101 protein-coding genes (2 of these 101 only partly in view) are annotated in these 115,343 nt (G+C 33.3%); 34 read left to right on the forward strand and 67 right to left on the reverse strand.

Going from position 1 to position 115,343, the window contains the following annotated elements; genetic code table 11:
• The 8 genes from ACEN92_RS02505 to ACEN92_RS02540 all read left to right on the forward strand — a co-directional run.
• Window positions 1–671: the final stretch of a glycoside hydrolase family 2 TIM barrel-domain containing protein gene (locus ACEN92_RS02505; RefSeq protein WP_495640794.1), read on the forward strand. It extends 1,753 nt beyond the left edge of the window; the window shows 671 of its 2,424 coding nt (coding positions 1,754–2,424); its start codon lies off the left edge, out of view; its stop codon occupies window positions 669–671.
• Between the two features lie 157 nt (window positions 672–828).
• Complete coding sequence (locus ACEN92_RS02510) at window positions 829–2,199, forward strand: glycoside hydrolase family 27 protein (protein WP_495640795.1); 1,371 nt, start codon at window positions 829–831, stop codon at window positions 2,197–2,199.
• Window positions 2,199–4,130 carry a glycoside hydrolase family 43 protein gene (locus ACEN92_RS02515; RefSeq protein ID WP_495640796.1) on the forward strand — a complete coding sequence of 644 codons (1,932 nt, stop codon included), beginning with the start codon at window positions 2,199–2,201 and terminating at the stop codon, window positions 4,128–4,130. The genes ACEN92_RS02510 and ACEN92_RS02515 overlap by 1 nt, the downstream gene beginning before the upstream one ends.
• Window positions 4,131–4,573: 443 nt before the next feature.
• Window positions 4,574–5,032 carry a hypothetical protein gene (locus ACEN92_RS02520; protein ID WP_495640797.1) on the forward strand — a complete coding sequence of 153 codons (459 nt, stop codon included), beginning with the start codon at window positions 4,574–4,576 and terminating at the stop codon, window positions 5,030–5,032.
• 190 nt (window positions 5,033–5,222) lie between these two features.
• Window positions 5,223–6,296 (forward strand): hypothetical protein, encoded by a 1,074-nt coding sequence (locus ACEN92_RS02525; RefSeq protein ID WP_495640798.1) that lies wholly within the window; start codon window positions 5,223–5,225, stop codon window positions 6,294–6,296.
• An 811-nt stretch (window positions 6,297–7,107) separates the two neighbouring features.
• Window positions 7,108–7,812, forward strand: coding sequence for a DUF2225 domain-containing protein (locus ACEN92_RS02530; protein WP_495640799.1), 705 nt, complete (start codon window positions 7,108–7,110; stop codon window positions 7,810–7,812).
• Between the two features lie 417 nt (window positions 7,813–8,229).
• Complete coding sequence (locus ACEN92_RS02535) at window positions 8,230–8,958, forward strand: DUF4262 domain-containing protein (RefSeq protein ID WP_495640800.1); 729 nt, start codon at window positions 8,230–8,232, stop codon at window positions 8,956–8,958.
• Between the two features lie 40 nt (window positions 8,959–8,998).
• Complete coding sequence (locus ACEN92_RS02540; protein WP_495640801.1) at window positions 8,999–9,403, forward strand: GNAT family N-acetyltransferase; 405 nt, start codon at window positions 8,999–9,001, stop codon at window positions 9,401–9,403.
• Window positions 9,404–9,588: 185 nt separating this feature from the next.
• On the opposite strand, the gene ACEN92_RS02545 is transcribed toward ACEN92_RS02540, so the two are convergent.
• From ACEN92_RS02545 to ACEN92_RS02570, 6 genes are all read right to left on the reverse strand, one after another.
• Complete coding sequence (locus tag ACEN92_RS02545; protein WP_495640802.1) at window positions 9,589–10,218, reverse strand: DNA-3-methyladenine glycosylase; 630 nt, start codon at window positions 10,216–10,218, stop codon at window positions 9,589–9,591.
• 12 nt (window positions 10,219–10,230) lie between these two features.
• On the reverse strand, window positions 10,231–13,062 hold the full coding sequence (gene uvrA, locus ACEN92_RS02550) for an excinuclease ABC subunit UvrA (protein ID WP_495640803.1): 2,832 nt from the start codon (window positions 13,060–13,062) through the stop codon (window positions 10,231–10,233).
• Window positions 13,063–13,162: 100 nt separating this feature from the next.
• Window positions 13,163–14,116: a Fic family protein gene (locus tag ACEN92_RS02555; protein ID WP_495640804.1), complete on the reverse strand. Its 954-nt coding sequence runs from the start codon at window positions 14,114–14,116 to the stop codon at window positions 13,163–13,165.
• A 63-nt stretch (window positions 14,117–14,179) separates the two neighbouring features.
• Window positions 14,180–15,964 carry a chloride channel protein gene (locus ACEN92_RS02560; protein WP_495640805.1) on the reverse strand — a complete coding sequence of 595 codons (1,785 nt, stop codon included), beginning with the start codon at window positions 15,962–15,964 and terminating at the stop codon, window positions 14,180–14,182.
• A gap of 82 nt (window positions 15,965–16,046) precedes the next feature.
• The gene (gene ggt / locus ACEN92_RS02565; protein ID WP_495640806.1) at window positions 16,047–17,729 is read right to left on the reverse strand and encodes a gamma-glutamyltransferase; all 1,683 of its coding nucleotides are present in this window, start codon (window positions 17,727–17,729) and stop codon (window positions 16,047–16,049) included.
• Between the two features lie 36 nt (window positions 17,730–17,765).
• Window positions 17,766–18,350 (reverse strand): acyl carrier protein phosphodiesterase, encoded by a 585-nt coding sequence (locus ACEN92_RS02570; protein WP_495640807.1) that lies wholly within the window; start codon window positions 18,348–18,350, stop codon window positions 17,766–17,768.
• A gap of 207 nt (window positions 18,351–18,557) precedes the next feature.
• On the opposite strand from ACEN92_RS02570, the gene glmM reads away from it, so the two are divergent.
• Window positions 18,558–19,946, forward strand: coding sequence for a phosphoglucosamine mutase (gene glmM, locus ACEN92_RS02575; protein WP_495640808.1), 1,389 nt, complete (start codon window positions 18,558–18,560; stop codon window positions 19,944–19,946).
• An 83-nt stretch (window positions 19,947–20,029) separates the two neighbouring features.
• Here the strand turns inward: glmM and ACEN92_RS02580 are convergent, their stop codons facing one another.
• The 7 genes from ACEN92_RS02580 to rsfS all read right to left on the reverse strand — a co-directional run bounded on the left by ACEN92_RS02580 (window position 20,030) and on the right by rsfS (window position 25,652).
• A complete protein-coding gene (locus ACEN92_RS02580; protein ID WP_495640809.1) occupies window positions 20,030–20,809 on the reverse strand; it encodes a superoxide dismutase in 780 nt (259 codons plus the stop codon).
• A gap of 8 nt (window positions 20,810–20,817) precedes the next feature.
• Window positions 20,818–21,087 (reverse strand): acyl-CoA-binding protein, encoded by a 270-nt coding sequence (locus ACEN92_RS02585; protein WP_495640810.1) that lies wholly within the window; start codon window positions 21,085–21,087, stop codon window positions 20,818–20,820.
• Complete coding sequence (locus tag ACEN92_RS02590; RefSeq protein WP_495640811.1) at window positions 21,088–21,741, reverse strand: phosphatidylserine decarboxylase family protein; 654 nt, start codon at window positions 21,739–21,741, stop codon at window positions 21,088–21,090. It abuts the gene before it with no gap.
• Window positions 21,731–22,618 (reverse strand): phosphatidate cytidylyltransferase, encoded by an 888-nt coding sequence (locus ACEN92_RS02595; protein WP_495640812.1) that lies wholly within the window; start codon window positions 22,616–22,618, stop codon window positions 21,731–21,733. The genes ACEN92_RS02590 and ACEN92_RS02595 overlap by 11 nt, the downstream gene beginning before the upstream one ends.
• A 1-nt stretch (window position 22,619) precedes the next feature.
• On the reverse strand, window positions 22,620–23,225 hold the full coding sequence (locus ACEN92_RS02600) for a lactate utilization protein B/C (protein WP_495640813.1): 606 nt from the start codon (window positions 23,223–23,225) through the stop codon (window positions 22,620–22,622).
• 114 nt (window positions 23,226–23,339) lie between these two features.
• Window positions 23,340–25,265 carry an ATP-dependent zinc metalloprotease FtsH gene (gene ftsH / locus ACEN92_RS02605; protein WP_495640814.1) on the reverse strand — a complete coding sequence of 642 codons (1,926 nt, stop codon included), beginning with the start codon at window positions 25,263–25,265 and terminating at the stop codon, window positions 23,340–23,342.
• Window positions 25,266–25,280: 15 nt separating this feature from the next.
• Window positions 25,281–25,652: a ribosome silencing factor gene (gene rsfS / locus ACEN92_RS02610; RefSeq protein WP_007809313.1), complete on the reverse strand. Its 372-nt coding sequence runs from the start codon at window positions 25,650–25,652 to the stop codon at window positions 25,281–25,283.
• Between the two features lie 94 nt (window positions 25,653–25,746).
• On the opposite strand from rsfS, the gene ACEN92_RS02615 reads away from it, so the two are divergent.
• Window positions 25,747–26,475: a biotin--[acetyl-CoA-carboxylase] ligase gene (locus ACEN92_RS02615; RefSeq protein WP_495640815.1), complete on the forward strand. Its 729-nt coding sequence runs from the start codon at window positions 25,747–25,749 to the stop codon at window positions 26,473–26,475.
• A gap of 164 nt (window positions 26,476–26,639) precedes the next feature.
• On the opposite strand, the gene ACEN92_RS02620 is transcribed toward ACEN92_RS02615, so the two are convergent.
• Both ACEN92_RS02620 and pyrE read right to left on the reverse strand, forming a co-directional pair.
• Window positions 26,640–27,032 (reverse strand): SRPBCC family protein, encoded by a 393-nt coding sequence (locus ACEN92_RS02620; protein ID WP_495640816.1) that lies wholly within the window; start codon window positions 27,030–27,032, stop codon window positions 26,640–26,642.
• A 58-nt stretch (window positions 27,033–27,090) separates the two neighbouring features.
• Window positions 27,091–27,735, reverse strand: a complete 645-nt coding sequence (gene pyrE / locus ACEN92_RS02625) for an orotate phosphoribosyltransferase (RefSeq protein ID WP_495640817.1) — start codon at window positions 27,733–27,735, stop codon at window positions 27,091–27,093.
• Window positions 27,736–27,742: 7 nt separating this feature from the next.
• Here pyrE and ACEN92_RS02630 point away from each other — a divergent pair, with 7 nt between their 5' ends.
• Window positions 27,743–28,354 carry an NUDIX hydrolase gene (locus tag ACEN92_RS02630; protein ID WP_495640818.1) on the forward strand — a complete coding sequence of 204 codons (612 nt, stop codon included), beginning with the start codon at window positions 27,743–27,745 and terminating at the stop codon, window positions 28,352–28,354.
• Between the two features lie 99 nt (window positions 28,355–28,453).
• On the opposite strand, the gene ACEN92_RS02635 is transcribed toward ACEN92_RS02630, so the two are convergent.
• The gene (locus tag ACEN92_RS02635) at window positions 28,454–29,158 is read right to left on the reverse strand and encodes a hypothetical protein (protein WP_495640819.1); all 705 of its coding nucleotides are present in this window, start codon (window positions 29,156–29,158) and stop codon (window positions 28,454–28,456) included.
• 173 nt (window positions 29,159–29,331) lie between these two features.
• On the opposite strand from ACEN92_RS02635, the gene ACEN92_RS02640 reads away from it, so the two are divergent.
• Both ACEN92_RS02640 and ACEN92_RS02645 read left to right on the forward strand, forming a co-directional pair.
• Window positions 29,332–30,681, forward strand: coding sequence for a DEAD/DEAH box helicase (locus ACEN92_RS02640; protein ID WP_495640820.1), 1,350 nt, complete (start codon window positions 29,332–29,334; stop codon window positions 30,679–30,681).
• A gap of 269 nt (window positions 30,682–30,950) precedes the next feature.
• Window positions 30,951–31,397 carry a hypothetical protein gene (locus ACEN92_RS02645; RefSeq protein ID WP_495640821.1) on the forward strand — a complete coding sequence of 149 codons (447 nt, stop codon included), beginning with the start codon at window positions 30,951–30,953 and terminating at the stop codon, window positions 31,395–31,397.
• Between the two features lie 118 nt (window positions 31,398–31,515).
• Here the strand turns inward: ACEN92_RS02645 and ACEN92_RS02650 are convergent, their stop codons facing one another.
• From ACEN92_RS02650 to ACEN92_RS02670, 5 genes are all read right to left on the reverse strand, one after another.
• Window positions 31,516–32,094 (reverse strand): PhnA domain-containing protein, encoded by a 579-nt coding sequence (locus ACEN92_RS02650; RefSeq protein WP_495640822.1) that lies wholly within the window; start codon window positions 32,092–32,094, stop codon window positions 31,516–31,518.
• Window positions 32,095–32,251: 157 nt separating this feature from the next.
• Window positions 32,252–32,710, reverse strand: a complete 459-nt coding sequence (coaD, locus tag ACEN92_RS02655; protein WP_495640823.1) for a pantetheine-phosphate adenylyltransferase — start codon at window positions 32,708–32,710, stop codon at window positions 32,252–32,254.
• On the reverse strand, window positions 32,710–33,324 hold the full coding sequence (locus tag ACEN92_RS02660; protein ID WP_495640824.1) for a zinc-ribbon domain-containing protein: 615 nt from the start codon (window positions 33,322–33,324) through the stop codon (window positions 32,710–32,712). Before ACEN92_RS02660 ends, coaD begins: the two co-directional genes overlap by 1 nt.
• A 139-nt stretch (window positions 33,325–33,463) precedes the next feature.
• Window positions 33,464–34,156, reverse strand: a complete 693-nt coding sequence (locus ACEN92_RS02665) for a DUF421 domain-containing protein (protein ID WP_495640825.1) — start codon at window positions 34,154–34,156, stop codon at window positions 33,464–33,466.
• A gap of 117 nt (window positions 34,157–34,273) precedes the next feature.
• The gene (locus tag ACEN92_RS02670) at window positions 34,274–35,245 is read right to left on the reverse strand and encodes a D-alanine--D-alanine ligase (protein WP_495640826.1); all 972 of its coding nucleotides are present in this window, start codon (window positions 35,243–35,245) and stop codon (window positions 34,274–34,276) included.
• Window positions 35,246–35,572: 327 nt separating this feature from the next.
• Between ACEN92_RS02670 and ACEN92_RS02675 the strand changes: the two genes are divergently transcribed.
• The 4 genes from ACEN92_RS02675 (at window position 35,573) to ACEN92_RS02690 (ending at window position 38,715) form a co-directional block, all read left to right on the forward strand.
• Window positions 35,573–36,196 (forward strand): PASTA domain-containing protein, encoded by a 624-nt coding sequence (locus tag ACEN92_RS02675; RefSeq protein WP_495640827.1) that lies wholly within the window; start codon window positions 35,573–35,575, stop codon window positions 36,194–36,196.
• Window positions 36,186–37,229, forward strand: coding sequence for an RluA family pseudouridine synthase (locus ACEN92_RS02680; protein ID WP_495640828.1), 1,044 nt, complete (start codon window positions 36,186–36,188; stop codon window positions 37,227–37,229). Before ACEN92_RS02675 ends, ACEN92_RS02680 begins: the two co-directional genes overlap by 11 nt.
• 330 nt (window positions 37,230–37,559) lie before the next feature.
• Window positions 37,560–38,342, forward strand: a complete 783-nt coding sequence (locus tag ACEN92_RS02685; RefSeq protein ID WP_495640829.1) for a HipA family kinase — start codon at window positions 37,560–37,562, stop codon at window positions 38,340–38,342.
• Window positions 38,332–38,715 carry a DUF3037 domain-containing protein gene (locus tag ACEN92_RS02690; RefSeq protein WP_495640830.1) on the forward strand — a complete coding sequence of 128 codons (384 nt, stop codon included), beginning with the start codon at window positions 38,332–38,334 and terminating at the stop codon, window positions 38,713–38,715. The genes ACEN92_RS02685 and ACEN92_RS02690 overlap by 11 nt, the downstream gene beginning before the upstream one ends.
• Before the next feature lie 195 nt (window positions 38,716–38,910).
• Here the strand turns inward: ACEN92_RS02690 and ACEN92_RS02695 are convergent, their stop codons facing one another.
• Complete coding sequence (locus tag ACEN92_RS02695; protein ID WP_495640831.1) at window positions 38,911–40,017, reverse strand: pectate lyase family protein; 1,107 nt, start codon at window positions 40,015–40,017, stop codon at window positions 38,911–38,913.
• A gap of 309 nt (window positions 40,018–40,326) precedes the next feature.
• Between ACEN92_RS02695 and ACEN92_RS02700 the strand changes: the two genes are divergently transcribed.
• The gene (locus ACEN92_RS02700; protein ID WP_495640832.1) at window positions 40,327–40,902 is read left to right on the forward strand and encodes a Crp/Fnr family transcriptional regulator; all 576 of its coding nucleotides are present in this window, start codon (window positions 40,327–40,329) and stop codon (window positions 40,900–40,902) included.
• A 117-nt stretch (window positions 40,903–41,019) separates the two neighbouring features.
• On the opposite strand, the gene ACEN92_RS02705 is transcribed toward ACEN92_RS02700, so the two are convergent.
• The 8 genes from ACEN92_RS02705 to ACEN92_RS02740 form a co-directional block, all read right to left on the reverse strand.
• On the reverse strand, window positions 41,020–41,526 hold the full coding sequence (locus ACEN92_RS02705; protein WP_495640833.1) for a GNAT family N-acetyltransferase: 507 nt from the start codon (window positions 41,524–41,526) through the stop codon (window positions 41,020–41,022).
• A gap of 468 nt (window positions 41,527–41,994) precedes the next feature.
• Window positions 41,995–43,770: a cytochrome-c peroxidase gene (locus ACEN92_RS02710; protein ID WP_495640834.1), complete on the reverse strand. Its 1,776-nt coding sequence runs from the start codon at window positions 43,768–43,770 to the stop codon at window positions 41,995–41,997.
• Between the two features lie 78 nt (window positions 43,771–43,848).
• Window positions 43,849–45,306, reverse strand: coding sequence for a PhoX family protein (locus ACEN92_RS02715; protein ID WP_495640835.1), 1,458 nt, complete (start codon window positions 45,304–45,306; stop codon window positions 43,849–43,851).
• Window positions 45,307–45,604: 298 nt separating this feature from the next.
• Window positions 45,605–46,171, reverse strand: a complete 567-nt coding sequence (locus tag ACEN92_RS02720) for a DUF4256 domain-containing protein (protein ID WP_495640836.1) — start codon at window positions 46,169–46,171, stop codon at window positions 45,605–45,607.
• 56 nt (window positions 46,172–46,227) lie between these two features.
• The gene (locus ACEN92_RS02725; protein ID WP_495640837.1) at window positions 46,228–46,806 is read right to left on the reverse strand and encodes a YdeI/OmpD-associated family protein; all 579 of its coding nucleotides are present in this window, start codon (window positions 46,804–46,806) and stop codon (window positions 46,228–46,230) included.
• Window positions 46,807–46,817: 11 nt separating this feature from the next.
• Window positions 46,818–47,201: a DoxX family protein gene (locus ACEN92_RS02730; protein WP_495640838.1), complete on the reverse strand. Its 384-nt coding sequence runs from the start codon at window positions 47,199–47,201 to the stop codon at window positions 46,818–46,820.
• 6 nt (window positions 47,202–47,207) lie between these two features.
• On the reverse strand, window positions 47,208–47,675 hold the full coding sequence (locus tag ACEN92_RS02735) for an SRPBCC family protein (protein WP_495640839.1): 468 nt from the start codon (window positions 47,673–47,675) through the stop codon (window positions 47,208–47,210).
• Window positions 47,676–47,687: 12 nt separating this feature from the next.
• Window positions 47,688–48,005: an ArsR/SmtB family transcription factor gene (locus ACEN92_RS02740; protein ID WP_495640840.1), complete on the reverse strand. Its 318-nt coding sequence runs from the start codon at window positions 48,003–48,005 to the stop codon at window positions 47,688–47,690.
• A 179-nt stretch (window positions 48,006–48,184) separates the two neighbouring features.
• Here ACEN92_RS02740 and ACEN92_RS02745 point away from each other — a divergent pair, with 179 nt between their 5' ends.
• Window positions 48,185–49,003, forward strand: coding sequence for a hypothetical protein (locus ACEN92_RS02745; RefSeq protein ID WP_495640841.1), 819 nt, complete (start codon window positions 48,185–48,187; stop codon window positions 49,001–49,003).
• A gap of 131 nt (window positions 49,004–49,134) precedes the next feature.
• Here the strand turns inward: ACEN92_RS02745 and ACEN92_RS02750 are convergent, their stop codons facing one another.
• From ACEN92_RS02750 to thrA, 5 genes are all read right to left on the reverse strand, one after another.
• On the reverse strand, window positions 49,135–49,734 hold the full coding sequence (locus ACEN92_RS02750) for a hypothetical protein (protein ID WP_495640842.1): 600 nt from the start codon (window positions 49,732–49,734) through the stop codon (window positions 49,135–49,137).
• Between the two features lie 108 nt (window positions 49,735–49,842).
• Entirely contained in the window at window positions 49,843–51,192 is a 1,350-nt protein-coding gene (locus ACEN92_RS02755; protein ID WP_495640843.1) for a TlpA family protein disulfide reductase, read from the reverse strand.
• A gap of 658 nt (window positions 51,193–51,850) precedes the next feature.
• Window positions 51,851–53,140: a threonine synthase gene (gene thrC, locus ACEN92_RS02760; RefSeq protein WP_495640844.1), complete on the reverse strand. Its 1,290-nt coding sequence runs from the start codon at window positions 53,138–53,140 to the stop codon at window positions 51,851–51,853.
• Window positions 53,141–53,477: 337 nt separating this feature from the next.
• The gene (locus ACEN92_RS02765) at window positions 53,478–54,401 is read right to left on the reverse strand and encodes a homoserine kinase (protein ID WP_495640845.1); all 924 of its coding nucleotides are present in this window, start codon (window positions 54,399–54,401) and stop codon (window positions 53,478–53,480) included.
• A gap of 74 nt (window positions 54,402–54,475) precedes the next feature.
• On the reverse strand, window positions 54,476–56,923 hold the full coding sequence (gene thrA, locus ACEN92_RS02770) for a bifunctional aspartate kinase/homoserine dehydrogenase I (protein ID WP_495640846.1): 2,448 nt from the start codon (window positions 56,921–56,923) through the stop codon (window positions 54,476–54,478).
• Between the two features lie 576 nt (window positions 56,924–57,499).
• Here thrA and hutH point away from each other — a divergent pair.
• The 4 genes from hutH to ACEN92_RS02790 all read left to right on the forward strand — a co-directional run bounded on the left by hutH (window position 57,500) and on the right by ACEN92_RS02790 (window position 62,628).
• Complete coding sequence (gene hutH, locus ACEN92_RS02775) at window positions 57,500–59,014, forward strand: histidine ammonia-lyase (RefSeq protein ID WP_495640847.1); 1,515 nt, start codon at window positions 57,500–57,502, stop codon at window positions 59,012–59,014.
• A gap of 48 nt (window positions 59,015–59,062) precedes the next feature.
• Entirely contained in the window at window positions 59,063–59,707 is a 645-nt protein-coding gene (locus ACEN92_RS02780) for a DUF47 domain-containing protein (protein ID WP_007810732.1), read from the forward strand.
• 31 nt (window positions 59,708–59,738) lie between these two features.
• On the forward strand, window positions 59,739–61,070 hold the full coding sequence (locus ACEN92_RS02785) for an inorganic phosphate transporter (RefSeq protein WP_495640848.1): 1,332 nt from the start codon (window positions 59,739–59,741) through the stop codon (window positions 61,068–61,070).
• A gap of 172 nt (window positions 61,071–61,242) precedes the next feature.
• Entirely contained in the window at window positions 61,243–62,628 is a 1,386-nt protein-coding gene (locus ACEN92_RS02790; RefSeq protein WP_495640849.1) for an SMI1/KNR4 family protein, read from the forward strand.
• Window positions 62,629–62,656: 28 nt separating this feature from the next.
• Here ACEN92_RS02790 and ACEN92_RS02795 read toward each other — a convergent pair whose 3' ends face one another.
• The 3 genes from ACEN92_RS02795 to ACEN92_RS02805 all read right to left on the reverse strand — a co-directional run bounded on the left by ACEN92_RS02795 (window position 62,657) and on the right by ACEN92_RS02805 (window position 67,330).
• Window positions 62,657–63,175, reverse strand: coding sequence for a DUF421 domain-containing protein (locus tag ACEN92_RS02795; protein WP_495640850.1), 519 nt, complete (start codon window positions 63,173–63,175; stop codon window positions 62,657–62,659).
• 94 nt (window positions 63,176–63,269) lie between these two features.
• On the reverse strand, window positions 63,270–64,640 hold the full coding sequence (gene rimK, locus ACEN92_RS02800; RefSeq protein ID WP_495640851.1) for a 30S ribosomal protein S6--L-glutamate ligase: 1,371 nt from the start codon (window positions 64,638–64,640) through the stop codon (window positions 63,270–63,272).
• 143 nt (window positions 64,641–64,783) lie between these two features.
• Window positions 64,784–67,330 carry an ATP-dependent Clp protease ATP-binding subunit gene (locus tag ACEN92_RS02805; RefSeq protein ID WP_495640852.1) on the reverse strand — a complete coding sequence of 849 codons (2,547 nt, stop codon included), beginning with the start codon at window positions 67,328–67,330 and terminating at the stop codon, window positions 64,784–64,786.
• Between the two features lie 258 nt (window positions 67,331–67,588).
• Here ACEN92_RS02805 and gyrA point away from each other — a divergent pair, with 258 nt between their 5' ends.
• Together gyrA and ACEN92_RS02815 are read left to right on the forward strand one after the other, a co-directional pair.
• Complete coding sequence (gene gyrA, locus ACEN92_RS02810) at window positions 67,589–70,207, forward strand: DNA gyrase subunit A (protein WP_495640853.1); 2,619 nt, start codon at window positions 67,589–67,591, stop codon at window positions 70,205–70,207.
• Between the two features lie 40 nt (window positions 70,208–70,247).
• Window positions 70,248–71,516: a tetratricopeptide repeat protein gene (locus ACEN92_RS02815; RefSeq protein ID WP_495640854.1), complete on the forward strand. Its 1,269-nt coding sequence runs from the start codon at window positions 70,248–70,250 to the stop codon at window positions 71,514–71,516.
• Between the two features lie 178 nt (window positions 71,517–71,694).
• Here the strand turns inward: ACEN92_RS02815 and ACEN92_RS02820 are convergent, their stop codons facing one another.
• The 8 genes from ACEN92_RS02820 to ACEN92_RS02855 form a co-directional block, all read right to left on the reverse strand.
• Window positions 71,695–72,186 (reverse strand): hypothetical protein, encoded by a 492-nt coding sequence (locus ACEN92_RS02820; RefSeq protein ID WP_495640855.1) that lies wholly within the window; start codon window positions 72,184–72,186, stop codon window positions 71,695–71,697.
• 163 nt (window positions 72,187–72,349) lie between these two features.
• Window positions 72,350–74,173 (reverse strand): hypothetical protein, encoded by a 1,824-nt coding sequence (locus ACEN92_RS02825; RefSeq protein ID WP_495640856.1) that lies wholly within the window; start codon window positions 74,171–74,173, stop codon window positions 72,350–72,352.
• Between the two features lie 84 nt (window positions 74,174–74,257).
• Window positions 74,258–75,358 (reverse strand): AI-2E family transporter, encoded by a 1,101-nt coding sequence (locus tag ACEN92_RS02830; protein ID WP_495640857.1) that lies wholly within the window; start codon window positions 75,356–75,358, stop codon window positions 74,258–74,260.
• 106 nt (window positions 75,359–75,464) lie between these two features.
• Window positions 75,465–75,995, reverse strand: coding sequence for a mechanosensitive ion channel domain-containing protein (locus ACEN92_RS02835; protein ID WP_495640858.1), 531 nt, complete (start codon window positions 75,993–75,995; stop codon window positions 75,465–75,467).
• 10 nt (window positions 75,996–76,005) lie between these two features.
• Window positions 76,006–76,590 (reverse strand): Maf-like protein, encoded by a 585-nt coding sequence (locus ACEN92_RS02840; RefSeq protein ID WP_495640859.1) that lies wholly within the window; start codon window positions 76,588–76,590, stop codon window positions 76,006–76,008.
• Window positions 76,583–77,509 (reverse strand): geranylgeranylglycerol-phosphate geranylgeranyltransferase, encoded by a 927-nt coding sequence (locus ACEN92_RS02845; protein WP_495640860.1) that lies wholly within the window; start codon window positions 77,507–77,509, stop codon window positions 76,583–76,585. Before ACEN92_RS02845 ends, ACEN92_RS02840 begins: the two co-directional genes overlap by 8 nt.
• Before the next feature lie 49 nt (window positions 77,510–77,558).
• On the reverse strand, window positions 77,559–78,086 hold the full coding sequence (locus ACEN92_RS02850) for a KdsC family phosphatase (RefSeq protein ID WP_495640861.1): 528 nt from the start codon (window positions 78,084–78,086) through the stop codon (window positions 77,559–77,561).
• Entirely contained in the window at window positions 78,070–78,831 is a 762-nt protein-coding gene (locus ACEN92_RS02855; protein ID WP_495640862.1) for a Rossmann-like and DUF2520 domain-containing protein, read from the reverse strand. The genes ACEN92_RS02850 and ACEN92_RS02855 overlap by 17 nt, the downstream gene beginning before the upstream one ends.
• Window positions 78,832–79,087: 256 nt before the next feature.
• Between ACEN92_RS02855 and ACEN92_RS02860 the strand changes: the two genes are divergently transcribed.
• Window positions 79,088–82,276, forward strand: a complete 3,189-nt coding sequence (locus ACEN92_RS02860; protein WP_495640863.1) for a cytochrome c biogenesis protein — start codon at window positions 79,088–79,090, stop codon at window positions 82,274–82,276.
• 259 nt (window positions 82,277–82,535) lie between these two features.
• Here ACEN92_RS02860 and ACEN92_RS02865 read toward each other — a convergent pair whose 3' ends face one another.
• From ACEN92_RS02865 to glyA, 7 genes are all read right to left on the reverse strand, one after another.
• The gene (locus ACEN92_RS02865) at window positions 82,536–82,910 is read right to left on the reverse strand and encodes a DUF4258 domain-containing protein (RefSeq protein ID WP_495640864.1); all 375 of its coding nucleotides are present in this window, start codon (window positions 82,908–82,910) and stop codon (window positions 82,536–82,538) included.
• Between the two features lie 35 nt (window positions 82,911–82,945).
• On the reverse strand, window positions 82,946–84,145 hold the full coding sequence (locus ACEN92_RS02870; RefSeq protein WP_495640865.1) for an alanine dehydrogenase: 1,200 nt from the start codon (window positions 84,143–84,145) through the stop codon (window positions 82,946–82,948).
• A gap of 81 nt (window positions 84,146–84,226) precedes the next feature.
• Entirely contained in the window at window positions 84,227–84,700 is a 474-nt protein-coding gene (locus tag ACEN92_RS02875) for a GNAT family N-acetyltransferase (protein WP_495640866.1), read from the reverse strand.
• Window positions 84,701–84,814: 114 nt separating this feature from the next.
• The gene (gene tsaE / locus ACEN92_RS02880; protein ID WP_495640867.1) at window positions 84,815–85,222 is read right to left on the reverse strand and encodes a tRNA (adenosine(37)-N6)-threonylcarbamoyltransferase complex ATPase subunit type 1 TsaE; all 408 of its coding nucleotides are present in this window, start codon (window positions 85,220–85,222) and stop codon (window positions 84,815–84,817) included.
• Between the two features lie 71 nt (window positions 85,223–85,293).
• The gene (porX, locus tag ACEN92_RS02885; protein WP_495640868.1) at window positions 85,294–86,847 is read right to left on the reverse strand and encodes a T9SS response regulator signal transducer PorX; all 1,554 of its coding nucleotides are present in this window, start codon (window positions 86,845–86,847) and stop codon (window positions 85,294–85,296) included.
• 192 nt (window positions 86,848–87,039) lie between these two features.
• Window positions 87,040–87,633 (reverse strand): MiaE family protein, encoded by a 594-nt coding sequence (locus ACEN92_RS02890; protein ID WP_007810758.1) that lies wholly within the window; start codon window positions 87,631–87,633, stop codon window positions 87,040–87,042.
• A 136-nt stretch (window positions 87,634–87,769) separates the two neighbouring features.
• On the reverse strand, window positions 87,770–89,044 hold the full coding sequence (gene glyA, locus ACEN92_RS02895; RefSeq protein ID WP_495640869.1) for a serine hydroxymethyltransferase: 1,275 nt from the start codon (window positions 89,042–89,044) through the stop codon (window positions 87,770–87,772).
• A 108-nt stretch (window positions 89,045–89,152) separates the two neighbouring features.
• On the opposite strand from glyA, the gene fahA reads away from it, so the two are divergent.
• Window positions 89,153–90,436: a fumarylacetoacetase gene (fahA, locus tag ACEN92_RS02900; RefSeq protein ID WP_495640870.1), complete on the forward strand. Its 1,284-nt coding sequence runs from the start codon at window positions 89,153–89,155 to the stop codon at window positions 90,434–90,436.
• A gap of 143 nt (window positions 90,437–90,579) precedes the next feature.
• Here the strand turns inward: fahA and ACEN92_RS02905 are convergent, their stop codons facing one another.
• Entirely contained in the window at window positions 90,580–91,620 is a 1,041-nt protein-coding gene (locus ACEN92_RS02905) for an agmatine deiminase family protein (RefSeq protein ID WP_495640871.1), read from the reverse strand.
• A gap of 344 nt (window positions 91,621–91,964) precedes the next feature.
• Between ACEN92_RS02905 and ACEN92_RS02910 the strand changes: the two genes are divergently transcribed.
• Window positions 91,965–93,227 (forward strand): OmpA family protein, encoded by a 1,263-nt coding sequence (locus tag ACEN92_RS02910; protein ID WP_495640872.1) that lies wholly within the window; start codon window positions 91,965–91,967, stop codon window positions 93,225–93,227.
• A gap of 73 nt (window positions 93,228–93,300) precedes the next feature.
• Here ACEN92_RS02910 and ACEN92_RS02915 read toward each other — a convergent pair whose 3' ends face one another.
• The 4 genes from ACEN92_RS02915 to ACEN92_RS02930 form a co-directional block, all read right to left on the reverse strand.
• Complete coding sequence (locus ACEN92_RS02915; protein WP_495640873.1) at window positions 93,301–94,188, reverse strand: carbon-nitrogen hydrolase; 888 nt, start codon at window positions 94,186–94,188, stop codon at window positions 93,301–93,303.
• Between the two features lie 146 nt (window positions 94,189–94,334).
• Window positions 94,335–95,396, reverse strand: a complete 1,062-nt coding sequence (locus tag ACEN92_RS02920) for a DUF4097 family beta strand repeat-containing protein (RefSeq protein WP_495640874.1) — start codon at window positions 95,394–95,396, stop codon at window positions 94,335–94,337.
• Complete coding sequence (locus ACEN92_RS02925; protein WP_495640875.1) at window positions 95,380–95,916, reverse strand: anti-sigma factor; 537 nt, start codon at window positions 95,914–95,916, stop codon at window positions 95,380–95,382. The genes ACEN92_RS02920 and ACEN92_RS02925 overlap by 17 nt, the downstream gene beginning before the upstream one ends.
• Window positions 95,913–96,467, reverse strand: a complete 555-nt coding sequence (locus ACEN92_RS02930; RefSeq protein WP_495640876.1) for an RNA polymerase sigma factor — start codon at window positions 96,465–96,467, stop codon at window positions 95,913–95,915. The genes ACEN92_RS02925 and ACEN92_RS02930 overlap by 4 nt, the downstream gene beginning before the upstream one ends.
• Before the next feature lie 285 nt (window positions 96,468–96,752).
• Here ACEN92_RS02930 and lon point away from each other — a divergent pair, with 285 nt between their 5' ends.
• The 3 genes from lon to ACEN92_RS02945 all read left to right on the forward strand — a co-directional run bounded on the left by lon (window position 96,753) and on the right by ACEN92_RS02945 (window position 100,682).
• Window positions 96,753–99,206 carry an endopeptidase La gene (lon, locus tag ACEN92_RS02935; protein WP_495640877.1) on the forward strand — a complete coding sequence of 818 codons (2,454 nt, stop codon included), beginning with the start codon at window positions 96,753–96,755 and terminating at the stop codon, window positions 99,204–99,206.
• 102 nt (window positions 99,207–99,308) lie between these two features.
• On the forward strand, window positions 99,309–100,181 hold the full coding sequence (locus tag ACEN92_RS02940; RefSeq protein WP_495640878.1) for a helix-turn-helix domain-containing protein: 873 nt from the start codon (window positions 99,309–99,311) through the stop codon (window positions 100,179–100,181).
• Window positions 100,182–100,259: 78 nt separating this feature from the next.
• Complete coding sequence (locus ACEN92_RS02945; protein ID WP_495640879.1) at window positions 100,260–100,682, forward strand: SRPBCC family protein; 423 nt, start codon at window positions 100,260–100,262, stop codon at window positions 100,680–100,682.
• Window positions 100,683–100,756: 74 nt separating this feature from the next.
• On the opposite strand, the gene recQ is transcribed toward ACEN92_RS02945, so the two are convergent.
• From recQ to aroB, 5 genes are all read right to left on the reverse strand, one after another.
• A complete protein-coding gene (gene recQ, locus ACEN92_RS02950; RefSeq protein ID WP_495640880.1) occupies window positions 100,757–102,868 on the reverse strand; it encodes a DNA helicase RecQ in 2,112 nt (703 codons plus the stop codon).
• A 150-nt stretch (window positions 102,869–103,018) separates the two neighbouring features.
• Entirely contained in the window at window positions 103,019–103,429 is a 411-nt protein-coding gene (locus tag ACEN92_RS02955) for a DNA primase (RefSeq protein WP_495640881.1), read from the reverse strand.
• Between the two features lie 7 nt (window positions 103,430–103,436).
• A complete protein-coding gene (locus ACEN92_RS02960; protein WP_007811609.1) occupies window positions 103,437–104,405 on the reverse strand; it encodes a deoxyhypusine synthase family protein in 969 nt (322 codons plus the stop codon).
• Window positions 104,406–104,512: 107 nt separating this feature from the next.
• Window positions 104,513–105,916, reverse strand: coding sequence for a type III PLP-dependent enzyme domain-containing protein (locus tag ACEN92_RS02965; protein ID WP_495640882.1), 1,404 nt, complete (start codon window positions 105,914–105,916; stop codon window positions 104,513–104,515).
• A gap of 301 nt (window positions 105,917–106,217) precedes the next feature.
• Window positions 106,218–107,285 (reverse strand): 3-dehydroquinate synthase, encoded by a 1,068-nt coding sequence (gene aroB / locus ACEN92_RS02970; protein ID WP_495640883.1) that lies wholly within the window; start codon window positions 107,283–107,285, stop codon window positions 106,218–106,220.
• Between the two features lie 301 nt (window positions 107,286–107,586).
• On the opposite strand from aroB, the gene ACEN92_RS02975 reads away from it, so the two are divergent.
• Entirely contained in the window at window positions 107,587–108,756 is a 1,170-nt protein-coding gene (locus ACEN92_RS02975; RefSeq protein WP_495640884.1) for a proline dehydrogenase family protein, read from the forward strand.
• A 54-nt stretch (window positions 108,757–108,810) separates the two neighbouring features.
• On the opposite strand, the gene purU is transcribed toward ACEN92_RS02975, so the two are convergent.
• The 4 genes from purU to ACEN92_RS02995 form a co-directional block, all read right to left on the reverse strand.
• On the reverse strand, window positions 108,811–109,665 hold the full coding sequence (gene purU, locus ACEN92_RS02980; protein ID WP_495640885.1) for a formyltetrahydrofolate deformylase: 855 nt from the start codon (window positions 109,663–109,665) through the stop codon (window positions 108,811–108,813).
• Window positions 109,666–109,765: 100 nt separating this feature from the next.
• Window positions 109,766–110,482, reverse strand: a complete 717-nt coding sequence (locus ACEN92_RS02985; RefSeq protein ID WP_495640886.1) for a DUF4197 domain-containing protein — start codon at window positions 110,480–110,482, stop codon at window positions 109,766–109,768.
• A 228-nt stretch (window positions 110,483–110,710) separates the two neighbouring features.
• Window positions 110,711–111,334 carry a hypothetical protein gene (locus ACEN92_RS02990; RefSeq protein ID WP_495640887.1) on the reverse strand — a complete coding sequence of 208 codons (624 nt, stop codon included), beginning with the start codon at window positions 111,332–111,334 and terminating at the stop codon, window positions 110,711–110,713.
• Window positions 111,335–111,505: 171 nt separating this feature from the next.
• Window positions 111,506–112,609, reverse strand: a complete 1,104-nt coding sequence (locus ACEN92_RS02995; protein WP_495640888.1) for a pectate lyase family protein — start codon at window positions 112,607–112,609, stop codon at window positions 111,506–111,508.
• Window positions 112,610–112,833: 224 nt separating this feature from the next.
• On the opposite strand from ACEN92_RS02995, the gene ACEN92_RS03000 reads away from it, so the two are divergent.
• Together ACEN92_RS03000 and ACEN92_RS03005 are read left to right on the forward strand one after the other, a co-directional pair.
• A complete protein-coding gene (locus ACEN92_RS03000) occupies window positions 112,834–113,403 on the forward strand; it encodes a Crp/Fnr family transcriptional regulator (RefSeq protein WP_495640889.1) in 570 nt (189 codons plus the stop codon).
• A 249-nt stretch (window positions 113,404–113,652) separates the two neighbouring features.
• A protein-coding gene (locus ACEN92_RS03005; protein ID WP_495640890.1) for a methylmalonyl-CoA mutase family protein crosses the window boundary here: on the forward strand, window positions 113,653–115,343 show its start. 1,750 nt of this gene lie beyond the right edge of the window; 1,691 of the gene's 3,441 nt are visible here — the first part of the coding sequence; the start codon lies at window positions 113,653–113,655; its stop codon lies off the right edge, out of view.

Genomic DNA, 115,343 nt, shown 5'->3' on the forward strand with positions numbered 1-115,343 from the left:
TCAAGCCAAGAGGATATTTCCGTCAGTCATTATGGTCAGATAAACCAATGGCATATTTGGGAACATATCCCTTGAAAAATGAAAAAGATGTTTCTAAAGATGCGTGGGCAATCTGGAATTACGAACAAGGAGAAAAAATTCGTGTGGTTTGTTACACCAATGCTGCAAAAGCACGTTTGGAATTAAACGGAAAAGTAGTAGGAGAAACTAAATTATATGACGAAAAAACCGGAATTATTTACTGGGATATTCCTTTTGCTGCAGGTAAATTAGAAGCAATTGGTTTAGATGCCAATGATAAAGAAGTGAGCCGTTATGCAATTACATCAACGCAACAGCCGGTTGAATTAACAATTGCAGATAAAGACATCACGATTGCAAAAGACAAAGGTGTTGCCAAAATTATGGTTCAGGTGAAAGATCAAAATGGCCTGCCGGTAATGCTTTCAGATAATGAAGTTACCTGTACTATTACTGGTCCGGGAACATTGTTAGGGCTTGAAGCAGGAAACAACAGTGACATGACAGATTATACAGATAACGTTCAGAGAGTTTTCCATGGTCACATTGCAGCTTATATTCAGGCAAATGGAAATTCATCAGAACCAATAAAAGTTACGTTTACAAGCCAGTGGTTAAAACCGGTTGAAGTTACTGTAAATGTGAAATAAGCAGTTTTTATAAATAAAAAATTTTGGTTAGTTTTTTAAATTGCCAATTAGCCTGTCTGCCTTATAGTTTTGCTGACAGGTTAATTGTATTTAATAAAGTAAAGTTTATTATATTTGAAGTGTAGTATTTACATTTATTAACGTTATTCAGATTAAAATGAGAATAAAAAATAAAATTGCTCTTGCTTTAGGAATTGTTTTGGTATCAGTTTCTTCTAATGCCCAAACGAAGACTTTTAAAAACGGAGAGTTTAAGCGATGGGCACAAACACCGCCAATGGGCTGGAACAGCTGGGATTGTTATGGTTCTACGGTGGAAGAACACGAAGTAAAAGCCAACGCCGATTATATGGTAAAAAACCTTAAAAAATTCGGTTGGGAATATATTGTTGTTGACATCAGATGGTTTGTAGAAAATGATAAAGCAGGAGGTTATAATCAAAAAGATCCTCGTTATGTAATTGATCAATATGGAAGATATCAGCCCGCTTTAAACCGTTTTCCATCTGCAAAAGACGGACAGGGATTTAAACCTTTAGCAGATTACATCCATAAAAAAGGATTAAAATTCGGAATCCATATCATGCGCGGAATTCCTAAAAAAGCAGTAGAAGACAAAATGCCGATTAAAGGCGCCAACGGAATCACTGCCGACCAAATATATACCACAGCTTTGCAATGCGAATGGCTGAAAGACAATTATACCGTTGTTGCAGACAAACCGGGAGCGCAGGAATATTACGACTCTTTGTTTGAGCTTTATGCAAAATGGGGAATAGATTTTATTAAAATAGATGATTTATCAAGACCGTATCACGAAGGCGAAATCAACCTGATCAGAAATGCAATTGATAAATGCGGACGTAAAATTGTTTTAAGCACATCACCTGGGGAAACTCCAATTTCTGCAGCATCACACGTAACTGAGCATGCCAATATGTGGAGAATGGTTGATGATGTCTGGGATACCTGGCCACACGTTACACACTTGATGGATGTTGCTCAAAAATGGTATCCGTATATCGCTCCGGGAACATGGCCGGACTGCGATATGATTCCGTTAGGAAGAATTTCATTAAGAGGAGAACGTGGCGAAGACAGAATGTCACGTTTAACCAAAGACGAGCAATACACGCTGATAACGTTCTTTAATATCTTCAAATCACCATTGTTTTTTGGAGGGGATTTACCAAGTAACGATGCTTTTACATTATCATTATTAACGAACAAAGAAGTCGTAAAAATGCATAACGAAAGCACTGCCGTAAAACAGCTTTTTCAGAAAGACGGAAAAATAGCCGTGACTTCAAAAAATGCAAAAGACGGTAGTGTTTATCTGGCTTTGTTCAATATTTCGGATGCAAATTCAGAAAAAGTAGTTGTAAATCTTTCAGACCTTAATCTTTCAGGAAAAGTAGAATTGACCAATTTATGGACAGGAGAAAAATCGAATGTTTCGTCAGGCGAAATCTCATCAGTATTGAAACCTCACAGTTCAGTTTTGTATAAAATTAAAAGCAAAAAATAATGAGAAAAATATATCTAGCCCTCGTATTATTTTTGATGCTCCTTAATGGTTTACAGGCCCAGAACAACACAAAGGGAATCCCGCCGGTTATTGCAGACAAAGATTTAACAGCCTATTTATTTGTCTATTTCACAGGAAATGCTGTTGAGGATGAAGCAGTTCGATATGCTGTCAGTGCAGACGGATATCATTATTATCACCTTAACAATAACAAACCGGTTATTGACAGCAAAGTAATCAGTTCTACAGGCGGCGTTCGGGATCCGCATATTTTGCGTGGAGACGACGGAAAAACATTTTACATGGTATTGACCGATATGACTTCATCAAAAGGATGGGACAGTAATCGCGCCATGATTTTACTAAAAAGTACTGACCTGATAAAATGGCAAAGCAGTGTTGTAAATATTCAGACCACATATCCCGGAAACGAAAACCTGAAAAGAGTTTGGGCACCACAAACCATTTACGATGCCAAAGCCGGTAAGTATATGATTTATTTTAGCCTGCAGCATGCCGGAGGTCCTGATAAAATTTACTACGCTTATGCGAATAAAGATTTTACAGCTCTGGAAAGTGCTCCAAAATTACTTTTCGTTCCTAAATCCGAAAAAGCTTGTATTGACGGCGATATTATTGAAAAAGATGGCGTTTATCATCTTTTCTACAAAACTGAAACTGAAAGCCCGGGAATAAAAGTAGCCACAACAACCGATTTAACATCCGGAAAATGGACAGAAAATGATAATTACCTGCAACAGACCAAAGATGGAGTTGAAGGTTCCGGTATTTTTAAACTAAATAATTCAGATGATTATATTTTGATGTATGATGTTTATACAAAAGGGAGATATCAATTTACAAAAACGAAGGATTTAGAAAATTTCACCGTTATCGACAATGATATTTCAATGGATTTTAATCCGCGTCACGGAACGATTCTGCCAATAACACGTTCTGAACTAAAAAGAATTACAACAAAATGGGGAATGCCGGCGAAATTTCCAAAAGTAAATAACAACCCGGTTCTGGAAGGATATTACGCAGATCCCGATATTTTATATTCCAACAAAACAAAAAAATATTACATCTACCCAACCAGCGATGGATTTGATGGCTGGTCAGGTTATTATTTCAAAACCTTTTCTTCTGATAATTTAAAAGACTGGAAAGACGAAGGTGTAATTTTAGATCTTAAAAAAGATGTGAGCTGGGCAAACAGAAATGCCTGGGCGCCTTGTATCGTAGAGAAAAAGATAAAAGGCAAATACAAGTATTTTTATTATTTCACTGCTGCACAAAAAATAGGTGTTGCCGTATCTGATAATCCAACAGGACCATTTAAAGACAGTGGAAAAGCTTTGGTAGCAGCCAGACCGGAAGGCGTAAAAGGAGGGCAGGAAATTGACCCGGACGTTTTTACAGATCCTAAAACCGGTAAAAGCTATTTGTACTGGGGTAATAATTATATGGCCGTAGCCGAATTAAATACGGATATGGTTTCGTTTAAAGGAAGCACAAAATTAATTACCATAGATAAAACTTTCCGTGAGGGAACATACATCATATACAGAAAAGGAACCTATTATTTCATGTGGAGTGAAGACGACACCAGAAGCCCTAATTATAAAGTACGATATGGAACTTCAAAATCGCCTTTGGGACCAATTGAAATTCCGGAAAACAATATTGTAATTCAGGGAATCCCCGATCAGGGAATTTATGCAACAGGACATAACTCTGTATTGCAAATCCCGAACAAAGACGAATGGTACATCACGTATCACAGATTTTCGTATCCAACCGGAATAAAAATGGGTGAGGCCGGAGGTTTTCACCGCGAAGTTTGTATCGATAAATTAGAGTTTAACCCGGACGGAACCATAAAACAAGTGATCCCTACTCATCAGGGAATACCGGCAATCAAATAGTTTGAGTTTGGTTTAGTTGTGAAAAGCTGCTCTATTTGCCCCGGAGCAGCTTTTTTCTGTTTATGAATTTTTAGTTTTTAGCATTAGGAGCTGATTCCTGCTATCCGCTGTTATCTTTTCCCGGCTAAAGAAGCCGGAAAAAGGATGCCGCTTCTATCAGGGCTAGGGCTTTAGGTTTCATAAGAATGTTTGTGCATTACTAATTTTATGTTAGTGTTTTGAAACACATAAATCATGTGTGCTAAAAACTATTAAAACTACAATTTCTTACTACAAAGTATTAGACAAATTAATACTCTAATTAATAATTAACAGGAAATTGTCATATATTTGACCAACAATAAAATCTGACATTTGTCAGACATAGCCACCCAATTTAGGAGTGATAAGTCGGATGTCGTCAGGTATATACAAGTTAGCAGTAATTCCTAACACGAATCGACATGAGAAAAATAATCTTGTTAGTTATAATTCAATTAGCACTCAGTAACTGTACTGAAAAGAAAGAGAAAGTTTATCATCCGAAAAGAGACAAGAAATTTTCAGAAGCATTAAATTACAGTACGAAAATCACTTTCTTAATAAAAAAAGCACACCAACACGAATACTCTCGTGATGATTCTGCATTTGACTCTATTGAAAAATATTCTGTGGCGAATAAAATTCAAATTGAAAAATTTAAAAACCTTTTTAATAATTCTGAAAAGACTGCCTATTGTCCAAATTCTAAATCCAACTTATTGATTAATTTTTACCAAGGAAATAAAATAACTAATCAATACTTTGCAGATACGATTAAGTTAAAAAATAAAGTAATTGTATTTCAAGGTGGTTACCAATCATCAGAAATTATAGAGAAATCAAATTGGGACAATTTTTTAAAAGAAATTAAAATAAAATAATAGAACTACTGCTAACAGCGGTTTGGCACAATAGCTACTTTTGTCTTAAACCACATGTTCGATTTTCCGCAAGGGAATCTTATCTTAGCAAGAAAATAATCGTTCACTCAGCCGCTACTGCGCCAAGCCGCGGAACGTTAGCAGAAATTTTACTCAAAAAAGGAGAATTTAAAAAAGCATTTATACAATTATGGAGTTATCTTCTTATAATTTGACCGAGAATATCAGCATCTCTTACGAAAATATTCTGAAGATACAGTTTATTCCAAATTCTAAAAAACTTGCTTTACTTAAGGTTGATCCATTTTATGAATTATTTATTGAAATAGTGGATTTTTCTAATAAATCAAAAAAAAAAATTATTTTTGATGAACCATTTTTATTTTCTGGAAGTAATTTTCAGGCAAACAAGCATATTAAATATAAAAGTATTCGGAATGAATTTCAAATTGCTGTAAATCAAATATTTGAATTTTATATTTTCGGAAATTTAGAGTTTTTTTATTTAAAAGCAAGATTTAATAATTTTGAAAAAAACGAAGAAATTTGGCATATAAAAATTGATTTCGAAGGGAAAATAGTAAATAGAAGTCAAGATTTCGAAGCAAAGTCATTTGATAAATGTCATTTTTTAAAAAAATATACTATAAATGAAGATTTTCTTTTTCTAGATATAAAAACTTATGATATAATTGACTTATCAGATTTTTTCGATGATCGATTTGAAGAGGATGATTTTTATTGGATTCACAATATTGACAGGAGATATTCAATCTTTACATTACCAAATAAAAATCTTTTAGGATTAGTTTTTTTTGACAAAGATGGAGAAATACCTCGTGGGAAACATACTGTTTTAGAAATGGACAACTTGGAAATACCAAATCTTATTTTTTCATATCGAATTGATGAGTGGGGTACAAATTATGTATTTAATGAAACAGGAACTAAAATAGCATATTTTCGTTCATTAGATTTTGGAAAAATACAAATTATAATAAGAGAATTGTCAGAGCATGAATTTGAAAACGCTATAATATTTAATGTATATTTCCCTAAGGAAAGTTCCGTCCCACAAAATTTAATTTTATTGGATAATAACTCAATTTTATTAATCTTTTATGATAGAATTGAAAGTTATAATATCAAAACCGCAGAGCAAATCTCTCTTTATGGTCGCGATATTGGAACACCATATTCATTTCATGAAAACAATATCTTTTATATCAACTCTGATAGATTAATAATTGAAAAATTAAATTAATAAAAACTTCTGCTAACAGCTACTACAACGGATTTGCGCAATTGGTTTAATGGGAAGTGGTTTTGTATTTGGGATGATTTGGCAAATCGGAATAATGGGCTTAATTTAGTCCCAAACCCGCTGTAGTGCCAAGAAGTTACCAGTAAGTTTGAAAAAAAACGAAGAATTTAATAACTTATGAATAAACTACAACTTTTCAAAAATATAATTTTCTCATTATTGCTAATATATGTTTGGGTTTTATACAATTTCTTTGATTATTATGATTCTTTGCAATATTCTTTCAGTAAACTTACACTTTACTTTAATTTTATAACTGGAACATTCTTTGGACTTGGAATAGGACTTATTCTAATATTCTTACGTCTTACGTTTTTTAGAAAGAAAAATAAGCTGAAGTTGAAGAATAATTTTTTCTATATTTTTTTAGGAATTTTTAACTTGCATCTTTTTATTATTTGGTTCATTTCAATCTTTATGAAGATTATTGATTTAGATATAGGCTTTACGCCTCTAATTTTGATTAACTTTTCAATATCCATATTTATTCTAATCGATATTTATTTATTGAAAAATGTTACTGAAAATGAATTGACTGAAACTGAAAAGACAAAAGTGTGAAATAATAAAACCAGCTGGTAACACTTGCTACAAGAGATTTGGGTATTTGGCTTAATTTAAAAATGGTCTTGTATTTGGATGTTTAGGCAAATCCAAAAATAGGGTTTAATTTAATCCTAAACCTGCTGTAGTACTCAGAACGTTGGCAGATATCTTAAAAAACAGACACCCTTAATAATATCAAATAAATATGAAAAAAATAATTTTAATCGTAATAATCTTTTTAGTGGGACAAAATTTTGCAAATGCGCATACTTGTGAAAATGAAACGGTAAAATGTCCAATAGATGGGAAAAACGTAACATTTTGTGTAACAATGAGCATGACAACTTTTGGCTCTTTTAAAGATTTTCAAAAGCAAGGTGCAATTGGAGAGCATTACGAAGAGCTAATAAACACTTGTCCAAAATGTCATTTTTCAGGTTATATCGATGACTTCAAAGAAAAAATCAATGGAGAAGAAAAGATTAAAATTAAAGAATATCTAACAAAATTTGATAACACGAAAATTGATGATGCAAAACAATGTTTGATTGCAGGCGAAATCAAGGAATTACAAAAAAAATCAAACAAAGAAATTGCCTTTTGCTATGTTACAGGTTCGTATTTATTACGTAGCAATGATAAACAAGTTGAATTTAGAAAAGAACTCCAATCAAAAGCTAAAGATAATTTGATTACTGCTTTAGATAAAAATGAATATGAAGACAAATCAGTAATAGCAAATATTAATTATTTAATTGCTGAAATGGAAAGAAGAATTGGAAATTTTGATGAAGCAATAAAATATTATGATTTAGCAATTAACGATTCAAATAAAAAAGATTGGGTCGAAGAAGTTGCGAAAGAGCAAAAAGAATTAGCAGTAAAGAAAGACGAAAATAATAAAATATAAAAGCCATCTTCCGATCACGCAGATATACACAACGATTGCGTAGAACCTGAAAAACTATAAAAAACAAAAAGTTGGTGGAAGTTTTGGAAATAGAAATTTTGAAAATTAATAAAACTGGTTATAACAGCTACAACGGATACCAGAACATTGACAGGAACATAACCGCAGAATAACAAAATGAACGGGACTTACAATGAAATTCATAATGCAATTAAAAACAGTCAATTTTGTGTAATTCCAAATTGTTCACACCAGGTATTTGAAGATAAACGTGAAATAATAAGCCAAAATATCACTTGACTTTTAAAAGGTGAATAATCCAGCACACAACATCAGTTTGACAATATGATAGTATGATAAACAAACAAGAACATAAACATTTTAACGAAGACAAACTTTCGACAGACATTAAAAATTTTGGATGGACAGCTATTAATACCGTCAACTGACTATTTGCCTTCTTTTGCTTACACAGTTGGACTTTGGAAAAACTATAAACATCCTGAGCTTATTTCGTTTGGACTGACTGCTGAAACTTTGCATTTAGTATTAAACGACGCAGCAGAAATAGTCAGGTCAGGACAACGGCTTGAAGTTAATAAGACATATGATGACTTTTTTGAGAATAGCAAAACGGAATTCATAAAAGTTGACAGCCGAAATATTGACAATTATTTTGGAAATGCCATAAACTTTTATAACACTGAAGATTTCCCTGCATTACAGCTTGTTTGGGCCGACCGGAATGATAAATTACCGTGGGAAAAAGAATATGAGAAAGAATTTAAATGGCGACAGCCTTTACTTGACAGAAATGGAGAGTTTAAATTTAGGGAAGAAAAGAATTTAGGAATCTTCACAACAAAACAATGGCTTGAATTAGATAAGCCTATTCTTCGTGTCGTTCATGAGTTTGACGGTGATTGGCAATTTTTAACAGAAGAGTTTTTAAATATCGAAACAGAAGAGGAAATGGAAAATGCCGAAAAGAATGTAGTGCTAGTTTGTTTAGAAGAAATGGTCAAGATGGACAAAAGCCTGAATGAATTGTTTGATTTGGACTATGGTGAATTTGCGGACAGAAACGATCTGAATTCAGATTGGTGCAGAGATGTTATTAAAGATGAACCAGATGAAAACGATTAATAGTTAAATATGACAAAAAAACTAAAATAAATTATGATTTATGAACTCAGAGATAAAGTATAAATTCGACATCATCCCAACAACGGGGCAAATAATAGAACTTTATGAAAAATCCGGCTTGCCTCGTCCTACGATGGATAAACTAAGAATTCAGAAAATGTATGATAATTCAAATTTGGTTGTTACAGCCTGGGACAATGACATATTAGTTGGAGTTTCCCGCTCAATTACAGATTGGGCTTGGAGTTGTTATCTGGCAGATCTGGCAATTCACCCTGACTATCAAAAATTTGGTATTGGTAAAAAGCTAGTCTGTTTAACTAAGGAAAAACTTGGAGAAGAATCTATGATATTATTGCTTTCAGTACCAACTGCAATGGAATATTATCCAAAAATTGGCTTCACAAAAGAAGATAGGGCGTTTACAATATTGAGAGAAAAATAAAAAAAATAAAAATGAGGACTGAAAAGAACCGAGTAAGATTATGACAAGATTCTGATTTACATCACATACATAAAGTGCAACCCGACCAGATAGAAATACATAACGATTGCGCAGAATTGCATTCTGTGCCCACAAAGTAAAAATGATTTGGCGCAACAGCTCGTTTAGTTTTTCTAATTTTAGGTTTATATTTTGTTAGGTTTACTTACATACTTGTTGCCTTTAATAAAAAATCGCCACGGTAAAAGTGCGTCTTCCTGTGCGTATGCTACACCAACACGCGGTGTTGAAACAATCTCGTCTGCATTATATCGAATACCGTGATCCTCAATCCAGATTTCCTCTCCCGTTAAATCTTTTTGGTTAAAGGAACGATCAATTCCCAATGCTTTAGCTGCAGATCCGGGACCAGATGAAATGGCGGCCTTACTAGCAGGCATATTACGTCTGAGTTCCATAATATCTTTTCCTATTAGTGGTTCAATACCTCGTATCAATACAGCATGAGGTTCACCTCCCACAGAACTGACAACATTAAAGAGATGATGAATTCCATAACATAAATAAACATAGGAAACGCCTCCTTCACTGTACAACGTTTCGGTTCTGTTAGTACGCCTTCCGCCATAAGCGTGTGAAGCTTTATCCTTTACTCCAAAATAGGCTTCAGTTTCTATAATTACACCTGCTGTTACTTCTCCGTTTATTTGAGTAAAAAGTACTTTACCTAATAGATCTTTCGCCAGAAAAAGAACATCTGGGTTTAGATAATAGGAGAATTGTAATTTTCTATGATTTTGGTTGTATTCAGACATGATTTTTGTGGATCAAGACAACTCCTTTTTCAAAAACTTAGCCGTATAGCTTTTTTTACTTTTTGCAACTTCTTCCGGAGTCCCTTTTGCAATAAGTTCTCCTCCGCCTTTTCCGCCCTCAGGACCAATATCGATAATATAATCGGCAAGTTTAATCACATCCATATTATGTTCGATAACCAGGATTGTATTTCCTTTATCAACCAATTTATTAATCACATCCATCAAAACACGAATGTCTTCAAAATGTAAGCCTGTTGTAGGCTCGTCCAGAATATAAAAGGTATTTCCGGTATCCTTTTTAGACAATTCTCCTGCCAGTTTAATGCGTTGTGCTTCACCACCCGAAAGTGTTGTACTTTGCTGGCCAAGCGTAATATATCCTAAACCAACATCCTGAATCGTTTTTACTTTTCTATAAATCTTCGGGATATTTTCAAAAAATGGAACCGCTTCATCAACCGTCATGTTCAACACATCCGAAATTGATTTTCCTTTGTATCGAATTTCCAGTGTTTCTCTGTTAAAACGTTTTCCCTGACAAGTTTCGCATTCTACATAAACGTCCGGTAAAAAGTTCATTTCTATGGTTCTAACACCTGAACCTTCGCAGGTTTCGCAACGTCCGCCTTTTACATTAAAACTAAAACGTCCTGCTTTATAACCACGAATCATACTTTCGGAAGTCATTGTAAATAAGTTTCTGATTTCGGTAAAAACCTCCGTATAAGTAGCCGGATTCGAACGTGGCGTTCTCCCAATCGGACTTTGGTCAATATCAATTACTTTATCAATATGTTCTAAACCTTCTATTTTTTTATAAGGCTGTGGTTTTTTCACGCCATTAAAATAATAAGCGTTCAAAATAGGGTAAAGCGTCTCGTTTATTAAAGTCGATTTTCCACTTCCTGAAACTCCCGTAACGCAAATCAACTGTCCCAAAGGCAATTCAATCGAAACATTTTTAAGATTGTTTCCAGTTGCTCCGGTAAGTTTCAAAAATTTGCCATTTCCTTTACGCCTCTCTTTTGGAATCTCCAGTTTCATTTTACCATTTAGATATTGAGCGGTAATAGTATTCGATTTTAAAGTTTCAGCCGGCGTTCCAATACTGATGATTTCCCCTCCGTATTTTCCCGCTTTTGGACCAATATCGATCACATAATCAGCACGTTCAATCATGTCTTTATCATGTTCAACCACAATAACCGAATTTCCGATATCCCGTAATTGCTCTAAAGAATGAATTAGTTTTTCGTTATCTCTTTGGTGCAAACCAATACTCGGCTCATCCAAAATATAAAGAACTCCAACCAATTGTGAACCAATTTGGGTAGCGAGACGTATACGTTGAGCTTCACCGCCCGAAAGTGATTTTGAACTTCGGCTTAAAGCCAAATAATTCAAACCAACATTCATCAAAAAATTCAGACGATCTTTGATTTCTTTGACTACTTCAGAAGCAATTAAAAGCTGTTTGTCTGATAAATGTTTATTTAAATCCTGAAACCACGCTGTTAAGTCAGAGATATCCATATCACACAATTCGGTGATGTTTTTTCCATTGACTCTAAAAAACTGAGCTTCTTTTTTCAATCGGGAACCTTCACAAACCGGACAATTTACTTCGTCCATAAAGTCTTTTGCCCAACGTTTTATGGTTGTTGAAGCGCTTTCGTCATATTGATTTTTGATGAAATGAGAAATTCCTTCAAAATCAATTTTATAATCACGGGTAACCCCAAGATTTTTTGAGTTTACAACGAACTTATCTTTTCCGCCATGCAAAATCATCGTCATGGCTTCTTCCGGAATTTTTTCAATAGGATCTGTAATTTTAAATCCAAATTTTTCTCCAATAACTTCTAATTGCTTAAAGATCCAGGAAGATTTATATTCGCCAAGCGGAGCAAAACCACCAGCTTTAATGGATAATTTTGGATTTGGAATAATTTTCTTGATGTTAATCTCGTGAACCGTTCCCAATCCGTTACAATGTGGACAAGCCCCTTTTGGAGAATTGAATGAGAATAAATTCGGTTCGGGATTTTGATACGATATTCCGGTTGAAGGACACATTAAATTTCTACTGAAATAACGTACTTCATCAGTATCCTGATCCAAAATCATCAGGACATCTTCGCCGTGATGCATGGCAGTATTAATACTTTCTGCCAATCTTTTTTGATTGTCAGGTGTATCTTCAATGAGCATTCTGTCGACTACAATTTCGATATCATGCGTTTTATAACGATCCAGTTTCATTCCTGAAACCAAATCCTGAACCTCGCCATTTACACGGACTTTCAGAAATCCCTGTTTGGTAATTTGTTGGAATAATTCGGCATAATGTCCTTTTCTGGCACGAATGATTGGCGCGAGAATATTAATTCGTTTTCCCTTAAAATCCTGAATAATCAAATCCTTAATTTGTTCATCAGAATAGGAAACCATTTTCTCGCCTGTGTTGTAACTGTACGCGTCTGCCCCACGAGCGTATAGAAGTCTAAGGAAATCGTATATTTCAGTGATAGTTCCTACTGTCGATCGTGGACTTTTACTGGTTGTTTTTTGTTCAATCGCAATTACAGGCGAAAGTCCGTCAATTTTATCAACATCCGGACGCTCCAAACCTCCAAGAAACTGTCTGGCATAAGCCGAAAAAGTTTCTACATAACGACGTTGTCCTTCGGCATAAATAGTATCGAATGCCAAAGATGATTTTCCTGAACCAGAAAGCCCTGTAATGACTACAAGTTTCTCACGCGGAATAGAAATATCGATATTTTTTAGATTATGAACTCTTGCACCAAGAACTTCAATAGTATTGTCTTTTTCTAACATAAATTTGAGCAAAACGCAAAGTTACCACTTTGATTTGTTCTTTTAATGCTAGAGTATAGAAGTTTATGTTAAAAATTGTAACAAAAAACGCCAACTTTAGTTAGCGTTTTCTTTTTCTGGTAGCCATATATTCTTCGATGGCTTCTTTGGTTGTGTACCAGTTTCGGCCTTCTTTATAAGCATCTATTTTGCCGGTTCGGGCTAATAAACTAACATATTCCTGACCATAAGGAGTTTCGGGTTCACTGACAATGTCTGAAATTTTCTGATAATCGTATTCAGTCCCAGGCATTGCACTTAAATAAATATTTAAAGTTCGTTCCAAAGCCTGACACATCAAAAGCGTTAATTTTTGATAATTGCCATTATTGGCCTGATTTAATGCTTCATAATATTTTTTTCTGTCATTTTTAAGAATGATAGCAGGAGGAAAGCCACAACGCATTAATAACAGATTCATACTCAAACGAACAGTTCGCCCATTTCCATCAAAGAATGGATGGATCCAGACTAGCTTATGATGATAAATAGTAGCCAGTTCAATATCGTTTAAACCTAATGGATTGGTATTGATAAAATCAATTAATTCATCTAAATAATCTGAAACTTTATTGGCATTTGGAGGCATAAAATTTGCTCCGGAAATACGTACGCCACCATTTCGTAACCGACCTGCAAAATCATCCTCAATAGAACGTAAAACCAATCCGTGAATCGAAAGAATATCAATGCTTCGAAGTTTGTAACTATCATCTACAATCGAATATAGATAGTCAATTGCTTTATCGTGGTTGTGAGTTTCAAAATGTTCCCGAAGCGATTTTCCTTTAATAGTAATTCCTTCCTGAATAACCATTTGGGTCTCTCGTAAACTCATCGTATTTCCTTCAATACTGTTTGAATTGTACGTCCATTCTAAGGATAGACTCTCGCGGATTTTATGCAAAGCAATATTTGGCAATGGTCTGCTGTTTTGCAAATCAAGCTTTTTTTGGTACAATCTATCGAAAGTTGATTGAAATTCAGTTCTATATGTTAAGTCTATATTCCACATTACTCAACAAAGATACTCCTTATTATCGGATAAACAAAAAAATAAATCTATCCGATATTAATATTATTCAATTGTCATTGAACGAAGTTTAGTTCTATAGGCTTCAAGGGCTATTGATTTGGAGATGAATCCGTAATATTTTCCATTTTGGACTACAGGAAGAAAAGCAGTTTTAGATTTTTCGAATTTGCTCATCACAATTTCCATACTGTCAAAGGAAGAAATTGTAACTGGTGGTGTTTTCATAACATCTTTAATCAAAGTGTATTTTACCCGGTAAGTATTAAAAATAATCTCTCGGATGTCATTAAAATGAACAATACCAAGAAGTTCTTTCTCATTTGAAACAACAGCAAAAACAACTTGATTTGAATGTGAAATAAGATCTACTAATTTACTTAGATATTCATCAGGATGAACAGTTAAATAATCACATTGAATAATAGTGTCAATATCTAAAGTGGATAAAATATTGGAATCCTTATTACTTGTAAACGCGTGGCCTTTTTTAGCAAGGCCTTTCACATCAAGTGAATATTTCTCAAAACGTTTAGAAATTGCAAAACTTATCGAAGACACAATCATCAGCGGAATCATTAAGCTATAACCACCTGTTATTTCTGCTATTAAGAAAATAGCGGTCAAAGGAGCATGAAACAACCCGCTCAAAATACCTGCCATTCCAACCATGGTGAAATTAGTAATAGGCAGTTTTGATAAACCAATGAGAGTAATAAATTTTGAAAAGAAATAACCCAAATAAGAACCTAAAAACAAAGACGGGGCAAAATTTCCTCCATTCCCGCCACTTCCAATTGTAAGCCCCGAAGCAAAAACTTTAATCATCATCGCACATCCTACAAAAAGAAGTAGAATCCATTGATTGTTCCTGAAATCTCCAAATAAGGTATTATCTAATAGTTTGCCCGGATCAGTTTCAGATAAAGTCTTAATGCTTTCATAACCTTCTCCAAAAAGGGTAGGAAAGACAAAAATGAGTAATGCCAGGAGCGATGAGCCAAATAAAGCCTTTTTGTAAGGATCCATTTTTAATTTTGAAAAATAATGCTCAACTCTTTGAAAGTTTCGTGCATAATAAACAGCCATAAAACCGGTTAATATACCTAAAAGTACATAAAAAGGAATATTATGATAATTAAAAACTTCTTGTTTTTTAAAAGACAATAAAATGGTTTCATCCAATAGAATTGCAGAGACCAAAGCACCTGTAGCAGCAGAAATCATAATAGGAGTGAAGGCAGAAATACTTACATCCACCAATAAAACTTCGATAGCAAAAAGAACTCCGGCAATCGGGGCATTAAAAGCGGCCGAAATTCCTGCTGCTACACCACAGCCAATAAGTAAAGTTCTGTCTTTATAAGGCAATTTATAATTTTGTGCGAAATTTGATCCAAAAGCTGCTCCTGTAATTACAATTGGGCTTTCAAGGCCGGCAGAACCTCCTAAACCTACTGTTAGCGAGCTGGTTACAATTTGAGCATACATTTGTTTTTTAGGAATGATACTCGCTTTTTTAGCTACAGCATATAATATTTGAGAAGTTCCTTTTTCAATGCTTCCGTTTAATATTCTATTTACAACAAAAACAGTAAGTAAAATTCCAATAATTGGGAAAAGACTGGGGATGAAACTCAGTTTTAAAATGCTGTTAATATATGTAGCGAAAGAAAAAACGCTATGGGCAAAAGTTTTTAAAACGATTACTGCCAACGAACAAGATATACCAATTAAAACACTTGACAAAAAAATAAATTGCTTTGGTGTCATTAAGGATTGCGCCAAAGCAATAATACTTTCTAGTTTTCTGAAATATTTTTTTAGCATTCTATCTGTAAAATTAAGGGGATGGTGCAAATTTAGTTCTTACCATTCAAATTCATCTAAATTTAAGTATAAATCTTTAAATTTAAAAACCAACCGCTGTATCATCGCCCCGAAAATCTGCACCTCCTTCAAGATTTCTATTTGGTAATATCAAAATGGCATCAACTTTACCAATTATAGGAGTTGCTTTTTCATTGATCAAATATCCTTTTGCTTTTATTTGATCAATGGTGTTATTCTTAAAAGTATTGGGTTCAAAAGTAACGAGATCCGGCAGCCATTGATGATGAAATCTCGGTGCGTTTACTGCTTCCTGCATGCTGAATTTATATTCGTAGACATTTAAAATAGTTTGCAAAACAGATGTTATAATTGTTGAGCCGCCGGGAGTTCCTACCACCATAAAAAGTTTTCCGTCTTTCTCTACAATTGTTGGTGTCATCGAACTTAACATACGTTTTTGCGGTGCGATACTATTGGCTTCGTTTCCAACTAATCCAAACATATTTGGAGAGCCGGATTTGGCACTAAAATCATCCATTTCATTGTTTAAAAAGAAACCTAACTCATCACAGTAATATTTTGAACCGTAACCATCATTTAAGGTTGTTGTAGCTGCAACGGCATTTCCAAATTTGTCAACAATAGAATAATGTGTGGTTTCGGTACTTTCATTATACGTTACATTTCCTTCTTTTATTTCTGAAGATAAACTGGCTTTTTCAACATTAAAAGTTGACATTCTGTCTTTTAAATAATCATCGGAAAGTAATGCTTTTACAGGAATTTTTACAAAATCAGGGTCACCTAAAAACTGGCTTCTATCAGCGTAAGCTCTTCTTTCGGCTTCAACAATTACTTGAATAGCCTCCGCTGAATTATGTCCCATTTTTGCCAAATCATAAGGAGCAATCATTTTTAATATTTGTGCGAGACAAATTCCGCCACTGCTTGGCGGAGACATAGAAGTAATTTTTAAATGTTTATAAGTAAACTGAAGTGGCTTTCTCCATTTTGCTTCATATTTAGCCAAATCTTCAAGGGTAATAATCCCGCCTTTTTTCTGAAGATAATCAACTAATATTTTTGCTGTTTCACCTTTATAAAACTCATTTCTTCCATACTTTGAAATTCGTTTTAAAGTATGGGCAAGAGCAGGATATTTAATAGTGTCTTTTTCTTTAAAATTAGCTGCTAAAAGTGTCGTTGTACCATTTACTTTTACAATGGCATCGTGATAATCATTCAGGCTTTTTTCTTGTTTTTTGGTTACAACAACTCCTTTCTCGGCTAAAGCAATAACAGGTTTTAAAATTTCAGAGATTGGTAGTGAACCAAATTTTTTGTGTACTGCAAACACACCGGCTATAGTTCCCGGGACACCAATTGCCAAAGCAGTTTCGGTACTTTTTCCCTTAATTACATTTCCTTCTTTGTCTAAAAACATATCTTTTTTTGCTGCCAGAGGCGCTTTTTCACGATAATCCAAAGAACCTGCCTCGCCATTTGCTTTTCGGTACACCATAAATCCTCCTCCGCCAATATTTCCCGCAAACGGAAAAGCGACTGCCAGAGCCAATTCGGTTCCAACCATCGCATCAAAAGCATTTCCTCCTTTTTTCATGATTTCAACGCCAATTTTTGATGCTTCTTCTCTTGCTGAAACTACCATAGCCTTTGAAGTAACCAATCCGGTTGGATTTTGTTGTGCGACACTAAAATTAAAAGCGGAAATAAAACAGCATAAAAATATAATTTTTTTCATATTGAGAAAATATTGGTGTATAGAATCAATTTGATTTTATAAGAAAAGCAACTTTTGTTTGGATTGATGTTGAATGTCTTCAAAGAAAGAGGTGAATTCCTCTTCAAAAGCGGTATAAAATTCTTTTAATTCTTCGCTGGCAAATTGCATTTTGGACATATTTTTCGACCTTCGGTCCATTTGAGTTAAAATCTGATGAATTCCTTCAACTGTCTGATAACTCAAAAGCCAGTTTCTTTCGATCATGTAAGGCATTAGACTTTGCGTTTTTTCAGTAAGTATAGAATAATTATCATGCAATGAGCTGTAAAAACGATTGATAAAATCTTCTAATTTTTCATCTGAATATTTTGTCCAGTTTTTCGCTAAAAAATGATCGTAAACAATATCTACAATCACTCCGGCATAATGATGGTATTTTTCGTGTAATCGCTTGGTGCTTTGTCTAAAAATATCATGCGAATCAGTATATGTATCTATAAAACGGTGTAAAATAATTCCTTTTTGCACATCATCAGGAAAATGCTGAAATTGCTTCCCACGAATACCATCGGCCATAAAATTGCCAATTTTGATTAAATCATTTTCGCCGGAAAGATAGATGTGGGCAAGGAAATTCATTGCTTTTGAGGTATTAACATTCTGAAGGGTTAAGAAACTAAAATTGCTATTGTAAATGTATAAAAAACTTTTTAAATCATTTTTGTTAAAAAAATAGTAGTTGTGTGTCTTTAATATTTAAAGATTATTTTAAAATCTTAGTGTCACAACCTCTCAGTAACTCGGCAACTTTTTTATATTTGTAATAAATAACCATAACTCACAAAAATGACTTTAATAAAATCGATTTCAGGAATAAGAGGAACAATCGGTGGAAAAGTAGGAGATAACCTGACTCCTGTTGATGCTGTAAAGTTTGCATCGGCATACGGAACCTTTCTGAAAAATAACACTTCAAAAGAAAAATTAACAGTTGTAATTGGTCGCGATGCCAGAATTTCCGGGCCAATGATTCATAATTTAGTTGTAAATACGTTGATTGGCTTAGGAATTAATGTAATTGATCTTGGACTTTCAACAACACCAACCGTCGAAATTGCTGTGCCGTTGGAAAAAGCAGATGGCGGAATTATTTTAACTGCTTCGCATAATCCAAAACAGTGGAATGCGTTGAAATTACTGAACGAAAAAGGTGAATTTTTAAATGGAGAAGAAGGAGCGAAAATTTTAGAAATTGCTGAAGCTGAAGCTTTTGATTTCTCTGATGTAGACAATTTAGGAGAGATTACAGTTAATGACGCTTATATGGACATTCATATTGATGAAGTTTTAAACTTGCCATTAGTTGATGTTCAGGCGGTAAAGGATGCAAAATTTAAAGTGGTTGTTGATGGAGTAAACTCATCTGGAGGAATTATTATCCCTAGATTATTAGAATTAATGGGTGTTGAAGTCGTAAAATTATATTGCGAACCTAATGGACATTTTCCTCATAATCCTGAACCATTAAAGGAACATTTGACTGATATTTCGGAATTGGTTGTTAAAGAGAAAGCGCATTTAGGAGTTGTGGTAGATCCGGATGTTGATCGTTTGGCTTTCATTAGTGAAGATGGAGAAATGTTTGGAGAAGAATATACTTTAGTAGCCTGTGCTGATTATGTTTTGAGTAAAACTCCCGGAAATACTGTTTCTAATATGTCATCTTCACGTGCCTTGCGTGACGTAACAGTAGGACATAAAGGAAATTATGAAGCCAGTGCAGTAGGCGAGGTGAATGTTGTAGAGTTAATGAAGAAAAATAACGCCATTATTGGGGGTGAAGGAAATGGTGGAATAATCTACCCTGAATCACATTACGGACGTGACAGTTTGGTTGGAGTAGCATTGTTTTTAACGCATTTAGCGAATAAAAAAATGTCAGTTTCTGCATTGAGAGCTTCATATCCTGAATATTATATGAGTAAAAATAAAATTGAATTAACACCGCAAATTGATGTTGATGCAATTTTAATTGCAATGACTGAAAAATATAAAAACGAAGATATTACAACAATTGACGGCGTGAAAATTGATTTTGCTGCAGAATGGGTTCATTTAAGAAAATCAAACACAGAACCAATTATCCGAATTTATACTGAAGCTCCATCTCAGGAAAAGGCAGATGTTTTAGCACTTCGCATTATTGATGAGATAAAAGTCATTGCAGGAATCTGATAGTTAAAATTTAATCACTTATCATAATAAAAAAGTTTGATGATTCATTTCATCAAACTTTTTTTTATGCTTGCAAAATAAATTTAATATTTTTTAACCTTCGTGAGAGCTGTTTTATAATTTTCGTTTACTTTTTCCCAATTGATCAATTTATAAAAAGCATCTATGTAGCTTCCCTTTCTATTCTGATAATCGAGATAATAAGCATGTTCCCATAAATCTATTCCTAAAATTGGGGTTCCGGGAATCAAAGCATTTCTCATTAAAGGATTATCCTGATTTTCGGTTGTTGTAATTTGTAATTTACCCGCTTTATCCACCACTATCCAAACCCAGCCTGAACCGAATTGTTTAGTAGCTTCGTTTTTAAATTGAGCAGTAAGATTTTTAAAAGATCCAAACTCTTTATTTATAGCACCGGCTAAAGTATCTTTTGGAGTTTGTTCTTTTGGAGTTAATATATCAAAATAAAGAGTATGATTATAATAACCACCAGCATTTTGACGAAGCTTGACATTGCTCATATCCAGTTTTTTTAAGATATCTTCAATGGAAGCATTTTCAAATTCAGTTGTAGCTATTTCTTTATTGAAATTATTGGTATAGGATAAATAATGTTTAGAATAATGAGTTTCTAAAGTCAATGATCGTATTCCGGGCGCCAATGCATCATAACCAAAAGGTAATTTTGTCAGTGCAAATGAACCTTCATCTGCTTTTACATCTGCCGGAACGCCTATCGTAATTTTTTCTTCTTTTGTAGGCAAAGGAACTTCAACAACTTCAGTTAGCTTATTATCATTACAGGAAAATAATAACAATAATGAAGCTGAAATAGTAAAACGTATTATGCTTTTCTTCATAATGTAAATTATTTTGATGTTAGTGAATTAATTATTTCGATGTAATTCTCTTTTGCTTCCTCAATTGATATATGGCTAATCTGCATCCATGCATTAGTTTTGAATGCATTACGCAAGTCAAAATTTTCAGATTGGTTATATTTAGCCGTTCCAAAAGTAGCTTGTTTGTAATATGCATAAAGCCTTAACTGCACATCTTGTGGCAGTGAGGCTTGCGTCATTTTCAAAGCAGTTTCTACAGCCTCTGAAAAACGAATATCTAAATCTTTTTCAGTCATTTAAGCTTTTGTAGCAATGATAGTTTTTCCACCAATTGCTTTTTGATTTAATTCCACATTAATTGGAGTACCTAAAGGTAAAAATAAATCTACTCTTGAACCAAATTTAATAAATCCGGCATCAGTACCCTGAATAACCTGCATTCCTTCCTGAGCATAATTTACAATTCTGCGAGCTAAAGCACCAGCAATTTGTCTGTATAATATTTGTCCAAAAGTATCATTTTCAATCACAACTGTCGTTCTTTCGTTTTCTTCACTTGCTTTTGGATGCCAGGCCACTAAAAACTTTCCAGGATGATATTTGCTGAATTTTATAATACCATCCATTGCGTAACGGGTTACATGAACATTTATTGGCGACATAAATATAGAAACCTGTAAACGTTTATCTTTAAAATACTCACCTTCATAAACTTCTTCAATTACCACGACTTTTCCATCTACCGGAGCAATAATATGATCGCTGTTTCTGATAGCGATTCTTTTAGGGTTTCTGAAAAATTGCAGAATAATAATCAAGATCAATAGAGCAGCTATTTGAACAAGCATTCTAAGCCAATTGATGTCAATAAATTTTTCAGCTATTAAAAGTACGGCAACAGTAAAAGCTGTACCTAGTAAAATTGATGGGGCTCCTTCTTTATGAAACATAATATAAAATTTGGTAAAATAAAAATATAACTGGTGCTACAAATATAACACTATCTAATCGATCTAGTACACCTCCGTGTCCCGGCATTATGGTGCCACTGTCTTTTACACCTGCAATTCTCTTAAATTTAGATTCAATCAAATCTCCTATTGTTCCAAAAATGCTAACAATCAAAGCAATTATAGTCCAAATTAAAATAGATTTTTGGCTGAAATCAGGATTGGGTCTGATGTATAATTTAGAAATTAAAAAGCCTGCAAAAGCGGCAAAAACAACTCCGCCAAGAAAACCTTCAATTGTTTTTTTTGGTGAAATACGTTCAAATAATTTATGTTTTCCTATAGACTTTCCAACTAAATACGCGAACGTATCATTTGTCCAGATCAGAATGAATAGTCCAATAATTATTTTCGGATTATAATCCTTTATTCCGAATGAAATTTTGATGATAAAAATAAACGGCAGCATAATATATCCTAATAAATAGATATATTTTGATAGTTTACTGATAGTTTGCGTATCGTCAAATAAAAACACAATACATTTTATAGCTATTGCCAATGTAATTAGAAGCAAAGCAGAGAATAATTTATCAGTATCAACAGTAAGTTGAATAGTTTCTTTCAGGAGATTGCTTATATAATTTTCGGTCTCTATTCTATAAAAACTAATCAAAGCGACTGTTGAATAAAAAAGGGATACAAATACAATTGAGAAAACTTTATTGAGTTTAACTAAATTGCAAAATTCATAAGTGGCAATAATTAGAAAAATGCCAAAAAGAATAATAAAGCTTTCAGTAGAAAACATGATAGATGTTAGTAACAAAGCGATATAAACAGCACCGGAAATGGCTCTCTTGAGTGTTTCATTCATCTTAAAGATCTTCTAAGAGCAATAGATACATATTTTTGGCAACGCTTCCGTATTGCGTAAAATCTTCTTCTTTGGCTTTTTCGAAATATTTTATTGTAGTAATATTAGTAGGGTAGTCTCTTTCGTATTTTCTTTTAATCGCACTTAATCCATCACTTTTAATACAGCGAATTTGGCTTGTTGTAGCAATCACTACAATATTTGCAGGTAATTCGTTTGGTTTGTTTTGTTTGATTTGCTTGGAGGAAAAAAGTATAGAGCCTTCATCAGCAATTAGGTTTTCACAACTTGCTAATAAAAATTTTGGATTTGCAGGTGAATTATAAAATAATTTGTTTTCATCTAATATGCTAAAAAGAGCCGGTTCATAGCATAAGACTTCACTTTCAAACCAATCATTTTCCTCTAAAATATTTTCAAATTGCTCTTCAACTTCTTGTTTGTTTTCGCAATATAAAAATTTACCTCCATTTTTCTTAAAATTAAAAATGAATTGTTCATCAATAGACAAATGACTTTCTGAAATAGGATTACTGCTATACTCACTTTGACTTTCCTGATCAGAAGAGGCATTGCCGGAACCAAATATTTTTTTGAAAAAACTCATTATATATGAAATGCTTTACATGTTAATTGAAAACGTTCAAAGATAAAAAAATCTTAATTCAAAAGGGTATTTTGAATTAAGATTTTAAAAAATAATAGATATTTTCGTTAAAATTTAAGAAACTACTTCTCCTAAATTTTTATCAAATGTGCGTTTTCCAAAAATATCCTCTAAGTCATCTTTAAAAATAACTTCTTTTTCTATCAGGATATCAGCAAGCTGATTTAACTTGTCTTTGTTTTCTTCTAAAATTTGAATGGCTCTTTGATATTGGCCTTCAATTAATTCTGAAATTTCTTTATCAATAACTTTCGCAGTTTCATCAGAATATGGTTTAGAGAAATTATATTCATTTTGTCCTGTTGAATCATAATAAGTAACATTACCAATTTTATCATTCAAACCATAAATTGTAACCATTGCACGGGCTTGGCGTGTTACTTTTTCTAAATCGCTTAATGCTCCGGTTGAAATTCGGTCAAAAGTTACTTTTTCTGCAGCTCTTCCACCCATAGTAGCACACATTTCGTCCAGCATTTGATCTGTTCTGACGATTTGTCTTTCTTCCGGAAGATACCATGCAGCTCCTAAACTTTGTCCACGAGGCACAATAGTTACTTTAATAAGTGGGGCAGCATGCTCTAACATCCAGCTTACAGTTGCGTGTCCTGCTTCGTGAATAGCGATTGCTCTTTTTTCTTCTGGAGTAATGATTTTGTTTTTCTTTTCAAGACCACCAATGATTCTGTCAACTGCATCGAGGAAATCTTGTCTGTCTACAGCAGTTTTGTTGTTACGGGCAGCAATTAAGGCAGCTTCGTTACAAACATTTGCAATATCAGCACCTGAAAATCCCGGAGTTTGCTTAGCTAAGAAATCTAAATCAAGGCCTTCAACTTTTTTGATAGGAGCTAAGTGTACTTTAAAGATTTCAGCTCTTTCACGAATGTCCGGTAAGTCAACAAAAATTTGTCTGTCAAAACGGCCGGCACGCATTAAAGCTTTATCAAGAACATCCGCTCTGTTGGTTGCAGCCAAAACAATTACGTTTGAGTTTGTACCAAAACCATCCATTTCTGTTAATAATTGATTCAGTGTGTTTTCTCTCTCGTCGTTTCCGCCAGACATATTACTTTTTCCTCTTGCTCTACCAACAGCGTCAATTTCGTCAATAAAAATAATAGCAGGAGATTTTTCTTTTGCCTGTTTAAATAAATCACGAACACGTGATGCACCAACACCTACAAACATCTCAACAAAATCAGAACCTGACAATGAGAAGAAAGGAACTTGAGCTTCGCCTGCAACGGCTTTTGCTAATAATGTTTTACCAGTTCCCGGAGGACCTACAAGTAAAGCCCCTTTTGGTATTTTACCTCCAAGATTTGTATATTTTTCAGGGTTTTTCAGGAATTCAACAATTTCTTGTATTTCTTCTTTTGCCCCTTCTAAACCAGCAACATCTTTAAAAGTAGTTTTTATGTCTGTTTTTTCATCGAACAACTTAGCTTTCGATTTTCCAATGTTGAAAATTTGTCCACCACCACCACCGGCACCGCCTGACATTTTACGCATAATGAAAATCCAAACACCAATAATGATGATAATTGGCAACAAACTAATTAAAATATCACTCCAGTTATTTTTCTGCAAGAAATTAAAATCTTTCAATTTACCTTCGGCAACTGCTTTTTCTAATTTAGTTTGAAAAATTTGATCGTTACCAATTTCCAGTGCATAGTGTGGTCCTTTATTTGTATTTTTAAAAATATCTTTAGAGACATCTTTATTAGCTGCATCTTTAAGAGCCGCTGCCGTAAGGTAAACTTCAGCTTGAGCTTTATTATAAACGATTACTTTTTCAATTTGACCTTTTTCTAATAAATTATTGAATTTAGAAGAAGTTAATTGAGCAGGTTCGTTTAAGCTAGATCCTCCGGTTGCAAAACTAATAAATAAAAAAACTAGAAGTATTGCGGTATATATTAACCAGGGACTTATTTTAAATTTATTCTGATTTGGATTATTATCTTTAGCCATTAGAAGAGAGTTTCTTTAGTATTTATTTTCGATTGTAGTTATTTTGGCGTCGCCCCAAAGGCTCTCAATGTTATAGTATTCGCGAATGTGTTTCTGGAAAACATGTACTACGATGTGCACATAATCCATTAGGACCCATTCTGCATTATCGGTTCCTTCTACGTGCCAGGGTTTATCTTTTAAATCTTTGGATACTGTTTTTTGGATTGAATTTACAATGGCGTTAACCTGAGTGTTAGAACTTCCGTTGCAAATAACAAAATAGTCACAAACAGCCGTGTCTATTTCTCTTAAGTCAAGAATATCTATATCATTTCCTTTTACTTCTTCAATTCCTTTTATTATGTTCGCTAATAGAACGTCATTATTAATAGTCTTTTTCGCCATGAATTATTTTATATGATTTTGTAAAGTTACCAATTTTTGTGATTAATTTTGAACCTTAACAAAATATTAAATTAAGTATAAATAAATTATTTTAATGAAACTAATCAAACTCGATGCCATAGATTCTACAAACGATTTTCTTAAAGCATTATCAAGTCAGGATGAGCTGGATAATTTTACTGTGGTGACGGCTGAGAATCAGATAAAAGGCAAGGGGCAAATGGGTTCTAAATGGCAGTCTGAGCCGGGTAAAAACTTAATTATGAGTATCTTGGTAAAGAATTTTCTCTACGATAACGAAGAGTTTTTTAATCTGAGCATTATAGTGTCATTAGCTGTAATTGAAACATTAAAATCATTTGATATTCCTGGTTTAAGTATAAAATGGCCAAACGACATTATGGCATACAATAAAAAAATTGGTGGCATACTAATCGAAAATATCATCAAAAGTGATGGCAGGATCGTGTCAGTAGTTGGATTGGGCCTGAATGTAAACCAGACTAATTTCGACGAATTACCAAATGCTTCATCGTTAGCGGTAATTTGCAAAGCCGAATTTGATAAAGATTCCCTGCCATTTTTAATTATTGAAAAAATGAAGCAAAGTATAGAATTATGGAAGGCAAATTCTGCTGATTTTTGGAAGGAATACTTCAACTCTTTGTTCCGAAAAGGAATCCCAATGCCTTTTAAAAATCTCGAAAACAGAAACTTCATGGGAATCATTCAGGGTGTTTCTTCCGTTGGGAAAATACAAATTTTGCTTGAAGATGATTCAGTTTCGGAATTCGATATCAAAGAAATTCAGATGCTTTATTAGGAACGGTTCAAAGTAACAAAGGCTTTGAAGCTCTAAACAAACTGAATTTTTTGTGAAACCAAAATAATTATTTAATCCCTTGTTGAATCTGTGGCAAAAAAAAAGTCCGATCGTAAAATCGGACTTTAAATTTTATGCAAGTATAAAAATCAAATAATTGAAAATTATAGCTTGGTCATGTTAGTAGCCAGGGTTTCGATAAACTTACTAATTGGTCCTTTAATCATCATTGCCATCATAGCATTGAATTCTCCTTCAAATAATAATTGAACTTCACTTGATGAATCAGAAATGCTATCAATGTTAGAAACCAAAGTAAAAGGAAGTTTATCACTCGCAGCACCCAGAACAATTTTGTTTGGAGCTGTTTTTTCTTTCATTTTCAGTTTTATTTCCGGCATTCCTTTCAATCCAAAAATAAAAGCATCTTCGCCAATTACTTCAAATTTAGCAATATTATCCGGCATTAGTTTCTCAAAATTTTTAACGTCAGTCAGCAGATCAAATAAATCCTGCGCTGATTTCTGAACAGTAACTTTTGGACTTTCTAAGTTCATTTTTATTTTTTATTTAATTCAAATTATTAATCTAAAATCAGCAATCAAAATTCTAAAATTATTCTTGTCCCCAAGTTGACGGACTCGTATTCCATTCTTGTAAAGTAGACTGCTGATCTTCGCTAATATATTGTTTTTGAACTGCTAAATCCAATAAATTATCATAATTGCTTAGCGTATACAAATCGATATTTGCATTTTTGAAGTTCTCTTCGGCAACATTAAAGCCGTAGGTAAAAATCGCAGCCATTCCTTTAATATTAGCACCTTCGTTGCGTAACGCTTCCACGGCCATCAAACTACTCTTTCCGGTACTGATTAAATCTTCAACAACAACCACGTTCTGGCCTTTTTGCAAAAAGCCCTCTACCTGGTTTTGTCTTCCGTGTTTTTTTGGTTCAGGTCGCACATATACAAAAGGCAGCCCAAGGCTTTCGGCTACTAAAATACCAATTCCTATAGCTCCTGTAGCAACTCCGGCAATAACATCCGGTTTTCCAAATTGTTTTTCTATATTTTTCGCAAACTCATCACGAACGTAGTTTCGGATGACCGGAAATGAAAGAATTAACCTATTATCGCAGTAAATAGGTGATTTCCATCCTGAAGCCCATGTAAAAGGATTTTCTGGATTCAATTTAATTGCATTTATTTGCAAAAGCAATTCGGCTGTTTTTTCGGCTGTATCTTTATTAAAAATCATAGTACAAATGTATAAAGTTTTTGTGAACGACAAACCACTTTTTTTGACAAATGAAATCTCAAGAGAGACCGATTTTCAATTATTTCTCCTGGAGAGTATTGATATTGAGCATCTTATTGTCAAAATGTTTCAAAATAAAATTCAGAAAGCTTATTTGTATCATCCTGATGAAAAGGAGATTATGAAGACTTTAAAAGCTAAAATTCCGGTAAGTAAGGCAGGCGGAGGCTTGGTTTACAACAAAAAAGGAGAAGTTTTATTTATTTTCAGAAATGGAAAGTGGGATCTGCCAAAAGGCGGAATCGAGAAAGGGGAAGAAATAGAAGATACTGCAATGCGTGAAGTGGAAGAGGAGACTGGCGTTGGAAAACTTAGCATTACCGATAAGCTCCAAAAAACGTATCACGTTTTTAAACGTAATGGAAAGTACAAACTCAAAATCACACATTGGTTCGAAATGCAATCTGATTTTGAAGGCACACCACACGGACAAATAGAAGAAGGTATTGAAAAAGTAGCATGGTTAAACCCGCAACAAATCAAAGAAGCCTTAAAAAACTCCTACGAAAACATCAAGTTATTATTCGAAGAGGAGAAAGTCAACATAAAAAGCCAATAGCATTTCAAATTATATTGCAAAAATCAAATTTAGCAGTTAAATGGGTTTATTAATATTGATTTTTGAAATTGTCATTGATATTGAGAAACGTGCCATTAATTATTTTGGTTCAAATTTATAAAGAACACTTTCATGGTTAATCTCCATTTCTGAAAAAGAAACCAAAAATTCTTTATATTCATCATATGAGTTAAATTCTACAGTTACTTTATCTGTTTCCAAAATAAGTAAATGTTTTTCAAATTGTGATTTAAAAAAACCTTCTTCAATAAGAACATTACGTTCATTATCAAATAAATTCTTAAAGGCTTTATAATATTCTGCTAATGCTAATTCACTTTGCATGCTAATTTTTTCTTTTATATTGGAATATATAGCCGGATCCTGTAAAAATTCTATGTTTTGAATAAGAAGGTTTTTTACTTCTACTAAATAATTTTCATTTAATATAAAACCTCTTTCCAAAAATATTTTCCGATTGTTTTTTAAAAACTGTGAATTATCAGAACTTAGAAATTTATCAAAATTATCACCATATAATTGGTCTCTTTCAAAAGTGTAGTTTTCAAAAATCGGATGTAATTCAAATATTTTTTCCAGATTAATTCCGTTTATCGTAATCCAAATTGGCGTTGAGGAAATCATTTCTATTTGAAAGTCAATCACAATATTATTATTTGATCGGGTAATAATATGATACTCATAAGCAATTTCTTCTTCCTCAAAATCAGTAAAACCAAAATTTTTCAGGAAATCAAATTCAGAATATATTGTTGTTTTAAAATGTTCAAAGAGATTTTTCATTGCCTTTCAATATTTATTCGGTTTTGTTATTGATTAAAATTAGTTAAAAATACATATAAAAGAGGATAGGATTTAAAGAATAAAAATTAATCAAAGTTCTTAGAAATCCGCTTAATTCACTGTTAATCTAAAAAGGGGGACAATCTCAATTCTAATTTTCCTATTTTTGCAAAATGAATAAGAAACATCATTCCAATAATATACTTTTAAATTTAGGTATTGAAAGCCTGAATGAAATGCAGGCAGTTGCGCAGGACGCAATTCTTAATGATAATAATGTTTTATTGCTTTCTCCGACAGGTTCAGGAAAAACACTGGCTTTTTTATTGCCGATTTTAGAATTATTACAGCCGGAAATTCTTTCGGTTCAATGTCTAATTTTGGTTCCTTCACGTGAATTGGGATTGCAAATTGAGCAGGTTTGGAAAAAAATGGGAACCGATTATAAAGTAAATATTTGCTACGGTGGGCATTCTATTGATACAGAAATTAAAAACTTAAGTAATCCTCCGGCCGTTTTAATTGGTACTCCCGGAAGAATTGCAGACCATATTGACAGAGGAACTTTTCGTTTAGATAAAATTCAGACCTTAATTCTTGATGAATTTGATAAATCGCTTCAATTAGGTTTTCATGAGCAAATGTCATTTATTATCGGGAAGCTATCGAAACTGAACAAACGGGTTTTGGTTTCGGCAACTTCAGATGTTGAGATTCCGAGATATACTCGTGTTGTTAATCCAACCATTTTAGATTTTATTCCTGAGGAAGAAGAAAAAACAAATCTTTCCATGAAAATGGTTATTTCTCCTTCAAAAGATAAATTGGAGAGTCTGTTCAATTTAATTTGTTCTCTAAAATCGCAATCGGCTATTATTTTTTGCAATCATCGTGATGCAGCTGAACGCATTAGTGATACATTAAACGAAAAAGGAATTTATGCCACTTATTATCATGGCGGAATGGATCAGGATGAACGTGAACGTGCTTTGATTCAGTTTAGAAATGGAAGTGTGAGTTATTTAATCACGACAGATTTGGCTGCCCGTGGATTGGATATTCCGGAAATGAAACATGTAATTCATTATCATCTTCCTTTAAAAGAAGACGAATTTACACATAGAAATGGCCGTACCGCACGTATGCAGGCATCGGGAACGGCGTACATCATCATTCACGAAAGTGAAAAAGAACTTGATTATATCGATTACGGAATGGCTGTTTTGAATGTAGAAAATACAACTACTTTACCTAAACCACCGGAATACCAAACTATTTATATTAGTGGCGGAAAGAAAACAAAACTGAATAAAATTGATATTGTTGGATTCTTTTCTCAAAAAGGAAAACTTGAAAAAGGGGATTTGGGGTTGATCGAGGTAAAAGATTTTATTTCGTTTGCTGCTGTGAGATACAATAAAGTGCAAGATTTGCTTAAAAATGTCAAAGATGAGAAAATGAAGGGGAAAAAATTTAAAATTGAAGTCGCCAGAAAAGTAATCAAGAAAGAAGAGGAGAAGTAATTTTCTTATTTTTTGATTGTAAATTTTAGATTTTTGAGAACCGTAAATGAAGTTTTTTGAGCTTTATGTTTAATTTTTTTAATTAATATTTGGTGTGGTTTTATATTTAATTTATTGATTGTCAAAAAGTTATTTGTTTTTGTTTTTTGAGATGAAATGATAGTGCACAAAAAACTCAATTTAATATTTATAAAATAATGATTTTAGTGGTAATTTTTATTAATTTCGGCGAATATTGTATTAGTTAAAAAATTAACCCCAAAATCATTATGAAAAAGATTATTACCCTTGCCATTTTGTTCTGTAGTTTTGCCTCTTTTGCACAAATTAAAGTTTTAGAAACTGTGCCTGTAGAAAAGTTAGGAAAAGTAAATAACAATTATATTCAAAAAATTGGAGATGAATATACAGTTTATTATACTAGTATTTTAAATGATGATGATACTTCAAATTTAAGAAAGTTCTCTTTCAGAAACCTTGATAATGATTATACTAATCTTTATAATATTATTGTAGGTGGTTTTACTGCAAGTCCTTTATATGATATTAAATTAGAATTGCCTAACAATTATATCTGGTTGCATTATACTGGAAATGTAGTTCCGGATAAAGCTACTGTTCAATTTATGGTTTCAAGCAAAGACAGGGATTCTGCTACAAACAGCGTTTCTGAACCATTAGTAAAAGACCAAATCAATAAATTATTCCAAAAATAATTTGCTTCTAAAATAAGAAATACAAAGAAGGCTATTCAAATTTGAATAGCCTTCTTTAGTTTACAGTTTTTATGACAGTTTTTGGTTTACTTGCTAAAACTGCGACTTTGACTGAGAATTATATTTTCTTCACGTATTGCGTGATAATTACAATTTGCTGACCATCCACTTTTCCTTCAATATATTCAGCATTTTCATGGTCTAAACGAATGTTACGCACTGCGGTTCCCTGTTTGGCAACCATGCTTGATCCTTTTACTTTTAAATCTTTGATTAAAACCACAGAATCTCCGTGTTCTAAAATTACTCCGTTACTGTCACGGTGAATGATTTTGTTTTCGTCATCTTCCCCTTCTCCTGTTGCCTGAGCCCATGCGAGTGTATCTTCGTCGAGATACATCATATCCAGTAATTCCTGTGGCCAGCCAGCAGCACGCATACGGCTTAACATTCTCCAGGCTACAACCTGTACCGCAATATTTTCGTTCCACATACTGTCGTTAAGACATTTCCAGTGATTTAAATCTACATTATCCGGATTTTCAATTTGATCAATACAGGTATTGCAAGCCAATACACTTTCGTCTATTCCTCCTTTTTGTGTTGGCAAAACGGTATATACCCTTAGGTTTTCAGTTGCGCCACAAAGCTCACATTTCGATCCACTGCGTTTGTTTAATTCTCTTTCTATGCTCATTGTTTGGTGTTTATTTGATGGGCCGAAATTACTTTTAATTTGGGAGGGCTACAAATTTATATTTATGAATGATGGTTTATTTAGGGATATTTTTCTGCTAGGTTTTTTGTTAGTGTGATTGCTTCGTTACTCGCAAAAACTTGATACAAGTATGTTATTACTTATGAACCCGAACAGCATCCGGAACCAGCATTTCATATTTACCGTTATTACGTAATACATCACGAACAATACTTGAACTGATAAAGGAAGTTTGTGCAGCGGTCAGTAAAAAGACGGTTTCAATTTTAGAAAGTCTTCTGTTAGTATGAGCGATGGCTTTTTCAAATTCAAAATCAGCAGGGTTGCGCAAACCTCTTAAAATGAAATTGGCGTTTAGTTTTTTTGCTAAATCAATTGTCAATCCTTCATAAGTGATGACCGAAATTTTGGGTTCGTCTTTGAAAGTTTCTTCGATAAAACGTTTTCTTTCTTCGAGAGAAAACATGTATTTTTTTTCGGCATTGACACCAATAGCAATTACAATCTCATCAAACAGGGAAATTCCTCTTTTGATAATATCTTCGTGACCTAATGTTATAGGATCAAATGATCCCGGAAATATGGCTTTTTTCATTATTTTCGTTGAATTTCATAAATTGTTTTTCCATCTTTATAGAAATCTATGATTTGTTTTCGGCTATAGCTATCTTTAACAGTTGTAAAATTGCTGTCAATATTTATTTTACCAACATTTGATTTTTGCTCTATTTCCATATTGTTTACTACAACAAAAACACTGTCTTGCGTTACTTTTGTAACCCTCGAAGTTGAGTATTTTCCACTACTCGTTGTTTCGAAAAAGACATCTCCAACTTTCGGATTTTCTGAAAAATCTTTACTGTCAGAATTGCTTTTTAAGCTGGAAAAGAAGGCAAATGCAATACCTAGTCCAATTATAATTGAAAAACTAAAATGTGTTATTGGGATTTTTGCAGGATTTTGTTCTTGCTCTTTATGGAATTTTTGTTTAATGACTTCGGGTAAATTTTTTAATTCATAAGTCGATTTACAATGATTGCATTCTAATATTTGTTGTTTTCCAATCGGGAAAAACGGAATCCAGTAAATGTGTACATATCTTCCAAATACAGTATAATTCATTGCTGCATTTGTTTGACAATATGGACAAGCAACGTTTCTGACTACTCCATTTTTAATTGCAGTTGATTTTGTTCCGTAAAAAATCATTTAATTTTAATTGTTTAGCACCAACTCATGGCATTAATAATAAATATTCCAGGAAAATCCCGCGTTTGATGATATCTTCGTGTCCAAGAGTGATTGGTCAAATAATCCGGGAAATATGGTTTTTTTCATTTTTTTGTTTCTAAGTTATTCTCAGGGTATTTATGGAAGCCACCCATTCTTCTTTTTCGCAAACTGTACATTTTGCAGTTCCTGCTTTTTGTTTTTCGGTATGTCCGCAAAATGTGCAGGAATAAGTACCGTCTGTTGGAATGTTTTTACTTTTTTTATTAAAAAAGGCTGGTAAAATTGGTAATCCGTATCCTACTTCGAAGTCTTCATAATAAAATACGCTTATTTCTCCACTAGGTTCTATAAATGCATGTTTTACCTGTCCTAAATGTTCGATAGATTTTACACGAAGCTCAGAGAAAAACTCATCCTGTGCCAGGCTTTCTTTTTTAAAAGTAGTCACAGAAAATTTTCCCTCTTTTATCAGGCATTCGGTTTTTCCTTCAATGAATTCTTCAAACTTTTTACTTTTCCCGGTAAGCCAGGTTACAGAACGATATAAGATAATGATTACTGTAAAAACTATTGCAGCAGGAACAAGTCCGACATCTTCATAAAACATAGGATCTCCTGCAGCTGATCCTAAGGCAATAATAATAACGGTCTCGAAAATTGATAATTGTTTTACGCCGCGTTTTCCCGCCAATTTTAGTGTCAACAATAAAATGGTGAACATTACTGTTGAGCGAAATATGACTTCCAGTATAAAAATTTCCGGTAAACCATTGTAAAATATTCTATTCCATTCAAAGATTTCTTTCATTTTTTTATTTGAGGGTCAAAGGTTCAAAGGTTTTTACTTTTTTGTTAATCCTGACAAGATTGTCTATTAAAAAGGTGCTAAGATCTTAGAAACTTAGCACCTTAAATATCTTAGTTACTATTTTAAAGCCAGCTCAATAGCATTTGTAAATAAATCTTCAAGAGAAATTCCTGCTGCTTTGGCTTGTTGCGGAATCAAACTTTCTGTTGTTAATCCAGGAATGGTATTCATTTCGAGCATATAGGGTTCATTGTCTACGATGATGAATTCACTTCTTGAGAAGCCTTTCATTTTCAGTACTTCGTATGCACGTTTCGCTGTTTCACCTACTTTTTGAGTTAATTCATCTGAGATTCTGGCCGGTGTAATTTCTTGTGATTTTCCTTCGTATTTGGCTTCATAATCAAAGAAATCATTGTCAGATACAATTTCGGTTATTGGCAGAACTTTTATTTCACCTTTGTAATTGATTACGCCAACAGAAACTTCGGTTCCGTCAAGGAAACTTTCGATGATGATTTCATTATCTTCTTTGTAGGCTACTTCAATAGCGATAGGCAATTCGGCAGCGGTTTTTACTTTTGAGATTCCGAAGCTTGAACCTGCTTTGTTTGGTTTTACAAAACATGGCAAACCTACTTTTTTTACGATTTCATCTGTATTGATTATGTCACCTTTGTTCAGGTAATAAGAAATTGCTGTTTTGATTCCGTATGGTTTTAAAACAGATAATAAATCACGCTTATTGAACGTAAGTGCTGATTGATAATAATCACAGGAAGATTGCGGAATCCCCAGTAATTCAAAATAAGCCTGCATTAATCCGTCTTCGCCCGGAGTTCCGTGTATGGCATTGAAAACACAGTCGAAAGTGATTTTTTGCCCGTTTACTGTTACGGAAAAATCATTTTTATCAATTGGAAATTCAGCATCATTTTCGTCTACATAAACCCATTTTTCTTTGAAAATATGAATACGGAAACCTGCGTATTTTGTTTTGTCAAGGTATTGGTGTACGACGTTTCCGCTGATAAGAGAAATTTTATATTCACTTGAATATCCGCCCATGATAATGGCTATGTTCTTCATTTTTTAATGTTTATATGTTGATTTTTTTATTTTAGTTTTAGACTTTCCTACGATTTTTTTAATTCTTTATATTTAAATTATTTTTTTCGCGTTATTATTTTGATTTTAAATTAATGTTGTTTTGAAAACCAGGGTTCTTTTTAGCCCTGATGGGAGCGACATCCTTTTATGGTCTCGTTTTTTTCAATGAGACCATAAAAGATATAGCGGACAGCAGGAAAAAGCTCCTTCTGATACCAAGTATTGAAAGCTTTCTTGTTTTAAACAAAATTATCATTTTTTTTGAAACGAAATAGCTTTATCTTTGCCACAATTAAAAATAAATTTATGAGTTTACGTAAGTATTTAACAAGCCGTGTGTTTTTTTTGCAAGTTTTAGGTGCGGCTGCTATTATTGCAGTTTTGGGTTATTTGTTTATGCATTGGCTGACTTTTACAACTGATCACGGACATGAAATTACTGTTCCGAATTTATCTAAACTGACTGAAGAGCAGGTAGAAGAGAAGCTGGACGAATTAGATCTGGATTATGTGCTTTTGGATAGTGTTGATTACCGAAGTGAATTCCCGAAATACAGTGTTGTTGAGCAGGATCCGTTGCCGGGAACGAAAGTGAAAGTAGGCAGAAAAATATATATTAAAATTAATGCTTCCGGATTTTCTTCTGTAAAAATTCCGGATTTAATTGATAAAACGTATCGTGAAGCTGTTCCGACTTTAAAAGCTTTAGGACTTGAGGAAGGAACGATTACTTATATTCCGAACTTAGGAAAAGATATGGTTTTGGAGATGCGTTATAAAGGCAGAAACTTAAAAGTAGGTGACCGTGTGTTGAAAGCTTCTAAAATTGATTTGGTTTTAGGGGACGGAAAAGCAACATATGTAGATGACAGTCAGGCGACAGACAGTTTAGCTGCGCCAACTACTGAAACCCCACAAGATGAACAATAATAATGAAAATTTAGATCTGGAAGACGAATTATTTGAACATTTCAGATTTGATGTACCTAAAGGTCAGGCGCTTTTGCGAATTGACAAATATTTGATGAATATGATTCCGAATGCAACCCGGAATAAGATTCAGAATGCGGCAAGCGAAGGGAATATTTTTGTGAATGATATTCCTGTAAAATCGAATTATAAAGTAAAGCCTTTTGATATCATTACGGTGATGTTATCGCATCCGCCGTTTGAAAATCATATCCTGCCGGAAGATCTTCCGCTGAATATTGTTTATGAGGATGATGCTTTGCTGCTAATTAATAAGGAACCGGGAATGGTTGTACATCCGGGTCACGGAAATTATACAGGAACTCTGGTAAATGCTTTGGCACATCATTTTGATAATCTGCCAATGAACAGCAGTGAACGTCCGGGATTGGTTCATAGAATTGATAAAGATACCTCAGGACTTTTGGTAATTGCGAAAACCGAGGCGGCAATGACGCATTTGGCTAAACAATTTGAAGCCAAAACTTCTGAACGTGAATATATTGCCCTTGTTTGGGGAAATGTTGCTGAAGAAGAAGGAACCATTGAAGGAAATCTTGCCAGACACTTAAAAGACCGCATGCAAATGGCTGTTTTTGTCGATCCTGAAATAGGGAAGCCCGCGATTACACATTATAAGGTTTTGGAACGTTTTGGTTATGTAACCTTAATTTCGTGTAAACTGGAAACCGGAAGAACACACCAGATTCGTGCACACATGAAACATATTGGGCATCCGTTGTTTAATGATGAACGTTACGGAGGTCACTTAATTTTGAAAGGGACTACGTTTACGAAATACAAGCAGTTTATAGAGAACTGTTTTAAGGCATTGCCACGTCAGGCTTTGCATGCTAAAACACTTGGTTTTGTTCATCCGAATACGAAAGAAATGATGCGTTTTGATACCGAATTGCCGCAGGATTTTCAGGATTGCCTTGAAAAATGGCGTAATTATTCGAAATCACATCATGTTGAGGATGAAGAGGAATAACCAGAGAATGAGATAATTTGTCAATTAGATAATTCTTTTAAAATTTAAAGCTCCTAAATGGGGCTTTTTTTATGTTTTTAAGGGAACTTGAGTCCAATAAAACTAATTAATCGGTTAGGTTTAGTTAGTTTTTAATTCTAATTTTTCGTCAGTTCGAGTGATTCCGTTTTGAGCGGGATTGTATCGAGAACAAGACAAATTAGAATTAAAAACGGTTCACGATACATTTTTTGTTCCGTTCTACTACTCAAAAAACACTCGAACTGAAGTTTTTAATAATTGTACTCAATGAGTTAAATTAGTAAGTTTGTACTTCAGTAAACACTGCTTATGAAAAACAATTTCGATTTGAGAACTGTAAATGTTACGCGTTACATAACACCTTTGCGTGAGGGAGGTTCTTTACCTGCTTTAGCGGAAGCCAATGACGATTTTAAATATGTCCTGAAATTTAAAGGTGCCGGTCATGGCGTAAAAGCTTTGATAGCCGAGTTAGTTGGCGGTCAAATTGCAAAAGCCTTAAAATTACAGCTTCCCGAATTGGTTTTTGCGAATCTCGATGAAGCTTTTGGAAGAACAGAGGCCGATGAAGAGATTCAGGATTTGCTTCAGGGTAGTCAGGGACTTAATTTAGCACTTCACTTTTTGTCTGGAGCTATAACTTTTGATCCGGTCGTAACAACTGTCGACGCCAAATTAGCTTCGCAGATTGTCTGGCTTGACGCTTATATTACCAATGTTGACCGAACTTTTAAAAACACTAATATGTTGATTTGGCATAAAGAATTATGGCTGATCGATCATGGAGCGTGTTTGTATTTTCATCACTCCTGGAACAATTGGGAACAGCATGCCAAAAGTCCGTTTGTACTCATAAAAGACCATGTTTTATTGCCACAGGCTTCATTGCTGAAAGAAGTTGATGCCGAGTTTAAAGCACTTTTAACACCCGAAATATTAGAAGAAATTGTAAATACGATTCCGCTTGAATGGCTGCAATGGGAAGATACCGATGAAACATCCGAAATCTTGCGAAACATTTATTTACAGTTTTTGCAGACTCGATTAAACCATTCCGAAATCTTTGTAAACCAGGCTCAAAATGCAAGATAGTCACTTATATGAGTATGCCGTAATTCGTGTGGTACCAAGAGTGGAGCGCGAAGAATTTCTGAATATCGGAATCATTTTGTTTTGTAAAAAAGCCAAATTTATAAAAGTATTGTCTCACATTGACGATGCAAAAATAGAAGCCCTTTCAAATGATTTTGATCTTGAGCAATTGCATTGCAATATAACAGCATTTAAAAAAATTGCAACAGGGGATAAAGATGGCGGACCAATTGCAGAAATGGATATTCCGTCCCGTTTTCGATGGTTAACGGCGATACGCAGTTCGGCGATCCAGACATCCAGACCGCATCCCGGACTTTGTCAGGATTTGGAAAACACTATTCAACGTTTATTTGCAGAATTGGTTTTATAGTTTTTACGCATAAAAGAAAAGGCTTATAAACCAAGAATCAATCTTTTTGATTTTAAATAAAAAACCACGAATTACACAATCTTTAAATTATTGTAATCCGTGGTTAACTAAAAATAAACTAATTCAAATTCTATATTACCTTACCCATAATTTCAAATAAGTGATTTGAATTATGGAAAGAAAGTTCTTTTTTAATTAAAATGAACCGCAAGTATTACCTGCAAATGTTGCACCGGCAGCTGCTGAAATATTGGCTTTTACATCAGCGCTATTAAGTGTCAGAATAGTGTATGGAGGTGTAAATGCTGTATTTTTACCAAGTTTATTTCCTGTAATACCAACAAAAAGATTATCATCTTTAACAGTTACAGCAGTAAGACCTGTCATTAAATCAATTGGGGTATTAACATTTTCGAATGAATTTTTTTCTACCAAAATGTCAGCTTCAAAACCTGCAGCAATACATTTGTTACTCACCGTACTGTTGTAGTAACAGTTAACGATATGCACTTTTCCAAATCTAACCCTTGGCATTCTTTCTCTACATCCGCTTGCCCACCAGCAACGTGCAAATGTTATTCTTAATGTTCCGCGATCTCCGGTAGCAGTATCGCTTGAACCAATTAAATCAGAAAATCTGTGATCATCCGTACCTCCTGGACCACCAGCTTTTGGAGCTTTAAGGTAAGTAAATTTGGTATAAGAAACAGATATATAATCAGACTTGTTTTTGATGTCAAAATTTCCATCAACACCATCTCTGAATTCACAGTGGTCTACCCATACATTCTGACAATTGTCTAAAGTTACATTGTCCCAACCATCTGTATCATAAGCTCCGGGACCTTCAAAAATTAAGTTTCTGATAATAATGTTTTTTAATCCTTTAAAGTAAATAATACCTGAACCATCTTTAGTCTGGTCTGTTGAAACAATTTTTGCACCACTCTCACCATAGATTGTTTTTCCGGTTTGGTTTTGAAATGATAATCTTGCAGAAATAGTGATAGTACCGGTAACTTTTATCACTTTTACAGTAGTGTTCTCAATAGCTTTCTTTAAGTCAGCATAGGTGGCCACCACAGTTTCTGCAGCAGTTCCTCCTCCGGTTGTTCCTCCGTTTTGTGATGCCCATCCCGGAACATCGTCACAGTTACCTTCTTTGGTTGTAAAGCCATTTGCTGAAGAATTTGCAGCTGGTAAAGTGCTGTTTTCGTTTGCAGCAGTTTCTTCAGTATTACATGCTGTAAAACCGAATATCAGTGTTAGTAGGAACACTGAGATTGTTGATTTAATTTTCATAATTTTAAATTTGGGGTTATAAATATTTAAAGTGCAAATCTGTAAATAATTACTTCTGAAATTGTTGAATAAGTTCAACATCTTTTAAAAATAAAATAGCTGCAAAAGTGTTTTAAAATCACCTGTATAAATACTTCTAAAAAGGTTGAATAAGTTCAACAACTTTAAAAAAAATATTCACAAAAACTGTTCTTTAAATTATTTTTAATCCATAAAAAAAGTTCAAAAAAAAAGTACTTTTGCGTAATCGATTACATCATTTTTAATTAATTCAAAACTTGCCCCGAGTAAGAATAAAAGTAAAAACAAATGTACAGCCCCAGCCCCCTCAGATTAAACATTGAACGTAAAATTAACCTAACAGATGACGAATGGAAATGCATAACAGAAAAATCAGAGATTATTAAATTAAAGAAAAACGAATTTTTACAAATTCAGGACTCAAAATGTTCTTATGAAGTATTTATCCTAAAAGGCGCTTTTAAAACTTACATCTTAAATGATAACGGAAGAGAAGTCATTCTTTTCCTTTCATTTGAAAACGAATGGATGTGTGATCTTGAAAATTTTTACTATCAAAAACCTACTACTTACAATATTAAGGCCATAGAAGAGAGTGAAATAATTATTATTAGTAAAGCAAATAAAATGCTGTTATTTGAGCAGGTGCCCAAGCTAATTCAGTTTCACATTATGATGATCGAAAAAGCCAATATTGCAATTCAGCAAAGGCTTTTGGATGTTTTAAGCAAAACGTCTAAGCAAAGATATCTCGAGTTTATAGAAAGATACCAGCATAAAATGCAAGCGGTCAGCAGCAGAAATTTATCCTCCTATCTTGGAGTTTCACATGAGTTTTTGTCTAAGATTAAGAAAAGTATATAGCTTTTTTGAGGTTCAAAAAAGCAAAAGTTCTGAGGTTCAAAGACTTTCTTTGTACCTCAGAACCTTTGCCTGAAACTTAGCGGCTGAATTGAGGCTTGCGTCTGAGTTAAAACAGCTTTATACCTTTTTCTCCAAAAATATAAACTCTAACGGTTCTTCTGAAACGGTAATATGTATATGGCTTTCAGGAAAGGCTTCTCTTTTGCCTGTATCAATATAACCGTGACGTTTGTACCACGCAATAAGTTCTTCCCTTACTGAAATTACTGTCATAATAATCGAAGACAAACCTAGTTTTTTAGCATGTTTTTCAGCTTCAGTCAACATTTTTTTACCAATTCCGCTATTTTGCAATTCAGGAGAAACGGTCAACATTCCTAAATACAATTGATGTTCTTTCTCTGCCAGCAAAACAGAACCAATAATTTTATCATTCTCAGTAAACTTCAAAATGGTATTTTTTGGATCCTCAATTATTTGTATCAATTCTTCTTTGGTAGTTCTTTTTCCTTCTAAAAGATCAGCTTCTGTTGTCCAGCCTTTTTTAGATGATTCTCCTCTGTATGCCGAATTGATTAATATGTTTAATGCAGGAATATCTGCCAATATTGCTTTTGTAATCATGGGTATTTTTATGCTAATAATTTTAAAAGATAAAAATAACAAATACAGGCTACAGTTATCTATTGGTTGCTGCTTTTTTTGACTTTTGCTTCAGCGTAATAAAATTTTAGTGTTTATTAATAACCTCATCTTCATAGGAAATAATTGATTAACAAATAATAAAGAAAAATAAAAAGCTTATAAGTAAATCTTTGAATTGCCTCCAGCTTCAGCTGGAGTAAATTAAGTAAAGATAATTTGGCTTTAGCCAAAAAGCACATGAGTTTCATTTGACTAAGGTGTCATTAAGTTAAGCTTTGTTTTTTCTCGCAAAGACAAATAGCATAAAGTTTAAAACCGATTACTTTGTGTCTTCGCGTCTTTGCGAGAGCTGGATTTATAAAAGTATGGCAAGAAATCCTTAACTTAATGACATTGAGCTGAAGCTGGAGGCAACTCAAAACCTGCTCTTTAATAATCGAACTCAGGTTAATAGCTGAATTTCTTATCAGTTAAGGTTTTCATAAAAGCAATGAGCTGTTTTTTTTCCTGATCTGTTAATTTTAATTTGTTCTCGGGTAAGGTTTGATTCTCTAATGAAAAGCCTAAACCTTTTCCTCCTCCTTCATTATAAAAATCAATGACTTCTTCAAGGGTTTTAAAAACGCCATTATGCATGTAAGGCGCTGTTAGTGTTATGTTTCGAATTGTCGGCGTTTTGAAGGAATTTTTATGAATTTCGGCTTTCGTTAGTTCAAATTTACCTAAATCAGCATCTAATTTATTTTGTTTATTCGGTATTCCAAGTACTTCGCTTTCTGATTTTGTAAAACCTGGAGGGACGGTTCCGTTGGTTAACGGAATAAAATGACAGGTGGCGCATTTGGCTTTGCCTGCAAATAAATTAAAGCCTGCTTTTTCTTCCGTTGTAAAGGAGGTTTCATTACGCATATAACCATCAAATTTGGAATCATAAGAACTTAATGACCGAATATAGGAGCCCAAAGCATTTTTTATGGCAAAAACATCAATTTCTTTATTTGGAAATGCCTTTTGGAATTTAGCAGCATATTGTTTATTTTTCTTTAATTCATTGGCTGATTTTTCTAAAGAACCATGCATTTCGTTTTCATTGATAATAACTGCTACCGCCTGATCTTCAAGATAACTTACCCGTGAATCGGAGAAAAAAGCACGCTGAAAAGCAATATTAGAAAGAGTAGGGGTATTTCTTTTGATTAAAGATTTGCCGTCTATAGTTGTTGCTTTTTCCAAACCGTCTGTAAAAGCTTTGTCGGCATGATGGCAGGAAGCGCAAGAGCGGGTATTGGTTCCAGATAAAACAGGGTCGTTAAATAATTCCTGCCCTAATTTTATTTTTTCAGGTGTGGTTTTGTAATCCGGAAATCCGGAGAAAGCTTCTGCATTAAAAGCATCTTTATCAAAAAGCGTTTGTGCTGTTGTTTTGAGACCTCTGACTTCTTTAAGAAATGGAACCTGTAGTTTTATTTGGGTCTGGTAAATACTTTTACTCAACGGATTGGTAATTTCCTTAATAAAATAAGCCCTGTCAAAAGAATTGAAATTTTGATGCTGTTGTAGATATTTTTCCCCTTTGTCTATGGTAGCCAATGTGGTTTGCAGTTCTTTTATTTCGAATTGTGAAGCGTAAATTTTGCAGTAGGATTTAATGCTTTCGAATGATGCTGCCGTTTCCGGAATCGAATTTTGTACAATTGGTGAATCAAAACCGGTAATTCCCAAAGTAACGATTCTAAAAACTTCCAGTCTCATGGCATCAAAAATATGAGAATCAGTCAGGGTATTCGTTTTCGAAATCAATTCAAGCCGATTCAGATTGGCTTTAAGAATTCCCAATTGATTTAAAAGTTCCGATTTGTCTTTTTTATTGTATTTCGGAAAAATAAATTCTTCTATTACCTGAAACCCTTCCGGAGGAACTGTTATACCTTCGTCTACTTCATATTCATCTAAAGCGGGACCGTTTATGGCTTTTGAAACAGTTGGGAAATAATATTCACTTAAAATCTCCACTTTTTTGTATGCTTCGTGCGATTTTAGAAACTGCTGTTGGATTTGTTTCGCAAAAGCATCGTTTTGAATAAGATGTTCCAGTTGTGTAACTTCTTTTTTCAAAGCAGTAATATCACTTTTAAACAAATCGTTGATCTGTTCAACTGTCGTTTTATCATCAGTACAGGAAAACAAGAGTAAAAATAAGGGGATAAGGAAAAATTTTTTCATTTAAAAAATACTTGATTATAAAAACAAAAACCACGATTCTATAATAGAACCGTGGACTTTGTGTAAAAATGGTGTAATTTATCTGGCTAATCCTTTGATTACCACAATTTGACTCGCTTGTTTTTCAGAAGTACGAAGTGTACCTCCATCAACACCTTTGTATTTATCTCCCGTCCAGGTATGAGGCTGTACGCTTAATAAAAAAGTATCTTCGATGCCCAATTGTTCAGAAACATCAATTAAAGCACCATATTCCCAGGATCCAAAAGCAGATGTTCCGCCTACATTGTATTTAGCCGCATCAGTTTCTGTACGGCGGTGGTCTAATTCGACAACCACTTTTAGTTGTTTTTTGGCAATGTCATATTGATAAATGTAAGCATCATGTGTTTCATCTCCATAACCATTAGCATCTTCCTGAATGTAAACATAGTTTTTGGTCACACAAATATTATCCGGATCCTGAAATTTTCCGGCAATTCCTGTGCGATCATCTCCATCAAGAATAACTTCCAGATTACCAGCTAATGGATTTGATTTATCTAAATTCAATCTATAAACTCTACCGTATTTATTTCTTGAAGCATCAGCATTTGTTCCTGAAACAGCTTGTCCCGTTACATTAAAATAAATTTCACGATCGGCATCATTTCCTCCTTTTCGGTAATCTAAATCTTCAACTCTTCCAAATTTAATGGCTTTCAGCGTATTTACCGAAGCATTAATCTGAGCCCCGGTCATTGTAGTGTGATTGTCAATTTTTACAAAAGAAACAGGGTAGGTTTGACCCGTAACCATATCTTTCTCTTTTTGGTTATCGTCATTTCTTTTCATCATATACAATGAACCATTTTCTAAGTCACCCACAGTATTGGATACGTACATAAAAACCTGTCCGCCATAAGTTCCCGAATCGTCATCGCCAATAACAACAACTGTTTTTCCTGAATAAGCAGATTTACGCAAAGGCAAAGCATTTTCGGCACTTAATCTGCCTAATCCTGACAACTCTTTTGTTACTGATGCTCCTCCTACATTAGCATAAGGATTTACACCATGCGTGCGGGATTCTTCGCCGGATTCTCCACAAGTTAAATACAAAGGACCGAAACCGTGTTCAGCAACTGTTGCCATAGTAGCACCGCATAATCTCCAGGTTCCCCCGTTAGAGTTTAACAAATATTCTCCTTTTACCGGTTTGAATGTTTTGTCTAAAGTAATTCTTGAAACTGCAAAATTGTCTTCGTTGTTCACTAAAAAAGTAAAAGTACCATCTGAATTTTTTAATAAACCGGAACCGTCTGCAGAACCTCCAAAAATATAACTTGGGCTTTCCGGTAAAACATCATCTGAAGTAAGCAGTGAAAATAATTCAAGGTTCTCAAAACCGGCTTGTTTTTTAAGTAATACAGGTGTTACAGATTGGTTACTCAATACGACATCTGTTTTGGCACCAGTATTAGTGTCGGATTTATCATTATTATCGCAGGAAATCAGTGTTGCTAAAAACAACAATGGTAAAATAGTTTTTTTCATTTTTTGGTAGTTTTTAAATTTTTTACAAAGAAATGCGTAACATTTAAACTAAAAATGAATTGTATATTACCAAATGGATACTATTGATAGCGGACTGTTTGTTAGAAAAAACAATTAATTTACATACTAACATTCTCGTAATAAAAGCCTAATCCTGAATTAACTTTAAAAAAATAAACCTCGTTTAAAGCAATTTTAAACGAGGCTGGAATGAGTGTTTTAATGGATATAACTTATTTGTTTTTTATCATAGAATGCTCAGCCTGACACCTAATATTTAATAATCTTCATTATAAATTTAGACTTTTAAAGAACCGCGAAAACCTCTTGCAGCATAGTAAGATTCGGCTCCATTGTGATAGACGAAGACCGTTCCGTAGCGGAAATCGGAAAAAAGTGCCCCTCCAAGTTTCCTGATGTCAGGCGGAGTTGCTACCCAGCTTGATGTTTTTGAATCAAAACTTCCAAGTTTTTGTAATTCCTGATATTGCTCTGCTGTTAAAAGCTCAATGCCCATTTCAGAAGCCATATTAACGGCGCTGTCTACAGGTTTGTGCTCTTTTCTTGATTCGAGTGCCTTGTGATCGTAACAAATGCTTCTGCGCCCTTTTGGACTCTCTGCAGAACAATCATAAAAAATGTATTCATCTGTTGCTTTATCGTATGCTACAACATTCGGTTCACCACCCGTTCTTTCCATTTCATTGAGCGACCAGAGTTTCGAAGTATTTGCTTCCAGTTTTGCCTGTATTTTAGTCCATTCGAGATCGTTATGACGATTCTTGTTTTTCTCGAAACGGGTTTTCAGTGTGTTTAAAAGCCAGGTACGTTCTTCTGCTGACAATTCTTTTTTATTACTTTTCATGATTACTGATTTTTGGACGTGTCCGGATTTGTCTGTATTTTAAAGTTGCAGATTTATTAATCATCCAAACCTTTTCCGTTAAGAATTTGAGGAATGCTTTTTTCGATTCTGGATTCCCGTGTTTTCGATTGCTTGGCCGCCGAAAAATGAAGTAAGTATCCTCTTTGTCTTCCTGGCGTTAAAGCATAAAAAGCAGTTTTTAAGTTATGATCTTCGTTTAGTCTGGTCTGAAATTCCTCAGGAACGCTAAATTCTTTTGTTTTTTTCAGTTCTACTTTCAACCCGGCCTTTTCCACTTCAATAGCTTCATAAATATATGTTTTTAAGACAGGTTCCAGATCAATAATTTCCTGAAGATTGGTAAACCGAATCTGACGGGCTGATTGTACATTCTCTGTTTGCTGTACTAAAATGCCGTTGGCATCATTGAGCAGAGCGCCTTTAAAAAACAAAAGCGCACAATATTCCTTAAATACGTGTATTAAAACAATATTGCTTTTCTGAAAAGTATAACACGGAACACCCCATTTTAACTCTTCATTAAACTGACAGTCAAGAACGATTGTTCTTAACTTCTCAATCTCTTTCTGCCACTTTTCGTTTTTGCTGAAATAAAAATCTACTTTCGGATTCATCTTTATATCTTTTAAGGTATAGCTGAAATTACTTTTCGATCTGCAGGTCTGTAATACCAGGACAGCACGGTCAGGATTAACAGTAGTGCCGGTCCAAAAAGTGCTATGGCGTCATCACCGTTAATTATATGAGAGAAAATTGCTCCCGACATCGTAAAGAAGAACCCTGTGTAGGCCCATTCTTTTAACAGAGGAAACTTGGGAATTAATATTGCGATAACGCCTAAAATTTTCCAAACTCCCAGTAAGGTCATTAAATAAAGAGGATAACCTAAATTGGTGAAATTTTGAACCTCTTCATCCATTTTAATTAGTTGTACTACTGCAGTTGACAGCATTCCCAGTGCAAGCCAAAGAGTAGCAGTCCAATAGATAATCTTATTTCGTTTTGTCATAATATGTTATTTTAATTTAGTTACTATATCTTCTAATCGATTATGAGCCATGTTAATGCCTTGGGCAAAAGGTAACTTCAGCATTTGTTCCCTGTCATAAACGGATTTGTATACGATCTGCATATTGAGCCTGCTGGTATTGTCGGTGAGTTTTTCAAACTCTAAAAACTCAAGCTGAACAGGAAAAGGCGTATTTTCCATTTCAAATGTTCTGATGATTTTTTGGTTCAAAACAAACTCATGAATAATGCCATTTGCCTTAAATACAACATTTCCCTGAGGATCTGTTGTTTCAAATTGCCAGCTGCCATGGTTTTTATTTTCAAGTTTCAGCACTTTCGTACCCATCCATTGTTCGATGATCTCAGGTTCGATATAAGCTTTGAACAATAATTCTAAAGGGAGATCAAAATCCCTTGTAATCATTAAATCCTGTTTGCCGTCTTCGGCATTTATTTTTGTTTTTAGTTCCATAGCTGTAAATAATTATTGGATGTATTTTTTCATGACCGACTCGAGTTTGTTAAACTTGTCATCCCACATTTTGCGGAATGGCTCTATAAAATCTGCTATTTCTTTCATTTTTTGAGGGTTTAAATGATAGTAAATTTCCCTGCCGTTTTGTTCTTGTTTGAGCAACTCGCACTCCGTAAGTATTTGCAGGTGTTTTGAAACGGTGGGTCTGGAAGTCTCAAATTTTGAAGCTATGGTACCTGCCGTCATGGATTGTGTGGTGACCAATAAAAGGATGGCCCTTCTTGTTGGGTCTGATATAGCCTGAAATACATCTCGTCTTAAATTCATAGTGTCGTTATTTGACTACAAATATATACGAAGTCATTTAACTACGCAATTTTTTGTACACTTTTTTTTATGAAAGCACGTTTAAAGAGAGTGATAATTTAGATTGACAAGGAATTTTTTATCAGGAATAAATGATTTATTTAAAGATAAATAAATGAAAATAAGCTAAATATGAGGAAATGTCTAAAAAAATACAGAAATTTGTAATGGAATCGAAAACTAATAGTATGGGAAGAATTCATTTATTCGAATTTGAGGACCAAAAATGGCTTCCGAAATTCATTAGAAATTATATGACCGATTTTTTGCAATTTCTGTCCAATAAAACCGGAATGTACAAAGGCATAGTTCCAATTATAGAAAAAGGTTTAAAAGAAAGCAATACCAACCGAATAGTAGATTTAGGATCGGGTGGAGGAGGCGGATTGATTTGGCTCAACAACGAACTCAGAAAAAATAATCCCGATCTGAAAATTCTGTTGACAGATTATTTCCCTAATATTTCAGCTTTTCAGTATACACAAAAACAGGCTGATAATTTCGAATTTATTTCAGTACCAATAGACGCGAGAAATGTTCCGGGACAATTATCCGGACTCCGAACACAGTTTTTATCACTGCATCATTTTGAACCCAAAGACGCTCAGCAAATTCTGCAAAATGCTGTTGACAGCGATAGTGCCATTGCTATTTTTGAGGCACAGGAAAGAAGTTTACCAAGTATCATAGCGATGATTTTTTCACCCATTAGCGTTTTATTAACCACGCCTTTTATACGTCCGTTTAAAATTGGCAGAATAATTTTTACTTATCTTATTCCGATTGTTCCTTTGTTGGTTTTGTGGGATGGCGTAGTGTCTTCGTTCAGAACGTACTCGGTTGAGGAAATGAATGACCTTATTGCCAATTTAAACAATAAAGAAACCTTTAACTGGGAAGTTGGAAAAGTAAAATCCGGGCCAGGGAAGATTTTGTATTTATTGGGGACGAGGAAATAGAAAGTTTATTTTAGTTACTATTATCGTTTATGCTGTGCGAAGTCTCCCGACTTCGTACACATTGCTATATTCCGTTTGCATTGCTTATTGGAACGGGTACGAAGTCGGGAGACTTCGCACAGCAACGGAAATTAGTATTCCGGAGTATTCTTTTTTATTTTTTCAATTAATAAATTTTCGTCTTTTATTACTTTTTCAAATGGAGATTTTTCAGGCAGATTTTCATTCTGATATTTTTCAATAATTGGAAGTGTCAAAACAATTTTCAATGCATTATGATAATCATTTAGATCTCCTTGCTTTTGATGAATTGTTTTTACTAATTGATTTAATCCTGCAGTTTTTACAGCATATTTTTCATCGCTCATTTTTAATAAAGCAAGAATCTTATTTTTCAGAATACTATCTTTTATAGAATTTGCCTGATTATTGGCAGTCTGATAATAATCTTCTGATTTTCCATTATAATTATAAAATATATTTAGAGTATCACTTGCGTTGAAATTTTCCAGGTCAGTTTCCAGATTTTTCAATTCAGTATTTTTGCTCACAAGTTCCTGATATAGTTCTTCAGTTAATTCATCATGACTTCTATATCTTCCCAAGATTTTAGTTCCTCCTTCTTCTTGCAAGGCTTTAGGAACTTCATTTTTTGGATTTTCATTATTGGATTCATTTCCTCCACAAGCAGTTAAAAGGATAAGTGAAAGGATGATGAGTTTTTTTAGCATATGATCTTTTAATTTAGTTGATTTTGTTTGTGTTCACGAACGGGACGCTCGCGCCAGCCTGGTGAAGCTTTCTTGAGTATTAACAATGAAAACTGAGAACGTTAAAAATTATATTTTCAGTTCGTTAAATAATTCAATTAGTTTAGGTTCTGATGGTTTAGGAGCTTTAGAATTTACAATGTTTCCATTTGGATCAATTAGAATAAATCGTGGAATTTCCATAATACCATATTTTTGTATAAATTCAGATTCAAATTCTTTATCAGCTAATAACTGAATACCTCCAAAATTTTTTTCATTTATCATATTACTCCATTTTTCTCGGTTTTTGATGTTGTCAACTGAAATACTAATAAAAATAATGTTTTTATCTTTATATAGCTCTTCCAATTTTTGTAGGTATGGGATTTCTTTAATACAAGGTCCACACCATGTCGCCCAAATATCAATATAAACATATTTTCCTTTAAGGCTTTCTAAAGATATTTTTCCAGCTTTTTGGTTTTCATATTCAAATTTAGGAGATGGTTTACCCATTTCTAAGGCTTTTACATTATTATAGCAAATAGTCAAACTCTCAATTAATTTGGTGTCATTTGTTATAGAAATATATTCATTATAGATATTTTCATAGTTCAAATTTTGAATGTTAATATCATTGATAGCATTTTGAATTAATCTGTTTTTTATGCTTTGACTTTTTAGATTTTTTATTTTTGGGATTGCATTTTTGGCTGTAATAAATGCATTTATAATATCACCCTTAACATTCTCGAAAAACTTATTTAACACAATTTCTTTGTAGTCATTTGAAAACAAAAAATCAACTTCATTATCCAAATCAATTGTATCGTCAATTTGAGGAAATTTATCAGAAACTTTAAATTCGTTTAAACCAGCAAAAAAATAGTGAAAATTTTTATAAACATACAAGTTGTTTTGTTCTAAATAATAAATATTTCTAGCTTCTTTTGTTTTAAAATTAGCATCAGAAAATTTTGTTTGGTTGTATAAAGTGTTGATAGAATTTTTAATTTCATTTATTTTATTTAAAAAGTCAATTTCATTTAATTTATATACTTCTTCATATGAAATTTTCGAAGTTATAATTGTTTTATTACGAATGTATTGATTTTCTATACTCCCTTTTCCATTATATTTTAAAGTTGGAAGGAAATTGTTGTCATCAGCATTTAACGCTAATTTTGATTCTGAACATAGATATATTGAGATGTTATTTTTTGTAGTTTCAATTGTGTAAAGGCCGTTATATTTAATTTCTAAATTTTCTAAAAAAGTACCATCTGGTTTTAGAATAATTTCTTTATCGAATGATTCTCCTTTGATTCTAATTTTACCATTTTCGGTATTTGTAATTTTCCCTGATATAATTATTAACTCTTTAGGAGTTGTAAAGGAATAAAAAATTAATAACAGTAAGAAGATACTTTTTTTCATTTGTTGTTTTTATGGTTAATAAAATGTAGTTTATTTCTTCTAAAAAAGCATGTTTATATTAATGAAAGATACTAGTTTTTCATTAAATTTAAGGCGATTATCAAAGATGAATTTTTTAAATATTTTTTAGGTTTGAAATAAAAAATCTTCAATTTATTATCGAAGTGATTTAAACTTGTTTTGTAAATAAAAAAGAGTTGACGAAATTTGTATTGCAAAGCATAATCAAATCAATCCTTATGTGGGTATACTTGACAAAATAATAAAAAGAAAAATTGTTCCTTATTTACCATTAGTATACATGGTTTTCATACAATAGTTCCTTTAGAAGAAATAGTAAATGCCTTAATTTGAAATAGTAACAGGAACTTTAGAACAAGCCAATATTCCAGTTGAAGGATTTTTTTAAATGCTGCTGGTTTTGATTCTAAAGTTTAAGTTATGTTGTGAGAAAAAAAGAAACAAATGCAAAGTTTGATGATTTCTATGTGTATTTTAAACGATATAACTTTATATCATTTAAAATAATTAAAGACAATCTTAAAAACATGGTAGATTACCTTATAAAAACTAATTCACAATAAAATAAAACCACAAATTGCACCGATTTATTTTAGTGTAATTTGTGACTTTAATATTTTATAAAGAGAGATAATTATTATCCCAAAAACCACTTCAATTCCTCATAAGTCTTAATCTTCACACTCACTTTCTCCTTATTCATAACACTTTCAATTTGTGTTGGAATCGGAAGTGTAATGCCTAAAGCAGGTTCAACTACATCAAGGAATTTAATTGGGTGAGCCGTTTCTAAGAAAATACCAATCGCATTTTCGTTTTTTTGCAGTTCTTTTTTCAAACCTAAATAACCCACAGCACCGTGTGGTTCTGCGATATAACCATCCACTTCATAAATGTTTTTTAGGGCTGCTAAAGTTTCTTCATCGGTATAACTGTACGATGAGAAATCTTTTTCAAAAGCTTTTAAATCATTGTTGTACAATTCCTGAATCCTGATAAAGTTGCTTGGGTTTCCAACGTCCATGGCGTTAGAAATTGTCGCTTTAGAAGGTTTTGGGTCGTATTTTCCGTTGGTTAAGAATCTTGGTACAGTATCGTTTACGTTGGTAGAGGCTACAAAATGTTCAATTGGCAAACCTAATTTCTTTGCCATAATTCCGGCGCAGATATTCCCGAAATTACCGCTTGGGCAAGAGAAAATCAAGGGTTTGTTTTGGCTTTTCAAAGCTTTGTAAGCAAAGAAGAAATAGAACATTTGCGGCAACCAGCGCGCAATATTAATAGAATTCGCCGAAGTCAGGTTTTTATGGGCCAAAGTTTCATCTAAAAACGCTTTCTTCACCATATCCTGGCAATCATCAAAAACACCGTCAACTTCAAGCGCTTTAATATTTTGCCCTAAAGTGGTCAATTGTTTTTCCTGAATGTCACTCACTTTTCCTGACGGATATAAAATCACCACATCAACACCGTCAACGCCTAAAAATCCGCTGGCAACAGCACCGCCCGTATCTCCGGAAGTCGCTACTAAAACCGTGTTTTTGCTATCTTTTTTATCTTTGTTAAAATACGCCAGACAACGTGACATAAATCGTGCTCCAACATCCTTAAAAGCCATTGTAGGTCCGTGAAATAATTCCAAAGAATAAACGCCTTCTTCCACTTTGACTACCGGAAAATCAAAGCATAAAGTCTCGGCAATAATTTCTTTTAATTTGGCAGCCGGAATTTCATCACCCACAAATTGTTTGATTGCTTCAAAAGCAATTTCTTCGTGGGTTAAACTTTCAATTTTATCAAAAAAAGAAGCATCTAAAGCCGTGATATTCTCCGGGAAATATAATCCTTTATCACTTGCTAATCCTTGTATTACAGCTTCCTGAAACGAAACTTTTGGGGCATTATGGTTTAAACTATAGTATTTCATTATGTTATTTTAGATTTTAGATTTTAGATTTTAGAAGAAAGAGAATAGATTATAGAAAATAGACTTTTCTTAAAATCAAATTCAAATTTTTTAAGTTCCAAATTCCAAATAATTATTATTCTGTTTCCTTGTCATTCCGACGGAGAAGAATCTCCGCAAGTAACTCTACAATCAATAGAACCAATCTTTGTCGATCTTGCACCGAAGATTCCTCCTCCGTCGGAATGACAAACTGTATGGTTATGCTTGTATGTCATACTTTGCGGGATTTCGACTTCGCTCAGTCTGACAATCCGGGTGCACAATTTTTAATCTTTAATTTTTAATTCTTTTCCAGTTACAATATCCTAACTCCGTCAGGATTAATTTTTGAAACGTGAATTTCATATGGCAAATTCATTTTTTCGTAAACATCACTCATGGCTTTGGCGATTTGGTCTGCGGTATTTTTTCCTCTGCTTAAAGCAAAAATTGAAGGGCCCGAACCTGAAATTCCCGAACCTAAAGCACCATTTTCTAAAGCCGTTTGTTTGATCAGATCAAATCCCGGAATCAAAACGCTTCTTAAGGGCTCTACGATTTCGTCATGAAGTGATCTTCCAATCAGATCGTAATCTTTGGTGTATAATCCTGCGATTAATCCGCCTACATTTCCCCATTGCATAATGGCGCTTTTCAGGGAAACCGTTTGTTTCAATACTGAACGCGCATCCGATGTTTTCAATTCAATTTGTGGGTGAACCACCGTTGCAAACAATTCTTCAGGACTGTCAATTCGGATAATGTCAAGCGGAGCATAACTTCTTACCAAAGTAAATCCGCCTAAAAGGGCAGGAGCAACGTTATCAGCATGGGCGTTTCCGCTGGCTAATTTTTCGCCCTGCATTGCAAACTGCACCAAATCTTTACGTGAATAAGGTCTTCCTAACAATTCATTAATTCCGAAAACCGCTCCGGCAGAACTGGCAGCACTGCTTCCGATTCCGCTTCCGGCTTTGATATTTTTATAAATTTCGATTTCAAAACCAAAGTCTAATTCGTCTAATGTTTCCAACATTGCCAAAGCCGCAACTCCCGAAACGTTTTTCTCGGTTTCCAAAGGCAAATCGGCACCTACAATTTTAGTAATACGAACTCCTTTTTCAGCTGTTTTACGAACAATCATTTCATCGCCCGCATTGTCTAAGCAAAGTCCAAGAACGTCAAATCCGCACGAAAGATTCGCAATAGTTGCCGGGCAAAATAGTTTTATTTCTTCCATTATTTGTTGTTTCACGTTTCAGGTCTCAAGTTTCAGGTTGTTGGAACGTGAAACTTGAAACTTGAAACAAAAAATTATATATTTCCTATGCGAATTACATCCGCAAAAATTCCTGAAGCGGTAACGGCTGCTCCGGCTCCGGCTCCTTTGATCAATAAAGGCTGATCTGCGTAACGATCGGTGTAGAACAAAACGATATTGTCTTTTCCTTCCAGATTGTAAAATGGATGATCTTTTGGAATGAATTGCAAACCTACGCTTGCTTTTCCGTTTTCGAATTGTGCTACGTATTTCAAACGGGAATCTTTGGCTAAAGCCTCTTCATAAATTCCGTTAAAATGAGCAGCATGTTTGATTAACGAAGCAAAAAAGTCATCGTTATTAACTGTAGCTAAACATTCGGCTGGAAGGAACGATTCGTTGGCGATAGCGTCGATATCCATTTCGTAACCGCTTTCGCGAATTAAGATTAAGATTTTACGGGCAACGTCAATTCCGCTCAAGTCAATTTTCGGATCCGGTTCTGTAAATCCCTGAACTCCGGCTTCTTTTACTACATCATGAAAAGAATTATTCTTGTCAAAATTGTTGAAAATAAAGTTCAGGCTTCCTGATAAAACCGCTTGTATTTTATGTACTTTATCACCTGAGGCAATTAAGTTTTTCACTGTGTCAATAATCGGTAATCCCGCACCCACATTCGTTTCGAATAAAAACGGAGCGTTGTATTGACGTGATAAGCTTTTAAGTTTTTTGTAATTATCGTAAGCAGATGAACACGCGATTTTGTTACAGGTTACAACGGCAATACTTTGTTTTAGGAACTGTTCGTAAGTTTCGGAAACACTTGCATTTGCTGTAATATCAACAAAAATACTGTTACGTAAATTCATTTCTTTGGCACGCTTAATAAAGGCTTCTTTGTTTGCCGGTTCTCCTTTATCTAAATCAGCTTGCCATTCTTTTAGAGAAATTCCCTCTTCATCAAAAAGCATTTTTCTTGAGTTTGACAAAGCGATTACACGTACATTGATTTTTAAGTTTTCTTTTAGAAATTTCTTTTGATTGTGAATTTGCTCGATGAATTTTTCACCTACATTTCCAACACCCATAACAAATAAATTCAGCTGTTTGGTATTTTCTTCAAAGAAGTTTTCATGTAAGGTATTCAGTGCTTTCTTAACATCTCTTTCGTTAATAACTGCCGAGATATTTCTTTCAGAAGCTCCCTGAGCAATGGCACGGATGTTCACGTTGTTTTTTCCTAAAGTACTGAACATTCTTCCGCTCAGACCCTGGTGATTTTTCATGTTTTCACCTACCAAAGCAATAATGCAAAGGTCTTTTTCAACAATACAAGGATCAATTTTGTTTTGTAAAATTTCAACTTCAAAAGCTTTGTCGATCGCTTCTTCAGCATTATCAGCATCAGAATTCAGAATTCCTATACAAATCGAATGTTCAGAAGATGCCTGAGTGATAAAAATAACGTTGATTTTTTCATGTGACAATACTTCAAACAAACGTTTTGACGAGCCTGAAACTCCAATCATTCCCGGACCTTCAAGGGTTAATAACGAAATATGATCGATATGGCTGATTCCTTTTACAGGAGTAGTTTGTGCTGAAATCCGGTTAGAAATTAAAGTTCCTTCTGCTTTCGGCTCAAAAGTATTTTTGATCAGAATCGGAATATTTTTTCTTAAAACCGGCTGAATAGTTGGCGGATACAACACTTTTGCTCCAAAATGCGACAATTCCATTGCTTCCTGATAGGAAATATTGGCAATTGGCTGAGCCTGTTTTACAATTTTTGGGTTGGCAGTAAACATTCCGTTTACGTCAGTCCAGATTTCCAATTGGTCAGCTTCAAGTGCTCCGGCAATAATTGCAGCAGTATAATCAGAACCGCCACGGCCTAATGTTGTAGTAATCCCGTCAAGAGTTAAAGCAATGAATCCGGGCAAAATATTGATTTTCGATTGATTTTCGGCAAAATATTCCTGAATCAACTGATTTGAAATTTCAAAATTCACAACTGCTTTTCCAAAGCTGTTATTGGTTTTAATTAATTCACGGCTGTCTTTGTAAGTTGAATCCTTATCGATTTGCTGGTATGCCTGAGCAATAATATAAGAAGAAAGCAATTCACCAAAACTCAGGATTGTATCTTCGGTTCTTGGTGATAATTCGCCCAATAAAAAACATCCGTCCAATAATGTTTCCAGATGATTGATGATTCTTTTTATGTGGCTTAATAAACTGCTTTGTTCGCTAACCGGAATTAATTCTTTTAGTGTGTCAAGGTGTTTTTTCTCAATTTCCGCTACAATTTCACGGAAGCTTTCATCATTTTCAGCCGCTTTTGCTGCTGCCAGCTGTAACATATCTGTTACTTTGCTCAAGGCAGAAACAACAACGGCTAGTTTATTTCCTTTAGAATTTTGGCTTATAATTTCGAGAACGAGTTTTATATTTTGTGCATTGGCAACCGAAGTTCCGCCAAATTTTAATACTTTCATTTTGATGTTTTTTTCTTTTTATGCAAATATTTTTATGTATCCAAAGCCTTTCTTCTTTCAGAAAAAAAAGTATAGATAATCAGGATTATATGTGAAAATGATACCCCTAAGGGGTAGTTGTTGTAGTAGAAGTAATTGTAGCAGCAGTAGCAACTCTTGTTTGAGTTGTCATTGTAGATTGATATTTATTGCTGTTACTGTTCATTTTGATTTTCCAAAAGTACAGTTTTTTATAAAAGTTAGAAACCTTATTTTCTTTTTTACGAATATTTTAATAAATCTAATGATAAAAATTCAATATTGAGTATTTGTTAAAATTAAATATATAAAGTTGACTTATTCGTATATTTAATCCTGTTTTTGTGGATTGAGTAATTTATTAGCCCGTTGGTTTATTGGATATAGAATTCAAAAAGGAATAGAGCTATAGCATCGTTAAGTGAAAACTATATTAAATATTAGTTTATGAAATATATAAGATGTCAGGATTGGACAAATTAAATATTTTAATATTGTTATAAAATGTTGTTTTTTAAGGTTGATTTGTTGAATTTTGCGGTCTTAAATTATAAACAAATGAGTGATATCCATTATATAAGTATTGAAACCCTGACATTGGAATCCCTGCAAGAAATAATTGTTCATCAAAAGAAGCTTGAATTATCTGATGAAGCAAAAGTAAATGTACAGAAATGCCGGGATTATCTGGATAAAAAAATGGCTTCACATCCAGAACCTATTTATGGAATCAATACAGGTTTTGGGTCACTTTGTAATGTCAAAATTTCGAATGAAAATTTATCCAAGCTTCAGGAAAACCTTGTAAAGTCACACGCCTGTGGTACCGGGGAAGAAGTTCCTGCTGAAATTGTAAAATTGATGCTGTTTCTTAAAATCCAATCCTTAAGTTACGGACATTCAGGAATCCAAATACAAACATTGAATCGTTTGATAGATTTTTATAACAATGATGTTTTACCAATAATCTTTACACAAGGTTCACTTGGTGCTTCTGGGGATTTAGCACCTTTGGCACATTTATCCTTGCCTTTATTAGGAGAAGGAGAGGTTCTTTTTGAAGGAAAAAAAGTAGCTTCTGGTGAAGTTTTAAAACATTTTAACTGGGAACCAATCGTTTTACAATCCAAAGAAGGTCTCGCATTATTAAACGGAACTCAGTTTATGGGGGCTTATGGTGCTCATATTTTAATGAAAGCCTATAAGTATTCTTATTTGGCAGACTTAATCGGTACTATTTCATTAGAAGCTTTTGATGGAAGAATTGAGCCTTTTAATGAATTGATACATTTTATTCGTCCACATAAAGGACAAATTATCACTGCACAGCGTATCAATGAATTTTTGGAAGGAAGCGACATTATTGCTCAGGAGAAAAAACATGTTCAGGATCCGTATTCTTTCCGTTGCATGCCTCAGGTTCACGGTGCTTCAAAAGATGCGATTGATTATGTTCGAAAAGTATTCAAAACCGAAATCAATTCGGTAACAGATAATCCGAATATATTTATGGAATCAGACCAGATTATTTCGGGAGGAAATTTCCACGGACAACCTTTGGCATTAGCTTTAGATTTTATGGCAATAGCTTTGGCAGAATTAGGAAGCATTTCTGAAAGAAGAACCTATCAGTTAATTTCAGGATTGCGAAATCTTCCGGCATTTTTGGTGGATAATCCGGGATTAAATTCAGGTCTTATGATTCCGCAATATACGGCGGCAAGTATTGCAAGCCAGAACAAACAACTGGCCACTCCGGCAAGTGTAGATAGTATTGTATCAAGTAACGGACAGGAAGACCATGTAAGTATGGGGGCAAACGGAGCTACAAAAGCGTTGCGTGTTATGGATAATCTGGAGCGTATTCTGGCAATCGAATTATTAAATGCATCGCAGGCTATTGCGTACAGAGAACCTTTGAAATCAAGTGAATTCATCGAAATGTTTCTGAATAGTTACAGAGAAGAGGTTCCTTTAGTAAAAGAAGACAGAATTTTACATTATGATATCGAAAAGACAGTTTTGTTTCTTAATAGTTTCCAAATTGAAAATGATTTGTTAACAATGGCTTAACATTACAAAACAATAATGAAGTAATTTTGCACTATCAAAAATATAAAAATGTCTATAAACAGTATTTTCCAATTTTTAGTGCCGAAAGACAAAAAATTCTTTCCACTTTTTGAAGAGGCTTCAAGCAATTTAATTGAATTAGCTTCTAACTTACACGAAGCCGTAAATCTTCCATTGAAAGAAAGAGAAGTTCTTTTTCAGAAAATTGATGAATTAGAGCAAAAAGGAGAAGACATTACGCGTCAGACCAATCTGGAATTGAGCAGAAACTTTATTACTCCGTTTGACAGGGAAGATATTCACACCTTGATTACTTCTATTGATAACGTTGCCGATTATTTGCATGGTGCTGCAAGCAGAATGAGATTGTATCAGGTTGATAAGATTACAAAATCAATCAGAAAAATGACAGAAATCAACCTTGAGGCATGTCAAAACATTGACAGCGCTGTAAAAGAGTTAAGAAATTTAAAGAATTTCAAAGTTATTAAAGATGCTTGTGCCAGAATTAATAAACTGGAAAACAAATCTGATAACGTATATAACAAAGCAGTTTTTGAAATTTTTGAAAACGAAACAGACGCTAAAAATATTATTAAATATAAAGAAGTATTGTCTGTTTTAGAATCTGCAACAGATAAATGTAAGAGTGTTGCCAATATACTGGAATCTATTTCTGTAAAACATTCTTAATTCAATTTATTTCATTCTGAAGTTATAATTTATGACGCTACTTATAATTATTATAGTATTAGCTTTAATTTTTGATTACATCAATGGTTTTCATGATGCGGCAAATGCTATAGCTACAGTTGTTGCAACAAAGGTACTAACGCCTTTTCAGGCCGTTCTTTGGGCAGCATTTTTTAACTTTCTGGCATATTGGGTTTTCGGATTTGGTGTTGCAGATACTGTTGCAAAAACGGCGCACACCATGGAGATTAATCTGGTTGTGATTCTCGCCGGAGTTATTGCAGCAATTTGTTGGAATTTACTGACATGGTGGCTTGGAATTCCTTCAAGTTCTTCACATACTTTGATTGGCGGTTTTGCAGGAGCAGCAATTGCTCATGCTATAGCTGTACATGGTTTTTTAGGTTATATTGGCGAAGATGGTGCTACTCATTATTGGTACGAAATCGTAAGCTGGTATAAAGCCGGAAAAGACGGAGGAATGCCTTCGGGAGTCATTATAATTATTGCTTTCATCGTTTTAGCACCATTATTAGGGGCATTGGCTTCCTATTTAATTTCGATTTGGTTATTAAATGCCTCTCGAAAAAGTATTTTTCCCAAAATATTTACTGTAGCCCTAATGATTGGGACGGTTTGGTTTGTTAGTAGCTTAATGGTCCCTTATTCAGAAATTGAAAAACCTCGTTTTGATTCGCATTTTTGGAGTGTAGCTTTCGATCCACACAATATAAAATGGTTTTTAGTTGCTTTTATTATCCTGACAGTAAGTGTTTTTTGTTTAATATTCAGTAGTTTAAATCTTCATCAGGCTGATGCAGCTTTGAAAAAAATGCAATTATTGTCATCTGCAGCTTTTAGTTTAGGCCACGGAGGGAATGACTCTCAAAAAGTAATGGGTATTATTGCTGCAGCTGTAGCCGTATATATTCACACAAACCCGGGTGTTCATATGGATTCCTGGTTGGATGTTGTATTGCCAAATGAGGATTTGGGAATAAAAAGTGTAATGCCAGGCTGGATTCCGTTAGCGTGTTATTCTGCTATTGCTGCCGGAACTTTGAGTGGTGGCTGGAAAATTGTGAAAACGATGGGTTCTAAAATCACAAAAGTAAGCTCGTTTGAAGGTGTTGCTGCAGAAACTGCCGGAGCTTTGACGCTTTATTTTACTGAGCATTTAAAAATCCCGGTAAGTACAACACATACTATTACAGGTTCTATTATCGGTGTTGGATTAACAAAACGTGTCTCAGCTGTTCGCTGGGGTGTAACTGTAAGCTTGATTTGGGCATGGGTATTAACGATTCCTATTTCGGCTATTTTAGCAGGTATAGTTTACTTTTTATTAAGTATTTTTATCTAATAAATACTATTTGTAAAATGTGAAATATAAGTTTTCACGCTTTAAAACATACAAAAGGATAATTTCGAAAGAAGTTATCCTTTTTCGTTTTGATATTGTTCTGTTATGTAGATTTAGTTTGTGAAATAAATATATTTGTGATAAGATTAAAAAAGCTAAAGGAGATACTATTATGAGTGCCCAAATACAGAGAATAAAAGATAAGCTTATCAAGGCAAAATATAATGATGTAAAATTAAAAGTTTTTGGTGCAGAAAGTCATAAATATATTTTAGGGGAACCTTTATATAATGAAGATATTTTAAAATTTGAAAAAGAATATGATTTAAAATTACCAGAATCTTATAAAGCATTTTTGCTTCATATTGGTAATGGAGGAATCTCATATTCTGATTCAGGAGCCGGACCATTTTATGGTATTTATCCACTTGGGAAAAATGTAGGTGAATTAATTGAAAATACAAAAGAATACTTAAAAAGAAATTGTGTTTTGTATCCTAAAATGACAGATGAATATTGGAATGACTTAACAAAAAAAGTTAACGAAAATGATATTTCTGATGAAGATTATGAAAACGAATTAGGAAAAATCTATTCAGGAGTATTACCTCTTGGTTCACAAGGCTGTAGTTATATTCACGCACTTGTTTTAAACGGAGAGCATAAAGGAAGGATTGTTAATATTGATCTTGACCAGCAAAAGCCCAAATTTACCTTTGAATTAAATTTTTTGGATTGGTATGAAAGATGGCTTGATGAAGTAATTTCCGGTGATTTGATAAAAGACACTCCCAGCTGGTTTGGTTATAAAATGGGGGGTTCGGAAGAAGAGATACTAAAACTTTATTTTTCTACTTCAGATAATAAAACAAAAATTAATTGTTTAGAAGGTCTTTTAAATAAACAAAAACTTGAGAATGAAACAATACAAATAATTGAAGAACAATATAAAATAAGTTGTATTGATCAAAAGAAGGCAGCATTGCAAATATTGACTAAATTCGATTATGAAAAAGCAAAATCATATTTAATTGAGTTTGTAGAAGAAAGCTTGCAAGATGTTTTTCAGTTTATATTTTGGTATGCAAAAGATAAAAGCAGTGATTGGCTTTCCATTATTGAATCAAATATCGAAAAAATAAATAATGAAGAAACTTTTAGATTCTGTAGTTATTTGCTAAAAGAGATGGATGTAGATTATGGACATTTGATTGTTCCTTTTACCTCTCATGACAATGATAATATTAGAGTCAGTGCTTATTATTCACTTGGGCAATTAAATAATAAAAACAAATATACGGATACTTTTATTGTGGGCTTAAATGACAGCTCAAACAGAGTTATTCATATAACATTACAGGCACTTGAAGGAGTAAAAGATAAAAAACTATTGAAGCATTATAAGTTGCTTGCTGAAAAATTCGAAAAAGAGCAGGATTATATTTTAGTAAATTTAAATCACAGGCTCAAATCATATGGTCTTACCACTACAACGATTAAAAATATAGATATTGACAATTATTATAGAGAAAAAAAATGGTTTCAGTTTTGGAAATAAAAGGCTAGCGTTGAATTAAGCTAGCTGCTTACTTTCTAAAGTTTTTATGATTGTGTTTTCGTTTGTAATGAGTCTGTTTTAAATCTTTTTTGCTTTGGGAAATTACACTAATTGTACCGTCAATTTCTAACATACAAAGCTTTACGTCTGCAAAATGTTCCAGTCCGTGTTCACGCATTGCTTCTTTTAATTCGTCATTAGAAATGTCTAATTTGCTTAAAGATTTAAAATCTAATTTCCCGTCATGAATTAAAATCTCAGGTTTGTCTAATAGCAGGTTATTGAGTATTTTGTATTTATGAGTCAGTTTTTTAATTGCATAGTTTATAACAAACAAAACTAAAGCGGCAACCAAACCTCCCCAAAGGCTTGTATCTGGTCCAACCATTGCATTTTGAACCGAATTACTGATTAATAAAATTAGGATAATATCCGCCGTGTTTAGTTGTGAAAGTTCTTTTTTTCCGAAAATGCGAAGAGCGATTGTCATAAAAAAATAGACAGCTGCGCTTCTGCCAATAATATCAAGATAGGGGAATAGTGTCATTTTTTTTATTTTGAATTTAAAAAAGCTTTGCCGAAGTTTTAAACTTTGACAAAGCTGCTAAATTATTTATTTAATATTAAGTTTAGATTAAAACTTATGATAACTTAAAATTCTTCTCAATTGCTTTAATCATTTCCCCTGCAACATCTTTGTTTGTAGCACCTTCAATGCCTTCAAGGCCTGGAGAAGAATTCACTTCAAGTAATAAAGGACCTTTTGAAGAACGGATAATATCTACGCCGGCCACTTTTAGATCCATTGCTTTTGCAGCTTTTATGGCAATTTTTTTCTCTTCGGCAGTTACTTTTATGACAGAAGCTGTTCCTCCAAGATGAATGTTAGCTCTAAATTCGCCAGGCATTGCTTCACGCTGAATTGCTGCAACAACTTTTCCGTCAATAACAAAACAGCGAATATCTTTTCCGTTTGCTTCTTTGATGAATTCCTGAACCAAAATATTGGCATTTAAGCTTTTAAAAGCATTGATAACACTTTCTGCAGCTTTTTTTGTTTCGGCTAAAACAACTCCTTTTCCCTGTGTTCCCTCCAATAGTTTTACAATTAAAGGAGAACCGCCAACCATTTTAATTAAGTTGTCAGTATCTAAAGGGGAATTGGCAAAACCCGTTGTCGGAATGTCAATTCCGCTATTTAATAACAATTGTAACGAATATAATTTATCTCGTGATTGTGTGATGGCTGTAGCGGAGTTTAAAACGAAAACCTTCAAAGCTTCAAATTGACGTGTTAAAGCACAACCGTAAAAAGTGATGCTTGGTCGAATTCTAGGAATTATAGCGTCAAATTGGTTTAATATTTTTCCGCCACGGTAATGAATTTCAGGAGTCTTTGCGTCCAGTTTCATATAACATTCCTTGATATTCAAAAAATGCATTTCATGACCGCGCATTTCGCCCGCTTCCATAATTCTTTTATTACTGTATAATTCAGGATTACTGGCTAAAAGTCCAATTCGTAAGCCGGAAGTCGCTTTTTCAGAGTTTTGGTATAATTCTTTTAATGTTTCAGGAGATGGCTGTCCTAACATGTATTTTTCTTCAGGATCTACCAATACGCGTCCACTCATGGCTTCACGGCCTAAAAGCATCCTGAATCCCATCGAATCCCGGTTTGTAAGGGTCATTTCGATTGGCCATTTTACATCACCAAGTTTAATATTGGTCTGAATTACATAACGATGTTCTCTGAAGCCGCTTGAACTTTTTACAATTCTTTTGTCAACTAACGGAGCTTCACAATGAATGATGGTTTTAGTATTATTCTGAATTGGATTGATATCAAATTTTACCCAATTGGCATCATTTTTTATAAAAGGAGCAATGTTTATAGCGTGCATTGCAGAAGTTTTTGCACCAGAATCCACACGAGCCTTAATTGTTGGAATTCCTAATTCCGGAAATGCACACCATTCTTCGCTACCTAAAATGACTTTGTTTTGAAGCATACGTTATTATTTATTTTATAGAATTTAATATCCAAAAGTAGCTATTTGCTTTTATTAAAGATAGTGATTTATCTAAAAAAAATACCCGTTATGTTATGAAAACGTAACGGGTAAATTAAATTTGTTATAAAATTTAAACTCATTTACAGATTAGTCGGTTCTTCGGCTTTGTGTATTTCTACAGAAAGTTCTTGAGAATCATCCTTCAAATCCATTAAGATTTCATCACCTGAATGTATTTTTGAAGTGATAATTTCTTCGGCCAATAAATCTTCAACATATTTCTGAATTGCTCTTTTTAGAGGTCTGGCTCCAAATTGTCTGTCAAAACCTTTCTCTGCAATAAATGCTTTAGCTTTGTCAGTCAGGCTTAAATTATAACCTAATTCTGCAATACGTGTATAAAGTTTTTTAAGCTCGATTTCGATAATCAAATCAATATCGTGTTTTTCTAATGCATTAAATACGATTACATCATCAATTCTGTTTAGGAATTCAGGAGCGAAAGTTTTTTTCAATGCATTTTCAATAATGCTTTTCGAATTGTCATCGGCCTGAGCTACTTTTGCGGCAGTTCCGAATCCTACACCTTGTCCAAAATCTTTTAATTGACGTGCTCCAACATTAGAAGTCATAATAATAATAGTGTTTTTAAAGTCAATTTTGCGACCTAAACTATCTGTTAAATAACCATCATCCAATACCTGAAGCATCATATTGAATACATCCGGATGTGCTTTTTCTATCTCGTCTAAAAGTACCACACAATATGGTTTTCTACGAACTTTCTCAGTCAATTGTCCTCCTTCTTCGTAACCAACATATCCCGGAGGAGCTCCAACTAAACGTGAAATAGCAAATTTTTCCATGTACTCACTCATGTCGATACGAACTAACGCATCTTCTGAATCAAATAATTCTTTTGCTAAAACTTTTGCTAATTGTGTTTTACCAACACCGGTCTGACCTAAGAAAATAAACGAACCAATTGGTTTGTTAGGATCTTTAAGTCCGGCTCTGTTACGTTGAATTGAACGTGCAATTTTTAAAACTGCTTCGTTCTGACCAATTACTTTATTCTGAATTAATTCAGGCAATTTGGCTAATTTATTGCTTTCAGTTTGTGCAATACGGTTTACCGGAATTCCTGTCATCATCGAAACAACATCGGCTACATTATCTTCTGTAACTTCGATTCTGTTGCTTTTAGAATCTTCTTCCCATTGTTCCTGAGCTATAGCGAGGTCTTTTTCTATGCGTTTCTCATCATCACGAAGTTTGGCAGCTTCTTCATATTTTTGTTTTTTAACTACCATATTTTTGTTTTCGCGAACTTCTTCCAGCTGACGTTCCAAATCAAGAATTTGTTTAGGGACATCAATATTGGTAATGTGTACGCGGGAACCGGCTTCGTCAAGGGCATCAATAGCTTTGTCCGGTAAAAAACGCTCAGACATATATCTGTTTGTTAATTTAACACAAGCTTCAATTGCTTCCTGGGTATAAGTAACGTTGTGGTGATCTTCGTATTTGTCTTTGATATTATTCAAAATTGCAATTGTTTCCTCAACAGAAGTCGGTTCAACGATTACTTTTTGAAAACGTCTTTCTAAAGCACCATCTTTCTCAATATACTGTCTGTATTCATCAAGAGTTGTTGCACCAATACATTGAATTTCACCCCTTGCCAACGCAGGTTTAAACATATTCGAAGCATCCAGTGAACCTGTTGCACCACCAGCACCAACAATGGTATGAATTTCATCAATAAAAAGAATGATATCATCATTTTTTTCAAGCTCGTTCATAACGGCTTTCATTCTTTCCTCAAACTGACCGCGGTATTTTGTTCCGGCTACCAAACTGGCAAGATCAAGTGTAACAACACGTTTGTTAAAAAGAATACGGGATACTTTTTTCTGAATGATACGTAACGCTAATCCTTCAGCAATAGCAGATTTACCAACTCCTGGCTCTCCTATAAGAAGAGGGTTGTTCTTTTTTCTGCGGCTCAGGATTTGTGAAACACGTTCAATTTCTTTTTCACGTCCTACAACAGGATCTAGTTTTCCTTCCTCGGCCATTTCTGTTAAATCTCTCCCAAAATTATCTAAAACAGGAGTCTTTGATTTTTTGTTTGACTTATTGGCGGGATTGTTAAAACTACTTTCTTTAAGACTGTCATCTTGTCCTGAATCATCATTATATGATTCGTTTTTTGGCAAGTTTTCTAAGAATTCTTCTTCGTTTGGAGTCATATTTAAATATTGTTCTTTAGCTATATCATAATCTATTTTTAGCTTATTCAATAACTTGGTTGTTGGATCATTTTCATTTCGTAAGATGCATAAAAGCAAATGTGCTGTGCTAATCGAGGAACTCTGAAATACCTTAGCTTCAAGAAAGGTTGTCTTCAGTGCCCTTTCCGCTTGACGGGTAAGATGAAGATTTTTCTTTTCCGCATTTACTTCCACGCTTTGATTAGCGGGACTCAGTATCTCTACTTTCCTGCGTAAATGGTCTAAATCGACGGCCAGGCTGTTTAATATATGAATGGCTTTTCCGTTTCCATCCCTTAAAATGCCCAGCATTAGATGTTCAGTACCAATAAAGTCGTGGCCTAGACGGAGAGCTTCCTCTTTACTGTATGTAATAACATCTTTTACTCTTGGTGAAAAATTATCATCCATAATATATAATTAGGTATTGTAAATTTAGTGAATTACTGTTTGAAAAACAAAAACCATACCTTTCAGTAACAGCTGTCAGCTAATAGACAAAAAAAAAGGTAATAAAACAGTTAAAAAAGGCTTAATTTATTAACCGATACCAAAAAAAAAGTTGTTAATAAATCATTGAAATTAGCGTAAGAAATTAGGTTTTAAAATTTCAAAAATCCGTATATTGGCACGTTTTGAAATTAATATAATTATTTAATATAACAACTTATGTCTGAAGGAGAAAAGTTAATTCCTATTAACATCGAAGATGAAATGAAATCAGCTTACATCGATTATTCGATGTCTGTAATTGTATCCAGAGCGCTTCCTGATGTTAGAGATGGCTTGAAACCAGTGCATCGAAGAGTGCTATACGGAATGTATGATTTAGGAGTTTTTTCGAATAAAGCCCATAAAAAATCCGCCAGAATTGTCGGTGAAGTTTTAGGAAAGTATCATCCGCACGGAGATACATCAGTTTATGATGCCATGGTGCGTATGGCACAGGAATGGAGTTTACGTTATCTTTTAGTAGACGGACAGGGTAACTTTGGTTCCGTAGATGGTGACAGTCCTGCAGCAATGCGTTATACCGAGGCAAGAATGAAAAAGATTTCGGAAGAAATCATGGCTGATATAGAAAAAGAAACAGTTGATTTTCAACTTAACTTTGACGATACATTATATGAGCCAAAAGTAATGCCAACCCGAGTTCCTACATTATTAATTAATGGAGCTACAGGTATTGCAGTAGGTATGGCTACAAATATGCCTCCGCATAATTTAACTGAAGTTATTAATGGAACATTAGCTTATCTTGATAATAATGATATTGAAATAGATGAATTAATAACACATATTAAAGCTCCGGATTTTCCAACGGGTGGAATTATATATGGTTATGAAGGAGTTCGTGAAGCATTTAAAACCGGTAGAGGACGTATTGTTATGCGTGCAAAAGTTGGTTTTGAAGAGGTAGACGGAAGAGAGTCTATTATCGTTACCGAAATTCCATATCAGGTCAATAAAGCTGACATGATTAAGCGTACGGCTGATTTAGTTAATGAGAAAAAGATTGACGGAATTGCTAATATTCGGGATGAATCAGATCGAAATGGTATGCGTATCGTTTATATCCTGAAACGTGATGCTACTCCAAATGTAGTTTTGAATACCTTATATAAATTCACGCAATTACAATCTTCTTTTAGTGTAAACAATATTGCATTAGTAAAAGGACGCCCACAAATGCTGAATCTGAAAGATATGATTCATTATTTTATTGAGCACCGTCACGATGTTGTAGTTCGAAGAACTCAGTTTGAATTACGCAAAGCAGAAGAAAGAGCCCATATTTTAGAAGGATTAATTATTGCATCAGACAATATTGATGAAGTAATTGCCTTAATAAGAGGTTCAAAAAATACTGAAGAGGCCCGTGAAAAGTTAATTGAAAGATTCAAATTATCAGATATTCAGGCGCGTGCCATTGTAGAAATGCGTTTGCGTCAGTTAACAGGTCTGGAACAAGACAAGTTAAGAGCTGAGTACGAAGAATTGATGAAGTTAATCGATCATTTGAAAGCATTATTGGCTGACGTAGATTTAAGAACTACTTTAATTAAAGAAGAACTTGAAGAAATTCGTGAGAAATATGGTGATGCCCGTCGTTCGCAAATCGAATATTCAGGTGGCGATGTAAGTATCGAAGATTTAATTGCTGATGAAAATGTGGTTATTACAATTTCTCATGCAGGTTATATCAAACGTACAAACCTTACTGAATACAAAACACAGAATAGAGGAGGAGTTGGACAAAAAAGTGCAGGAACAAGAGACCAGGATTTCCTTGAGCACATGTTTGTTGCGACCAATCATCAATATATGATGTTCTTCACTCAAAAAGGGAAATGTTTCTGGATGCGTGTTTACGAAATTCCCGAAGGAAGTAAAACGGCAAAAGGAAGAGCAATTCAGAACTTAGTAAATATTGAAAGTGATGATAAAGTAAAAGCTTTCATTTGTACGCAGGATTTAAAAGATAAAGATTACATCAATAGTCATAATCTGGTTATGGTAACCAAAAAAGGACAGATTAAGAAAACTTCATTAGAGAAATATTCTAAACCAAGAGTAAATGGAGTTGCTGCAATTACGATTAAGGAAGGTGATGAATTGTTAGAAGCAAAACTGACTAATGGTGAAAGCCAAATTATCTTAGCTGTTAAATCTGGTAAGTTAGTTCGTTTTGAAGAAACTAAAACACGTCCGATGGGAAGAACAGCTTCCGGAGTTCGTGGAATTACATTAAAAGACGATACTGATGAAGTAATAGGTATGGTTACAGTAAACGACATGAATAGCGAAATACTTGTTGTTGCAGAAAACGGATACGGTAAACGTTCCAGTCTTGACGAATACAGAATCACAAACCGTGGAGGTAAAGGAGTTAAAACCCTTAATATCACCGAAAAAACAGGTAAACTTATTTCTATTAATGCCGTAACTGATGCTGATGATTTAATGATTATCAATAAATCCGGATTAACAATCAGAATGGCTGTTGAAGATTTAAGAGTTATGGGCCGCGCTACGCAAGGAGTAAAACTAATCAATATTAAAGGAAAAGATTCTATTGCAGCTGTAACCAAAGTAATGAAAGATGATCCTGCAGAAGTTGTTGTTGACGAGGATGGTAATGTTATTGAAACAGAAACAATCGAGAGAGTTAAACCAGTTTTAGAAGTTCTTGAAGATGATGGCACGTCAGATGACGATGAGGATGATGATTCTGAAGAAGAATTAGACGAAGAGGATGATTCCGAAGAAGAAGAATCTGAGGAATAAATTTAGAATAAATTAAAATTAAATACACAAATTGAATATTATGAAAAGTAAATATGTAATACTAGCATCAGCATTATTGATTTCGGTAGCTACTTTTGCTCAAAAAGATCAAATAAAAAGTGCTGAAAAAGCATTAAAAAGTGGTGATGCCCAAGGAGCAATTACTATATTAAAAGATGCTGAAAATATGGTGGTAAACGCCAAAGATGTTGAGCAGGCCCAATATTATTTTGTAAAAGGAAATGCTCATTTAGATTTGGCAAATAAAAAAGTAGAAGAAGGTAAAAACTTATCTCTTGCAGCAGAGAGTTATAAAAAGTTAATAGACATTGAAAAAGCTTCAGGAAAGGTAAAATATTCTACTCAGGCAGCAACATCAATAAGTGAAATTAAAGGAAAATTGATTAATGCAGCTATTGCTGATACTCAGTCTAATAAAAGTATTGAAGGTGCAAAAAAATTATATGATGCTTATCAATTAGATAAAAAAGACACAATTAATTTATATTATGCTGCTTCAACATTCGTAAACGCTCAGGATTATGATTCAGCTCTTTCAGGTTATGAAGAATTAAAAAGATTAAATTATTCAGGAAAAGGAACCAGTTATACTGCTGTAAACAAAGCTTCAGGTAACGAAGATGGTTTTAATACTGCAAATGAAAGAGATTTAGCAGTAAAATTAGGAACACACGAAAAACCTAAAACTGAAGCGATTCCTTCGAAAAGAGGAGAAATCTACAAAAATTTGGCTTTAATCTTAGTTCAGAAAGGACGAATTGAAGATGCTAAAAAAGCGATAGCAGATGCAAGAAAAACGAATCCGGAAGATACTTCCTTAATTCTTTCAGAAGCTAATTTATATTTAGAAACCAAAGATTTCGAAACATATAAAAAACTGGTTGGAGAGGCTTTACAAAAAGAACCAAACAATGCTGATTTAATTTTTAATTTGGGAGTAATCAGTGCTAATGCTAAAAATCCTGTTGATGCTGAAAAATATTATTTGAAAGCCATTGAAATTAATCCAAATTATTCAAATGCTTATTTGAATCTTGCGGCCTTAAAATTAGAAGCTGAAAAACCAATTATTGATGAAATGAATAAATTGGGAACTTCTGCAAAAGATATGAAACGTTATGATGTATTAAAAGCACAGAGAGAAAGTGTTTTTAAAAGTGTAATTCCGTATCTTAAAAAAGCAAACGAGTTAGATCCAAAAAATCAGGATGTTTCTAAAACATTATTAGGTGTTTACAAAGCATTAGAAATGACTGCTGAAGCAAAAGCATTGAAAGCTACAATGTAATTTGTTCTTACATAAAATAAACCCCGTCTAAAAAATAGATTTTTAGACGGGGTTTTTATTTATAGGAGTTTCCTGTTTTGGATTTGACAAATTGTAAACAAAAAAAGACCATCAAAATGACAGTCTTTTATTGATTTTAATTCTTTAGTATAAAAAAGAATTGCAAAAATTATTTTAATTAGTGTTTTCCGTGACCACCATGACCGTTGCCATTACCATGACCATTTTTTCCACCATTACCCTTATCGTGATAATCGTCATGATGATCATTATTACGGCCATTATTTCCTCTTGGTTTAAAAGGTTTTTGTGGAGAACCATGATATCCTTTGTAATATTTTGTTTTATGTTTGTTATAGTAAACATAAGGAGTTCTTCCGTGGTAATCATTTAAAACAACTTTGTAACCTGAATACAAATCGTAGTTTCTGTATTGTCTAGGCAAACGACTTGATCTAACCCATGTTCCGCCACCTAAATAAATAAATTGCGCTGCTCTTACATCATAATAAGCTTCGATGTCTGGTAAATAATAATATTCCATTTCTGTATATCCTACTGGACCCCATACGGGCGGAGTTCCTATATTGACATTTACAGATACCTGTGCCTGTGTCGTACTTGCAAGCAGTAGAAATAATCCGGCGATTGCTATTTTAATTGTTTTCATTTTTTTTGATTTTATGTTAATCTATATGTGGTATTCATATACTGTGCCAAAGATATAAAAACATACATGCTTTATCTTTAAAATAGATTGTTTTTTCCATTCTGTTACCAGTAATAATTGATATTGAGGCCTTTATAATTATTTTTAGATTTTATAAAAGAAATTATTTATACTCCACAATTCTTGGCTTTGCCAATTCAAAAGACTGAAGACCGAAATCCGAAGTTTGAAAAGTATTCGTTTTAAATACTGAATCACCCTGATTGGGAATAGTCGGATAATAGGAAAGTGAAATCTGAAAAGAATTAAACACTAAATAATCATTACTGATCAAAAGTCCGATGCTTATTTTTGAATAGTATTTATTTTGAAATAATCCGGAATTACTATTTCCTAATACAGCTATAGAATAATTAAAATACGGATTTATTCTAAAACCTAAAATCTCTTCGGGCGCATAGGTTTGTGTCTGTAAGCTTAAGACCATTTTACTTTTGCCATAAATTGCAGCGTTAAAGCCTTGCAGTCCATAATTTTCATTTATTGTAAGTTGATCTCCAATAGAATTTGCACGGTTTATTCCAACAATTACTTGTGGTTTTATAAATTGTCTCAATTTCCAGTTTCCAATTTCTAATAAGTTAGTAAAATAATTTGCCTCAAGAGAAATTGAAGTCTGATAAGTTTTGGATTCATGAAAAAAAGTACCTATTTCGAAATTAGTACTTAAGAATCCCCATTTATAATAATCTCCAAAAGAAAACCGGCTGCCTAAATATGGCCGCCAAATATTATTTTTAAATTGATAACCGGCTGTAATTCCATATATTCTTCCAATGGGAACATCTTCAGTATTCCCATTTCTAAAAATATAATTGTCTTTTACGAATTCACGGGTATTAATTCCGAATCCCATTAAAAACTGTTGTTCATCTGAAAAAAAGTTAATTGAATCATATACTATCGACGGTCTCTCCGTATAATCGATGTCTAAAAAACGCCCGGATATGATAAGATTAGTGGTTCTGTCGTTTTTGGGATTTAAACCGGTAATATTAAACGCTTTCCCAAGCCAGAAATCATGTAAATTATTTTTAAAAGGCTGTAATTCATAATTTAAGCTTGCATCTGGCAAAGTATCTTTCCTAAATTGTTGTTCGAGCTTGATCCCTCCGGCCCATTTTGTTAAAGGTGAATAAAACGGACGTTCGATATCAATACTTTTATTATAGTTATCTTCTAAATCTTTGTAATATCTGAATTTTGTAGAGATAAAAGTATTTTTGATATTTGGAATTGTATAAGTTGCATTATGACCATTATGACCATCTTCAAATCTATTGGCGAATTTATACTCAAGTTGTTGACCGGTACCTAAAATATTTCGATCATTGAATCCAACTGAAATTTTTGAACTTGATATTGAAAATTTAGGTAATAAGCTCCAGGCATCTAAAACACGAACTGTAATATCTATGGAATCATTTGTTGATGAAATTAGTTCTTCTGAGATTGTAACTCTGCTTACAAATCGTTGTGATCGGATAATACGTTCAGATTCTTTTATTTTATAGGCATTATACAAGGAATTTTTTCTAAAAAGTAATAAATTTTGAATAGCAAACTTTTTAGTTTTCAGATGCATCCTATTTCCTGTTCTTTCCCCCCAATTTTTAGGAGCCATAGTAGAATCAGTATCTGAACGGCCAAAAGGATCTAAAGTTATGATTCTTATATTGCGAATAATTTTCCCATCAACACCTGGCAGGTGTTTTTTTACAATCAACGTTTCATTTTTCTTTTTTATTTTGGAAGGCTTGAAAATTATTTTTTTTATGAAGTTTGTAACTTTTCTTTTTTTACTAATCTTTTTTGATTCAGAAGAGGTTTCAGTACTATCCTTTTTAGCTTTTTTTTCTTGTGAAAAAGCTCCTTGTGAACAAATCCAAAGTAAAAGAAAAACTATAATTTTTAGGTTTTGAAACATGCTAATAAAGTTAGCTTAATTAAGGGTGAAATTTTATTAAAATGGAATAAATAAAACGATAAGGGTAAAAACATATTATTGGTTTTAATTTTCAACTTTTAGTTTTCTAATTCTCCAGGTAAATTTCTTAGGCATATGATTGCCCATAACATAACCCCAGGGCTCTAAAGATTCAATTCGGTCAAAAATAATTTTTAAGATAGCCAACAAGGGTATTGCCAAAAACATTCCTGAGATTCCAGCAGCACTGCCGCCTATAATAATTCCTATTATTGAAACCAGAGCGTTAATTTCAACTTTTGAGTTAATGATTAAAGGTACAAGTATATTATTGTCAATAAGCTGTACAATAATATTTACAACAAGAATACTTATAATCATGGATACATCAGGAGTTCCTGTAAGTGAGGACAAAATTGTTAAAATGCCTGCAACCATGATTCCTATATATGGAATTAAATTTAGAATCCCGGTTATAAGTCCAAGTAGAATAAAATATTTAGCACCTATAATCCATAAACCCAAACCTGTTAAAATAGAAACGACAAACATTTCAAAAATAAGTCCCAGGATATAATTGTTGATTGAAATTTTTATTTGGGTAATGATTTCTTTTAACTTACCATGGTCTTCTTTATTAAATAATTTAGCCATAAAAAGAATAAAATGGGTTTTGTATAAAAGAAACAAAAAAGTAAAAACCACTACAAGCATACTATCAAATAATACATCACTTAAAGAGCCAATAGCAGTTCCCAACGTTCCGGGACCGTTTTGTACAGAATCGCTTGTTACTTTTTTAAGATATTTTTTTTGCTCCCAAATACTTATTTGAAATTTTTCGTTAATATAAGATTGGACATTATTGAAAAAAGCGATTGCATTCTTCTTAATGATATCAAAATCATTGGCAATATCTGTTATTTGATAAGAAATGAAGGTTAAAATCGCAGCTATACAAAGTACAAAAATCACTACGGTTATAAATGAAGCAAGATAGATGGGAACACGTAATTTTGTATGTAGTAAAGTATGAAGAGGCAACAGTAAAACTGTAAATAAAAATGCCAGCATCACAGGGGTTATTATATTACTTCCAATGTATGTTATAACGCCAATACAAATTAAACTCAATAGAATAATTGCAAACTTGGCGTAAAAAGGCAGTATTAAAGGTTGATTCATATTTTGGATTTTTTAAACTCATACTTTAGCTAAGCAAATATTAGATTTATTAATTAAAATATTGTTTTAGCTTTTAAAATATAGTTTATAAAATTCCCATTAATAGTTAATCAAAAAACTCTTTTTCATCATAATGGGCAGGGATAATTGATATTCCTTTTTGTAATAAAAGATTATTGGGAAAGATAATTTTCTCCCCTTCTTTTGTTTTCAAATTGACATGAAAAGCACTAATATCTTCGATTTCGGCCTCAATTGGAAAATCTTTATCATGAATTTTTATGGTATCGCCAATTTTAAACGGAAATGAAAAAAACAAAATCATTCCTGATGTTATGTTGCTTAAAATAGACCATTGTGCAAACAGTGCAACTCCGATAACAGTAGTAATTGAAGAGATTGTTATAAAAATATCTTTAGTCTGAACCCCCCAAATAACTATTAAGCTGATGATAATAAACAGATTAATAAATATATGGATATACTTAATAACCAGATTAGCGCGGTGTTCCAGGATATGACTCGTTTTTGCATAACGACGAATAAGTTTGTCGGCAATAATTCTCAGGAATATTAAAGCAATTATTAAAATTCCTGTGACAAACATTTCATGTGTATATTCTTTGAAAGAAAACATAGATTAAATTTTACTCTAAAGTACTCAAATATTTGTAAACTTTTGCAGTTGGAAGCCCCATAACATTTGTATAAGAACCTTCGACTTTGGCTACTGCCGTAAAACCAAACCATTCCTGAATACCATAAGCACCCGCTTTATCGTATGGTTTATAGTTTTCTATATAATATAAAATAGCCTCGTCTGAGAGTTCATTAAAAGTAACTTTTGTAATATCATTTAAAAGAACAGAAGAAGAGTTGGTTTTAAAACAAACCGATGTAATTACTTCATGGGTTTCATTTGACATTGATTTTATCATCTCAAAAGCTTCCTGTGCATTTTTAGGTTTCCCCAAAGCGCTATTTTGATGCCACACAATAGTGTCACTGGTTACTAAAATTTCATTAGTTTTTAGTTCTCCTTCAAAGGCATTTGCTTTTAACTGTGCCAGATAATCGGTTATTTCAACAGCTTTTAATTCAGGAGGATATATTTCTTCAATTTCTTTTAACCGAATTTCAAAATCTAAATCCAGGTCTTTGAAAAATTGCTGCCTTCTTGGCGAACCTGAAGCAAGAATTAAAGTGTATTTTTTTAATTTTTCTTTAAGCATTATAATGAATATTTAAAGTAATAACCACAATTGATAAAATTCCGAAAAGTAAAATCAATTTTAAAACCGTACTCAGATGATGAAAATCTTTTTTTGATTTAGCCGTAAAAATTTTTATAATAAAATAAAGTAACGGGGCCAATACCAAAATGAAAGAATACAAAGCAGCTATAAACAAATTGTTTTCTACGAAATAATTTTTAATGTAAAGTAGTAATAAAACAAACGGAATGACTGAAATGACAAATACTATTTTTGCAGTACGACTAATGCCAATTGCAATAGGCAGAGTGTTCATTCCCTGATTATAATCTCCATTTACATCTTCTATATCTTTAACTATTTCCCGAATGAAATTAATCATAAAAGCAAATAAGGCATAATCAGTCAGGATAGAAAATAAACTAGCCATTTGTGCTTTATTTTCGGCAATTATTGCCGGAAAAAGATCAAAAACCCCAATAATAACAACACTCATTGCCAATAAAAATGCCACAACAAGATTTCCTAAAATCATGATTTGTTTTAAGGTTGTGGAATAAAAATAAAGCAATGAAGCTATAAAAATAAAAATAGTTGCAAATCCCGGTCTCTGTATAACATTTGATAAATAAAAACCAATCGCAACGCCTGTAATGTTTAATGCTATATAAATATTGTAACCATTTGTTTCTGAAACACCTTTACCTATTATAACATCATTTGGTTTGTTGATTCTATCAGTTTCTACATCAAAAATATTATTAATTACATAACCTGCAGCAGCTATTAAAATGGTACTTAAAACCAATAAACCATATTGCCAGTCTGATAAAGCTAAAGGAATGTTTTGTTGTTTTAAAAAAGAATAACGAAATAAAACCTGCATGAAAGCAAGCATCAGTAAGTTTTGATATCGGATGAGTTTGAGAAATTTCATTTTTTTTAGATACTAAGGTTTGAATTAATAATTGATAATTATCAATTATCTAATCGTGCTTTCCATTAAAATATTCCATCCATTTGCCCTGTACCTTCATAACTTGTTCGATCACATCTCTGGCAGCTCCTCGTCCGCCTTTTACGTGCGAAATATAACGGGAGATATTTTTGATTTCAGGGCTGGCATCTTGTGGACAAGTTGGCAAACCTACTAATTTCATCACATGAAAATCAGGAATATCGTCGCCCATGTACAACACATTTTCAGGTTTTATATTGTAAATATCGGTGTATTCCTTAAATGTTTCCACTTTATCCGGAGTTCCTAAATGTATGTCAGTAATACCTAAATTACGTAATCTGACACGCACGCCTTCATTGCTTCCGCCGGAAATAACACAAACATGATAGCCGCTTTCTACAGCTGCTTTCAATGCGTAACCATCCCGGATGTTCATTGTGCGAAGTATTTCGCCTTCTGTGGTTACAAAAACGGAGCTGTCCGTAAGTACGCCGTCAACATCAAAAATAAATGTTGTGATGTCATTCATTATTTCCTTATAACTTTTTGCCATTATTCTGAATAGATTGTGTTAGTATTTTATAGATGTTTTTTTGATTTTCATTGGTTAAATACGCTAAATGAGCTTCAATTGTGTTGGAATCATTCCGTTTTGCCGGACCTGTTTGCGCATCAATCGGATTTAAGATATTTATTTTTTCTGCAGTTTCCTGAATTAAAGGTTTTAATATTTCGAAAGGAACCTGATGTTCTTCACAAATTTCCTGACCAATCTGATACAAATAATTCGTAAAATTATTAACAAAAACAGCCGAAACGTGTAAAGCTTTTCTTTGTTCAGAACTGATTGAAAAAACAGCATTTGAAACACTTTTAGCAACGGTTTCTAAAATTGCATAATCAGACTGGTTTTCAGCTTCCAGACAAATTGGAATTATCGAAAAATCTACAGCTTTATTTTTAGAAAAAGTTTGTAAAGGATAAAAAACGCCTCTTCGGTTTTTAGGGTCTAAAATATTCAGTAAGGCAGTTCCTGAAGTATGAACTATAAGTTTGTTATCAAAAAGGAATTGCTTTGAAACTTCAGCTATTGCATTATCAGAAACCGCTATAATGTATACATCAGATTTTGTTAAAGCAGAATATTCAGTTATGATTTTATCTGAATCAAGCAGATGTTCCAACGCTTCTTTTTTTCTTGAAAATACCTGTGCGATTTCAACAAGATCACTTTTTGAAAAAGCTTTTATCAAATGCTGGGCGACATTTCCGGAACCAATTAGCGTTATTCGAATCATATCGCAAAATTAGCATTTTTTTTAAAGAGATTTACTTTGATTTTTATGGTATATATTTTTTATTCCAGATTCAAAGACTCTGTTAATTCACGTTTCTTTTTCGATTTATTAAAAAGAGAAAATATTTATTTCTGCATTTCAGAATTTGATATTGAAAAGAACTCTTTTTTGGTTTTAATTAACAAACGACAAATATTAGAACTCAACATTTTTAAGTATTTTTGTGCCACTTTTTACACAATGTAATTCCTTAAAAATGGATAAAAAAATATTCTCTTTTTTGTTTTCTACACGATTAATGGCTGTTCTTTTTTTAACATTTGCAATAGCAATGGGTGTCGGAACTTTTATAGAAAGTAAATACAATACCGATACAGCCAGAATTTTAGTTTATAATACATGGTGGTTTGAAGCGATAATGGTATTTTTTATGATAAACTTCTTCGGAAATATTAAGCGCTATCAGTTATTAAAGAAAGAAAAATGGGCCACTTTATTACTTCATGTTGCTTTTATATTTATTCTTTTGGGTGCTTTTATTACACGTTATATCAGTTACGAAGGTATGATGCCAATTCGGGAAGGAGCTGCTGAAAATCAAATCTATTCAGATAAAACATTCTTAACTGTTTTTGCAGACGGAGAATATAAAGGAGAAATGAAACGCAGAGTGTTCGATAAAAGTCTTTTATTATCTCCTATTACCAATAATGACTTTACACTGTCAGGCAAATTTGACCAAATTCCTTTTGAAGTTACCTATTCTAACTACATTATGGGAGCTAAAGAAGTAGTAAAACCGGATCAAAAGGGAACTTTATATCTTAAATTAGTTGAAGCAGGAGCCGGTGGACGTGAAGAACATTTCCTGAAAGAAGGAGAAGTTCAAAATATTCACAATGTTTTATTTACTTTGAATAAGCCAACTGCTGGAGCTATAAATATCAATACAACTGGCGAAAAGTATACAATTCAAACCCCATTCGAAGGGAATTTTATGCGAATGGCTGATAAATTAGAAGGAAAAGTTACCAAAGATAATGTTCAGCCATTAATGATGCGTTCCTTATATAGCATTGGTGATATTAGGATTGTTTTTCCGGATCCTGCGATAAAAGGAACTATTGCTTATGAATCTAATGATTTCAAAGCAAAATCACATCATGATGCTTTAATTGTAAAAGTAAAAGCAGAAGGAAAAGAAAAAGAAATTACCCTTTTAGGTTCTAAAGGAAGTGTTGGTGAACCAAAAACGGTTAAAATTGGCAATATTGAATATTCTTTATTCTACGGAAGTAAAGCTTACATTTTGCCTTTTAAAATAAAGTTGAACGATTTTATCGCTACAAAATATCCGGGGACAGAGAAAAGTTATTCAGCTTTCGAAAGTAAGGTAACTGTTCAGGATTCTGCTGAAACTTTTGATGCGGATATTTATATGAATCATGTATTGGATTATAAAGGATATCGTTTTTTTCAATCTTCATTTGATCCGGATGAAAAAGGAACAGTATTATCTGTAAATCATGATTTCTGGGGAACTTCAATAACTTATTTGGGTTATTTTATGTTGTTCTTTGGCTTAATGGCAATTATGTTTACCAAAGGTTCGCGTTTTGCGGATCTAAAGCGTAAACTTGAAAAAGTGAAAGAGAAAAAAGCAAAATTAATTGCAATATTAGTTTTAATGCTAAGTTTTAATGGTTTCGCACAAGCGCCTCATGTACACGAACATAATCATGCCCATACCAAAGATCCTAACGATCATGCCAATCATGTTACAGCACCGCCAAGTCAAAAGCAGTTAGATTCATTGCTGAATATTTACAAAGCACCGGAAGCCCATGCGGCTAAATTTGGTCGTTTAATTATTCAGGATGCCGGAGGAAGGATGAAGCCGATCAATACTTTTTCGTCAGAATTATTGAGAAAAGTAAGTCATAAAGATAATTATAACGGAATGAATTCTGATCAGGTGTTTTTGTCCATGACACAATATGCTCAGGTTTGGATTCAGATTCCTATTATTTATATTAAACCTGAAAACGATAGCATCCGTAGAATTATCGGAATTGAAAAAGAAGCCAAATTTGCCCCGTTTGTAAAGTTTTTCGATGAAAATGGTAATTATAAACTTTCTCCGTATTTAGATGCGGCTTACAAAGCGGCAAATCCAAATAACTTTGAAAAAGATTTTATCGAAACGGATAAAAAAGTAAATCTGATGGAATCTGCTTTAAGCGGAAGTATATTGAAAATATTCCCGATTCCGAATGATCCGAATAACAAATGGATTTCATACTTAGAAATTGGCAACGCAGGTTTGAAAGGGATGGATGAAACCTATGTAAAGCAAATAATTCCTTTGTATTTTAATGCTTTGAACAATGGCTCTATTTCTAAAGACTTTAAAACTGCCGATGATTTGGTAGAAAGTATTAATGGTTTTCAAAAGAAATTTGGAAGTAAAGTACGTCCAGGCGAAAAGAAAATCGATCTTGAAATTGCCTATAACAAATACAATATTTTGCCAAAAATGTTTTATTGGTATTCGCTTTCCGGAATATTCATGCTGATTTTTACTCTTTTGAGTATTTTCTTTGATAAAAAGTTTTTACGTATTACAGTAAATGGTTTTCACATTTTAATCGGATTGATATTTGCGCTTCATACACTTGCTTTAATTGCCCGTTGGTATATTTCGGGTCACGCACCCTGGAGTAACGCATACGAAGCCATTGTATATGTGGCGTGGGCGACAATGTTCTTCGGATTGGCTTTCGATCGAAAATCAAAACTGACCGTAGCATCAGCAGCTTTTGTAACATCAATGATCTTCATGGCCGCAAATGCAAACTGGATTGATCCTGAAATTGCCAATTTACAGCCTGTTTTGAATTCCTATTGGTTAATGATTCACGTAGCAGTAATCGTAGCAAGTTACGGACCATTTGCTCTCGGAATGATTCTAGGATTTGTATCCTTAATACTGATTTTCTTTACCAATGAAAGAAACAAAGCCAAAATGGATCTGAACATTAAGGAGATTACCTATATTAACGAAATGTCATTGACAATTGGTTTAATCATGTTAACCATTGGAAACTTTTTGGGAGGACAATGGGCCAACGAAAGTTGGGGTAGATATTGGGGGTGGGATCCAAAAGAAACCTGGGCATTGATTTCTATTATGGTCTACGCTTTTATAATTCATGCCCGTTTTGTACCTGCTTTACGCGGAAAATGGATATTCAATTTAATGAGTATGTTTGGTTTTATATCTATTTTGTTTACTTATTATGGTGTAAATTTCCACTTGGTAGGTTTGCACTCATACGCAAGCGGAGAGGCCCATTCTCTAAACTGGATTTGGTATTCATTAGGAACGATTTCTGTAATTGGAGTTTTAACGTATCCGAGCTATCGAAAATATTATAAAAAATAATAGTATTAATTCATATACAAAAAGGTTCAACTTTACGGCTGAACCTTTTTTGTTTTACAATAATTGAAGTTTGTAAGTTTTGTAGTTGAAGAATCAGAAGCTATTCCTGCTGTCCACTGTATCTTTTGTGGTCTCGTCCCAAAAACGAGACCACAAAAGGATGCCGTTTCCATCAGGGCTATGGATTCAGTTTTCATTATAAAATTTAAAACAAAAAAAGGATAGTTTTTACTATCCTTTCTTAATTATTCTTATTTGATTATTTTTTAATAATTTCTTCTAAAACTGCCTTGTTTTCGTAGTTTGTTACTTTAAGGATAATCTCTTGGTTTTTAATAGTTTTCCCTTCTATTATGTATAATTTTCCTTTGTTGAACGGAACGTTACTTTGATCAAAGTCGACATCACCAAAGGTCAGTGTATTTTTGATATCAGTAGTATCTACCCATTTTTCATTTAGGGTTTGAATTGCTTTTTCAGAATACTGAAATGGTTTTGTTCTTAAATTATTCAAGACTCTGGCATTTGGAAAGTAGTTGCAGCGGGTATCTTTTCCACTAAAAACGAGCGCTACAAAAAAGCATCCCATAACTAAACCAATCAAATAATAAGCAAAACGATGTACGAACTTCATGAATTAAATTTTTGCAAAGGTACGCTAAAGTTGTTTTAGAAAACAAGTAAATTAATATCGTTATCGGGTAAATTAAACCATTCTCCAATAGCTTTGTTGGTCAGGATTCCATGATAGAGATAAATTCCGTTTTTTAAACCTTTATTACATCTGATAGCACTTTCCAAACCGCCATCTTCGGCTATCTGCAGAAGGTAAGGAGTTATTATGTTACTTATTGAAAGTGAGGCAGTTTTAGAATATCGGGATGGAATATTAGGAACGCAATAATGCAAAACATTGCTTTTTATGAAAGTTGGCTTTTCGTGCGTAGTTACTTCAGAAGTCTCAAAGCAACCACCTGTATCGATACTTACATCTACAATTACGGCACCTTTTTTCATGTGTTCCACCATAGTTTCGGTAACTACAATCGGACAGCGTTCTTTTCCTCGCATAGCGCCAATAGCTACATCGCAACGTCTTAAAGCTTTTAATAATGCTTTTTGCTGAATGGTAGAGGTAAAAATACGTTGATTTAAATTGTTTTGTAAACGACGTAATTTAGTAATAGAATTATCAAAGACTTTTACGTTCGCTCCTAATCCAATTGCTGTTTTTGCAGCAAATTCACCTACAGTTCCGGCTCCTAAAATGACAACATCAGTAGGAGGGACGCCGGTAATATTTCCAAATAAAAGCCCCTTGCCAAATTCATCAGTAATCATCAGTTCGGCAGCAATAAGGATTGAGGCTGTACCGGCAATTTCACTTAATGATTTTACGGCAGGATAGGAACCATCTTCATCTTTAATATATTCAAAAGCAAGAGCTGTTATCTTTTTTTGTGCTAAAGCTTCAAAATAAGTTTTCTTTTTTGTTTTTAGCTGAATGGCTGATATGATAATCGTTTCAGGATTAATCATTTTAATTTCTGCCAGAGTAGGAGGCTCGACTTTAAGCAATAACGGACAGCCAAACACCCTTTTAGTATCTTTTGTAACTTCTGCACCAGCATCACTATACTCTTTGTCAGAATAGCTTGAGCTTTCTCCCGCTCCTGATTCAATCATTACGCGATGTCCTTCATATGTTAACGAATTAACAGCATCCGGCGTAAGACAAATACGACGCTCCTGATAACTTGTTTCTTTAGGGATTCCTATAAAAAGTTCTCTTTTTTGGCGGCCAATTTCAAGTTTTTCTTCTTGTGGCAACAATTGTTGTTTCGTAAATGGAGTTAAGGTTATTGACATGAGTGGTGCAAAAATTAAGAGTACAAATTACGTAAAAAGTTTTAAAATCAATGTAAAAATTCTGCTAATACTGTTTTATAATTAAGACATTATTTTTTCCATTTTAATATCAGCTCTTTCGTAAAGTCCTTCCTCAAGCGGAATCTCAGTAAATCCAAATTTTTTATATAAATGAATCGCCGGAAGTAAAATACGATTAGAATATAAAATCAGTCTTTTAATATTCTTTTTTTCTGCAGCAGCAATACAATGGGACAGAAGTTTATTGCCGATTCCAAGCCCTTGGGCTTTGTCAGAAACTGCCATTTTGCTTAATTCGAAAGTAGTTTCATTAACTTTCATTAAAGATGCCGTACCTAAAATCTCATCATAATATCTGGCATAAAAAATCATTCCGCCTTTATCAATGATTTCTTCCTGTGGATTAGAAAGGGTTAATTCATCTTTTTCTTCAACCTTAAAATATTTTTGAAGCCATTCTATATTTAAAGTTTTGATGGATTCTTTTAAATCAGATGAAAATGGGATTATTTCTACTGTATTTTGGAGGTTCATTATAAATATATTATTAGTTTCACAGAGACTTGAGAAGTTTCGCAAAGTGTTCACAAAGTTTTATTAGAATAATCTTTGTGTTTCTGTGTGAAATTTTAGTGAATCTCTGTGGAATTAAACCAGTTCTAATTTTCTTTTTCCATCAGGCATCAATTCAATTGTAACCACAGAATGTTCATCAGGAATTAAACCCGCAATTTTTTCAGACCATTCAATAAAACACCAATTTCCCGAATATAAGTAATCATCAACTCCCATATCAAGAGCTTCAGTTTCTTTATTTAATCTGTAAAAGTCAAAATGATAAACTATATGATTGTCAAAAGTATAGTATTCGTTAACTAAAGAAAAAGTTGGACTGCTTGTCGCGTCCTGAACTCCTAAACTTTTACATAATTGTTTAATTAAAGTAGTTTTTCCAACACCCATTTCTCCGTTAAAAAGAATAATTTTTTTGGGACTTTTGGCAATTATTTGCTCTGCTGTTTTTTGAATTTGATCTAATGAAAAAACGATATTCATTGTTATATTATTTATATAATAGTCACAGTTTTCGATTTTGAGTTTCAGCTGAAAACTGCGACTGAAAATTTTTATTTTGGGTTAAATACCAAAAACGGAATAATCATTTCTTCAAGAGAAATTCCGCCATGCTGATATGTATTTTTGTAATAACTTACATAATGATTGTAGTTGTTTACGTAAGCTAAAAACAAATCATTTTTGGCAAAAATAAACGAACTGCTCATGTTTATGGCTGGTAAACCAATTTTTTTAGGTTCTTTTACTACGTAAACATCTTTTTGTTCGTAGGTTAAACTACGACCGGTTTTATAACGTAAATTTAGACTTGTATTTTTGTCTCCAACCACTTTCGATGGATTTTTTACGTTAATTGTCCCGTGGTCAGTTGTCAGAATTAATTTAAATCCTAAAAGTTGTGCCTGCTGAATGATTTCTAAAAGAGGAGAATTCTTAAACCAGCTTAAAGTTAATGAACGATAGGCTTTGTCATCGGAAGCAAGTTCTTTTACAACCTCCATTTCTGTTTTGGCATGCGATAACATGTCGACAAAATTATAGACAACAGTCACTAAATCATTTCCTTTTAAAGCTTTAAAGTTTTCGGCTAATTTTTTTCCGCTGGCGTAATTGGTTATTTTAAAATAGTCTTCAGTCAGATTTAATCCCAGACGTTTTAATTGCGCTGACAAAAACTCAGCTTCATATAAATTTTTTCCGCCGTCTTCTACGTCATTTTTCCAATATTCAGGAAATTGTTTTTCCATTTCAGTAGGTAACAGACCTGAAAAAATTGCATTTCTGGCATATTGAGTTGCCGTAGGAAGTATGGAAAAATAAGGAACTTCTTTTTCTAATTTATAATAATTGGACACTACTGTTTCAAAAGATTTCCATTGGTCATAGCGCAAATTATCAATGACAACAAATAAAATAGGTTTGTCTTTCTTTTTAAGTTCCGGAACGACCAGTTCTTTGAATAAAGTATGGGACTGAATTGGTTTATCAGCTTTAGGAGCAAACCAATCTTCATAATTGCGTTCAATATATTTTCCGAACTGGGAATTGGCTTCGACTTTTTGTGATTCCAGAATTTCGATCATACCCTGATCGTTGATGTTTTCAAGTTCTAATTCCCAGAATATCAGTTTTTTGTATAATTCAACCCAGTCTTCAAAAGAATTTACCATGGCAAGTTCCATCGAAATTTTTCTGAATTCTTTTTGATAATCTAAAGTTGTTTTTTCGGATATTAATCTGGAATGATCTAAGTTTTTCTTTAAACTCAACAAAATCTGATTCGGATTTACAGGTTTTATCAGGTAATCGGCTATTTTAGAGCCAATTGCTTCTTCCATGATATATTCCTCTTCGCTTTTGGTAATCATAATCATCGGAATAGCTGATTTTTTTTCTTTCATCTCAGAAAGCGTTTCCAATCCGCTCATTCCCGGCATGTTCTCATCCAAAAAGACAATATCAAAATTTTCTTCTTCAAATAAACCAATAGCGTCTAATCCGTTATTACAGGTAGTTACTGCGTAATTTTTTTTCTCGAGAAATAATATATGTGGTTTCAAAAGATCAATTTCATCATCGACCCAAAGTATTTTTATTTTATCCATAAACAATTAATTTTAATGCAATTTAAAAGTATAGAACTTAAAAAGTATTAAAAATAGTATAAATTTAAACTGTTTATAGTAATTTTTTATACTGTGAAATTTGTATTGAAATATTTTTAAGCTTTGTGGATAACAATTTTGGATTGTAAATTTGTCAATATTATGTTTGAGTTTATAAATTTCAGAGAAAAATTATCCGTGAATGGTTTCGCCTTTGCCGTAATTTGAAATAATTGATTCTTCATAAGCCAACCATTCTCTCCAGCGTTTTTCAACATCAATTCCAACTCCGTATTTGCGTGCATATGTTATAAAAGTAGTGTAATGTCCGGCTTCGCTTTCCATTAATTCCCTGTAAAAAACAGCTAATTCTTCATCCTGAATGTTTTCTGAAAGAACTTTAAAACGTTCGCAGCTTCTGGCTTCAATCATGGCTGAAAACAATAATCTTTCTACTAAACCTGAAACACGGCTTCCGTCGCCGCTTTTCTTCATATATAAGTATAGTTCGTTTACGTAATCATCTTTACGCTCGCGTCCTAATTTCAGTCCTCTTTTAATGATAATATTATGAACCTGCTCAAAATGATCGATTTCTTCTTTAGCCAGAGCCAATAAATCTTTCACTAAATCCTGATGCTCAGAGTTGTTGGTGATGATCGTAATGGCATTTGTTGCTGCTTTTTGCTCGCACCAGGCGTGGTCGGTCAGGATTTCCTCAATGTTTTTCTCTACAATATTTACCCATCTTGGGTCTGTTGGCAATTGTAATCTTAATACGCCCATCTTTTAAGTCTTAAAGTTAGAAAGTTATTATGGTTGTAAGTCAAAAAAACAAAAGTCGAAGATCAAAATTAAAACAGAAATTCACATTTCGTTTCAAGACTTTCGATCTTCGACTTTAAGACTTTATGACCAATATTTAGTAAACGAAAATTGGTCTTTCGCTCATCATTTCATTTACTTCGTTAGCTACTTCTTCGATAAGTGCTTCATTAGTATGATCAGCAAGTACTTTATCGATTAAGGCTACAATAGTTTCCATATCTTCTTCAACTAAACCACGAGTAGTGATTGCAGCTGTTCCAACACGAATACCTGAAGTTACAAATGGTGATTTATCATCAAATGGAACCATATTTTTATTTACTGTGATTTCAGCTTTTACCAATGCATTTTCAGCATCTTTTCCGGAGATATTTTTATTTCTTAAATCAATCAGCATCATGTGGTTGTCAGTTCCTCCAGAGATAATGTTATATCCTCTTTTTACGAAAGCATCTGCCATTGCGTTTGCATTTTTTTGCAATTGCATCGCATAAGTAAAGAATTCATCTTTAAGAGCTTCGCCAAAAGCAATCGCTTTAGCAGCGATAATGTGCATTAATGGCCCACCTTGATTTCCAGGGAAAACAGCTAAATCCAATAAAGAAGACATCATTCTGATCTCACCTTTTGGAGTAGTTAAGCCCATTGGATTCGGGAAATCTTTCCCCATTAAAATCAAACCTCCTCTTGGACCACGTAATGTTTTGTGAGTTGTAGTAGTTACAATATGACAATGTGGAATCGGGTCATTTAATAATCCTTTTGCAATTAAACCTGCAGGATGAGAAATATCTGCAATCAAAATGGCTCCAACGCTATCAGCAATTTTTCTGAAACGCTCAAAATCCATATCACGAGAATAAGCAGAAGCTCCGGCAATGATTAATTTTGGCTGCTCTTTAGTAGCAATTTCCTGAATTTTATCATAATCTAATCTTCCTGTTTCTTTATCTACACCATAAAAAGTTGGGTTGTAAATACGCCCTGAAAAGTTTACAGGAGAACCGTGAGTCAGGTGACCACCGTGAGATAAATCAAATCCTAATATTTTGTCACCTGGTTTCAAACAAGCGTGAAAAACAGATGAATTTGCCTGAGAACCTGAGTGAGGCTGTACGTTTGCATATTCAGCACCAAATAATTCCTTGGCTCTGTCAATCGCAATTTGCTCAATAACGTCAACTACTTCGCAACCGCCGTAGTATCTTTTGCCGGGATATCCCTCAGCATATTTATTTGTTAAAACAGACCCGGCTGCTTCCATTACTTCATCACTTACAAAATTTTCTGAAGCGATAAGTTCTAATCCGTGAATTTGTCTATCTTGTTCCTCGAGGATAAGACCAAAAATTTGTTCGTCGCGTTGCATTTTTTCGTTTTTCGTTAATTTCCTGCAAAAATACAAAAAAACGTTTGTGATACTGTTAGATTATGATATATTTGACAAGTAATTTTTCAACAAATAATTAACATTAACATGCCAATAACCGCCAACGATACCAAAAGAAAATCATGGTTAGAAGTGCCAGAAAATAGTGATTTCCCTATTCAGAATATTCCTTTCGGTGTATTTCTTACTAAAGAAAATGTCGTTACAGTAGGAACCAGAATTGGCGATTATGCTATTGATTTAGGTGCTTTACAACAATTGAATTATTTTTCAGGAATTGAATTAACTGATGATATGTTTATGCAGGATACGCTTAATGATTTTATTTCTGATGGAAAAAAAACATGGCGTTTAGTCCGAAATCGTATTGCTGATATTTTTGATGAAAACAACCCGCAACTTAGAGATTCAACAAAAGACCGCGATATTGTTATTTTTAAAATCGATGATGTAGAAATGCAATTACCTGTTTTGATTGGCGATTATACCGATTTTTATTCCAGTAAAGAACATGCAACCAACGTTGGTAAAATGTTTCGTGATCCTGAAAATGCTTTATTGCCTAACTGGTTACACATACCTGTAGGATATCACGGAAGAAGCTCTACTATTGTTCCGTCCGGTATTCCGGTTCACAGGCCAATGGGACAAACTTTGCCTGTAGGCGAAAAATACCCTGTTTTTGGCCCTTCACGATTAGTTGATTTTGAATTAGAAACAGCTTTCATTACCACTGATGTAAATGTAATGGGAGAAAATATTCCTACTTACGAAGCTGAAGATTATATTTTCGGAATGGTTTTACTGAATGACTGGAGTGCACGCGATATTCAGAAATGGGAATATGTGCCCCTTGGACCATTTTTAGCAAAAAACTTTGCAACTTCAATTTCGCCCTGGATTGTAACTATGGATGCTTTAGAGCCTTTTAGAACAAAAGGACCGAAACAAGATCCGTCTCCTCTTCCTTATTTGCAAACTAAGGGGAAAAAAGCTTTTGATATTAATTTAGAAGTTTCTATTCAGCCTTTGGATCAGGATGAAACTGTAGTTTCCAAATCAAATTTCAAATACTTATATTGGTCAATGGCGCAACAGCTGGCACACCACACATCGAATGGATGTCGGGTAAATTCAGGCGATATGATGGGTTCAGGAACTATTTCAGGCCCAACTCCTGATAGCTTTGGTTCCATGTTAGAATTGACTTGGGGCGGCAAAAATCCAATAAAATTAAAAGACGGGAGCGAACGTAAATTCATTGAAGATAATGATACAGTAATCATAAGAGGTTTCTGCGAAAGCAATGAAGTTCGTATAGGTTTCGGAGAAGTTTGCAGTCAATTATTACCTCCTTTTGTGAGACAATGAAGAGAAGATAAAATATCTGAATAAATAAAAAAGCTTGTAAGTATGAAACTAACAAGCTTTTTTTATGTTTGAATCCCGCAAAACATAAATTTTATAAAATTTAAGAAAGAAAACTTCGCGGCTTTGTGAGATTATTTTAAAACTTAAGCGGGAATCTGTTGGCTCAAACAATGTAAGGTTCCAAACCCCCAGATAAAGTCAATACAACTTATTCCGATTACTTCGCGATCAGGGAAACATTCAGATAATATATTTAAAGCAATACGATCATTACTGTCATTAAATGTCGGAACCAAAACACAATTATTTAAAATTAGGAAATTAGCATAACTTGCCGGCAATCTTAAATCTTCAAAATCGACACGTTTTGGCATTGGCAAAGCTACAATTACAGGAGATTTTCCGTTTTCTAATTTTGCATTTTGCAAACGTTTCAAATTATCCTGTAACGGTTTGTAATTTGCATCATTTTTATTTGTTTCAACAATCGTAACGATGGTATCTTCATTTACAAATCGGCATAAATCATCGATATGACCGTGAGTATCATCGCCTTCAATTCCGTCTCCTAACCAAATTACATTGGTGACTCCAAGGTATTCTTTAAAAACGGCTTCGTAATCTTCTTTGGTAAAACCTGCGTTCCTAACCTGAATTGTCGGGTGCATTAAACATTCCTCAGAAGTCAGTAAAGTTCCTTTTCCGTTGACATCAATTGCGCCGCCTTCAACAATTACCGGTTTACCTTTATATAGTACCTGTGTTAAGGAAACATTTATAAAATCAGCTATTTTTCCGGGAACAAATTTATCCAACTGATAGTTTTTATATTTTGCCCAACCATTAAAGTTGAAATTCAGAGCTTCTCTTTTTGAACCATTTTTCACAATAATTGGTCCGGAATCCCGCATCCAGCTTCTGTTTGTTTTGTGAAGGATAAAAGAAACATTAGTAATATTTACTCTGGCTTTTTCCAACATTCCGGTTACTTTTTCTTTTAACTTTTCATCGGCTACGACCAAAAAAACAGTTTCAAAAGAAGCTACTTTTTTAATAAACTCTGTGAAAGCCCATTGAACCGCCTCATATTTTCCCGGCCAATCATTACCATTATGCGGAAAACACAATACAATTCCTTGTTGTTTTTCCCATTCTGCGGGGAATCTTCTATTATTTGTTGACATACAAAGGTTCTAAATTGAAAAGAGCACAAAGATAATGATTCATAAGGATTATAAAAACAAAAAGACCTTCACATTGGATTTGCCACAATTAAAAAAATCAGTTTAGCAGAAGTTTAATATTTAAAAAAGGTAGGCAAATAATAAATTTATAAAAGTAAGAACAAATGAGAAGGAAATATCAAATTTGTATTTTTTATACTAAATATTCACATATATTTAACTTTTTCTCATAGAATTGACCTAAAAATGTGGGAATTATGTAACACTAAATGCAACAATTTCTAATATACCTAATATAATTTTGATTCACATTTTAAATAAAAAACCAACATAAATTTAACATTATGAAAAAGAAATTATTATTTTCAGTCTCGTTTTTAGTCCTATCGTTTATCGCTAACGCTCAGGATACAGCAACAACTTCAGTAACGCCTTCAATTGATAAACCTGATTATAACAGATGGTCGATTGAACTGAATGGCGGTGTCAATAAACCTATTAGAACAATGACGCCAGGCTATTTTACTCCAACTCTTAATCTATTTCACGCTGATTTAGGAGTAAGATATATGTTTGATCCAAAATTTGGTCTTAAACTGGACTTCGGATATGATAAATTTCAGGACCACGATGATTCCGCTCCGTTTGAAAGTACCTATTTAAGAACAAGTCTGCAAGGAGTAATAAATATAGGAAGAGCTTTGAACTTTGAAAACTGGACTAATACAGTTAGTTTATTGATTCATGGCGGAGTCGGAGTTTCTCAGCTAACATCAAAAGATGGTTTTGATGATGAAGACTATATGGGGAATGGAATTCTTGGTTTGACAGGTCAAATTAAATTAAGTAACAGAGCTGTTTTGACTGGCGATCTTACAGGAATAGTCAATGCTAAACAAAACTGGAACTTCGACGGAATGAGTGTAGTCAGAACCGGTCCTTTCGATGGTGGTATATTAAATGCATCTATTGGTTTAACATTTTATTTAGGTAAAAATGAAAAACACGCTGACTGGATTGGTGAAACTGACAGATATGATGAATTGGATAGAAGAGTTGATCTAATTGAAACAGGTCTTTTGGATACTGATAAAGATGGTGTAGCTGATTTGTATGATTTAGAGCCAAATTCTATTACCGGTGTCGCTGTAAATACAAAAGGACAATCTATTGATAATAACCAAAATGGCGTTCCGGATGAATTAGAAAGTTACTTAGAAAAAACATATGGACAAAATGGTAAAGGAGTTACAGATAGTACTGTGGAAGAATTAATTAATGATGGATATGTAAATGTTTATTTTGACTTTAACTCTTCTAAACCTACTAATGCTTCCTTATCCGGCATTGACTTCTTAGTAAAATATTTGAAAAATAACCCAACGAAAACTGCAGACGTAATAGGATATGCTGACGAAATTGGAAGTTCAGGTTATAATGTTGAGTTGTCCAGAAAAAGAGCTGAAGCTGTGAAAAAAGTGGCTATAAATGCAGGAATTGATGCTTCAAGACTGAATGTAATTGCTAACGGAGAAGATAATTCTGTGAATAAAAATTCTAAAGAAGCACGTCAGATCGTTAGAAGAGTTACTTTCCAGGTGAAATAAAATTAATTATAAAATAAAAAAGACTGTTTCAAATATTTGAAACAGTCTTTTTTATTTTATAAATCAACTAAAATCAGTCAATCGCTCTTTTTGTAATATCTCCAAAAGCATCAATTCTTCTGTCTCTGAAAAATGGCCAGTTCTGACGTACATTTTCCTGTAAATCCAAATCTACTTCAGCAATCAGTATTTCTTCTTTATCATGAGATGCCTGAGCTAAGATTTCTCCTTGAGGACCGGCAATAAATGAAGCTCCCCAAAACTGAATCCCATCAGTTCCGTCAATATATTGTTCTAAACCAATCCGGTTTGCAGCGGCTACAAAAACTCCATTGGCGACAGCATGCCCTTTCATAACGTTCATCCAGGCACCATATTGGTTTTCTCCGTATTGTTCTTTTTCTTTAGGATGCCATCCAATCGCTGTAGGATAAAATAAGACTTCTGCACCTTTTAAAGCGGTAATGCGGGCTGCTTCAGGATACCATTGGTCCCAGCAAATAAGGGTTCCAACTGTTCCTTTTTTAGTCTGGATTGCCTGAAAGCCTAAATCACCTGGAGTAAAATAGAATTTTTCATAAAAATGAGGATCATCCGGAATATGCATTTTACGGTATAATCCGGCTTCTGTTCCGTCTGTATCAATAATATAAGCACTGTTATGATAAATTCCAGCCATTCTTTTCTCGAAGAAAGGAACAATAATTACCACTCCTAATTCTTTAGCCAATTCGCTAAAAGCAATAAATGAAGTGCTGTAAAGTGGTTCTGCCAACGCAAAATTATCTACATCTTCACTTTGGCAAAAATAATGGCTGCTATATAATTCAGGTAATAAAATAACTTCAGCACCTTTATTGGCGGCATCTTTTACCCAGCTGATACATTTTTTAAGATTATTTTCGGCAACGTCATTAAGATTTAACTGAACAACGGCTATTTTATATTTTCTTTTCGGCATGACATAAAATTTAGAGTGCAAAAATAGTAATTTTTGAAGGAATGACAAAGGGAGTTAATAGGGGCTTATGATATGCATTTACTTATAAAGAAAAACACCAGTACAAACTGGTGTTTTAACTATTAAAAAAATAACAAAGTAAAAATTTATTGTTTTTTGGTTAAGGTTATATTGCCATAATTAGAATTGACTATGATTTTATTTTGCCCTTTCCTTTTATTGAATCCGCTTACCCTTTTAATATTACTTTTGTTTTCTGAAGTAGAAATATCCAAAGAACCATCTTTTTTTATGTTTCCATATTTGGTATTGATATCAAAATCAAAAGCATAATTGGTGTCATAACCCAAAGAAACATCAGAATAACCACAATTGATATTCACATTATTAGCTTTATCAGTTATAGTACCAATATTTATTTTACTGTAATTAGTGTTTAAATTTATATTGTTTGAAATTTCAGCAATAGAAACAGTCAGATAATTTCCCTCACCTGTAACCGAATTTATTCTTTGAAGTTTAAAGTTACCGTAATTACAATCATATTTAATATTTTGCCCTTCTGAAATAACCAAATCGGTGTAATTTGTATCTAAATTCAAATTTCCGGAATCATTTATTTTTAAACCTGAATACCGGGCTTCAATTGTTCCGGATTTAATGTAATCAATATTTGAATTTTGACAATATTCAATTTGAATTCGATTGTTTGGTCCATTTAGTTTTCCAAGGGTCACTTTGCCATATTTACAAGCAATATCAGTTGTTGATTCTAAACTAAGAACTGAAATATTTCCATATTTATTGTTGATTTTGACGGTTCCGTTTTTCGGAATTTTAATTACATAATTAATCTCAAAACAGCTGCTGCTTCCTTTGCTTTTTAAAGACGAATTCCCAATTTTGGTAATTGCAGTAACCATCGATTTTAGAGCAGTAATATCAACATCAATACTATTTAGTTTTTCGTTTACCCAATTTTCGTTTCCTCCAGTCACTTTTATAGTGATGTCAAGGTCAATTTTGTTTTCATCCCAGGTTGATACTGAAATGTTTCCGTATTTATTGTCAATATCAATTCCCGCATTCGAATTGACAATATAAGTTTTTTTAATATTTTTTTGTTTTGAAATAAAAGTATCGTCATTTGCAAACCCTAAAAAAGGAATTAAGATAAACAGGATGAGTGTATTATAATGTTTTTTCATGTGTAGTATTTTTTAAATTTTCGTTTTCTTCAATACGTTGCAAAACCGTTTGTAAAAAAGATATTCGGGTTTGCAGGTTGCTGATCATAGCATAAATAATCTGTTTGTTTTCGCCATTTTTCTGAACTTCTTTTATGATTTTTTCATAATCGGCATCAAAAACTTTCATTTGTTTAAGAGCGTCCTTTATTATTTGCTCGTTTTCAGGAGAACTTTTTTCTTTTAACTTAACGAGTTCATTATCAATCAGTATGCTGAAAATAGAATCTGTCCTTTTGGTTTCTTTGGATGCAAATTTATATTCCTTAGGTTTTTCATTGTTGTAAAAAACAGCTATTCCAAGCAATAAAATAATTGAAGCAGCAATTCCCCAAACAGCATAATAATTTTTTTCAGGTTTCTTTTTATTATTCAGTTTATTTAAGAAATCCAGCGGATGATCAGAATTCATTTCCTCCGTATCCCACTGATTTTCAAATTTCTCAAATAATTGGTCTAATTTGTCATTTTCCTTTTTCATATATCCTCTAATTTTTTTCGCAAACTTTCTTTAGCTCTGCTTAATGTAGTTCTGCAATTGGCATAACCGATATTTAAGATTTCACTAATCTCTTCCTGATCATAACCTTCAATATAAAAAAGCGTTAAAACCATTCGGTAATTGTCTTTCAGTCCTAAAATAGTATCTAAAACCTGTTTTACTTTAAGTGAATTCAAATCGATATTTTCAGAAAAAAAAGTATCGTTTTCTTCAATTTTATAAAGTGTTTTGTTCAGGTCTTCCATCTGGAAAGCGTTATTCTTTTTATAAAAATCAATACTATAATTAATGATGATTTTTTTAAGCCAGGCCCCAAATGAAACTTCCTGTTTATAATCGTTAATTTTTGTAAAAGCTTTCAGAAAACCTTCCTGCATGACGTCTTGTGCAAAATGTTCGTCTTTTACAATTCTATAAGCTACATTATACATAGCTTTACCGTAACGATTGTAAATTTCAAATTGTGCTTTTTGATTATTTTCTTTACAAAGTTTGATTAACTCTTCGATATTTTGATTGGTTGTGTTCAATTAAATGATTGATGGGTTTTTATAATGACTTTGCTTTTTTTGGTTTGTTACACTTTTGATAAAATTAATTGTATTTTTTAGAAATGCCCGCCATTCTTATGCAAAGCACTTTTTAAAATAAAAATTCAAAAGAAATGTCTTTGTTTTTGGCATAATGATTGTCTATTTTTATGACCTAACTTTCAAAGACAATTTTTAGCCTGATTTTATTTAAAACATAGCTTAAGTAGTTAATATTTGAAATTAGAATAAACCTTTTAATGACAAAACGACTTATATATTATTATGTCAAACCATAAAATACTTACTATTGACAATCTGTCACTTCAGGAATTTGACTCAGAAGCAGAATTAATTCCATTATTAACCCCCGAAGACGAAGAGGAAATGAACAACGAAGAACTTCCGCTTTCGTTACCAATTTTACCTTTACGAAATACCGTTTTATTTCCGGGTGTTGTTATTCCGATTTCAGCAGGAAGGGACAAATCAATAAAATTAATAAATGACGCTAATGCCGGTGGAAAAATCATCGGAGTAGTTTCTCAAATTAATGAAGAAGATGAAGATCCGTCAAAAGACGATATCCACAAAATAGGAACTGTAGCAAGAATTCTGCGTGTTTTAAAAATGCCTGACGGAAATGTTACGGTGATTTTACAAGGGAAAAAGCGTTTCGAAATTGCTGAAGTTGTTTCAGAAGAGCCTTATATTACTGCAACTATCAAAGAAGTTTCGGAAGAACGTCCTGATGAAAATGATACGGAGTTTACCGCTATTTTAGATTCAGTAAAAGAATTGGCTATACAAATAATTAAGGAAAGTCCAAACATTCCATCAGAAGCTACTTTTGCAATCAAAAATATTGAAAGCCAGTCGTTTTTGATCAATTTTGTTTCTTCTAATATGAATTTATCCGTAAAAGAAAAACAAGATTTATTATCGATAAACGGATTAAAAGAAAGAGCGCTTGAGACTTTGCGTTATATGAACGTAGAGCTGCAAAAATTAGAATTGAAAAATGATATTCAGTCAAAAGTTCGTTTTGATTTAGATCAGCAACAGCGTGAATATTTTCTTCACCAGCAAATGAAAACCATTCAGGAAGAGCTGGGAGGCGTTTCGCAGGAAGAAGAAATGGACGAAATGGGGCAGAAGGCGAAAACCAAAAAGTGGGACGAAAAAACGCAGAAACATTTCGAAAAAGAATTATCCAAAATGCGTAGAATGAATCCACAATCACCAGATTTTGGAATTCAGCGTAATTATTTGGAATTGTTTTTAGAATTGCCCTGGGGTGAATATTCTAAAGATAAATTTGATTTAAAATTTGCTCAGAAAGTATTGGATAAAGATCATTTTGGACTTGAAGAAGTTAAGAAAAGAATGATCGAACATTTGGCCGTATTGAAACTTCGTAACGATATGAAATCGCCAATTATTTGTTTGACAGGACCTCCGGGAGTTGGAAAAACATCTATCGGGCGTTCAGTTGCAGAAGCTCTTGGACGTGAATATGTACGTATTTCGTTAGGTGGTTTGCGTGACGAAGCAGAAATCCGCGGGCACAGAAAAACATACATCGGTGCAATGCCCGGCCGAATTATTCAGAGTTTGAAAAAAGCCGGAACCTCTAATCCTGTTTTTATTTTAGATGAAATTGATAAATTATCTAGCGGTAACAGCGGCGATCCGTCTTCAGCTTTATTGGAAGTTTTAGATCCGGAGCAAAACAGTTCTTTCTATGACAATTTCCTTGAAATGGGATATGATTTGTCTAAAGTGATGTTTATCGCAACTTCAAATAATATGTCGGCAATTCAACCGGCGTTACGTGACAGAATGGAAGTAATTAAGATGTCAGGTTATACGATTGAAGAAAAAGTAGAAATTGCCAAAAGGCATCTTTTTCCAAAACAATTAGAAGCACACGGATTAACTACCAAAGATTTGACAATTGGAAAAAAACAATTGGAGAAAATCGTTGAAGGCTATACGCGTGAATCCGGTGTTCGTAATTTAGAAACTAAAATAGCCCAGGTAATTCGTAATGCTGCGAAAGCAGTTGCAATGGAAGAGGAATACAATAAAAAAGTTACGGACGAAGATATCGTAACAGTTTTAGGAGTACCAAGATTAGAGCGTGACAAATACGAAAACAACGATGTTGCCGGAGTTGTGACAGGTCTTGCCTGGACAAGTGTTGGAGGGGATATTTTGTTTATAGAATCTCTGATCTCCGAAGGTAAAGGTACTTTAACAATTACCGGAAACCTTGGAAATGTCATGAAAGAATCGGCTACGATTGCTTTGGAATACATTAAAGCCAATGCTAAAAAACTTGGGCTTGATGTAGCTTTGTTCCAAAAATATAATATTCATTTACATGTTCCCGAAGGTGCAACGCCAAAAGACGGACCAAGTGCAGGTATTGCAATGCTGACATCATTAGTGTCATTATTGACACAAAAGAAAGTAAAGAAAAGTCTTGCTATGACGGGAGAAATTACTCTTCGTGGAAAAGTATTGCCTGTTGGCGGAATTAAAGAGAAAATCTTAGCTGCCAAAAGAGCAAATATCAAAGAAATAATTTTATGCCACGAAAACAAAAGTGACATTGATGAGATTAAAACTGAATATCTGGAAGGCCTGACTTTTCATTATGTGAAAGAAATGAGTGAGGTTTTGACTTTGGCTTTGACTGATCAGAATGCAAAAAATGCAAAATCATTGAAATAAAATTTCAATAAGACTCATAGAATTTTACAAGTCTCAAATATAAATTCCAAATTTCAATCTGATAATTCAGTTTGGAATTTGGAATTTTAAATTAAAAGAAAAATGAAAGTAGTTCCTCAGCTTTTATATCAGCACAAAAGTGTCAGAAAAATTATGGTTAATGGTTTATCCTGTATCGTGCATAAAACGATGGATACAATAGATACGAATACAGATCATTATGTTTCTTCACATGTTTTATCTGTTGTTTTAAAAGGTAAATTAAATATTCAGACCTATTATGACGAAGAGCAGTTTTATGCAACTCAAAATCAATTGGTTTTTATACCTAAAGGCAGATATATGATTTCGGATGTCTTGCCTGAAGATGGAGAATTTGAGGCCGTTTTTTATTTTTTTGAAGAAGAAATTATCAATGAATTTTTAAGAGAAATTAGATCCGTAACTTCAGTAGATTCAAAACCTTCTTTGCTTTTGAATTATTCAGAAAATATTAGAATATTTACAGAATCCATCCTTAAAGTATATACTGAGAATACAAATAAAGAGGTTACCAAACTGAAACTTTTAGAATTACTGTATTTAATTTATAATTCACCACAACAGGAGCATTTAATTCAAATTTTATTATCCTTAAATACTAAGAAAAAAAGAAATCTGGAAGAATTAATGCTGGAGAATTTCGACAAACCTTTATCTATTGAAGATTACGCTTTTTTAGCAGGAAGAAGTATTTCTTCTTTTAACAGAGACTTTCAAAGAAAATTTGAAATGCCTCCTAAAAAATGGATTATAAAGAAACGTCTTGAAAAAGCTATTGAACTTTTGACTTGTACAAACCTAAATATTGAGCAAATTTCGTTTGAAGTTGGCTATGAAAATGTTTCCTATTTTATTAATTTGTTTGGAAAACAATTTGGTATCTCCCCAAAACAGTTTCTTATAAAAGGAAGAACAGATAAACTTTTGAACTGATATTGATACTTTCGATGATAATCTAAATTTAGTTCTTTTTTGCAGTTTTATTTTTGCTCAAATTATAAAATATAAAAAATGAGTAAAGTAAAAGTCAGTAAAATATCAGAGGCAATTGTAAATCTTAATGTAGAAAAAGTTTGGGAAAAATTAGTTGATTTTGGAGGTACAGAAAAATTTGTACCGGAACTTATTGAAAAAACTATTGTAGAAGGAAGCGGAATTGGGGCTGTTCGTACTATTTATCTAAAAGGCGGGGGTGAGATTATTGAACAATTGACATCAATTGATTCAGGCAAATTAGAGATGAAATTTATTATCTTATCGACACCAATGCCTGTATTTAATTACGAAGGTGTTTTTACAGTTGTTTCACAAGAAGAAAATAAATGTAATGTACAATTTGAATCAATTTATGAAGTTTCGGTTGAACAAAAAGAAGAAATGAATAGTATAATTAAAAATTTTCAGGAGACTTTTTTATCAAATTTAGACAAATAAGACAATTATGAAAATTCCAAATTCCAATCTCAGAATTCAGATTGGAATTTGGAGTTTTTTTATTGTATTATTTTCTATTGTTTCTTTTTCTCCAGTACAGCAAGGCCAAACCGAATTTTATCGTATCCCATTTTTTCTTCAAAATGGTCAAAATAGGGTTTTAAAGCATTTGGATTTTCAAGTTCTATTTGGGCTTTTTGTAATAGTGTAACCTCTTCATCGGAAATAAACTGACTCACATCGATATCAATTCCATCCAAATATAATTTTGCCAGATGCGAGATAACAGTTGAAAGACCTAAATTTCTTTTTGCTGCTATTTCTTCAATCGTATTGCCGTTTTCAAAAAGCTCTAAAGTAGTTTTATAGGTGCTGCTTTCTTTTTTTGCTTTTGTATTTGTTTTTTTGCTTTTTTGAAATTCAATAATGGCATTTATGAATTCAGAACCATATTTTTCCAATTTTGCCTTTCCAACTCCGTCAATAGCAAGAAATTCTTCATCGCTCATAGGGCGTAAAGTTTCCATTTGTCTCAAAGCAGCATCACTAAAAATCACATATGCAGGAACTTCATCTTCCTTAGCAATTTCATAACGTAATTTTCGAAGGGTTTCAAAAAGAGAGTTTTTGGTTGTTTTAGCTTTTGCTTCTTTGATTTCGTTTTTGTCAATTACTTTTTTAACGACCGTAGTTAATTTTACTTTTTCACCTTCAAACAGAACTTTTTTGGCAAAAGGAGTTAATAAAATTTTGTTGTGCTGATGAAAGGCAATTTCGCAATAGCCCAAATTAATTAGTTGAATAAGATATTGATTCCAATCGTACCATGAGATTTCAGCACCAATTCCGTAGGTTTTTAGGTTTTGATAATTTTTTTCGTAAATGTAAGCATTTTTTGAACCTCTTAAAAAATCAACTATTACGGCCAAAGGTTCTGATTCCTGCAAACGAGTTATTGCTGACAATGCTTTTTGTGCTAAAACTGTTCCGTCAAAAAATATGGGTGGTTTTTTGCAGATATCACAATTACCGCAGTTCTCAGTCACCAACTCACCAAAATACGAGAGCAAAATTTTTCTTCTGCAACTCAGGGCGTCGGCATATTGTTTCATACGATCTAATTTTGCCAGTTGTACATCTGAGTTCAAACCTTCTGAAGCAAATTTTTGAAGCTGAATCACATCAGCATAACTTTCAAATAAAACAGTTTCTGCCGGTAAACCGTCACGCCCGGCTCGTCCGATTTCCTGATAATAGCCTTCAATATTCTTTGGCAAATTATAATGGATTACCCAACGCACATTCGATTTATCAATTCCCATTCCGAAAGCAATAGTAGCACAAACAACCTGACAATCGTCGTTTATAAATTCATCTTGTGTTTTTGCACGAAGTTTATTTTCCAGACCGGCGTGATATGCTTTTGCAGTAATGCCGCTTTTTTGTAATTTTTCAGCAAGTTCTTCAGTAGTTTTTCGGCTTAAACAATAAATAATACCGGATTCATTAGGCTTGTTTTCTACAAAATCTATGATTTGTTTTACGCGATCAAGTGCCGGACGAACTTCCAGACTTAAATTTTTTCTGTCAAAGGATGAAATAAATGTTTTAGAGTTCTGTAAATTTAATTGCTTGGTTATATCTGTTCGCGTTGCCTTATCAGCAGTAGCGGTCAAGGCCAGGATCGGGGTAGAGGGAAAGCGGTTTTTTAAATATCCCAAATTAGTATAGGCTGGGCGAAAGTCATGTCCCCATGACGAAATGCAGTGTGCTTCATCAATTGCAATTAAGCTAACGGTGAGTTCATTAAAAATAATATCCAGATATGATAAACTCTCCGGTGCAATATAAACCAGTTTAAATGTATTCGATTTTAAATTATCAATATAAAACTGCTGTTCTTCACTGGATTGGCTGCTGTTGATATAACATGATGAGATTCCATTGGCTTTTAAACTATCTACCTGATCTTTCATCAGAGCGATTAAGGGCGAAATAACAATGGTTATTCCCGGTAAAACCAAGGCAGGTAATTGAAAACATATCGATTTTCCACCTCCGGTTGGCATAATAGCCAACGTATCTTGTCCTGACAGAATCGTATGGATAATAGTTTCCTGATTAGGCCTGAATTTTTCAAACCCAAAATTTTCTTTTAGTTTGGCGTGTAATATTTCTGAAGTCATTTGGCTTGTATTTTTATTTTGTAAATGTAGAATAAATTATAATATTTTTCTTATAAATGTGATTTATTTTAAATTTAATGCAATAATGTATTTTGACGAATAAAAAAAGGAACCCGAATAGAGTTCCTTATAGTATACTAAAGATATAAATTAATCTTCATCGTCTTCATCATCATCTTCGTCGGCAATATCATTTTTATCTTCATCGTCATCATCGTCTCCGCCATCGACATCCGGTTTGTCCAGATTTTCGTCTTCATCATCGTCATCAATGTCATCATCAAGATCAAGACCTTTAACAGGTTCGATTGTGTCAACATCAACATCAACATCGATGTCATCATCTTCGTCGTAGTTTTCAATTCTGTCAGCAAGTTTAGTACTGATTTTTACTAAATAAATAGTGTCTTCAGTTTTAACTTCAACAGCTTCGATCAATTCGTTTTTAGCATTTCTAAAACGGATAACATCCGAATCATCATAACCATCAGGAAATTTTTCAACCAAAAGGTTTAAAATTTCGTGGGTAAGTTTAGCGTAGTCTACTATAACTCTTTTCATAAATATTCTATAAATCTAATAAATAGGCAAAAATTAACGGAGCAACAATCGTAGCATCCGACTCAATAATAAATTTAGGAGTTTTTATATCTAATTTACCCCAGGTAATTTTCTCGTTTGGAACTGCTCCGGAATACGAACCATAACTGGTTGTAGAATCAGAAATCTGGCAGAAATAGCTCCAAAACGGAATATCATGCATTTCCATATCCTGATACAACATTGGTACTACGCAAATTGGAAAATCTCCTGCGATACCACCACCAATTTGAAAAAATCCAATTCCGTTTGTGCTGTTTTTTGGATACCAATCGGCCAGAAATGTCATATATTCAATTCCTGATTTCATGGTCGATGCTTTCAAATCACCTTTGATTACATATGATGCAAAAATATTTCCCATGGTACTGTCTTCCCATCCCGGTACAATAATAGGTAAATTTTTCTCAGCAGCGGCATACATCCAGCTGTCTTTTAAATCAATTTCGTAATATTCTTCCAAGACGCCTGATAACAGCATTTTATACATGAATTCATGAGGAAAATAACGCTCTCCTTTATCATCTGCGTCTTTCCAGATTTTATAAATGTGCTTTTGTAAACGACGAAATGCTTCATGTTCAGGAATACAAGTGTCAGTAACACGATTTAAACCTCTTTCCAATAATGCCCATTCATCTTCCGGTGTTAAATCACGGTAATTAGGCACTCTTTCATAATGAGAGTGTGCAACTAAATTCATGATATCCTCTTCTAAATTAGCTCCTGTACATGAAATAATCTGTACTTTGTCCTGTCTGATTATTTCGGCAAAAATTTTACCAATTTCTGCTGTACTCATTGCGCCAGCCATACTTACCATCATTTTAGCACCATTTGCTAATTGTTGTTCATATGCTTTTGCAGCGTCAACCAGAGAGGCAGAATTAAAGTGTAAATAATGTTTTTCAATAAACTGACTGATTGGTCCTTTCATTTTTTGTTTTTTATGTTTTTTTTTTGAATTAAAAAGTTAACCTTTTTAGATGTTACTGCAAATTAATGATTTTATAAATATATAAGTTTTCAATTTGCACTTTTTTTTTATGTTTTTTTTGTGTATCCTAAAATCTTTAATACATCATCAGAAGTTTGTTGTTCTGAAAAAACTTCAGTCGCCAAAATTCCATTTTCATCACGATCTATCAGAATATGTTTCGGCTGTGGAATTAAACAGTGGTGTAAACCTCCATATCCTCCTATAGTTTCCTGATAAGCTCCGGTATTAAAGAAACCGATATACAATGGTTTTTCTTTATTGTATTTAGGCAGATAAATAGCATTCATATTTTGTTCTGAGTTGTAGTAATCGTCACTATCGCAGGTCAGTCCTCCTAATAAAACCCGCTCGTAAGTATCATTCCAGCGGTTTACCGCCAGCATGATAAAACGTTTGTTTATGGCCCATGTATCCGGCAAAGTGGTAATGAATGAAGAGTCAATCATGTTCCATTTTTCTCTGTCGTTTTGTTGTTTTTGATATAAAATCTGATAGATAGCACCGCCGCTTTCCCCTACAGTAAAAGATCCAAATTCAGTAAAGATATTTGGAACATCAACCTCAGCTTCATCACATGCAATTTTAATCTGATTGATAATTTCATCAATCATATATTGGTAGTCATATTCAAAAGCAAGTGAGTTTTTAATCGGGAAACCACCTCCAATGTTCAAACCATCAAGGGTAGGGCATTCTTTTTTAAGTGCAATATAAACTTTGATACACTTTACCAACTCGTTCCAGTAATAGGCAGTATCATTTATTCCGGTATTGATAAAGAAGTGAAGCATTTTCAATTCTAATTTATCATTTTCCTGGATTTGTTTTTTGTAAAACGAAACGATGTTTTTATATCCAATACCTAATCTGGAGGTATAAAACTCAAATTTAGGTTCTTCCTCAGCAGCAATACGGATTCCAATTTTGAATTTTCCCTTAATTTCAGCCTGAAGCAGATCAAGCTCCTCATAATTATCAATAATCGGAATGGTGTTTTTATGTCCGTTATTGATTAATCTGGCAATATTTGTAATATATTCATCTCTTTTAAAACCATTACAAATGACATAAGTGCTTTTGTTGATTTTGTCATTCTCCAGTAAATTCTCTACAATATTGATATCAAAGGCTGATGATGTTTCAACATGAATGTTATTTTTAAAAGCTTCATTCATAATATATTCAAAATGAGAGCTTTTTGTGCAGTAACAATAGTAATATTTTGCTTCGTATTTATTCTTCTCCATCGATTTTCTGAACCAGGCCTTTGCCTTATTGATATTCTCAGAAATCTGTGGTAAGTAAGTAAATTTTAATGGCGTGCCATATTGCTCAACCAATTTCATCAAATCGATATTGTGAAACTGCAGGTTGTCTTTGTTTAATTTGAATTCCTCTTGCGGGAAATAATAGGTTTGATTGATTAGGTCTGAGTATTTTGTATTCATTTAGTTTTCAATATTAGGAATTAGGATGTATTTTAAATTTAGTAAACGATTCTAAATCTTAATTCAAACCCTAATATTGGCAAATACAATTTCCAGTTTTTCATTTTCTGCTTTTAAGCATAAAAAAACGTAAAAACAAAACGGACTTTTACTGTAATAAAAACGATTCAACATTCTTAATAAAGAACTATTGAGACGGTTTCTATAAGAACTAAAATGTCTTTGCTTGTTATTTGTTTTCATCTTGGCAAATGTAAAAAATAAAATATACCTAACGCAATGCTTTTGATTAAAAAAAAGTTTAAGATTTATAATCCTGAAACGCATCCAGAATCAATTTATTTTCAACCAATTGGTTTATTTTTATTTTACCGATGCCTTCAATCAATGCAAACTGAATCAAACCATATTCATTTTTTTTGTCGTGAACAAGTAATTCCAGGATAGGATCAATGTCATTTTCTTCAAATTTCACATCATCATAAATACCCTGAATGGCAGTTTTTATCTCAGAATATTCTGCAGCCGTAATTAAATTTTTGTGTAAAGAAATGTAGCTTTCCAGAATCATTCCAACAGCAATGGCTTCACCATGCAGTAATGTTTTTTTAGACTCGCTTTCTAAAAAATAACTTTCGATGGCATGGCCTAATGTATGCCCAAAATTTAATGCTTTGCGGATGTTTTTCTCCGTTGGGTCCTGCATTACAATCTCATTCTTGATTTCAACCGAACGGTAAATCAATTCATCAAAATCAGCGTAATCAATAGATTCTAAATTTAAAAACTGTCTCCAGTAAGGGGCATCATAAATTAAGCCGTGTTTCAGCATCTCGGCAAGACCGGAACGCATTTCACTTTGGGGTAAAGTTTCAAGATATTGAGTGTCAATTAAAACCATTTGAGGGACATTAATTACACCAATCTGGTTTTTAAGATTTCCTAAATCTACTCCTGTTTTTCCTCCCACAGAAGCATCTACCATAGATAATAAAGTAGTAGGGATATGAATAAAATCAACACCTCTTTTAAAAGTAGAAGCGACAAAACCTCCCAAATCAGTAACAACACCGCCACCAAGATTAATAACCAATGATTTTCTGTCGGCACCCAGTTCTGTAAGCACATTCCAGATCTGAATACAGGTTTCTATATTTTTATTGATTTCGCCGGATTCAAATTCTATAATTTCAGTAGTTAAATCAGTTTCAAGTAAAGGTAAAAATTTAGGTAAACAATGCTCATTAGTCTGATCATCAACTATAATAAACAAATTTGAGTATTTGTTTTCTTTTAAATGATTGTTTAATGCTTCATATGCACTTTGGTTAAAATGCACAAGATAATTATTGGCTTGAATAGATTGCATAATTCTTCGGTTAATTGAATCGGCAAAATAAGGCATTTTTAACTAAATAATATTCAAATACCAATTCTAATTTGTTTTAAAAATCAGTTTTTATAATCATTAAAAATAAATTTCACTGCTTAAATTTTAAACCATTTCGTGTTTTTTAAGTGGTAATTTTTTTCTTTTACTATTTTTTTAGATTGAGGATTTATCAGATTAATTTTGGAATTATGCAAGAATGTTATAAATTTTTAAAAATATCTTTCTTTTGTTAAATAATATTCAAAACACTCTTTATCTTTGCCCAAAATTAAATTTAATGGAAAAAATATTCGACAATACTCAGGTTGCATTTTCGTTAAAAAGCGATACGGAACTTGACAGAGCTTATTTTCTTTTTAAAATGATCGATAGCCAGCCTTTGGTGAGAATAGGAACAGCTGTTACAAATTTTGCCATAAAAGCAAACCTTCCTGTTGAAGGATTAATTCGTGCAACCGTTTTTGACCATTTTTGTGGCGGAGTAAATGAAAACGATTGTATTACAGTAGTTGACAAAATGTTTACGAAAGGCGTTTCATCTGTTTTGGATTATTCGGTTGAAGGAAAAGAAGAGGAAGAACAGTTTGATGCTGCCTTGGAAATGACATTAAAAACGATCGAATTTGCCAAAGAACGCCAAGCGATTCCGTTTGCAGTTTTCAAACCAACAGGTTTTGGACGTTTTGAGTTGTATGAAAAATTAGGAGAAAAACAGACTCTGACTCCGGCAGAACAAGAAGAATGGAATAGGGTTGTGGCTCGTTTTGACCAGGTTTGCAGTGAAGCACATAAAAAAGATGTTGCTTTGCTGATTGATGGTGAAGAAAGCTGGATGCAAGACGCGGCAGATGATTTGGTTACTGATATGATGCGTAAATACAATAAGGAAAAAGCGATTGTTTTCAACACGTTACAAATGTACCGTTGGGATCGTCTGGATTATCTTAAGAATCTTCATGAAATTGCTAAAAGCCAAGGTTTTTTCATCGGAATGAAATTGGTTCGCGGTGCTTACATGGAAAAAGAAATCAAAAGAGCGGAAGAGAAAAATTATGTTTCGCCAATTTGTGTTTCTAAAGAAGCTACTGATGAAAATTACGATGCAGCTGTACGTTATATGGTAGAGCATTTGGATACGATGTCAATTTTTGCAGGAACTCATAACGAATTGAGTTCTTATAAATTGATGGAAATGATGGAGCAAAAAGGAATTGCAAAAAATGACAATAGAATTTGGTTTGGACAATTGTACGGAATGAGTGATAATATTAGTTACAACTTGGCCGCAAACGGTTATAATGTTGCTAAATATTTACCTTTCGGACCGGTAAAAGATGTGATGCCGTACCTGATTCGCCGCGCTGAAGAAAATACTTCGGTTGCCGGACAAACCAGCCGCGAATTATCAATGATTAAGGCAGAACGCAAAAGAAGAAAAGGAAAATAAGTATATATTTGATATAAAAAAAAGGCAGTTCAAACGAACTGCCTTTTTTTGTATTTAAGAAAAAACTACTGTTTTATTGCTGTAGACCATTGTTTTACGCTCCGCATGAAGTTTTATTGCTCTTGCCAGAACGATGCGTTCCAAATCACGGCCTTTCATGATAAAATCTTCAACAGAGTGGATATGGGAAACACGTGCGATATCCTGCTCAATGATTGGTCCTTCGTCTAATTCTTCGGTAACATAATGACTTGTTGCACCAATAATTTTTACACCTCTTTTAAAAGCCGAATGATACGGTTTTGCACCTGGAAAAGCCGGTAAAAAAGAGTGATGGATGTTAATAATTTTATTTTCGTAAAGTGAAATCAAACCTGGTGTAATAATTTGCATATAACGCGCCAGGACTATAAAATTGATTTGAAATTTTTTCAGTAATTCAATTTGTTTGGCCTCACCTTCTTCTTTATTGTCTTTCGTAAAAGGAACACAATGAAACGGAATGTCAAAACGTTCTGCGATTGATCTTAAGTCATTATGATTACTGATAATAACAGGAATTTCAACATTTAATTCCCCTGCACTGTAACGTCCTAAAATATCAAACAGACAATGGTCATATTTAGAAACAAACAATGCCATTTTTGGTTTTTGTTCCTGATTATACAAATCCCATGACATATTAAAATCTGTTGCAATTGTCTGGTCAAAATCCGCTTTTAATCCTTCGATAGTAATTTTGTAATTTGTTAATTCACATTCTAATCGCATAAAAAATACATTTTGCTCCACATCAACATGCTGATCGATGTAGGTAATGTTTCCTTCTACTTTCGCGATAAAAGTGGTCACTGCGGCAATAATTCCTTTTTGGTCTTTGCAGTGAATAAGAATGGTTATTTTTTGCATTATATCGTTTGGTTAATCGTTTAACAGTTTATTTGTTTAATCGAAGTCTGCAAATAATTTCTGCAGCTGCACGGTTAAACAATAAACATTTCAATAAAATTTATTTTCTGTCCTGCATTGCAAAAACATTTCTTAATAAAGGAGTGGTCCTGGCGCTGATATTGTTACGGATCTCTTTTTCTTCAACAGCAATCATTTTAAAAACGCCCAGTAAAGCCTGATTGGTTGTATAATCAGTCAAATCAGGATTTACTTTTTTCACTAACGGAATCGTATTGTATTTGTTGATGATTTTTGTCCAGATTACATCAGCACCCACTTTTGCAAAAGAACTTTTTATTACAGGATTAAATTTTCCGTACAAAGCAGTTGTAGTACTATTTTGCAAATAACTCGTTGCAGCACTGTCGTTTCCTAACAAAATATTCTTAGCATCCGTAAACGACATATTTTTAACAGCCGAAACAAAAATTGGTGTTGATTCTTTTACTGCATCTTCAGCAGCGCGATTCAATACTTTTATTCCTTCATCTGCAAGAGAACTCAAACCTATTTTTCTTAAAGTAGCATCTACCTTTTGTAATTCAGCGGGCATTAAAATTTTCACCGCTTCATTTCTATAAAAACCATCAACAGCAGTCAGTTTACTTACTTGTTGTGTAATTCCTTTATTCAGGGCTTCTTTTAATCCGCCTGCAATATCAACACCTCCAACTCCGGGAATCTGTGATATTTGAGGAAATTGATTTAAAGTTTGTTGCATTTCAGCACAAGATGCAAGCGAAAATGTAAGGGCCAATAGTATAATCTTTTTCATGTTGGGGTTTTATAAGTTTTCAAAAATACTACTTATTCAAAAATAAAGCCACAATTTTATTTCAGGAGCACAAACATTTTGTTTCATAATTAACTTCTGTCCCGCTGTTCACTAAATCTGCGCAAAAAAAAGCGCAGGATATCGTTGCCATCGGGGCTATTCCGGAAGTTTTAGTTTCTTTAAGATGCGAAGTTTTTTAGAAAAAATAAAGTTTACTGTTATGTAAAACTACTGGAAACTGCCTTCAATATTTTCTCTGTCAGTTTGTTTGATTTCAGTTTTTGTAAACGAATAAGTTGATTCTTCAGTCCATTTCCATTTTTTAGAATGTATCATATCTATACCAATTGCGCTATAAATAATTTTAATGATGTTTTTATTAGTCGCCATTTTTAATTCAATAAACTGATCTCTAATTTTTGCTGAAGATTCGTTTTTTTTACAATTCTGCAAATCTTCAAGGACTTTTTTATCTTCTTTGAACCATTCTTTCAAAAAAGACAAGTGTGTGTCAGAACATTGATAACCAAGGTTAAGAGCGGTAAGAAGTTTACACTTTAAATTGCTTTCATCAGTTTTTTTATCTCCATCCCAATAACATTCATTACCAATAAAAGTAACAGTATAGCCTAACGCTGCACGCTGTTGATTTGTTAATGTTTTAATATAATTTTCATTCAACTGAATAGTATTGTTTTTGTCCAGCCAAAGTATTTTAATGTAAGTGTTTTGTGTTACTTTACTTTGATGTCCTTCATTTATTAATGTAGTTTTTTGATTAATTAAGGTTTGTGAGAAAAATGGAATGCTGAAACTTAGAAAAATTAATAGAAAAAGGAGTCGTAAATTCATGAGTGGATATGTAAAATTATAATGATAAAAGTACTTGTTATATTTTATTTTCTACATAGTTAATTTATTTGTTGCATAATTCTTTTCTTAAAGTATCATTTGCAAATTGGCAGATAAAAAAAAAGCTATCCAAATAGGATAGCTTTTCTGTATATAAATAATATTTTTTTATTAAAAAGAACCGCAAGTATTACCTGCAAATGTTGCACCGGCGCCAGCCGAAATATCTGCCTTAACAGCCGATTTATCAAGTGTTACAATTGTGTATGGAGGTGTAAATGCAGTATTTTTTCCAGCCTGATTACCTGAAGTGCCAACAAAAAGATTGTCTATAGCAGATACTGCTGTTAAACCGGTCATTAAATCAATAGGGGTGTTTACATTTTCAAATGAATTTTTTTCTACACGGATATTAGCTTCAAAACCTGCGGCAATACATTTATTACTCACAGCACTGTTAAAATAACAGTTTATGACATGTACCTTTCCAAATCTCACTCTTGGCATTCTTTCTCTACAGCCAGGAGCCCACCAACAGCGTGCAAATGTAATTCTGAATGTTCCGCGGTCACCGGTAGCACTGTCGCTTGAACCAATTAAATTAGAGTATCTGTGATCATCAGATCCACCTGGACCTCCTGCTTTTGGAGCTTTTAAATAATTGAATTTGGTATAAGAAAAAGTAATATAATCTGATTTGTTTTTTACATCAAAATTTCCATCAACACCATCTCTTGATTCACAATGGTCTATCCATACATTTTGACAATCATCTAAAGTTGCGTTATCCCAGCCATCAGTATCATAGGCTCCCGGTCCTTCAAAAATCAGGTTTCTAATGATGATGTTTTTACATCTTTTAACATATATAATACCTGAGCCCGCTTTGGTTTGATCATTAGAAACCAATTTTGCACCGCTTGTACCATATATTGTTTTTCCCGTTTGATCCTGAAAAGAGATTCTTCCGGCTGAAGGTATAGTAATAGTACCTGAAACTTTTACAACTTTTACATTAGGATCTTCAATAGCTGATTTTAATAAAGCATAAGTGTTTACTGCCTTTTCCGTTGCAGTTCCTCCTCCGGTTGTTCCTCCGTTTTGTGATGCCCATCCCGGAACTTCAGAACAAACTCCTACTCTTGAAGTAGAAACATTTTCAGTTGATAGAACAGCACTTTCATTTTGTTCAGAAGCAACGTCATCTGTGTTACAGCTTGAAAAGCTTAAAGCAATTGTAAGCAATGAAAGAGTTAATTTGGTTTTAAAATTCATGTTAGTTTTTTTGTGGTTAATAGTAAAATTTATAGTAATGCAAATATGTTTGTTAAATTTCATAAAATTATTGAACAAGTTCAATAATAGTACGATTTGTTTGAATATTTAATTTTTTATAGATATTTATTTTAAACATAACATAATTTTTATATTTTTACGTAATCGATTACATTATTTAAATTGTCTCAGAATCTTAATGAATATTAGAAAAATTTTAAAACATGTACGAAGCACTAAGGGAAAATATAGAAAGAAAGATTGATCTTACAGATGACGAATGGGGTTGCATCCTTAATAAAACGGAATTTATTAAATTAAAGAAAAATGAGTTTTTACAAATTCAGGATTCTAATAATTCTTATGAAGGTTTTATTTTAAAAGGGTCTTTTAAAACATATGTTTTAAATGAAAATGGAACAGAAAGTGTTATTTTTTTTTCATTTGAAAATCAATGGCTATGTGATTTAGAAAGTTTTTATTATCACAAACCAACAAAATATAATATAAAAGCAATTGAGGACAGCGAAATATTAGTGATTAACAAATCAAGTAAAATGATGTTATTCAAGCAGGTTCCTAAATTGATTCACTTTCATATTTTAATGGTTGAAAGGGCTAACATTGCAATACAGGAAAGACTTTTGGATGTCTTAAACAAAACTTCTAAGCAGAGATATCTCGAGTTCATAAAAAAATATCCTCAAAAGACTCAAAAAATAAACAATAAAAATTTATCTTCTTATCTGGGAGTGACACATGAGTTTTTATCAAAAATCAAAAAAAGCTTTTAACTTTTAAGACTGAAACTTTTTAAAGTTCTTATCTGCTTTTGAGCCGCTTTCAACATACATATCAGTACAAAACTTTCCGTACTAATAAATTTATTATCAACTCCATTTTATCATCAAAAAAATATTTTGAAATGATAAGAATCAGTATGTTGCAAAAACAATTCTTTTTTTGTTAACATAAAACTATAATAGGGATCAAATATTAAAATATTTTGTAAATTGCTCCCTTAAAATTATCATATTCATAAAATGGAACAACAAAAACCATATATTCCTAAAAATAAAGTAAGAATTGTAACTGCTGCTTCACTCTTTGACGGACACGATGCAGCCATTAATATTATGCGCCGTATTATTCAGTCAACAGGTGTTGAAGTAATTCATCTGGGTCATGACCGAAGCGTTGAGGAAGTGGTAAATACCGCTATCCAGGAAGATGCTAATGCAATTGCCATGACATCGTATCAGGGCGGACACAATGAATATTTTAAATATATGTATGATTTGCTTCATGAAAAAGGGGCGGGGCATATCAAAATTTTTGGAGGCGGAGGCGGAGTAATCCTGCCAAGTGAAATTTCAGAATTACAGGAATATGGTATTACCAGAATTTATGCTCCGGATGATGGCCGTTCAATGGGATTGCAGGGAATGATTAACGATTTGGTAGAACAATCTGATTACCCAATTGGAAATAAACTAAACGGAGAAATCGATCATATCGAAAGTAAAACACCAACTGCAATTGCGCGTTTGATTTCTGCTGCAGAGAATTTCCCTGAAATTGCAAAACCTGTTTTCGATCAGATTCATCAAAATAATATCGATTCTAAAATTCCGGTTTTAGGAATCACCGGAACTGGTGGTGCCGGAAAATCATCTTTGGTAGATGAATTGGTTCGTCGTTTTTTAATTGATTTTCCTGAAAAAACAATCGGATTAATTTCTGTTGATCCATCGAAAAGAAAAACAGGGGGAGCACTTTTGGGTGACAGAATCCGAATGAATGCGATTAATAATTCTCGTGTGTATATGCGTTCGCTGGCGACACGTCAATCAAATTTGGCTTTATCAAAATATGTAGCCGAAGCAATTCAGGTTTTAAAAGCCGCAAAATATGATTTGATTATTCTTGAAACCTCGGGAATTGGTCAGTCCGATACCGAAATTATGGATCATTCTGATGTATCCTTATATGTTATGACGCCTGAATTTGGTGCTGCAACACAATTGGAGAAAATCGATATGCTTGATTTTGCTGATTTAGTAGCGCTTAATAAATTTGATAAAAGAGGAGCTCTTGATGCAATTCGTGATGTGAAAAAACAATATCAGCGCAATCATAATCTATGGGATAAAAATCCGGACGAAATGCCGGTTTTCGGAACAATTGCTTCTCAGTTTAACGATCCGGGAATGAACACGCTTTACAAAGCGATTATGGATAAAATTGTAGAAAAAACGGATTCAGATCTACATTCTACTTTTGAAATTACCCGCGAAATGAGTGAGAAAATCTTCGTGATTCCGCCACACAGAACACGTTATTTGTCTGAAATAGCAGAGAATAACAGAAGTTATGACGAAAGTGCTCTTTCGCAGCAAAAAGTAGCACAGAAATTATACGGAATTTTTAAAACGATTGAATCAGTTTCAGGGAAAATTCCACAGATCAATAAAGCAGGAATCGACGACAATAGTGTCATCCTGAGCGGAGTCGAAGGACTCGACGAAAACAGAATCTTCTTAAACCTTTTGCTGAATCAGTTTGATAAAGTAAAAATGGACTTAGATCCGTACAATTGGGAAATTATCCTGAATTGGGACGAAAAAGTAAACAAATACAAAAATCCGGTTTACACTTTTAAGGTTCGTGATAAAGAAATTAAAATTGCAACCCATACCGAAAGTTTATCACACATTCAGATCCCGAAAATTGC

It is taken from the genome of Flavobacterium sp. Flavsp81 (genome assembly GCF_059491325.1).

Bases quoted from the DNA above. Each gene is read 5' to 3' on its own strand.
- ACEN92_RS02650 (WP_495640822.1), bottom strand. From the start codon at position 32,094: ATGAGCATAGAAAGAGAATTAAACAAACGCAGTGGATCGAAATGTGAG.
- thrC (WP_495640844.1), bottom strand. From the start codon at position 53,140: ATGAAATACTATAGTTTAAACCATAATGCCCCAAAAGTTTCGTTTCAG.
- ACEN92_RS02730 (WP_495640838.1), bottom strand. From the start codon at position 47,201: ATGACAAAACGAAATAAGATTATCTATTGGACTGCTACTCTTTGGCTT.
- ACEN92_RS02765 (WP_495640845.1), bottom strand. From the start codon at position 54,401: ATGGAAGAAATAAAACTATTTTGCCCGGCAACTATTGCGAATCTTTCG.
- uvrA (WP_495640803.1), bottom strand. From the start codon at position 13,062: ATGTTAGAAAAAGACAATACTATTGAAGTTCTTGGTGCAAGAGTTCAT.
- glyA (WP_495640869.1), bottom strand. From the start codon at position 89,044: ATGCAACGCGACGAACAAATTTTTGGTCTTATCCTCGAGGAACAAGAT.
- ACEN92_RS02735 (WP_495640839.1), bottom strand. From the start codon at position 47,675: ATGGAACTAAAAACAAAAATAAATGCCGAAGACGGCAAACAGGATTTA.
- ACEN92_RS02685 (WP_495640829.1), top strand. From the start codon at position 37,560: ATGAAAAACAATTTCGATTTGAGAACTGTAAATGTTACGCGTTACATA.
- ACEN92_RS02710 (WP_495640834.1), bottom strand. From the start codon at position 43,770: ATGAAAAAATTTTTCCTTATCCCCTTATTTTTACTCTTGTTTTCCTGT.
- ACEN92_RS02720 (WP_495640836.1), bottom strand. From the start codon at position 46,171: ATGAAAAGTAATAAAAAAGAATTGTCAGCAGAAGAACGTACCTGGCTT.
- ACEN92_RS02745 (WP_495640841.1), top strand. From the start codon at position 48,185: ATGTCTAAAAAAATACAGAAATTTGTAATGGAATCGAAAACTAATAGT.
- ACEN92_RS02820 (WP_495640855.1), bottom strand. From the start codon at position 72,186: ATGAAAACAATTAAAATAGCAATCGCCGGATTATTTCTACTGCTTGCA.
- tsaE (WP_495640867.1), bottom strand. From the start codon at position 85,222: ATGAATATCGTTTTTTCATTAGATCAAATTCAAAAAACAGCAGAGCAA.
- ACEN92_RS02515 (WP_495640796.1), top strand. From the start codon at position 2,199: ATGAGAAAAATATATCTAGCCCTCGTATTATTTTTGATGCTCCTTAAT.
- ACEN92_RS02845 (WP_495640860.1), bottom strand. From the start codon at position 77,509: ATGAAATTTCTCAAACTCATCCGATATCAAAACTTACTGATGCTTGCT.
- lon (WP_495640877.1), top strand. From the start codon at position 96,753: ATGTCAAACCATAAAATACTTACTATTGACAATCTGTCACTTCAGGAA.
- ACEN92_RS02615 (WP_495640815.1), top strand. From the start codon at position 25,747: ATGAAACTAATCAAACTCGATGCCATAGATTCTACAAACGATTTTCTT.
- ACEN92_RS02680 (WP_495640828.1), top strand. From the start codon at position 36,186: ATGAACAATAATAATGAAAATTTAGATCTGGAAGACGAATTATTTGAA.
- recQ (WP_495640880.1), bottom strand. From the start codon at position 102,868: ATGACTTCAGAAATATTACACGCCAAACTAAAAGAAAATTTTGGGTTT.
- ACEN92_RS02825 (WP_495640856.1), bottom strand. From the start codon at position 74,173: ATGTTTCAAAACCTAAAAATTATAGTTTTTCTTTTACTTTGGATTTGT.
- ACEN92_RS02580 (WP_495640809.1), bottom strand. From the start codon at position 20,809: ATGAAGAAAAGCATAATACGTTTTACTATTTCAGCTTCATTATTGTTA.
- ACEN92_RS02510 (WP_495640795.1), top strand. From the start codon at position 829: ATGAGAATAAAAAATAAAATTGCTCTTGCTTTAGGAATTGTTTTGGTA.
- aroB (WP_495640883.1), bottom strand. From the start codon at position 107,285: ATGCAATCTATTCAAGCCAATAATTATCTTGTGCATTTTAACCAAAGT.
- ACEN92_RS02905 (WP_495640871.1), bottom strand. From the start codon at position 91,620: ATGTCAACAAATAATAGAAGATTCCCCGCAGAATGGGAAAAACAACAA.
- ACEN92_RS02850 (WP_495640861.1), bottom strand. From the start codon at position 78,086: ATGGCAAAAAGTTATAAGGAAATAATGAATGACATCACAACATTTATT.
- ggt (WP_495640806.1), bottom strand. From the start codon at position 17,729: ATGAAAAAAATTATATTTTTATGCTGTTTTATTTCCGCTTTTAATTTT.
- ACEN92_RS02855 (WP_495640862.1), bottom strand. From the start codon at position 78,831: ATGATTCGAATAACGCTAATTGGTTCCGGAAATGTCGCCCAGCATTTG.
- ACEN92_RS02750 (WP_495640842.1), bottom strand. From the start codon at position 49,734: ATGCTAAAAAAACTCATCATCCTTTCACTTATCCTTTTAACTGCTTGT.
- ACEN92_RS02600 (WP_495640813.1), bottom strand. From the start codon at position 23,225: ATGAGTTTTTTCAAAAAAATATTTGGTTCCGGCAATGCCTCTTCTGAT.
- ACEN92_RS02860 (WP_495640863.1), top strand. From the start codon at position 79,088: ATGGATAAAAAAATATTCTCTTTTTTGTTTTCTACACGATTAATGGCT.
- ACEN92_RS02555 (WP_495640804.1), bottom strand. From the start codon at position 14,116: ATGTGGAATATAGACTTAACATATAGAACTGAATTTCAATCAACTTTC.
- ACEN92_RS02645 (WP_495640821.1), top strand. From the start codon at position 30,951: ATGAAAAAGATTATTACCCTTGCCATTTTGTTCTGTAGTTTTGCCTCT.
- ACEN92_RS02690 (WP_495640830.1), top strand. From the start codon at position 38,332: ATGCAAGATAGTCACTTATATGAGTATGCCGTAATTCGTGTGGTACCA.
- ACEN92_RS02940 (WP_495640878.1), top strand. From the start codon at position 99,309: ATGAAAGTAGTTCCTCAGCTTTTATATCAGCACAAAAGTGTCAGAAAA.
- ACEN92_RS02525 (WP_495640798.1), top strand. From the start codon at position 5,223: ATGGAGTTATCTTCTTATAATTTGACCGAGAATATCAGCATCTCTTAC.
- rimK (WP_495640851.1), bottom strand. From the start codon at position 64,640: ATGCTTCAAAACAAAGTCATTTTAGGTAGCGAAGAATGGTGTGCATTT.
- gyrA (WP_495640853.1), top strand. From the start codon at position 67,589: ATGTCTGAAGGAGAAAAGTTAATTCCTATTAACATCGAAGATGAAATG.
- ACEN92_RS02725 (WP_495640837.1), bottom strand. From the start codon at position 46,806: ATGAATCCGAAAGTAGATTTTTATTTCAGCAAAAACGAAAAGTGGCAG.
- ACEN92_RS02595 (WP_495640812.1), bottom strand. From the start codon at position 22,618: ATGAATGAAACACTCAAGAGAGCCATTTCCGGTGCTGTTTATATCGCT.
- ACEN92_RS02675 (WP_495640827.1), top strand. From the start codon at position 35,573: ATGAGTTTACGTAAGTATTTAACAAGCCGTGTGTTTTTTTTGCAAGTT.
- ACEN92_RS02835 (WP_495640858.1), bottom strand. From the start codon at position 75,995: ATGTTTTCTTTCAAAGAATATACACATGAAATGTTTGTCACAGGAATT.
- porX (WP_495640868.1), bottom strand. From the start codon at position 86,847: ATGGATAAAATAAAAATACTTTGGGTCGATGATGAAATTGATCTTTTG.
- ACEN92_RS02805 (WP_495640852.1), bottom strand. From the start codon at position 67,330: ATGGATGATAATTTTTCACCAAGAGTAAAAGATGTTATTACATACAGT.
- ACEN92_RS02715 (WP_495640835.1), bottom strand. From the start codon at position 45,306: ATGAAAAAAACTATTTTACCATTGTTGTTTTTAGCAACACTGATTTCC.
- ACEN92_RS02955 (WP_495640881.1), bottom strand. From the start codon at position 103,429: ATGAAAAGAGTTATAGTAGACTACGCTAAACTTACCCACGAAATTTTA.
- ACEN92_RS02965 (WP_495640882.1), bottom strand. From the start codon at position 105,916: ATGAATACAAAATACTCAGACCTAATCAATCAAACCTATTATTTCCCG.
- fahA (WP_495640870.1), top strand. From the start codon at position 89,153: ATGCCAATAACCGCCAACGATACCAAAAGAAAATCATGGTTAGAAGTG.
- ACEN92_RS02840 (WP_495640859.1), bottom strand. From the start codon at position 76,590: ATGCTTAAAGAAAAATTAAAAAAATACACTTTAATTCTTGCTTCAGGT.
- ACEN92_RS02815 (WP_495640854.1), top strand. From the start codon at position 70,248: ATGAAAAGTAAATATGTAATACTAGCATCAGCATTATTGATTTCGGTA.
- ACEN92_RS02995 (WP_495640888.1), bottom strand. From the start codon at position 112,609: ATGAATTTTAAAACCAAATTAACTCTTTCATTGCTTACAATTGCTTTA.
- ACEN92_RS02530 (WP_495640799.1), top strand. From the start codon at position 7,108: ATGAAAAAAATAATTTTAATCGTAATAATCTTTTTAGTGGGACAAAAT.
- ACEN92_RS02665 (WP_495640825.1), bottom strand. From the start codon at position 34,156: ATGAAAGAAATCTTTGAATGGAATAGAATATTTTACAATGGTTTACCG.
- ACEN92_RS02795 (WP_495640850.1), bottom strand. From the start codon at position 63,175: ATGACACTATTCCCCTATCTTGATATTATTGGCAGAAGCGCAGCTGTC.
- ACEN92_RS02920 (WP_495640874.1), bottom strand. From the start codon at position 95,396: ATGAAAAAACATTATAATACACTCATCCTGTTTATCTTAATTCCTTTT.
- ACEN92_RS02540 (WP_495640801.1), top strand. From the start codon at position 8,999: ATGAACTCAGAGATAAAGTATAAATTCGACATCATCCCAACAACGGGG.
- ACEN92_RS02945 (WP_495640879.1), top strand. From the start codon at position 100,260: ATGAGTAAAGTAAAAGTCAGTAAAATATCAGAGGCAATTGTAAATCTT.
- ACEN92_RS02585 (WP_495640810.1), bottom strand. From the start codon at position 21,087: ATGACTGAAAAAGATTTAGATATTCGTTTTTCAGAGGCTGTAGAAACT.
- pyrE (WP_495640817.1), bottom strand. From the start codon at position 27,735: ATGATTTTTAATAAAGATACAGCCGAAAAAACAGCCGAATTGCTTTTG.
- ftsH (WP_495640814.1), bottom strand. From the start codon at position 25,265: ATGGCTAAAGATAATAATCCAAATCAGAATAAATTTAAAATAAGTCCC.
- ACEN92_RS02975 (WP_495640884.1), top strand. From the start codon at position 107,587: ATGGAAAAAATATTCGACAATACTCAGGTTGCATTTTCGTTAAAAAGC.
- ACEN92_RS02545 (WP_495640802.1), bottom strand. From the start codon at position 10,218: ATGTCTGAATACAACCAAAATCATAGAAAATTACAATTCTCCTATTAT.
- purU (WP_495640885.1), bottom strand. From the start codon at position 109,665: ATGCAAAAAATAACCATTCTTATTCACTGCAAAGACCAAAAAGGAATT.
- ACEN92_RS02890 (WP_007810758.1), bottom strand. From the start codon at position 87,633: ATGGGCGTATTAAGATTACAATTGCCAACAGACCCAAGATGGGTAAAT.
- ACEN92_RS02925 (WP_495640875.1), bottom strand. From the start codon at position 95,916: ATGAAAAAGGAAAATGACAAATTAGACCAATTATTTGAGAAATTTGAA.
- ACEN92_RS02985 (WP_495640886.1), bottom strand. From the start codon at position 110,482: ATGAAAAAGATTATACTATTGGCCCTTACATTTTCGCTTGCATCTTGT.
- ACEN92_RS02870 (WP_495640865.1), bottom strand. From the start codon at position 84,145: ATGTCAATAACCTTAACTCCATTTACGAAACAACAATTGTTGCCACAA.
- ACEN92_RS02790 (WP_495640849.1), top strand. From the start codon at position 61,243: ATGAGTGCCCAAATACAGAGAATAAAAGATAAGCTTATCAAGGCAAAA.
- ACEN92_RS02640 (WP_495640820.1), top strand. From the start codon at position 29,332: ATGAATAAGAAACATCATTCCAATAATATACTTTTAAATTTAGGTATT.
- hutH (WP_495640847.1), top strand. From the start codon at position 57,500: ATGAGTGATATCCATTATATAAGTATTGAAACCCTGACATTGGAATCC.
- ACEN92_RS02960 (WP_007811609.1), bottom strand. From the start codon at position 104,405: ATGAAAGGACCAATCAGTCAGTTTATTGAAAAACATTATTTACACTTT.
- ACEN92_RS02560 (WP_495640805.1), bottom strand. From the start codon at position 15,964: ATGCTAAAAAAATATTTCAGAAAACTAGAAAGTATTATTGCTTTGGCG.
- ACEN92_RS02590 (WP_495640811.1), bottom strand. From the start codon at position 21,741: ATGTTTCATAAAGAAGGAGCCCCATCAATTTTACTAGGTACAGCTTTT.
- ACEN92_RS02910 (WP_495640872.1), top strand. From the start codon at position 91,965: ATGAAAAAGAAATTATTATTTTCAGTCTCGTTTTTAGTCCTATCGTTT.
- ACEN92_RS02700 (WP_495640832.1), top strand. From the start codon at position 40,327: ATGTACAGCCCCAGCCCCCTCAGATTAAACATTGAACGTAAAATTAAC.
- ACEN92_RS03000 (WP_495640889.1), top strand. From the start codon at position 112,834: ATGTACGAAGCACTAAGGGAAAATATAGAAAGAAAGATTGATCTTACA.
- ACEN92_RS02520 (WP_495640797.1), top strand. From the start codon at position 4,574: ATGAGAAAAATAATCTTGTTAGTTATAATTCAATTAGCACTCAGTAAC.
- ACEN92_RS02875 (WP_495640866.1), bottom strand. From the start codon at position 84,700: ATGAACCTCCAAAATACAGTAGAAATAATCCCATTTTCATCTGATTTA.
- ACEN92_RS02755 (WP_495640843.1), bottom strand. From the start codon at position 51,192: ATGAAAAAAAGTATCTTCTTACTGTTATTAATTTTTTATTCCTTTACA.
- ACEN92_RS02830 (WP_495640857.1), bottom strand. From the start codon at position 75,358: ATGAATCAACCTTTAATACTGCCTTTTTACGCCAAGTTTGCAATTATT.
- ACEN92_RS02635 (WP_495640819.1), bottom strand. From the start codon at position 29,158: ATGAAAAATCTCTTTGAACATTTTAAAACAACAATATATTCTGAATTT.
- ACEN92_RS02915 (WP_495640873.1), bottom strand. From the start codon at position 94,188: ATGCCGAAAAGAAAATATAAAATAGCCGTTGTTCAGTTAAATCTTAAT.
- rsfS (WP_007809313.1), bottom strand. From the start codon at position 25,652: ATGGCGAAAAAGACTATTAATAATGACGTTCTATTAGCGAACATAATA.
- glmM (WP_495640808.1), top strand. From the start codon at position 18,558: ATGACTTTAATAAAATCGATTTCAGGAATAAGAGGAACAATCGGTGGA.
- ACEN92_RS02705 (WP_495640833.1), bottom strand. From the start codon at position 41,526: ATGATTACAAAAGCAATATTGGCAGATATTCCTGCATTAAACATATTA.
- ACEN92_RS02630 (WP_495640818.1), top strand. From the start codon at position 27,743: ATGTATAAAGTTTTTGTGAACGACAAACCACTTTTTTTGACAAATGAA.
- ACEN92_RS02785 (WP_495640848.1), top strand. From the start codon at position 59,739: ATGACGCTACTTATAATTATTATAGTATTAGCTTTAATTTTTGATTAC.
- coaD (WP_495640823.1), bottom strand. From the start codon at position 32,710: ATGAAAAAAGCCATATTTCCGGGATCATTTGATCCTATAACATTAGGT.
- ACEN92_RS02660 (WP_495640824.1), bottom strand. From the start codon at position 33,324: ATGATTTTTTACGGAACAAAATCAACTGCAATTAAAAATGGAGTAGTC.
- ACEN92_RS02780 (WP_007810732.1), top strand. From the start codon at position 59,063: ATGTCTATAAACAGTATTTTCCAATTTTTAGTGCCGAAAGACAAAAAA.
- ACEN92_RS02695 (WP_495640831.1), bottom strand. From the start codon at position 40,017: ATGAAAATTAAATCAACAATCTCAGTGTTCCTACTAACACTGATATTC.
- thrA (WP_495640846.1), bottom strand. From the start codon at position 56,923: ATGAAAGTATTAAAATTTGGCGGAACTTCGGTTGCCAATGCACAAAAT.
- ACEN92_RS02570 (WP_495640807.1), bottom strand. From the start codon at position 18,350: ATGAATTTCCTTGCCCACATCTATCTTTCCGGCGAAAATGATTTAATC.
- ACEN92_RS02990 (WP_495640887.1), bottom strand. From the start codon at position 111,334: ATGAATTTACGACTCCTTTTTCTATTAATTTTTCTAAGTTTCAGCATT.
- ACEN92_RS02740 (WP_495640840.1), bottom strand. From the start codon at position 48,005: ATGAATTTAAGACGAGATGTATTTCAGGCTATATCAGACCCAACAAGA.
- ACEN92_RS02865 (WP_495640864.1), bottom strand. From the start codon at position 82,910: ATGAAGTTCGTACATCGTTTTGCTTATTATTTGATTGGTTTAGTTATG.
- ACEN92_RS02620 (WP_495640816.1), bottom strand. From the start codon at position 27,032: ATGAACTTAGAAAGTCCAAAAGTTACTGTTCAGAAATCAGCGCAGGAT.
- ACEN92_RS02670 (WP_495640826.1), bottom strand. From the start codon at position 35,245: ATGAAGAACATAGCCATTATCATGGGCGGATATTCAAGTGAATATAAA.